This window comes from Planctopirus limnophila DSM 3776 (genome assembly GCF_000092105.1).
Classification (GTDB): Bacteria; Planctomycetota; Planctomycetia; order Planctomycetales; family Planctomycetaceae; genus Planctopirus; species Planctopirus limnophila.
The window spans coordinates 2248357-2363699 of the sequence record NC_014148.1 but is presented as its reverse complement, the minus strand read 5'-3'; the positions used below and the strand labels follow the sequence as shown (position 1 = coordinate 2363699).

At 53.2% G+C, this 115343-nt stretch carries 86 protein-coding genes (2 of these 86 only partly in view); 42 read left to right on the top strand and 44 right to left on the bottom strand.

Annotated elements, in window-relative coordinates:
* From PLIM_RS09415 to PLIM_RS09405, 3 genes are all read left to right on the top strand, one after another.
* Positions 1–1211: the 3' portion of a CpaF family protein gene (locus PLIM_RS09415; protein ID WP_230849434.1), read on the top strand. 103 nt of this gene lie to the left of the window's left edge; the window shows 1211 of its 1314 coding nt (coding positions 104–1314); its start codon lies off the left edge, out of view; the stop codon is at positions 1209–1211.
* A 65-nt stretch (positions 1212–1276) separates the two neighbouring features.
* Positions 1277–2134: a type II secretion system F family protein gene (locus tag PLIM_RS09410; protein ID WP_013110075.1), complete on the top strand. Its 858-nt coding sequence runs from the start codon at positions 1277–1279 to the stop codon at positions 2132–2134.
* 121 nt (positions 2135–2255) lie between these two features.
* Complete coding sequence (locus PLIM_RS09405; RefSeq protein WP_013110074.1) at positions 2256–3536, top strand: type II secretion system F family protein; 1281 nt, start codon at positions 2256–2258, stop codon at positions 3534–3536.
* Between the two features lie 69 nt (positions 3537–3605).
* Here PLIM_RS09405 and PLIM_RS09400 read toward each other — a convergent pair whose 3' ends face one another.
* From PLIM_RS09400 to htpG, 13 genes are all read right to left on the bottom strand, one after another.
* Positions 3606–5111 carry a Gfo/Idh/MocA family protein gene (locus PLIM_RS09400; RefSeq protein ID WP_013110073.1) on the bottom strand — a complete coding sequence of 502 codons (1506 nt, stop codon included), beginning with the start codon at positions 5109–5111 and terminating at the stop codon, positions 3606–3608.
* A gap of 219 nt (positions 5112–5330) precedes the next feature.
* Positions 5331–7394 carry a PDZ domain-containing protein gene (locus PLIM_RS09395; RefSeq protein ID WP_013110072.1) on the bottom strand — a complete coding sequence of 688 codons (2064 nt, stop codon included), beginning with the start codon at positions 7392–7394 and terminating at the stop codon, positions 5331–5333.
* Between the two features lie 86 nt (positions 7395–7480).
* Positions 7481–8521, bottom strand: coding sequence for a S1C family serine protease (locus PLIM_RS09390; RefSeq protein ID WP_196349558.1), 1041 nt, complete (start codon positions 8519–8521; stop codon positions 7481–7483).
* A gap of 89 nt (positions 8522–8610) precedes the next feature.
* Positions 8611–10503, bottom strand: a complete 1893-nt coding sequence (locus PLIM_RS09385) for a S1C family serine protease (protein ID WP_013110070.1) — start codon at positions 10501–10503, stop codon at positions 8611–8613.
* Positions 10503–11744 carry an NPCBM/NEW2 domain-containing protein gene (locus tag PLIM_RS09380; protein WP_013110069.1) on the bottom strand — a complete coding sequence of 414 codons (1242 nt, stop codon included), beginning with the start codon at positions 11742–11744 and terminating at the stop codon, positions 10503–10505. The genes PLIM_RS09385 and PLIM_RS09380 overlap by 1 nt, the downstream gene beginning before the upstream one ends.
* Before the next feature lie 115 nt (positions 11745–11859).
* A complete protein-coding gene (locus tag PLIM_RS09375; protein WP_013110068.1) occupies positions 11860–13011 on the bottom strand; it encodes a hypothetical protein in 1152 nt (383 codons plus the stop codon).
* Entirely contained in the window at positions 13011–15068 is a 2058-nt protein-coding gene (locus PLIM_RS09370; protein WP_013110067.1) for a hypothetical protein, read from the bottom strand. The genes PLIM_RS09375 and PLIM_RS09370 overlap by 1 nt, the downstream gene beginning before the upstream one ends.
* A gap of 24 nt (positions 15069–15092) precedes the next feature.
* On the bottom strand, positions 15093–17573 hold the full coding sequence (locus tag PLIM_RS09365) for a hypothetical protein (protein WP_041401483.1): 2481 nt from the start codon (positions 17571–17573) through the stop codon (positions 15093–15095).
* A 50-nt stretch (positions 17574–17623) separates the two neighbouring features.
* Entirely contained in the window at positions 17624–20260 is a 2637-nt protein-coding gene (locus PLIM_RS09360; protein ID WP_013110065.1) for a hypothetical protein, read from the bottom strand.
* The gene (locus PLIM_RS09355) at positions 20257–22578 is read right to left on the bottom strand and encodes a BatA domain-containing protein (RefSeq protein WP_013110064.1); all 2322 of its coding nucleotides are present in this window, start codon (positions 22576–22578) and stop codon (positions 20257–20259) included. Before PLIM_RS09355 ends, PLIM_RS09360 begins: the two co-directional genes overlap by 4 nt.
* Before the next feature lie 225 nt (positions 22579–22803).
* Entirely contained in the window at positions 22804–23715 is a 912-nt protein-coding gene (locus tag PLIM_RS09350; protein WP_013110063.1) for a DUF58 domain-containing protein, read from the bottom strand.
* Positions 23681–24730, bottom strand: coding sequence for an AAA family ATPase (locus tag PLIM_RS09345; RefSeq protein ID WP_013110062.1), 1050 nt, complete (start codon positions 24728–24730; stop codon positions 23681–23683). Before PLIM_RS09345 ends, PLIM_RS09350 begins: the two co-directional genes overlap by 35 nt.
* A 317-nt stretch (positions 24731–25047) precedes the next feature.
* The gene (gene htpG / locus PLIM_RS09340; RefSeq protein ID WP_013110061.1) at positions 25048–26988 is read right to left on the bottom strand and encodes a molecular chaperone HtpG; all 1941 of its coding nucleotides are present in this window, start codon (positions 26986–26988) and stop codon (positions 25048–25050) included.
* A 426-nt stretch (positions 26989–27414) separates the two neighbouring features.
* Here htpG and PLIM_RS09330 point away from each other — a divergent pair, with 426 nt between their 5' ends.
* The gene (locus PLIM_RS09330) at positions 27415–28905 is read left to right on the top strand and encodes a DUF1570 domain-containing protein (protein WP_013110060.1); all 1491 of its coding nucleotides are present in this window, start codon (positions 27415–27417) and stop codon (positions 28903–28905) included.
* A gap of 18 nt (positions 28906–28923) precedes the next feature.
* Here PLIM_RS09330 and PLIM_RS09325 read toward each other — a convergent pair whose 3' ends face one another.
* A complete protein-coding gene (locus PLIM_RS09325; protein WP_261340086.1) occupies positions 28924–29688 on the bottom strand; it encodes a sugar phosphate isomerase/epimerase family protein in 765 nt (254 codons plus the stop codon).
* A 362-nt stretch (positions 29689–30050) separates the two neighbouring features.
* On the opposite strand from PLIM_RS09325, the gene PLIM_RS09320 reads away from it, so the two are divergent.
* From PLIM_RS09320 to PLIM_RS09310, 3 genes are all read left to right on the top strand, one after another.
* Complete coding sequence (locus tag PLIM_RS09320) at positions 30051–31271, top strand: inositol-3-phosphate synthase (RefSeq protein WP_013110058.1); 1221 nt, start codon at positions 30051–30053, stop codon at positions 31269–31271.
* A gap of 242 nt (positions 31272–31513) precedes the next feature.
* Positions 31514–34555, top strand: a complete 3042-nt coding sequence (locus tag PLIM_RS09315) for a PSD1 and planctomycete cytochrome C domain-containing protein (protein ID WP_013110057.1) — start codon at positions 31514–31516, stop codon at positions 34553–34555.
* A gap of 66 nt (positions 34556–34621) precedes the next feature.
* On the top strand, positions 34622–36058 hold the full coding sequence (locus tag PLIM_RS09310; protein ID WP_013110056.1) for a DUF1501 domain-containing protein: 1437 nt from the start codon (positions 34622–34624) through the stop codon (positions 36056–36058).
* Between the two features lie 340 nt (positions 36059–36398).
* Here PLIM_RS09310 and PLIM_RS09305 read toward each other — a convergent pair whose 3' ends face one another.
* Together PLIM_RS09305 and PLIM_RS22730 are read right to left on the bottom strand one after the other, a co-directional pair.
* The gene (locus tag PLIM_RS09305) at positions 36399–36848 is read right to left on the bottom strand and encodes a division/cell wall cluster transcriptional repressor MraZ (protein WP_013110055.1); all 450 of its coding nucleotides are present in this window, start codon (positions 36846–36848) and stop codon (positions 36399–36401) included.
* Positions 36849–37058: 210 nt separating this feature from the next.
* A complete protein-coding gene (locus PLIM_RS22730) occupies positions 37059–38225 on the bottom strand; it encodes a glycosyltransferase (RefSeq protein ID WP_013110054.1) in 1167 nt (388 codons plus the stop codon).
* Between the two features lie 182 nt (positions 38226–38407).
* Between PLIM_RS22730 and queA the strand changes: the two genes are divergently transcribed.
* On the top strand, positions 38408–39502 hold the full coding sequence (queA, locus tag PLIM_RS09290; protein WP_013110053.1) for a tRNA preQ1(34) S-adenosylmethionine ribosyltransferase-isomerase QueA: 1095 nt from the start codon (positions 38408–38410) through the stop codon (positions 39500–39502).
* 40 nt (positions 39503–39542) lie between these two features.
* Here queA and PLIM_RS09285 read toward each other — a convergent pair whose 3' ends face one another.
* Positions 39543–40694 carry an NHL domain-containing protein gene (locus PLIM_RS09285; RefSeq protein ID WP_230849432.1) on the bottom strand — a complete coding sequence of 384 codons (1152 nt, stop codon included), beginning with the start codon at positions 40692–40694 and terminating at the stop codon, positions 39543–39545.
* A gap of 329 nt (positions 40695–41023) precedes the next feature.
* On the opposite strand from PLIM_RS09285, the gene PLIM_RS22725 reads away from it, so the two are divergent.
* The gene (locus tag PLIM_RS22725; RefSeq protein WP_013110051.1) at positions 41024–42355 is read left to right on the top strand and encodes an FN3 domain-containing metallophosphoesterase family protein; all 1332 of its coding nucleotides are present in this window, start codon (positions 41024–41026) and stop codon (positions 42353–42355) included.
* A 6-nt stretch (positions 42356–42361) separates the two neighbouring features.
* On the opposite strand, the gene PLIM_RS09275 is transcribed toward PLIM_RS22725, so the two are convergent.
* From PLIM_RS09275 to PLIM_RS09265, 3 genes are all read right to left on the bottom strand, one after another.
* Positions 42362–44539: a peptidoglycan D,D-transpeptidase FtsI family protein gene (locus PLIM_RS09275; protein ID WP_230849431.1), complete on the bottom strand. Its 2178-nt coding sequence runs from the start codon at positions 44537–44539 to the stop codon at positions 42362–42364.
* A 68-nt stretch (positions 44540–44607) separates the two neighbouring features.
* Positions 44608–44931, bottom strand: coding sequence for a hypothetical protein (locus PLIM_RS09270; RefSeq protein ID WP_013110049.1), 324 nt, complete (start codon positions 44929–44931; stop codon positions 44608–44610).
* Between the two features lie 91 nt (positions 44932–45022).
* Positions 45023–47005, bottom strand: a complete 1983-nt coding sequence (locus PLIM_RS09265; RefSeq protein ID WP_013110048.1) for a LysM peptidoglycan-binding domain-containing protein — start codon at positions 47003–47005, stop codon at positions 45023–45025.
* A gap of 314 nt (positions 47006–47319) precedes the next feature.
* Here PLIM_RS09265 and PLIM_RS09260 point away from each other — a divergent pair, with 314 nt between their 5' ends.
* Entirely contained in the window at positions 47320–48978 is a 1659-nt protein-coding gene (locus PLIM_RS09260) for an NAD-dependent malic enzyme (RefSeq protein WP_013110047.1), read from the top strand.
* Between the two features lie 152 nt (positions 48979–49130).
* Positions 49131–50372, top strand: coding sequence for an FG-GAP repeat domain-containing protein (locus tag PLIM_RS09255; RefSeq protein WP_013110046.1), 1242 nt, complete (start codon positions 49131–49133; stop codon positions 50370–50372).
* 58 nt (positions 50373–50430) lie between these two features.
* Here the strand turns inward: PLIM_RS09255 and eutC are convergent, their stop codons facing one another.
* The 7 genes from eutC to purD form a co-directional block, all read right to left on the bottom strand.
* On the bottom strand, positions 50431–51270 hold the full coding sequence (gene eutC / locus PLIM_RS09250) for an ethanolamine ammonia-lyase subunit EutC (protein ID WP_013110045.1): 840 nt from the start codon (positions 51268–51270) through the stop codon (positions 50431–50433).
* Positions 51271–51282: 12 nt separating this feature from the next.
* Positions 51283–52680 carry an ethanolamine ammonia-lyase subunit EutB gene (locus tag PLIM_RS09245; protein ID WP_013110044.1) on the bottom strand — a complete coding sequence of 466 codons (1398 nt, stop codon included), beginning with the start codon at positions 52678–52680 and terminating at the stop codon, positions 51283–51285.
* Positions 52681–52724: 44 nt separating this feature from the next.
* Positions 52725–54212 carry an ethanolamine permease gene (gene eat / locus PLIM_RS09240; RefSeq protein ID WP_013110043.1) on the bottom strand — a complete coding sequence of 496 codons (1488 nt, stop codon included), beginning with the start codon at positions 54210–54212 and terminating at the stop codon, positions 52725–52727.
* A gap of 366 nt (positions 54213–54578) precedes the next feature.
* On the bottom strand, positions 54579–57095 hold the full coding sequence (locus tag PLIM_RS09235) for a M1 family metallopeptidase (RefSeq protein ID WP_013110042.1): 2517 nt from the start codon (positions 57093–57095) through the stop codon (positions 54579–54581).
* Positions 57096–57505: 410 nt separating this feature from the next.
* Entirely contained in the window at positions 57506–58597 is a 1092-nt protein-coding gene (locus PLIM_RS09225) for a tetratricopeptide repeat protein (RefSeq protein ID WP_013110041.1), read from the bottom strand.
* Complete coding sequence (locus PLIM_RS09220; RefSeq protein ID WP_013110040.1) at positions 58584–60425, bottom strand: HSP90 family protein; 1842 nt, start codon at positions 60423–60425, stop codon at positions 58584–58586. The genes PLIM_RS09225 and PLIM_RS09220 overlap by 14 nt, the downstream gene beginning before the upstream one ends.
* Positions 60426–61331: 906 nt before the next feature.
* Positions 61332–62618, bottom strand: coding sequence for a phosphoribosylamine--glycine ligase (gene purD / locus PLIM_RS09210; protein WP_013110038.1), 1287 nt, complete (start codon positions 62616–62618; stop codon positions 61332–61334).
* Between the two features lie 411 nt (positions 62619–63029).
* Between purD and PLIM_RS09205 the strand changes: the two genes are divergently transcribed.
* Together PLIM_RS09205 and lysA are read left to right on the top strand one after the other, a co-directional pair.
* The gene (locus PLIM_RS09205) at positions 63030–64034 is read left to right on the top strand and encodes an aspartate-semialdehyde dehydrogenase (protein ID WP_013110037.1); all 1005 of its coding nucleotides are present in this window, start codon (positions 63030–63032) and stop codon (positions 64032–64034) included.
* Between the two features lie 82 nt (positions 64035–64116).
* The gene (gene lysA / locus PLIM_RS09200) at positions 64117–65460 is read left to right on the top strand and encodes a diaminopimelate decarboxylase (RefSeq protein WP_013110036.1); all 1344 of its coding nucleotides are present in this window, start codon (positions 64117–64119) and stop codon (positions 65458–65460) included.
* A gap of 256 nt (positions 65461–65716) precedes the next feature.
* On the opposite strand, the gene PLIM_RS09195 is transcribed toward lysA, so the two are convergent.
* The gene (locus PLIM_RS09195) at positions 65717–67009 is read right to left on the bottom strand and encodes a TCR/Tet family MFS transporter (protein ID WP_013110035.1); all 1293 of its coding nucleotides are present in this window, start codon (positions 67007–67009) and stop codon (positions 65717–65719) included.
* Between the two features lie 470 nt (positions 67010–67479).
* Here PLIM_RS09195 and PLIM_RS09190 point away from each other — a divergent pair, with 470 nt between their 5' ends.
* Positions 67480–69711, top strand: coding sequence for a HEAT repeat domain-containing protein (locus PLIM_RS09190; protein ID WP_041401463.1), 2232 nt, complete (start codon positions 67480–67482; stop codon positions 69709–69711).
* A 246-nt stretch (positions 69712–69957) separates the two neighbouring features.
* Here PLIM_RS09190 and PLIM_RS09185 read toward each other — a convergent pair whose 3' ends face one another.
* Entirely contained in the window at positions 69958–71217 is a 1260-nt protein-coding gene (locus PLIM_RS09185) for a sulfate adenylyltransferase (RefSeq protein WP_013110033.1), read from the bottom strand.
* Between the two features lie 334 nt (positions 71218–71551).
* Here PLIM_RS09185 and PLIM_RS09180 point away from each other — a divergent pair, with 334 nt between their 5' ends.
* Entirely contained in the window at positions 71552–72571 is a 1020-nt protein-coding gene (locus PLIM_RS09180; RefSeq protein WP_013110032.1) for a tetratricopeptide repeat protein, read from the top strand.
* A gap of 43 nt (positions 72572–72614) precedes the next feature.
* Here the strand turns inward: PLIM_RS09180 and PLIM_RS09175 are convergent, their stop codons facing one another.
* Complete coding sequence (locus PLIM_RS09175) at positions 72615–73487, bottom strand: fumarylacetoacetate hydrolase family protein (RefSeq protein WP_013110031.1); 873 nt, start codon at positions 73485–73487, stop codon at positions 72615–72617.
* 351 nt (positions 73488–73838) lie between these two features.
* On the opposite strand from PLIM_RS09175, the gene PLIM_RS09170 reads away from it, so the two are divergent.
* Positions 73839–74897, top strand: a complete 1059-nt coding sequence (locus PLIM_RS09170) for a PA0069 family radical SAM protein (protein WP_013110030.1) — start codon at positions 73839–73841, stop codon at positions 74895–74897.
* Positions 74898–74977: 80 nt separating this feature from the next.
* Here PLIM_RS09170 and PLIM_RS09165 read toward each other — a convergent pair whose 3' ends face one another.
* The 3 genes from PLIM_RS09165 to map form a co-directional block, all read right to left on the bottom strand.
* Positions 74978–75316, bottom strand: a complete 339-nt coding sequence (locus PLIM_RS09165) for an ArsR/SmtB family transcription factor (protein ID WP_013110029.1) — start codon at positions 75314–75316, stop codon at positions 74978–74980.
* A 251-nt stretch (positions 75317–75567) separates the two neighbouring features.
* On the bottom strand, positions 75568–76647 hold the full coding sequence (locus PLIM_RS09160; protein WP_013110028.1) for a DUF1559 domain-containing protein: 1080 nt from the start codon (positions 76645–76647) through the stop codon (positions 75568–75570).
* 121 nt (positions 76648–76768) lie between these two features.
* Positions 76769–77587, bottom strand: coding sequence for a type I methionyl aminopeptidase (gene map, locus PLIM_RS09155; RefSeq protein WP_013110027.1), 819 nt, complete (start codon positions 77585–77587; stop codon positions 76769–76771).
* Positions 77588–77971: 384 nt separating this feature from the next.
* Between map and rlmB the strand changes: the two genes are divergently transcribed.
* Together rlmB and PLIM_RS09145 are read left to right on the top strand one after the other, a co-directional pair.
* The gene (gene rlmB / locus PLIM_RS09150) at positions 77972–78691 is read left to right on the top strand and encodes a 23S rRNA (guanosine(2251)-2'-O)-methyltransferase RlmB (protein ID WP_196349556.1); all 720 of its coding nucleotides are present in this window, start codon (positions 77972–77974) and stop codon (positions 78689–78691) included.
* A gap of 50 nt (positions 78692–78741) precedes the next feature.
* Positions 78742–79530, top strand: coding sequence for a TrmH family RNA methyltransferase (locus PLIM_RS09145; protein WP_013110025.1), 789 nt, complete (start codon positions 78742–78744; stop codon positions 79528–79530).
* A gap of 134 nt (positions 79531–79664) precedes the next feature.
* On the opposite strand, the gene PLIM_RS09140 is transcribed toward PLIM_RS09145, so the two are convergent.
* Positions 79665–80351 carry a hypothetical protein gene (locus PLIM_RS09140; RefSeq protein ID WP_013110024.1) on the bottom strand — a complete coding sequence of 229 codons (687 nt, stop codon included), beginning with the start codon at positions 80349–80351 and terminating at the stop codon, positions 79665–79667.
* A 295-nt stretch (positions 80352–80646) separates the two neighbouring features.
* Between PLIM_RS09140 and PLIM_RS09135 the strand changes: the two genes are divergently transcribed.
* From PLIM_RS09135 to PLIM_RS09055, 17 genes are all read left to right on the top strand, one after another.
* The gene (locus PLIM_RS09135) at positions 80647–80874 is read left to right on the top strand and encodes a CPXCG motif-containing cysteine-rich protein (RefSeq protein ID WP_013110023.1); all 228 of its coding nucleotides are present in this window, start codon (positions 80647–80649) and stop codon (positions 80872–80874) included.
* 88 nt (positions 80875–80962) lie between these two features.
* Positions 80963–81922 (top strand): PDZ domain-containing protein, encoded by a 960-nt coding sequence (locus tag PLIM_RS09130; protein ID WP_013110022.1) that lies wholly within the window; start codon positions 80963–80965, stop codon positions 81920–81922.
* 261 nt (positions 81923–82183) lie between these two features.
* The gene (locus PLIM_RS09125; RefSeq protein WP_013110021.1) at positions 82184–83551 is read left to right on the top strand and encodes a hypothetical protein; all 1368 of its coding nucleotides are present in this window, start codon (positions 82184–82186) and stop codon (positions 83549–83551) included.
* A 114-nt stretch (positions 83552–83665) separates the two neighbouring features.
* On the top strand, positions 83666–84310 hold the full coding sequence (gene purN / locus PLIM_RS09120; RefSeq protein ID WP_013110020.1) for a phosphoribosylglycinamide formyltransferase: 645 nt from the start codon (positions 83666–83668) through the stop codon (positions 84308–84310).
* Positions 84311–84828: 518 nt separating this feature from the next.
* On the top strand, positions 84829–85578 hold the full coding sequence (locus tag PLIM_RS09115; RefSeq protein WP_013110019.1) for a DeoR/GlpR family DNA-binding transcription regulator: 750 nt from the start codon (positions 84829–84831) through the stop codon (positions 85576–85578).
* A 46-nt stretch (positions 85579–85624) separates the two neighbouring features.
* Complete coding sequence (gene pduL, locus PLIM_RS09110) at positions 85625–86359, top strand: phosphate propanoyltransferase (RefSeq protein WP_013110018.1); 735 nt, start codon at positions 85625–85627, stop codon at positions 86357–86359.
* An 87-nt stretch (positions 86360–86446) separates the two neighbouring features.
* Positions 86447–86737: a BMC domain-containing protein gene (locus tag PLIM_RS09105; protein WP_013110017.1), complete on the top strand. Its 291-nt coding sequence runs from the start codon at positions 86447–86449 to the stop codon at positions 86735–86737.
* Between the two features lie 189 nt (positions 86738–86926).
* Positions 86927–87196, top strand: coding sequence for a BMC domain-containing protein (locus PLIM_RS09100; RefSeq protein ID WP_013110016.1), 270 nt, complete (start codon positions 86927–86929; stop codon positions 87194–87196).
* Positions 87197–87335: 139 nt separating this feature from the next.
* Complete coding sequence (locus tag PLIM_RS09095; protein WP_013110015.1) at positions 87336–88523, top strand: acetate/propionate family kinase; 1188 nt, start codon at positions 87336–87338, stop codon at positions 88521–88523.
* 52 nt (positions 88524–88575) lie between these two features.
* The gene (locus tag PLIM_RS09090) at positions 88576–88938 is read left to right on the top strand and encodes a EutN/CcmL family microcompartment protein (protein WP_013110014.1); all 363 of its coding nucleotides are present in this window, start codon (positions 88576–88578) and stop codon (positions 88936–88938) included.
* The gene (locus tag PLIM_RS09085; protein WP_013110013.1) at positions 88935–89450 is read left to right on the top strand and encodes a hypothetical protein; all 516 of its coding nucleotides are present in this window, start codon (positions 88935–88937) and stop codon (positions 89448–89450) included. Before PLIM_RS09090 ends, PLIM_RS09085 begins: the two co-directional genes overlap by 4 nt.
* A gap of 135 nt (positions 89451–89585) precedes the next feature.
* Positions 89586–91007, top strand: coding sequence for an aldehyde dehydrogenase family protein (locus PLIM_RS09080; RefSeq protein ID WP_013110012.1), 1422 nt, complete (start codon positions 89586–89588; stop codon positions 91005–91007).
* An 81-nt stretch (positions 91008–91088) separates the two neighbouring features.
* Positions 91089–91346, top strand: a complete 258-nt coding sequence (locus PLIM_RS09075; protein ID WP_013110011.1) for a EutN/CcmL family microcompartment protein — start codon at positions 91089–91091, stop codon at positions 91344–91346.
* Positions 91347–91430: 84 nt separating this feature from the next.
* Positions 91431–92291, top strand: coding sequence for a hypothetical protein (locus PLIM_RS09070; RefSeq protein WP_013110010.1), 861 nt, complete (start codon positions 91431–91433; stop codon positions 92289–92291).
* Positions 92288–92599 (top strand): EutN/CcmL family microcompartment protein, encoded by a 312-nt coding sequence (locus PLIM_RS09065; protein ID WP_013110009.1) that lies wholly within the window; start codon positions 92288–92290, stop codon positions 92597–92599. The genes PLIM_RS09070 and PLIM_RS09065 overlap by 4 nt, the downstream gene beginning before the upstream one ends.
* Positions 92600–92657: 58 nt before the next feature.
* On the top strand, positions 92658–93569 hold the full coding sequence (locus PLIM_RS09060; RefSeq protein ID WP_013110008.1) for a class II aldolase/adducin family protein: 912 nt from the start codon (positions 92658–92660) through the stop codon (positions 93567–93569).
* A gap of 93 nt (positions 93570–93662) precedes the next feature.
* Entirely contained in the window at positions 93663–94586 is a 924-nt protein-coding gene (locus PLIM_RS09055) for a malate dehydrogenase (RefSeq protein WP_041403408.1), read from the top strand.
* 274 nt (positions 94587–94860) lie between these two features.
* Here the strand turns inward: PLIM_RS09055 and PLIM_RS09050 are convergent, their stop codons facing one another.
* Entirely contained in the window at positions 94861–95673 is an 813-nt protein-coding gene (locus PLIM_RS09050) for a sensor histidine kinase (protein WP_013110006.1), read from the bottom strand.
* A gap of 518 nt (positions 95674–96191) precedes the next feature.
* On the opposite strand from PLIM_RS09050, the gene serC reads away from it, so the two are divergent.
* The 7 genes from serC (at position 96192) to PLIM_RS09015 (ending at position 105916) form a co-directional block, all read left to right on the top strand.
* A complete protein-coding gene (gene serC, locus PLIM_RS09045) occupies positions 96192–97274 on the top strand; it encodes a 3-phosphoserine/phosphohydroxythreonine transaminase (RefSeq protein WP_013110005.1) in 1083 nt (360 codons plus the stop codon).
* Between the two features lie 96 nt (positions 97275–97370).
* Positions 97371–98231 (top strand): phosphorylase family protein, encoded by an 861-nt coding sequence (locus tag PLIM_RS09040; protein ID WP_013110004.1) that lies wholly within the window; start codon positions 97371–97373, stop codon positions 98229–98231.
* Positions 98232–98524: 293 nt separating this feature from the next.
* Entirely contained in the window at positions 98525–100378 is a 1854-nt protein-coding gene (gene thiC, locus PLIM_RS09035) for a phosphomethylpyrimidine synthase ThiC (protein WP_013110003.1), read from the top strand.
* A 221-nt stretch (positions 100379–100599) separates the two neighbouring features.
* Positions 100600–100905, top strand: a complete 306-nt coding sequence (locus PLIM_RS09030) for a hypothetical protein (protein WP_013110002.1) — start codon at positions 100600–100602, stop codon at positions 100903–100905.
* A gap of 339 nt (positions 100906–101244) precedes the next feature.
* Positions 101245–101757 carry a hypothetical protein gene (locus PLIM_RS09025; protein WP_013110001.1) on the top strand — a complete coding sequence of 171 codons (513 nt, stop codon included), beginning with the start codon at positions 101245–101247 and terminating at the stop codon, positions 101755–101757.
* A 228-nt stretch (positions 101758–101985) separates the two neighbouring features.
* Positions 101986–104403 (top strand): PSD1 and planctomycete cytochrome C domain-containing protein, encoded by a 2418-nt coding sequence (locus tag PLIM_RS09020; RefSeq protein ID WP_013110000.1) that lies wholly within the window; start codon positions 101986–101988, stop codon positions 104401–104403.
* A gap of 67 nt (positions 104404–104470) precedes the next feature.
* Positions 104471–105916: a DUF1501 domain-containing protein gene (locus PLIM_RS09015; protein ID WP_013109999.1), complete on the top strand. Its 1446-nt coding sequence runs from the start codon at positions 104471–104473 to the stop codon at positions 105914–105916.
* A 39-nt stretch (positions 105917–105955) separates the two neighbouring features.
* Here PLIM_RS09015 and PLIM_RS09010 read toward each other — a convergent pair whose 3' ends face one another.
* The 9 genes from PLIM_RS09010 to PLIM_RS08960 all read right to left on the bottom strand — a co-directional run.
* On the bottom strand, positions 105956–106429 hold the full coding sequence (locus tag PLIM_RS09010; RefSeq protein WP_041401457.1) for a hypothetical protein: 474 nt from the start codon (positions 106427–106429) through the stop codon (positions 105956–105958).
* A gap of 58 nt (positions 106430–106487) precedes the next feature.
* On the bottom strand, positions 106488–106883 hold the full coding sequence (locus PLIM_RS09005; protein ID WP_013109997.1) for a DUF4440 domain-containing protein: 396 nt from the start codon (positions 106881–106883) through the stop codon (positions 106488–106490).
* A gap of 196 nt (positions 106884–107079) precedes the next feature.
* A complete protein-coding gene (locus tag PLIM_RS22720) occupies positions 107080–107889 on the bottom strand; it encodes an FHA domain-containing protein (RefSeq protein WP_013109996.1) in 810 nt (269 codons plus the stop codon).
* A 302-nt stretch (positions 107890–108191) separates the two neighbouring features.
* Positions 108192–109475, bottom strand: coding sequence for an ATP-dependent Clp protease ATP-binding subunit ClpX (gene clpX, locus PLIM_RS08995; RefSeq protein WP_013109995.1), 1284 nt, complete (start codon positions 109473–109475; stop codon positions 108192–108194).
* Between the two features lie 340 nt (positions 109476–109815).
* Positions 109816–110190, bottom strand: a complete 375-nt coding sequence (locus tag PLIM_RS08985) for a hypothetical protein (protein WP_013109993.1) — start codon at positions 110188–110190, stop codon at positions 109816–109818.
* Positions 110191–110574: 384 nt separating this feature from the next.
* The gene (gene polX / locus PLIM_RS08975; RefSeq protein ID WP_013109991.1) at positions 110575–112287 is read right to left on the bottom strand and encodes a DNA polymerase/3'-5' exonuclease PolX; all 1713 of its coding nucleotides are present in this window, start codon (positions 112285–112287) and stop codon (positions 110575–110577) included.
* A gap of 433 nt (positions 112288–112720) precedes the next feature.
* A complete protein-coding gene (locus PLIM_RS08970) occupies positions 112721–113764 on the bottom strand; it encodes a WD40 repeat domain-containing protein (RefSeq protein ID WP_013109990.1) in 1044 nt (347 codons plus the stop codon).
* Between the two features lie 26 nt (positions 113765–113790).
* On the bottom strand, positions 113791–115140 hold the full coding sequence (locus tag PLIM_RS08965) for a DUF1501 domain-containing protein (RefSeq protein ID WP_013109989.1): 1350 nt from the start codon (positions 115138–115140) through the stop codon (positions 113791–113793).
* Between the two features lie 120 nt (positions 115141–115260).
* Positions 115261–115343, bottom strand: partial view of a DUF1549 domain-containing protein gene (locus PLIM_RS08960; RefSeq protein ID WP_013109988.1) — the 3' portion only. Its footprint extends 1615 nt past the window's final position; the window shows 83 of its 1698 coding nt (coding positions 1616–1698); its start codon lies off the right edge, out of view — the gene reads right to left on this strand; its stop codon occupies positions 115261–115263.

Below are 115343 nucleotides of genomic sequence, written 5' to 3'. Positions count from 1 at the left end.
ATCTGCGCGCTCAGTTACGAGCTTTGGCAAACCATCTTTGTCAGCAGCAGCAGGCGAATATTCCAGCGGATGACCGTGAGATCATGGTCACTGCCATCATGGATGAGATCTATGGCTTTGGGCCGATTGAACCGCTGATGTCCGATACCGATGTGACCGACGTGCTGATCAACGGTGCTGATACGGTGTTCGTAGAGCGTAACGGGCTCATCGAACGGACTGATATTCAGTTCGCCGACAACGAACATCTCATGCAGTTTATCCATCGCATGGTGGGGCGCACAGGTCGTCGAATTGACGAAGTCTCTCCGATGGTCGATGCAAAACTTCCGGATGGTTCTCGACTGAATGCCGTGATCCCTCCCCTGGCCTTGCGTGGCCCTACGGTTTCAATTCGACGGTTTCGTTCGCGTGCTGTGGTCTTTGAAGACATGGTGCGTATGCACACATTAACACAGGAAATGGCTGACTTTCTGATCGCTGCCGTCCGCGGGCGTCTGAACATTGTGGTGAGTGGTGGTACGGGTGCAGGTAAAACCACCATGCTCAATAACATTTCACGTTTTATCCCGGAAACCGAACGTGTGGTGACGATCGAGCAGACAGCGGAACTGCAATTGCAGCAGAAAGATGTCGTTTCGCTCGAAACTCGCCCGCCAAACATTGAAGGTCGTGGGGAAATCACTCAGCGTGATCTCCTGAAAAACAGCCTGCGTATGCGTCCTGATCGGATCATCGTGGGCGAAGCTCGTGGCGGTGAAGTGCTCGATATGCTCCAGGCTATGAACACTGGCCACGATGGTTCGATGAGTACCATTCACGCCAACGATACGCGCGATGCTCTGGATCGTATGGAGCTGATGGTCGCTTTAGCGGGTGTCGATCTGCCGCACAGCGTAGCCCGGCAATACATCGCGAACGCGATTCAGATTCTCGTGCATATTACGCGATTAGGGACTGGTGAGCGCAAAGTCATGCGTATCAGCGAACTCACCGGGTATCATGACGGTATCTATGAACTCAATGATATCTATGTCTATCGGATGACGGGTATCGGCAGTGACGGTCGCGCTCGAGGAGCTTTCTACGCGACAGGCCATGAACCAGAGATGCTCAAGAAATTGGCCGCTCGCGGCTACGAAGTTCCCCATATGAACTTCAGTGCCCGCGAACTGGGAAGTCAGACGAACGATGCACCCTACTCTGCATAAGCTGAGTAACAGTGATTTTTATATGCCTCGAAATGTGCTGTCATTGATTTCAAGGTTGTGGTTCTATGGCGTCTTCAACCATTACAAACGCTGATCGACCGGTCGATTTCTCATCGATTTTGAAGCCGCGTGAAGAGTTCGCCCAGCCACAGGCCAGTGGCTCTGGTGAGCGACTCAATCGCTGGTTTGATCAGTTGATGCTTCAATCCGGGCTTGGGATTTCGCCCGGGATCGTGCTGATGCTCTGCCTCCTGGGTGGTATTACAGTGGGAGGATTTATCTTTGTCCTTCAGGAAAACTTTCTGACGACAGCACTGGCGGCCGTTGTAGGTTTTTTGCTCCCTGTGTTCTTCCTGATGTATGTTCGATCGAGTCGGCAAAACCAGATTCTGGGCCAGTTACCAGCGATGTTGGAAGAATTGGCGCGTGCCGCGACGACGGGCCGAAGTGTGGAGCAGTGTCTGCAACTCGTGGCAGCTGATACGCCCTCCCCTCTAGGTGATGAATTGCAATTGTGTGTGCGGCGTATGCAGATGGGGATGCCGATGAGGGATGCTGTCGCCGACCTCCCGGATCGTACGGGGCTTATGACTTTACGACTGTTTTGTATGACGCTCGGCGTTCACCAGCAGACCGGTGGTGATCTGGTCTGGGTGCTCGAGCAACTTTCGAAAACAATCCGTGATCGACTTCAGTATCTGGGACGGTTGCGTGCGATGACGGCAGCCAGCCGCGCGACAGCTCTACTGATGGTTGTATTGCCGCCAGGCGTGCTCATCTTCTTTACGCTACGAGACCCGGATTACTTCTCCAAGTTGATGGGAAGCTCATGGGGTCGTAACGGAACAATTATTGCCTTTACATTGACCATGATCGGGACGATCTGGGTGTTAAGGATTTTGCGGGACAGCCAGCGGACATAAGAACTCTGATGGATTGTCGATTGCGGTTGAGCGGTATCAGTTATTGATTACATCGAAGTTTTTCAGAGTTGACCGAATCTGCCGGAGAGCATTTTTCTGAGCAGGCTAAGGAATAGAAGACATGTTTCCTTTAACTTTTACAAATTTGATGTTATTGGCCATGGGGATCATCAGTCTGATCCTCCTCTACCGTCTGGCCAGGCGCTGGTTAAGTGCCCGCAGCAAAGTTGTCAGAGAGAACTCGGAAGCAGATCAGTCCCAGTGGTCGCTGGCGAAAGCCAATTCCGCAGCGCCAGAAGCGGCCATCACAACACCGTCAACAGTTCAACTCGACGCGAAGCCAGTGACTGAAGACATTTCGCCAGCAACCGAAGGTCTCAGTATTCTCAAGACCGCTTATGTTCCTGCGGGCAAAGCGAATACCGGTGGCCCTGCCCGCTGGGAAAATGAGAAACTCTTTGTCGATTCATCGAGCACTTATCGAGATCGCAGCCGGGGTTTGCCTCGAGTGCTCGCAGAAGACTTGCCTGATGAACTCAATCAAGGCGAAATGACATTTGGCGCATTAACGCCCGCTCTAGCCTCGCTCTTGCCGGAAGCGGGGAGCCGCCAGGATTCCATCCGCTCGGATCTTTATGCTGCGGGTTATTATTCGCCGCGGGCAGTGATGAACTTTTCTGCTGTTCGTTATCTGGCAATGATTCTTCCCATGCTCTTCTGCGGCGTACTACTGCTATTCGTACCTCCGCGATTCGAGCCGATTGTCATTGGTGCCATCGTTCTCATGCCGATCGTGGGCTGGTCGCTCCCGCGACTGATGGTTCGCAACAAGGCTCGCGACCGCCGCAACGAGATCGAAAAGGCCATGCCCGATCTTCTCGATATGTTGAATATGTGTGTCAGTCAGGGGATGACGGTGCCTGCATCGCTGGAACGCATTCGCGTCGAAATGAAAGGTGCCTACCCGGCCCTGGAGCAGGAACTGAAGATCATCAACGAACAGTCGAGAATTGGCTCGATGGACGTCGCGCTGAAAAACTTCAGCCAGCGTGTTGATGTGCCGGAAGTTCACTCGTTTACGTCGCTGTTGATGCAGACTTCCCGTATGGGGACAAGTGTCAGTGGTGCCCTGACTGAATATGCTGAAACGATGCGGGAAAGTCTCAAACAGCGTGCGGAAGAAAAAGGAAATCGGGCCACATTCCGCCTGCTCTTCCCCACTGTGCTCTGCCTGATGCCGGCGGTCTATCTCTTCCTGATGGGGCCCGCCATTATCGAACTTTCACGATTCTTCTATGAAGGCGGTCGCGATGGACTGGATACGGGGTCATCGGTCATTCAACGTCTGAATACCAACGCCCGTAACCGAGTCGATGGCCAGCAGGGACAGCAAGCTTTCTAAGGTTGCCTTTAGTCTTAGAGACTGTGATAGTCGCCCTGATGTTGACGCATGATGCTGTGTCCGAAGGATTCATCGATCGATCAGCGGCTGCTGTGTCAGCAACTGGCGGTCAACCCTGGGCAATTCGCTAAGCGTTTGTTCGCTTGACAGATGAATCGTCTCGCCGGTGCGATAGGCGACATTCCCTAATAAAGCCAGCGCTGTGCTGCTGGCTGCCACAGTCAGATTCGCGGCTGGCTCTTTTCGCTGCTGGATAGAAGTCACAAAGTCCGCCAGATGAGGATTCCAGAGCGGTTGAGGTTCACCACTCTGGCTGGCTCCTGTGCCATAGATCTTCCACCCACCGCGGTCGATGATCAGCGTCCCCTTTTCGCCATAAAAGGCTGTGGCGGCACTGCGGCCTTCCAATCCATGCGGAGACCAACTGCGGTGCTCCCAGAGAAGTTTCGTTTGGGGATAATTGTATTCCACCATCAACGTGTCGGGAGTTTCGCCATCATCCCGGGCAATCAACCGACCACCACTGGCACGGATCTCCTGAGGAAGTCCAAGTTGCATGCCCCACAAAGCCACATCCAAAAGAGGGACACCCCAGGCACCGAGTTCGCCATTCCCGTAATCCCAGAACCATTGCCAGTTCTGGTGAAAGCGATTGGGATGAAACTGTGACAGAGGTGCCGGCCCCAGCCATGACAGGTAATCGACACCTGCAGGAGTAGAGACAGGAGCACGCTGGCCGATCACAGGCCTTTGATGTGTGACCCACGAACGGACCAGAGGAATTTTACCCAGGACACCACTTTGAATTGCTCTGATCGCCGATTGGTACATTGTACTGGATCGATGAATCAGTCCGGTCTGAACAATACAACCGTTGGCCGTGGCCAGATCAGCGAGAAACCTGGCATCTGCTGGTCTGAGAGTCACTGGTGTTTCGAGATAAAGGTCTTTTCTGGCAGTGAGAACTGCACTCGCCATCGCGAAATGCCAATGATCAGGCGTCGCTATGATCATGGCATCGATCGATGGATCGTTCACCAGTTCCTGCCACTGGCCGACTTCTCTGGCTGGCGGTCTCTCCAGTCGAGTCAGCAGACCCTGTGCAGGGCGAAACTGCCTGCTGTCGACATCGCAAAGAGCGACAATTTCGACCTGTGGAAGATTGGCAAACTCTTTGAGAAGTAACTGTCCCTGATTTCTGAGCCCGATAATCCCGATTCGCAGCGGTTGATCTATCGACCGAACGGCACTAATTGGTTCGAGTACTGTTGAACCCGTGCGAGGATCGGTTGCCGGACTGCCAGGCAAATGGGATGTTGTTGCAGAAGCGACGGTATTTGTGGCAACTGCCAGCCCTGTCGCAGTCGCCGCCACAGTGGCAGCCTGTTGAGCACTTCTTCCGAGAAATTGGCGGCGATTCAACGCCACCGAGCCTAAAGGGCTACGAAGAATTTTTTCTTCAATATTCGATTTTGTGAGTTCGATCGGATCCGTTGCCTCGCGATTGGTAGCAGATAACTTCAGCTCCGCTTCTCGTGCCCCAAGAGGATCGTTAAATGGATCTGCAGCAGACATCGAACTGACCTGGCGAGAGAGAATTCGCATCGGTTCAAGGTGGTGCCAGATCTTTCGGCAGCAACCCTGAATCAATGGCGGGATGACATCACGTACTCTCTATTGTGGCGCCTCATACGACAGATTCCTACTCGAATGAGGCAGACTGATCAGGATTTTTGCATCTCATCGCTGACTGATTGCCTGGAAGTCTTGGCCAGTGATCTCTATTAAAGTCCGTTAAAAACGGTCGATCTGATCAATCCAGATGCCGATTTGCTCGGCCCAGGTTCCATCCGGGAATTCACTTCCGTCGCCAGAGGCAAAAATGGTTGAAACAGCTGATTTTTGCTTCTTGAGAGATTCGACCAGCTTTTTGAGACCATCGGCAGAACGGCTTCCTTCGGGAATAGTAAGGTTCAGGTGCAGCCGAGCAGCAGGATCCCGCTCGGGTGGCTGCCCTGCGGTGGGCCCACCCACAAGAATGGCTCCACGATAGATCGAGGGATCCTTAAAGACCAGAAAAGAAGCCAGTTTCGTGGAATCTGTCTGTCCCATCACCACAATGCGGCTGGGATCGACGGGATATTCACTTCGCAGATGTTCCACAAGTGCTTTGACGAAATCGACATCTTCGGGAGTCCAGCCCTTCCCCTCAGCTTTGGGGCCCACCAGCATGATCTGGCGGCGGTCACATTCCACCTTCAAGCTTTTGAGCACAGCCGCCTCCATTGAGTTTCCTGAGGGATGCAGCCAGACAATCAACCCATGCGGCTGTTTGCCAGCAGCACTCGCGGGAGCATAACCCCAATACTCGCGGCCATTGACGGCCAGCTTCTCAAGAAAACGGCCTTTGGCTTTGGGAGCATTCTCGCCTTCAGCGAGAGGCTTATCGTTCGTAATCGCAGGCAGTTCTCCAGGGACAGGAAATGGTTGACCTGCCAACGTGATGGAAACCTGGACTTCTTCGGCCTGACCATTTTGATTCTGGCGGCGGAGGGTGAACCGAGGCTGGTCTCCAGGTTTGCGTCGATCCAGAAGTTTCCGCAGTGAATCGGCAGTTGCGACAGACTCCCCATCGATGGCGAGAATCTCGTCACCAGCCAGGAGACCACCTGACATGGCCGGGCTATTCGGAAAGACCGCTCTGACGATGAGTTTCTCTTTTTCGGATTCAGCATCAGTCGATAAAGAGTTTCGTTTGAGCAGAAAGCCAGCCGTCGCCTCATCCCATGGAGGAATCTCGGCCACCAGCGGAATCGTCACTTCCAGTGGATCCTTCTTACGCAGGATTTTGAGCTGGAGTTGGTCGCCGGCGTATTTGCGTCCCAGGACATGCTTGAGATTTCCCAGCCTGGCAATAGGGATGTTGTCAGCCGCAACAATCACATCATTGACCAGAATTCCTGCGGCCGCCGCCGGTGATTGAAAGCGGACTCTCTCCACCACAGGGGCATCACCAGAAAGATCGTTTCCGGTGAACGAGATACCCATCAATCCTGGCCGCAGATTTTCGCCAGCCTGCATCCGGGGTAAGGCCTGCATCACATCCGCTGCGGGGATGGCAAAGCCGATTCCTGAATCGTACCACTCAAAGCCTGCGGAAACAGTCTGTGATTGAGGTGAGAGAGGTACCAGCAGGCCCGTCATGCGACCTTCGAGATCGATCAGAGGGCCGCCATAGTTCACTGGAGAGACTTTGGCATCGGTCTGAATCGCCTTTCCCCAGACACGCTCTTTGGCACTGATTACTCCAATTGAAACACTAGGTTGATCCGGCGATAACGAGCGCCCCAAAGCCAGAGCCCAGGCACCGACTTCTACGGATTCTGGTGGGGCAATGATGGGTGTGGGGAGTTCGCTGGCATCAATTTTCAATAAGGCGAGCATCCTCAGCGTATCGGTGGCAGTCAGCTTGGCGGGAAACTTCCGGCCATCGGGAAGAGTGATCAGAATTGATGTGGGTTTCGAAATGAAATTAAAAGCACTGGTGACAATCCAGCCGTCACTTCCCACGATCACGCCCGTGGTCGAGCCATTGACCGCCAGAATGCCATCCACTTCATCCAATCCACCGACGGTTTCAATCCGTACAATCGAGGGTGCAATCAGTGTAGTCGCGAGCCGAAAGACTCTCTCCTCGGCCAGTTCCAGCTCTTTTTGCGTGGCTGCACCAGCATTTTCTGCAACGACAACCGTCTCAGTCTGGGCCAGTACCATAGAAAAACTGGTTACGATGGCTAAACCCAAGGCTGCAATACTTGCTCGAAAAACCTGGAGAGGCCATGGAAGCAGCAGATTCATAACGGTCTCACGACATTCAATTGACAGGTCACAGCATCAGTCTTCGCGGGTACTTCCGAGGTATACCCCGCTAAGGAACGATGGATCTACCTGAGTGGTTTTGCAGGAGGTCTTGATTTCCGAGGGATGGGGAGTTCCGTAGTGATGAGCGCATTCTCCCGGCGAACAATCAGTTTCACTTTGCCGCCACTTTCGAGCCGACCGATCTGATCCAGAAATTCGCCGCAGGATTGAATGAGTTCATCCCCGACAAACAGAATCAGATCATTGGGTTTGAGACCAGCGACCTCGGCGGCGGATCCAGGAAGAATTCGATCCACGTAGGCTGGTGTTCTGGGGACGACATTTGGGAGCATGACGATCCCGAAGTCAGTCGAGTGAAACAGTGGGACTTGCCCGGCAGGTTTTTTATCGTCATCCGTGTTTTTCGAACTGCGGAAGTTGCCAGTCATGATCTCAGTCATGGCCTGCTGCAAATGCGAAATGGGAATCGCATAGTTGACCCAGGTATTCAGGTCGGCATTTTTGACCTCTTTTCCGATCATGCCTAACAATCGACCATCGACGGTCGTCACAATTCCTCCACCGGCACCGGGGTTATTGGTGATCGCATCAATCACATAGACTTCACCCGGAAAAGAAGATTCGTAAGCTCCGCGACGCGTGGGCAACTTTGTCCGGGCAGCAATCACTCCTTGAATGACCGAGACAGGTTCATCACCAGTGGCGACTTTGAACATATTGCTGAAGGCGACAATGCGAGTTCCGGGAGCAGCCAGAGGAAATGGCGATCCTGACGAGGGGTCACCAATCTCGAAATGTTCAAGCTGCGTTTCATCAATTTTGACGATCGCCAGATCCAGACCTGGTTCCGCCCCCAGAACCTTGCCTTCGTAACGGCGACCATCATGCAGGATAACGGTGACGGTGTTCTGGTCGAGAACATGATTCCAGATTGTGGCTATGTGACCTTCCGATGAGATTAAAAACCCCGTGTTGTACGAATACAGATTTCTCAACCCTCCGGCCCCGAAGATCTTGACCAGTTTCGGCTGAACTTCGGTAATCATTTCGTCATCTGCAGCTGGCAGAAACTGTGAGCCGCAAAGTAAGAAACAGATACTCATCAGCCAGGCCAGGCCTGGTCCGTGGAGGTCACTTTTGGAGATCCACCGGTTTGTGTGGAGCATTTTTCGGAGGTGCAAGGCGTGATGTTTCATCGAGTGGCCTCGCTGGAAGTGGAGGATTTCTGCTCGAAGGTTTTCAGCGTGAATTCACCAAAAGAACGACCAGAAGATGAGACTTTGAGCACTTGTGGAAAGGGGTGGCCGCCGAGTGTCCCCCATGAAGAGAACCTGATATTGCAGGTTGGCTGGTCGCGGGAGGCCTTAAAATCAAAGCCGGCAATCACTCCATCCTCACGGAAGAAGACTGTCATGGTAGCCCCGGTCTTCGAGAGAACCAGTGCATCGTAAAGTTGGGTGTTAAGAGCATCACCCAATTGGCCATCCAGGGGTTGTGTACCCAGATAGTAGACGTCAGAAAATGCCTCCGGGCCTTCGGTCAGCAGCCATTTCCAGTGCAGCATAGCAGCAAGAAATCCTCCGCTGGATGGTGGTTCATCAATCCAGTTGGCTCCTGCAGCGGGCTGAAGAAACGGAGTTTCACCCCACTGCATGCCAGCACCATCTGGCGAAAGAATCAGCGAAAGATTCGTACCTTTGGCGTCGTCCCCTGCGAACTTCCACAAACCAGTGGCACCCCGCCAACCAGAGAGACTCGCCAAATGCCCGATGAGGCGTTTCTGTTCCCGTTGATTGAAGTGATAGTTGGTAAATCCGGCTTTCGATTGGAAGAGCTTTTTAAGCTCTGGAGAAAGCTTTTCAGCAGGCTTCTCTGAGTGTCCTTCCGGGGGAGACTCTTGAGGAGTCGGCTTTTCTCCCGGTTTGGGTTGACCGGGTTTGGGCTGCCCGGGTTTTTCTGCAGGACGGGCTGCGCCACCTGAGGCAAATTCCATCAGTTCCGTATCGGTATGCAAAGCGGCCAGTTCAACAAGAATCTCCTGCTTCTGCCCATCCCGGCGGTAAACCATGGGGAGTGACCAACCTTTAGGAAAGATCCCCAGCACATTCTTGAACTGGTTGACACTTCCCATCGGGCGTCCGGCAAAGGTGACAATTTCATCACCTTCTCGAAGACCGGCGTTCCAGGCACTCGAACCTTCTAGCACCTGATCGACAAGGACTTCTCGTGATGATCCCGAGCGAACTGTGGCACCCAAAGTGGCGTGATCGACAATTCGTCCCGACTTCAAGTGGCCCAGAAAGTACCGGATCTGATTGATCGAAATCGCGTATCCGGCCCCTGAATTCACACGGCCACGCTTCTCGAATGATCCCCGGCCGTTAATCCCGATCAGTTCACCCTGCAGATTGAACAGTGGCCCCCCTGAGTTACCAGGGTTGATGGAAGCATCGGTCTGTATACAGTCGGCGTACTCTAAAAATGTTCCCGCAGGATATTGGTATCGATGCAGGCCGCTCACAATCCCTGCGGTGATGGTGGGAGTGAAATCCGTGGCCAGAAGAAACGGGTTTCCCATCGCGAAAACGGCATCCCCAGGTTTCAGCAGATCACTGTTTCCCATCCGGGCAAAGGGAAAATCCTGGCGTCCTTGCAGTTGAATGAGTGCGACATCGCCTGTCGGGTCGATTCCTACGATGACGGCATCGTAGAGTTTTCCGTCGTTGAGTCCGCACTTCATGAAGTTGCCAGCACCACTGGTCACGTGGAAATTCGACAAAGCGAATCCGTCGGGGGAAATCAAAACGCCCGATCCACCTCCATCGCCTGAGCTCGAAAAGATGGCGACAACTGCAGGTGAGACGTCGCGGATCATTTGAATCCGCTTCTGCTCAGCTTCTTTCACGATCGCAGGAATCTTCTCGGGCTGGGACTGCCCGGCATCCTGAGTATCGTTCGAGAGGGATGTATTCCCGGGGACGATCTGATCTGCAAAGGCTCGGGTGAGCAGTTGTGGAAAAGCCGGGATCATCAGACCAATGACCATCATCAAACGAAAACAATCGAATCGAATTGCGTACTGCATTATTTTACGACCTTCGCATTACCAAAATGAATGCGGTCACCGATATCCACTTCATCCGTTCCAAAGTCGACGACGATAGTCAATTGAGAGATGTCTGTGATATCCAGATCAACTGAATGTGGCGGGTTTCCACGAACCAGATCAACCTTCAGCAACTCTTTGCCATCACCCAGAATACGTACCAGTGCGGTGCTGGCAGTTGAAATTTCCGGGTCGTAACCCATGACGGTTTGAAAGCGGCGAAATTCTCCACCCAATTGCCATGTCATTTCTGACTTCGAGTGAATCGCCAGACCTCTGCGATAAGTTCGCTGACCGACAGCCAATGGCCTGCCTTCGAAACTTCGATCTTTCCGGTACTCCCAGGTGTAGCCGAAAAAAGGCGTGTACTTGGCCGATCGAGGCTCCTGCTCTGAGAGATAAAGCAATTTCCCGGAGCTGTAATCGATGGAAATCGGGCCGTATTCCAGATCCGCTTCGTAGTTCTGACCCTGACGAGAGAGGATCCACTTTCCGTCGGCCAGACTCACCTGATCAACGAGGATCGTTTCATTGTTGTCCAGATCACATCGAATGAGGGATGGGCTCTGCACTTCACCCTTTGCCAGGACGATTCCAAAAACACGTTCCCTTTTAACAGGGACTTCATCCCCATCGAGCAAGAACTGAATGGTTTTCTCACCAATGCCAATAACAGTCCCTTCCAGATGATCAAGAACATCACCTTTCCGCAGAACGACAAGATCACGCGTTAAGTCTCGGCTCGAAAGTTCTTTCCAGGCGGCATCGACTTTCGTATCGGTGGCAGCCAGCCTGAGGGAAGTGACTTCATTTCGCCCAAACTCCATCTCGCCCCAGACCGGATGCTTCCCCAGTAGACGACTCTCCTGCAGGCTCAGGCTGCTGAGTTTGAGGCGACTGCCATCGCGAAGCGCGGCATCTGTCAGGGCTTTTTCAGCTTCAACAGTACGCGGTGGTTTTGAAGCGGTGGCCTGCTTCAAAGTCAGGACTTGAGAGAGGGGAACCTCAATAACGCCTTCTGGCTGCTTGAGTTTTGCAATGGTCTCGTTGAGCTGCACAAGTTCGGCATTTGTGACTGTTCCTGACAGGAGTTCAACGGCCACAGGGAGTTCAGCCGCGATCAGAAGTGAGGGTGTCACCGACCAGATTGCCAGAAACAATCCATTAGTGACCACGGAAAATCTGGTGGCTGATTGAACGATAAGCGAAATCCCTCGCATAAGTTTCTACTCCGGCAGCATCACAGAATTTTCAGTGGTTTTTCAGGCTCTCGATCCACCAGGTTTCGTAAAAACTCGGAGCGATCAGTTGATTTGTGTGAGAGGTGCTTGGATTTCATGGGGATGGTTTCGCCGGGCGATTGGCCAGTTTTTTCGAGTAGGCATCGATCGCTCGGCCGTAATTCGGAGGAAAGCTCCGACTGATGATATTACGGGCTTCAGCCTGCTGCTTTTCGGGAAGATTCCCCCAGGCTCCGTCTTTGGAGAACTTTTTCTTTTCGCTTTCACCGGGGGCTGTTGCCCCTTTGACAGAGCTGTCTTCAGCAGCACCCCCACTTTCGTTGGAGTTTCCACCTTCACCGCCACCACCACCGCCGCCTCCACCCATCTGCTGCTCGATCTTTTTGATGAGTTCATCGAGGTTCGTGATGATCTTTTCCTGAACTCCCTGCACTTTTTCACCCGCGCGGCCCAGATCCAGCCGACGGCGGGAATCGGCCATTAATCGAGCGACTTCTCCTAGCGACTTCGCTTCGAAAGCATCGAGATCGGCTTTGATCAACTCAGCTGTCGAGCGATAACGTAATGGAGAATCCTGAGTCTTTTCGAGCAGCTGATTCAGAGCTAACCGGCAGTTCTCGATATCAAGTAAAGCCTGGGCCACAACGGCTCGGAAAAAAAACAGAGTGGCGGGCGAGACAACTTCGCGAGCATCGGTTGCCGCCAGCTCCAGCTGGGCTTCATCATACAACTGCCGCTCAACAAGATATCTTCCGTAATACAAGGCGAGATTGGACTTGAGAAAAGGCGTAAGATCACTGCGGCTCATCATGGCTGACCACTGGGCTGGATCTGGGATCCGTGCTGGATCTGGGGTCAGTGTGGGCTGATTGCACTGGGCGACCAGTCGGCCAATCTCAGGATCTGCACTGGCGGCAATCTGAACCACTTTCAGCAGTCGGGAATCGACGTCTGTCGCTTCCTGAAATGGCGCAATTAGGGATTCCAGATCGGCAGGAGGATTCTTCAGATTCAGGAGACTTTGCCTGAGCTTGGTCTCAACTATGGTTGCTGAGGGAGGAGCAAAAACATCGACAGACGATTCTTGCGCAAAGGTTGATGGGGCCACCAATGAACCCGTCAGCATCCAGAAGCAGATGCTCAACAGACTCACCTGCCAACACGGAGATCGATGGTTCTGGAGTCGTGTCGCGTCTCCGGCTGGCGAAGTTCGCGTGAAAAAATCCGTGAAAGTGAATGACGACATTACTCATTCCTTCCTGTGGCAAGATCGTAAGTGGCTTTTCGAACCTGCTCTTGCCGCAGCCCGAGTTCTCGCAATTGACCAATCATGTCGTTATCGATGGCTTGTTCACCATCCACAAGACGCCCAATGAGTTTCGTGCGTCGATTCACGCGGTACTGAAGTGAACGCAGCAGCTTCAACTCAGCCAGCTGATTGACCAGTGCCTTCTGTTGTTGCTGTTGCTGCTGCTGCTGTTGTTGCTGCTGTTTCTCGTCTTTCATTTTTTCCATTTCCTGCCTTAAGGCATCGACGAGTTCTTCGAGAGCTTCAATCACGTCCTTTTCAATCTGCTGCGTCAGCGTGGCGACATCAGCTCTTTCGAGTCGCTGAGAAATGGTCTTCATATCCGCTTGAATTTGCTCGACGGTTTCCGGGAAGGCAATTGAAGAGCCTTCTTCGCGGAGGAGCGTCAAGGCCTTGGACGCTTCGAGCACCAGTTCATTCTGCTGTCGAGAGAGTTCAAGAGCCCGTGAACGATGACGATCGGTTCTCTGTTTTTCAGGAACAGAAGCTAACCCCATGGTGCTGTTGTAAATGGCGATTTCCCGGGCCAGCATTTCCCGGAAGCGGGATTCGAGGGCCGCCAGCATGAGCTCGCGCTCTTCTTCACGCAGTTGTCGCAAGATCTCTTCGAGTTTTTCGCGGGCTTTGATCAGATCGGTCAGTGCCTTGTCCTGTTGATCCGAAGCGCCGCCAGCATTTTTTTTGCGGAGCTCTTCGATCGCTTTATCCATGGCCCGAATTGATTGCTCGACTTCGTCACGGCCGGGTGTTTTCTCAGGCTGTTTGCCATTCTCATCTTTTGACGGAGAAGACTGACCTGAATCCCCTGATTCCGAAGGCTGACTTTCAGAGGGCTGGCCTTCCGATGGTTTTCCTTGGGAGGGCTTGCCTTGAGATGGCTTACCCTGAGAGGGCTTACCTTGGGAAGGCTTTCCCTCAGACGGTTTTCCTTCGGATGGTTTCCCCTCGGACGGCTTTCCATTTGATGGATCGCCTGGAGAATCCCCCGGCTTCTTTTCAGAAGCAGGGTCTTTGGGATCTTGACCTTCGCTTTCCGAAGGTTTGCCATTTTTGCCTTCCGGTGGCGTTTTCGAATCTGGTGATTTTTCTTTGCCATTCTTCCCGGAAGATTGGCCTTCCTTACCCTCTGAGCCCTTCTTTTCGTCAGAGCTGTTCATCGGATCCTTGGATTCCGAATCACCAGAATCAGGCTTGGAGGGATCGCCATCTTTGGATTCACTCCCATCCGACGGTTTTTCACTGCTTTCGGAAGAGTCGCCTTTTCTCTGCGATGGGCTCGATGATCGCTTGGCTGCATCCTGCTGATCGATTTTTTGAGTCAGTTTGCGGGCATCTTCGGCGATTTTGGATTGTCGCTTTTCGATGTCGCCCAGAGGGCCGCCTCGTTCGGTTGCAGAACGAGTATCCTGTTGCTGGCCGATGAGCTTATTGACGTCTTTGATCAGGTCCTGCACGCGTGCCCGTTCGCGTTCGATTTCGTCGCGGCGGTCTTCGCTTTGAAGCAGTTCTAAAAGTGCAGCCATTTGCACAGAGAGATCCTGCTGTCGAGAAATGGCATCACCCAGCCGCTCCTGTTTCAACAGTTCGACGAGGGCTTCCATTTGGTCAGGAACGCGGGTTTCTTTACTCTTCCCAATGGCCCGCACAATCAAATCAGCCCGGGCCGGATCGGTCTTTCGCAAATATTCTGCCAACTGCTGCAGCGTATTTTCAAAACGCTGATACCGGGCAGCCAACGCATCCTGGGATGTTGCCAGTTCCGCGGAAGTTTGTGGCTGACCTGCTGGTGGTTCCTGCCCCTCGAGAATCAGTGACGGCCAAAAGTTGACCAGTATGGCCAGAACCCAGACAGCCAGAGCCACGATTCGCGAATAACGTGCGGGCATAAAGATCCGATTTCTACCCCATGCAGAGGCTTTTTTCGCGAGAGACGCTTTTTGGGCGGCGAACAATGAAGAGACGTTTTCTGTTTGATCGTCCGTTATGGAATTCATTGTCCCTCCCCTTCGGATTCCGTTCTAGTCTTCCAGGGCTTTCAGTGCCTGGGCTTTTCGGCGCTGTTTGGTTTTTTCTGCCAGATCGTCCTGTTCGCCAATGATGGCCTTAAGTAATTCGAGTGCCTCATGAAAAGTTTCGAGCTTTCTCATCTCCAGCAAAACCTGATCCAATGTTTCGAGCAAGCCCTGAATCTGTAAAATTGCATCTTCCACGGGGGCTGTCGGGTCGGAACCCTGTTCATTCGCCAGCCGGAAAAGTCCGATCGTGGCGTCGATGGAGGGAAAATCCTGATCCATGAGCCGGCTGAGCGGATCGACAATCTTGCGGTCGATGCGGTCCAGCATCTGGGGTGTGTCGACACTGTTATTAACCAGTTCCTCCCGGATTTCCCGGAAAGTCTGTCGTACGGAGTCGGTTGACTGAGCCGCCTGACGGATGGCGTACAAAGATCTTTCTCCACAACCGGCGATCGATTGCAGCAATTCGCTTTTGTCGGCGGGAGGTGGTTCAGCCCGGCTGGCGGCAATCATGTCGCGATGTCGTACCAGATCATCGCGGAGTCTTTGAACTTCCGAAATCAGTTGCTCGAATCGCTTTCGCTCGTTGATTTCCCGGGCATAAAGGATCGAAAGTAATTCTTCGGGAGAGACAATCGTAAAGACAAAACGCTGACCTCGTCCGACGTTGGGCCCGACATCAGCAACGTCATTGGCATCGGCGGCTACGGTGCTGATCGTCAGTTTCTGCTTGATGGCCAGGTCGAGCGGTAGAACATCAAAACGGACATAAGGCTCTGCTGCGGATCGTTCTAACTGAACTCGTTTCTGGCGATTCGAGCGATAATCGCCGAGAGGTTGTTCTTTCAGTGTGGTATCGGCATCGACTGAATACTCAAACCAGATGCGATCCACGCCGTAATCGTCGTTGACTTCGCCAGTGACAGGAATTCTGGCCAACCGCGTAATCGATGTGCCAATGCCCCTTAAGGCTGTTTCCACTTGAGGGGCTTCGTCAGGGATCCCTTTGAGCAGCAGCTTGGCCGGCTCGGTGGCGGCGATTCCTTCGGCATCGACCAGCCACAACCGGAAAAGAGTATCCGGTGGGAGCGGGATCGCGTTCTCAATCAGTTCGAGTGTTTCGCCTGCAGCCTGTTTCTCCAGCAGTTCACTGGCCTTGTGATGTAGTCGGAAGGGGATGGCAAGTGTCTTCCCGCCTTCTCGAACAGCAGCCTTTGCAAGGTTTTCAGGCAAGCGAGTCGGTTTTCGGCTTTGGCCAGCAATGGCGGCCGGGAGAATTTCGATTTGAGGCTGAGAATTCAGTTGGTTGGCCAGAACTTCATAGCGAAGAGGCCCCGCCTGCAGTTCGCAGCGAACTTCGCTCAGTGGCTGCGGAGCTGTAATCTGCAACTCGAATGTCGATTCCAGTGGCAAACTGGCTTCTGTTCCGATCACCGGTATCGAGGTGAAGCCATCTCCTGTATTCAATCCTGTATAAGCAGGATATTTAAGGTTAATCGACAAACCGGAGACAATCGGCGGATCGACAACCTGAATTTGCAGGGGTGACAATGTGGTGTAATCTCCGCCCGTCAACCAGATGCTGGTGTCATCCAGCAATGATGTGAAGGTATGTGATGACTGGCCAGTGCTGTCGACCTGCAGATAAGTCCGCCCACTGCCGCGACCTTGATTGAGCCGATAATCGAGGCGAACTCTGGGTGGGGCAAGTTTTCCTTCCGCGGTCTCAATCTGCAATGTCAGATCGGAACCTTTCGGGTGACGATAAACACCCTTTTTGAACGGAACTTTTCGCTCTCCCGGCTGCGCCAGAACATAAGGAATCAGTTCCGTTTGCCGATCACGATAAGTTTCGGAAAGCTTCAAATACCCATTTGCCCAGGCAGCCACGGCACCGAAATTCATGACAGCCAAAAGTGCGATCGGTACCCAGAGAATCGAAGCGAGCAGGCTCGACCGGCGAAATGGCGAGGGGTTAAAAACCTGGCCCAGATCGAGTGTGGTCACATCCTGATTCGCCCGCTCAAGAGTTCGGGCCACCATCGCATCGTGCATGGGTGAAACCGCAGGTACCTGCCCGGCATTGGCTTCAACCGCCAGAATCAGCCGGCTATCCAACTGAGGGAAGCGTCGCTCGAGAACCAGGGACAGAGCCCGCTCATTGAGCTGACGGGCCATGGCTGTCCCGAGTTTCCACAGAGCGAACAAGGCTGTGCCACCGAGGGCGGTCACCAGCAGTAGAGCACGAAGCCAGCGGGGAATTTCAAAGCGGGTGAGTGAAAAGACAAATTCATCGAGCAGAAAACTTCCCCAGAACCAGAGCGCCACCAGTGCTAAAGTTCCCAAAAACCCTTGCCAGAAGAGGTATCTGCGAATTGAACTGCGCAATTGTGAGAGGATCTGCCGGATCGTGATCCCTCCAGCCGCTGGTTTCATGGCTGGTGAGCTGGCGACAGATGTTTCGGAACTGGGAGCTTGCGACATAACCATCGATTCAGCAGGCTTTTAATGAGAGAACGAAGTCACAAGAATTTTCAGGCGAGTTTGATCAGCTTTCTGGTCAGCCACTCGGCAGAAATCAGTCCAACCAGCACAAAAAGTACCCACTCTCGATCCCACAATGTTTTCAGACGCTGGTCAATCAGAATTTGTTCCGACCGATTGGGCAATAATGCGGCAATTCGATCAATGCCAGATTCATTCACAGCAACCGTCTTGGCGGCAGAAAGATTGAGATCGTTCAAATTGAAGTAAGCACCGCCAGTACCTTCGGCAAGATTCTTGAGGCCCACGACGTTCTGACGGATATTTTCATCCTCCAGTTTGGGAAGTGCGACCGAGACCTCCTCCTGCAGCAACTCGGAAGACTGCGGTATCTCGACAGAGAGCTTGTAGACACCTGCCAGCGAGGCACGGAAGTCGCCAACAAACTCCCCGGGCCGATTGGGATCTGCAACTAATGAGCGGGGTGGAACAACCGGTCGCCCTGACGGATCAATCAACTGGAGAGGGACCGAAGGAGCCGAGAGAGGTTGAAATTGAGCGTCAAGAAGCCTGGCACGGATACGAGCCGTCTGCCCCAAGGCAATTTTGCGGGTTTCGGGCATTAAGAGTCCGCGGCGATTCCCTCGTTTCAGTCGACCCTGAGAAAACTCCCGAATCGTTTTGATCCAGAAACGATCATAGTCCTCATCGTCGACAGAACGCAGTCGCCACATCTCTCCACTGCCCAGGTAGAACGTCCGGCCTTGGCCAAAAAATTGAGATGCCATCAAAATCGCTGATTCTGACCGTGGATCCGAAAAGCGACTGTAGACCGTCGCACCGGCTTTCGGCCCGCTGGTAGGGTAGCACTTGTAGAATCCGGCAAACTCCTTCCAGCGTGCCTGCGAAGAGGTGGCTTCATCGGTCAATTGCAGGAAGCTGGCAGCTTCGCCTTCCGGAGTAAATGCCAAAGGCCAAGGCTGTGAATGTTCCTGATCAAATCGCAGGTCGGAAAGGTACGAATTCAGAATGACGGGATACAGCTCCTGCAGTTTCATCAACTGCTTACCCAGCGCACTCTGTTCGGCTGTGGAAGCTGACACTGCGGCGACTTGCAGGGTATTGACATCACCGGCAATGACAATCAGCCCCCCCGCTTCCTGGAAGACCCAGTCGTAAAGCAGGTCAATCGATTCCGGGGGAATCAATCGCCAATCCGGGTCGAAAGCAATCATGACGTCGTAGCTGTAAAGCTCTTCACGAGTTGTCGGAAACGCCGTCAGCAGATTGTCAGATTCCTGGCTGGTTCCTGTAGCCGAAGTTTGCAGCAGGACATCGACGTCGATCCCTTTGTGTCGAAACAGCAGGTTTCTTACGAACTGGTAATCGCGCATCGGGCCGCCGGCCACGAGCAACACTCTTGTGGGCTTGTCGAGAGCATTGATGGTCAACGATTGTCGATTATCTTCAATATTGATTTCCTGTTGTGCGACCACCGGTTGTGCGCGAATCGTATATCGGGTGGAGCCGGTCTTTCCGGCCTTGAGTGGAAACTTGGCTTCCATGGGTAGGTTGTCGCCACTGACGACCATTTCCTGGCTGGCCACAATGGTCTCTGCGGGGTCTTCGGTGGTGCTCGAAACCAGTTCGACCAGCACCTTCTGTCCGGTTAACCCTTGTGCAGTCACAAAGGCAACTACGTCAAAGGGATCGCCAACCTGAACATCGGTTGGCGCCTGCAGATCGGCAACCTGGACATTTCTGGGAGGTTCTGTTCCTCCCACTCCGAGGGTGATGAGCTTCACTTTTTGAGAAAGGGCTCGATCACGGGCCGCATCGAGATCGATGCCGGCATTGTTCGAGCCATCACTGATCACCAGCATCCCCGAGAGCGTTCGCCCCGCCAGTTGACGGACAGCATCACTCAGCGATTCTCCCAGACGTGTTTCCAGTCCTTTGGGAGCCAGAATCTCATCCCAGGCAACAGGAGTGGCCGATTTGTCGTCTGTGGCTTCGGCTGTGTTGGCATTGGCGGAGGCGTTGCTCTCAGTCACCGAAGGTTTGACGGGGAGTGTGACGACTGGCCCTTGTAATGTGGAATCGAACATGAAAACAGAAACTTCGTGCTGTTGCCGCAAAGCTTCGAGCATGGGCGAATCAGCCAGAAGCTTTTTCACAAGTTCTGATCGAGTGGCCGTCGAATCGACAGCAGGTTGAGTGGGTGTTGCTTTGGGTTCTGACTCAGCTGACGCTGAGATGTTCGCTGAAGCATCGATGGCCGGATGCCTCATCGACAGGGATCGATCCACAATAATCGCCACTCTCGAAGGGCGGGTCATCGACTCTTGTGTGCGTTCTTGGGGGTTGAGCCAGATGAGCAGTAGACCAGCGAACATCGCCAGGCGAAGCGCTGTCAACCAGATGCGGGTTGCCAGGCCTGTCTCAGTCGTATCCCGACGATACAGCCAGACCACATACGCGGTAATGGCAACTCCAGCCGCCAGCAAAATGGCCCATGTGAGTGGATCTTCAGGCCAACCCCACTCGACCATAGTGATGGTTGAGTCAGTCGGTGTTGAACCGATGGTTCCTGCCGGAATAATCGTATCGGCCCCGGTCTTTGAAGACTGGCTGTCGACGGATTGCGCCACGGGAAGCATTTGAAATAATTGAGGCCACAGGTTCATCGCGCCACCTGACCTTTCGCCGGGTGGTAACTGAGTCGATAACTGAGCCACTGCTCAGCCAGCAGAAGAATCACGAGCGCCGCCAGCAAACTGGTACGAAGTTCCGAACCTGCCTCTTCCCCTTCGATCCAGGAGACATCCTGTGCCTCATGAATCGATAGTTTTTCGTTATTGCCCATTGTTTTCCGCAAGGAATCGACAGAAATGACTGCCAGCTGGCTCTCTTCCAGCGGCACATTATAGGCGTAAAGTTTCTCTTCGGTGGTCTGATTCTGGGTTGTCAGGCGAACGCTGTAGATGCCGGGCAAATCGGTCTCTTTCTCTTCGACGACCAGCCGAATACCACCTGCGGCGTTTTGATTAGAGGCTGGAGTCGTATCTGGTCGGGTGGATGTCGAAGCGTCATTTCCCTTGGGTTTGCTGGAGGCGGAGGTCTGGCTGTCTTGAGGAGAAGCCTGCAGCCTCACAGTTCTCTGACCGTCAATATCAGGGATCGACAACTCGACCTGATCGGTGTAGAGAGCCGGGTCAAGAGAGAGCAGGATTGGTTCACCCGTGACTCTTAAAGCTTCGTTCTTGTCGGAGGAAATCAGCGATTTGAGCAGATCGAGCTGAAAGACGACATAGGACGGGTTCAGTGCCCAGTCATTCCACGCTGGCTGGGCTGTGGTCAACAGCAAAGTTACCTTCCCTGCACCGTAGGGCTTCTCCAGCATGACGGGGCGGCCACTCTTATGTTTGGCAATGGTTTTGACATTGTCACCACGGACAACGTCATCGACTTCCCAGCCAACCGCTGGCTCAAAGAGTTTTTGAATATGAACAGCATCGAGAAAAGGGTTGTCATCCCCCTGGAGAATCGCGAATGCCGGATGCTTTCCCGCTTTGAGATCGGGTTCTGTGGATGTGACATCAGTAGCAAATTCGAGGGGAGCATTTCCCAGAGGCAAAGGTGATAACCCTTCACCCTCGCGATGAAAGACCCGATTGAATGCTTCACTGCGGACAGAATCCCCCAGAGCCATCATCAAGGCACCACCCCGGCGGACATACTTCTCCAGATAGTCGAGAGAATCCGGCGGCAGTTCGCCCACATTGAGCAGATAGATACAGCGGTAATCGTCCAAGGGCCTGCGACGCAGAATGTCCGGGTTATCGATCGTGGTCTGAAAGCCCGTTGCCGCTGGGTCAGCAGCGAGGGCATCCGCAACATACGAGGCGGCGTCACCAGCGGGATCACCATCGACAATCAACACGGGAATCGCTGCCGAAACATTGACACTTAAGTGCCGCACATTATCGACCGGATACCCATCGGCATCGAGGCGAATTTCAACTCGGCGATAACCAGGTGAAGGGAATTGCAGGTCCACTTCGTGGAGAACTTCTGTACCGGGTTCGATGCGGTCAAAAATGACAGTGGTGGGTGTCTTGACTCCGTTGTCGTAGATTGAAGCCCGAACATCGGTGACGACTTCAGTACCAAAGTTGGTGATCCCGGCAGTTAATCGGAGTGGAACACCAGCGGCGGCTGTGGAGACAGCACCATCGAGCCTCGTAATTGCCAGATTGGGACCGGCCTGAGGGGTGGTGCGAATTAAATGGATTCCCACGTCGGCTTCGGCCAGCGTTTCCATGGCCTGAGCCAGTGGTTTCTGATCGTTCCAGTCGCGCGAGCGATAATCAGAAATAACGTGTAGTTCCCTCACGCCGGCTTTGTCAGCCAACAATAGATCACTCGCCGACTGGATCCCTTTAAGGAAATCGACCCGTTGATGAGTCGGCTTAAAGGAGACAGGGTCGAGTCGCGACGCGAGTTCTTCAACCAGTGGCTGATTGACATCCCGGTCAGTCAGTAAGGGCTTATCAGGTCGTGAGGCGAGTAAGACCGTCAATCTCTGGGTCTGCGGACGGCGGGCACCTTCTGCCGCCAGTTTTCGAATGACTCCAAGACCTTCAGCCCAGGCCGTGGTTTCTCCACGTCGCTCACGGGTTGAGGCACTGTCATCCACCAGCACGACGTGATGTGTCCGCGATTCGCGAAAGAGCGCGAACTGTGAAGGATCGAGCACCAGCCTCGCAATAAGCAGCAGGAGTGCCAGGACGATTAATGTCCTCAGCAGAAGCAGGAGCAATTGTTCAATCAACAGACGTTGACGATTTCGCTGTTCTGCCTGGAGCAGAAACTCCATGGCTGCAAACTGAACCCGTCGATATCGCACTCGATTGATGAGATGGATAATGAGTGGCACAGCGATGAGCCCGGCGCCCATCAGTGCAATCGAAGGATTGAAAAATAGCGAAGAAAGCCACGTCATCTTGCATCCGCACTCAGTTGGTTATGGACTGTTTCCAGACCGGGTTACCGGTCAGGCATGCAGTCATAGACCACTGTCAGCATCCCTACTTGAACTTCACAATCAACACAAACAAAATTCAAAACACTGAAACCCCATGAGCCCCATGGCTTGGTTCAACAATCAACATGTGAGTCATCACATGGGAGATGGTTGGAGTTCCCCCTCAAACATCAATAGAAAACTTCATTTTCGCTGACTCTGGTGCATTCCCATGCGGTGATTCATGTAATGCAATAAAACAGCATCCAGATTCTCACTGGGTCTGACAATCTGGTAATCAATCACAAATTTGGCGCAATGCTTACGGATGTCATCCAGGTAAGTTTTCATAGCAGCCAGGTAACCTTCCCTGAGTGACCTGGGATCACAGACCAGTTCTCCCGAATCTTCCAAACCTTCAAATTTCGTAGGGCCGCTGAACTCAAAGTCGAGTTCCGCATCATCAAGGACGTGAAACAACATCACATCGTGGCCGCGAAACCTTAATAGTCGTAATCCCTTTTTCAGCCCTTCGCGATCTGCCAGCAAATCTGATACGAGAATGATGAGCCCTTTGCGGGATTCCTGATCTGCCACCTGGGCCAGAATGTCGGAAAGATTTGTTTTCTTGGCAGGTTGTTCGTTGGATAACCCCATGAGAATGTCGTGCAGCTGAGTCTTCTTGCTGCTCATGGGAATCTGAGTGCGAATCGAGTCGTCAAACGTCACCAGACTCACGGCATCATGCTGTTTGAGGAGCAATAATGAGAGGACCGCCGCAATCTGCACCGCAAATTCGTGCTTGGTCTTGCCTTTCGACCCAAATTGCATGGATTCGGAAAGATCAACGACCAGCGTCGTGCGAAGATTGGTTTCCTCTTCGTACTGCTTGACGTAATACTTGTCGGTCTTTGACCAGGCCTTCCAGTCAATACGTCTCAGATCATCCCCTGAAACATATTCCCGGTGCTGTGCGAACTCAACAGATTGACCAAAGTACGGACTGCGGTGCATCCCGTTCAGAAATCCTTCGACGACATTCCTCGCGAGAATCTCCAGACGAGAGACCCTTGCCACGGCCTCAGGCGGCAAAAATCTTCTGAAGTCTTGGGTCACGAGTCAGCTCGCCTTCCTTGCTGGGTGTCACTTTGAGCAGTTCTTCCACGACTTTGTCAGTGTTGATTCCTTCGCTCTCCGCCGCAAAGTTGGTCACGATGCGGTGCCTGAGGACCGGAGCGGCCAGTGCCGCCACATCTTCGGGTGAGACGTATGTCCGGCCATTGAGTAGTGCTCGCGCCTTGGCACCCAGCAGCAAAAACTGCACAGCACGCGGGCCAGCACCCCAGGAAAGCCACTCGTTCACAAAGTCTGGGACGCCCGGTTCGCGAACACGGGTTTGCCTGACCAGAGCAAGTGCATAATCAATGACATGCTCGCTGGCAGGAACCTGCCGCACGAGTTTTTGAATCTCAAGGATATCGGCGCCACTCAAAACATGCTGAATCTTGTCACTCTGGACAGAGGTTGTACGCCGCGCAATTTCCCGCTCTTCGAGAAAGGTGGGATAGCGGACATAGACTTTGAACATGAAGCGATCCTGCTGCGCTTCGGGAAGGGTGTAAGTTCCTTCCTGTTCGATCGGGTTTTGCGTCGCCAGCACAAAGAAGGGATCTGCGAGGACATGCCGGGATTGACCAACAGTGACCTGCCGCTCCTGCATGGCCTCAAGAAGTGCAGCCTGAGTTTTGGGTGGTGTCCGGTTAATTTCGTCTGCCAGCACCACATTATGGAAAAGTGGCCCGGTGATGAAACGAAACTCGCGTTTTCCCGTTTCCTTGTTTTCCTGGAGAACATCAGTCCCAGTGATATCGGCAGGCATCAGATCGGGGGTGAACTGAATGCGGGCAAATGTCATCGACAGACAGCGTGCGAGCGTGCTGATCATCAATGTTTTGGCAAGGCCGGGTACACCTTCTAACAGCACATGTCCTTTGGAGAACATGGCAATCAGAATTTGATCGACCACTTCATCCTGACCCACAATCACCTGAGACATCTGCTCTCGAATCGATCGATGAGCGTTTGTCAGTTTTTCGATTGCCATATCCAGGGCGGCACCGCTATCAGCCATGCACGGTCGCTTTCGAATAATGTGATCTTCAGTTGCGGCACTCCCATGTGCCTTCGTCGAATCTTAACCCCGCAGGCTACGCGAATCGACCGCCTGTTTCGAAAATTCTTTCGGAATTCTTGTGAAGCCTTGATTTGCGGCGATTCTCAAATGCACAAGGCTTTCCCGACGGAGTTGTCCATCGAGAAAGCCTTTGTGCCCGTTCGAACCGGATTTTGAGCGTTGTTTTGCAGCAATTGACTCAGATCAGAGCAGTTCAATTGCACCAGGCACCAATCCAACTGCTCATGACAAACAACTGCCGGAAGGCTGTTTGATCAGGTGATAATCACAGTTCGTTTGTCGGCCGCTTCTTCCATGAGTTTCCGCATACGGTCTGCGGTCAGATCTGGTTCGACGACCAAACCATCCAGCAGCATGGCTGAGGCGTAGAGCTGGAGGCCGCAGTCAGCAATAAAGTCATCGTTGGTGCCGGAACTGCTCAATGAGGCCAACCGACTAATCAGCGGTGCCTGAGGATTGACCTCGAGAATGCGGCGGCTCAGGTTGAAATCCTTTACGGTCTGGCTCAGCACTTTTTGCAACTGGCTGCTCATGGAGCCTTGCGGATTGACAAGGCAAACCGGGCTGGTGGCCAGCCGGGTGGCCTTACGGACATCCTGCACACGTTCACCCAACGCCTGGCGGAAGACTTCAAGAACCCGATCAAAACCCGCTGGTGCAATTTGTGACGAACTGCCCTGCTCTTCACCGGTTGTTGAACTCGATGGGGATTCGGCCGAAGCGGGAAGTTGAATATCCGCAGAATCAATCGAAACCAATGATTTTCCATCGAACTCCTGCAGATGCGAAAGCGCGAACTCATCGACGGGATCAGTGAGGAAGAGCACTTCCAGACCACGGTCGCGGAATGTTTCGTAATGCGGGTTCCTGAGCAGACTCGCCAGATCTGGTCCGCCGAGATAATAGATCTGTGTCTGGTCTTCACGCATCCGCTTGACATATTCGCCTAGCGATGTGGTGGCCCCGGGAGTGACATCATGCGATGATGCTAGCCGAAGCAGGCGGGCGATTTTCTCGCGATTCTCGAAATCAACCCCCACTCCACCACGTAGCACCATCCCGAACTGCTCGTAGAATTTGGCATAGGTCGCCGGCTGTTCTTCGGCGAGCTCCGCAAGATAATCGAGAACCTTCTTGGTTAAGACCTTCCGCAGCTTGGGAATCAGCCGATTGTCCTGCAAGGTTTCGCGGGATACGTTGAGCGGAAGGTCGGCGGAATCGACCAATCCATAGACAAAGTGCAGATAATCAGGCAGCAGATCTTTGTTATCGTCCTGAACGAGAATTCTTTTCGCGCACAGCGTCAGACCGTGTTCAAGGCGACCGAACCCCTGCAGTTCAAGGTTGACTGGCGGACAATACAGAATCGATTGAAACTGCAGCGGCGAATCTGCCGAGAGATGCAGATGCCACAAAGGCTCTTCATTCGCGTGGTGTGTGAGCCATTGATAAAAGCTCTTGTACTGCTCGGGCGTCACCTGCGACTTAGGCTCGACCCAGATGGGTGGCTGATTGTTGACGTGCTTTTCGCCCACATAGACGGCATGCGGCACAAATGTCGAGTACCGGCGAACAATCGACTCGAGCCGATATTCTTTAGTGAACTCTTCTATGGCATCCTCTTTGAGATGCAGCACGATTTGTGCACCCCGTGGTGCTTCATCGACCGGCTCAATCGAGTACTGTCCGGTGCCATCGGATGTCCATTTCCAACCGGTTTCTTCGCGATAACTGCGAGTGATCACTTCAACGGTATCTGCCAGCATGAAGGCGGCATAGAAGCCGACACCGAACTGCCCAATCAAGGAAAGGTCTGATTTGCTGCCGGAGGAATCCGCATCATGATTAGCGGACTTAGCCTCAGCCGCTTTCTTCATGAAATCCAGCGAACCGCTGTGGGCAATCGTCCCCAGATTCTCAATCAGTTCTTCGCGAGTCAGCCCCACTCCATTATCCACGATTGTTAACGTTTTCGCGGTCGCGTCAGGGAGCAATGTGATTTTGAGTGCGGCATCGTCCCGGTACTGTGCTTCAGAGAGTTGGATATGACGCAATTTGTTGAGTGAATCGGACGCATTGGAAATGAGTTCACGAACTGCGATTTCGCGATTCTGATACAACGAATGCGAAAGGATGTTGAGAAGCTGCTTGATCTCTGTTTGGAATGTGAATTCTTCGCGGGTGGCGGTCGTCATCGAAGCCCTCACTGAACTTTGGGAAGTTGGAATTAGTTTGAGAATAGCAAGACGGACTGCCAGAATGGCAGTTCTTCATTCTTATGGCCATCTAGGATGCAACGTCTGTTCCGATTGCCATCGGATCTTCTTGCAACGGCAAGGTCGGACTTGTTGTTTTTTCGTAAGTCTTTGTTGTCTGGTTTCTTATGGCGATTCTTTGGTGTTGATTGCGAAGTTGGTAAACCTCCATGTTGCAAGCAGGTTCTGAAGGCAATGAGATTTCTTCGGGAGATCGTGAGGATAAGCCTTTGAAATTGTCACGAACCGCTACCGATGCGTCGTTTTCTATGGGTACACTCAATCGAAAGAGTTCTACAATCCTGTCTTTCGTTCGGAAGTCGTTCCGAACGATCACCTTCACTGATTTTCGTCCAAGGAAAGCGCATGCCAACTGGTGCATGGCGAATTTGTGGCCGCTTGACACTCGCATTTTCCTGGCTGTGGGGAAGTGCCCTGCCAGCCGATGAGTTTGAGTTGCTGAACGAACGCCGAGAAGTCAGGAAGCTTTCAGGAAGGCTGGCGGGTGAGGGTCAGGGTGCCCTTGCCATAGAAAAACCAGATGGCAGTTACGAACTTGTCGGGAGCGGTGCGATCAAGTCGCGGAAGCCTGAAGAGGCACCGGCTCCCATTGCACCGGCACAATTGGCCCGGCAGTTGGAAGACGAGTTCGGCAAAGACGTTTGCGTGACGTCGATTGATGCGCCTTATGTGGTGGCCTTGCTTCTGGCGGCACCATTGCCAAAAAGCCAGGAGTCGCGAGCCAATGCGTTCTGCAAAAAAGCAACGCGGTTTTTTAAGACAGTCGAAAGTGTGTTCGAAAAGTATGCCAGCGACATGGGACTGCCCCTGGAACCGCCCCCGCATCCACTGGTAGTGGTGATTTTTGAGACCAATGATCAGTTCATCAAATACTTCAATGAACAGACGGGTGGGACCGGGCTGTCAGGGGCCAATGTTCTCGGGTTTTACTCAGCAGCTTCCAATCGACTTGTGCTTCGTATGGCGGAATGTGACACGTTTGAAGTCCCACTTCACGAAGCGATTCATCAGCAAGTCCATAATCGAGGATTGCTGCAACGATTGGCGCCTGTTCCTGTCTGGTTCAATGAAGGCATTGCGACGGGATTCGAAGCCAACGGTGAAAAGGTGACTGGCGGCCCGGGCAAGCTGAATCTGCGTTATGCCCGGTCGGCACTGGCTGCGAAGAATGTGAACTGGCAGGAAATCATCACGGATGACAAGGCCTTTCGAGGAGATCTACTGGCGGGCGAGGCTTATGCCCATGCCTGGGCCATGCACTGGCTGCTGATGACAAAGTACAAGCAGAGCTATGCGACATATGTCAAAAAACTGGGCGAAAAGTCGGTTCTCGCCACCGAAACTCCCGAGTCTCGTCGCAGGGAGTTCGAGTCGATTTTCCAAAAGAGTATTGACGATCTTCAGAAGGAACTGCCGCAAGCACTGGAGGCTGCACTCAAAAAGCAGAAGGTGATTGATCGCGACCAGATGCGGCCCGGGTATGTCGTCGCCAATTCCAACCTGGCCTCGGTAGAAATCAAAGCGACATCCTCGCCCGGTGGACGTCTGCAGGTCGAGGGGCAACTCAAGAATCTTTCTACGATCCGGCCTATGACATTTCTTGTGACGCTCGTGACAGATAGCGGGCAATACACCCATTGGGTGCTCCCCAATGTCCCGATCTACAAGACGACACCACTTGTTCGGCAACAGCCTTCGATGCCCATTCCTGGTAGTGGGGTGATCGGGTCTGGCAGCTCTTTCCGATTCTTTATCGAATCGGCTCTTCCGGAAAGTCCGCAGGCCCAGCAGTGGGAAGATGGGCAACTCCCGATCCCTGCCCTCATCCGCGAGTAATCAGCGATCTTTTCTGACTCATCCAGGGGGAAGCATACGCCGAAAATAAGCCAGACCGTTCATCGTATCGCCCAGCGGATCCTGCCCTTGTGTGCGGATCGGCATGAGCCAGCCGCGAAATTGAACTTCTTCCAATGTGGCAATAACTTCAGGCCAGGGGATTGTTCCTTCGCCAATAGGCGTCTCAAGGCCTCCCTGCTGGAAATCACGGATGCCATCGCGAATTGTGACATGGCCGATCTGATCGTGGAGCGAAGTAATGGCTTCCGCAACCGAGAGGCCCTGCATCGCAAACGAGGCCGTATCGAAATCAATTGCCAGTCGGCCGGTGGAGATGGACGTAATGAATTGACGCAGATTCTGAGGCGAATCGGCTGTCGGGATGATACAGAGGATTACTCCATGATGATCTGCCTCTCGAGTGAGATCGGAAAACACATCATCGAGAATCTTGCGAGCCTTGGAGGTCGCTGTCGTGGGATCGTTTTCGGTGGCTTGAGGCAAGTGGCCTGGGCGAAGACAGATGGTGCTCAGGCGGAGTTTTCCTGCAAGTTGAATGGCATGCCGGATGAGCGTCAGTCGGTCATCCAGCCCATCGTCTTCAAAAAGTGCCTTTCGCAGTGGTAACCAGCCACTGGCCAGAGTGAGCCCCAGTTCACTGGCATAATGCTGCAGTTCTTTGAGGGCTGTGGCATTCCAGTCCGGGCCGTTGACTTCTCTGGCGAGGTCAAGTTGCACTCCTCGGGCCCCAGCCTCTTGTGCGGCTTGTAGTGATTGGCGCATCGGGAGTCGAAACAATCTTGTCGGCAGAGAAAGATGCTTTTGATTCATAAACAGACATACTCGATGCTATTGAATAATTGCAGCGGCGTGACGCAAAGCCCCGGAATGACTTTTAGAAGACTTTATTCTGAAAATCTGGCCACAATCCGGCAACTGTGAGGCTTACAAGTTGCCTGCTCACTCGTCCCACCTTTGCATTCATGTTAATTTATATGTTCAAGAAGAGCGGTGGAGAAACTGTTCGCCACAAAATACCGGCTGAGTCCACTTGGGTGAACCCCGCGTACTCGCCTCAGTAACATATGCGGTGACGAACGAAAATGGCTATTGAAGAAACGAATTCTGGGAAGTGAGAGCAATTGATGGCGGCGCGAGTTGGGCTGTGGATGGTCGGTGCCTGGGGTGGCGTGGCAACAACAGTGGCGACTGGCCTGTCGGCACTCCGGCAGGGGTTGTCGGAACCTGTTGGGCTTGTGACAGCGAAGGAACCTCTCGCCAGTCTTCCGTGGGCTGATTGGGGTGATCTGACGATTGGTGGTCATGACATTCGCGAAACCACGTATGCAGCCGAAGCCCAGGTTCTCTGGGAAAAATCGCGGGTCTTTTCTCCCGATTTGCTGAACCGGGTAGCCGATGACTTTGCTGCCTGGGATCAGAATATTCAGCCGGGTGTTCTCGTGAATGTGGGCGATCGAATTCGTTCACTGGCGGGTGAAAAGTCGCGATCATATCTGGCAGAGAGTCCATTGCAGGCGATTGCCAGAATCCGCAAGGATCTCGAAAACTTTCGCGAACAGCATCGACTGGATCGATTGATTGTCGTCAACGTCGCTTCGACAGAACCACCCGTTGACCCGGCCCTGGCAGAACTTGACTGGCCACAATTGCAAAAGCTGCTGGGAGCCAGCGAGCCGATCAAGCTCCCTTCGAGTTCGCTCTATGCAATTGCTGCTTTTGAATGCGGTGCCTCGCATGTCAATTTTACTCCTTCGGTGGGGACTGATCTGCCCGCATTGTCCGAACTGGCATTAACTCAAGGAGTGGTGCATTGCGGGCGCGATGGGAAGACAGGAGAGACGTTATTGAAGTCAGTCCTGGGGCCCATGTTTGCTGCGAGAAATCTGCATGTGAACAGTTGGGTGGGCCATAACATTTTTGGCAATTTGGATGGGAAAGTTCTGGATGATCCCGCCAACAAAGCCACGAAAGTCAAATCCAAGGATCATCTGCTGACGGAGATTCTGGGCTACAAACCGCAGACGCTGGTCTCGATCGAGTACATTGAGTCGTTGGGCGACTGGAAGACCGCGTGGGATCATATCCATTTCGAGGGGTTCCTCGGGACGAAAATGGCCATGCAGTTTACCTGGCAAGGGTGCGATTCCTTGCTGGCTGCGCCCCTCGTGCTTGACCTCGTTCGTATCACTGAGTTGGAAGCACGGCTGGGAAGCAAAGGATTGCTCCCCTTTGTGGGATCTTTCTTCAAGAGCCCGATGGGTTGCTCAACTCCCGAATTTGCCACGCAATACCAGCAACTCGTCGAGTGGGCTCAACTGCGTCAAAGCCAGTTTGAGAAGAAGTGATCCAGGGATCGAGCCGGTAACATTCGATGTGTCTGAATTCTGTCTCTCTCAAGTCGAGAAACTCGGGAAAGTCTAGTATTCCACGGAGTTTGGCAGTTCAATAAATTGAGTTCTTGTTGTAATGCAATGAAAAGTTGAATTGCTCCTTAAACTTATCGCAATTTTAGCGTAGGTAATTGACGCGATGGTTACTGCATGATTGATCAATCGCGTGAAGTGATGTGGCAGGGAGTCTTCCCGAAATGTATTCGCAGTTTTTTCGTGACCTAACGATCTGGAGCAAGCGAGAGTCGCATCACCGCCCGGCCATTCAATCTGTTGGGTTGTTGACGGGTCTGGCCCTCTGCTTGCTGATGGCACCAGCGGTTGCCGCAGAAAAGCTCGATTACAATCGAGATGTGCGGCCCATCCTGTCGAACAAGTGCTTTCGCTGCCACGGATTTGACGACAAAAATCGAGCCGCTGGTTTGCGGCTCGATATGGCGGAGGGGGCACTGGCTGAGCGCGATGGTGCAGCGGCAATTGTGCCCCATGCCCCTGAAGAAAGCCTGCTGGTGGAACGGATCGAGACCAGCGATGTTGATCTCAAAATGCCACCACCCGAGTCACCGCAACAGTTGACCGAACAGGAAATCGCCCTGTTGAAACAGTGGATTCGTGAAGGAGCCGAGTATCAGCCCCACTGGGCTTTTGCTCCGCTTTCAAAGCCTGAGATCCCTTCAGCAATGGCAACGCCTGTCGATACTGTGCCTGGCTCACCGCTCGATGGATTCATCGAGAAGGAGTTGCTGGCTAAAGGGATTCCGGTCGCACCCATGGCTTCGCGGGCTGTTCGAATTCGCCGGCTTTATCTCGATGTGTTAGGGATTCTCCCTTCTCCCGAGGAAGTCGATCGCTTTGAGCAGGATGCAGCTCCTGATGCCTGGGAGAAACTGGTCGATGAGGTTTTGGCCAGCCCGCATTATGGTGAGCGCTGGGGGCGGCACTGGCTCGATCAGGCACGCTATGCCGATTCGAATGGCTACACCATCGATGGAGCCCGTGTGATGTGGCCCTATCGGGATTGGGTGATTCAGGCACTGAATGCGGATATGCCATTTGATCAATTTACGATCGAACAATTGGCCGGTGATTTGTTGCCCAATGCCAGCAAAAAACAACTTGTGGCCACGGCGTTTCATCGCAACACGATGATCAACGAAGAGGGTGGAGTAAAAGCCGATCAATTTCGCCATGAAGCGATGGTTGATCGCGTGGCGACGACAGGGTCGGTCTGGCTGGGCCTCTCGATTGGATGTGCCCAATGTCATACTCATAAGTATGACCCGATCACACACGAGGATTTTCACAGGCTCTATGCGTTTTTTAATGCGGCCAAAGATGCCAACAATCAGGCGGAAACTGTTCCAGTTTATGTGAATGAAGTCTTTGGACTCACGCCTGCTCAAGACGCGCTCCTGGCACAACTGAAAGCTCTGCGAATTGAGCAAGGAAAATTGAAAGAGGCCGTGGGGAAAGAGACGAAGGTCGCCAGTGGCGGAGACCCGGCTGCTGTTCGCTGGAACCGAGTTGAATTCACGCAGTTTGCTGCTGGAAGTAATGGGGAGCTTGTTCAACTTCCTGATCAATCGCTGCTGGCCAGTCGGAAACTCGCCGAGAACGATAACTATGAAGTCACGTTTGATTGGCCTGAGAAAACCCGAGCCGTCAAGATTGTGGTTTTGACCCACGAATCATTGCCCAGGCAAGGCCCGGGTCTGGCCTCGAATGGTAACTTCGTTCTAAGTGACGTTTCCCTGAAGCAGAAAGATCGATCATTCCGCTTCGAGCAGGCTTTTGCTGATCATGAACAACCTGGCTACACCGCCATCCATGCCATCGACAATGATCCTCAAAGTGGCTGGGCAATCAATGTTTCTGCCGACCAGACCAAACGCAATCCGCAATTGAAGATGAACGCTCGGCATGAACTCGTGTTGAAAGCATCTCAAGAGGTCGAGCCAGGGCCCGTGACGATCGTGCTTCGACATGATCGGAATGCTCATTATCTGATTGGCCGTTTTGCTGTCGAACTGGCAGATCAATGGCCTGAGGCGACAACCTCCTCTTCGCAAATCCAGCAGCTGGCGGAAATTAACGAGCAGATTCGTCGGCTGGAAGCACAAGTCCCAGGGGCTGGCCGTGAATATCTGCAGATGGTGATGCAGGATTTTCCCAAGCCGCCACCGACCTATCTGCTGTTGCGAGGAGATTTTCTCAATCCCGATCTTCCAAGAGGTGAACTTTCCCCTGGCGTTCCTGCGGCCTTGACTGTCTCTACCGGCCCGGCCGACAAGCTGAAGAATCGACTTGATCTGGCCCGCTGGCTGGTCAGCAAAGACAATGCTTTGACAGCACGAGTCTTTGTGAATCGTGTCTGGATGCGATATTTCGGCCGAGGGATTGTCGAAACCGAGAATGATTTTGGGATGCAGGGTTCGCTGCCATTCTCACCAGAGCTTCTCGATTGGCTGGCAGGTCGATTTATCGAAAAGAAGTGGTCCATGAAGGCGCTTCATAAAGAGATTCTACTTTCAAAAACTTACTGCCGGGAGAGCCGAATCATTTCTCAGGCACTGTCAAAAGATCCACAGAATCGCGCCTTGGGGCGACAGCAGCGTCTCCGAGTGGATGCGGAGATTCTGCGCGATCTGATGCTTTCAGCCAGCGGGTTATTGACTCCCACGATCGGTGGCCCGAGTGTGTTTCCTCCGCAACCGGCTGGTGTTTTCCAGTTCACGCAGAACAGTAAACCTTGGAATGAAGAACAGGGTGAAAATCGTTACCGCCGGACGATGTACACGATGTTCTATCGGAGTGCTCCGTACCCGCTGCTGGCGACTTTTGACGCACCCGATTTCACTTCAGCCTGTACACGGAGGCAGCCCAGCAGTACGCCACTTCAGGCACTTTCGGTGGCCAACGATCCGATGTTTCTGGAAATGGCAGGTGGTCTGGCTCAGCGAGTGCTTCAGGATCAGCCTCGCGATACGGAGGCAGTTGCCAATGTCATGTGGAAGATCTGTCTGTCGCGTGCCATGAGCGCCGATGAGCGCGAGATTGTGGCTAGATTCTTCGAAGCGGAAAAACAAAGGTTTGATCGATCACCAGAGCAGATCAACAAACTCTTGAAGCCAATGAAACGGTTTTCGTGGCCAGCGGATCTTTCTCAAGCCGAGATTGCAGCCACCATCAGTCTGGCGCGACTCGTTTTTAATACCGATGAGTTTATTACTCGCAACTAGACGATTTTCTGGTCGTTTCTTCTGAGCCTTGCGACTTCTTCCCGAACCAGAACAGTGCAGGTCAGCATGTCAGATTTATCACAAGACAATTCGAAGATTTCGAAACAGGCTGCTGATGTTTTGAATCGCCGCTATTTTCTCCAGCAGGCCCCACTGGCATTGGGAGGGACGGCACTGGGGGCTTTGCTGGCTCAGGATGGCTTCTCTTCGGAACCGGCACCGGCACCCAGGTTGGCGAAAGCGAAAAATGTCATCTTTTTGTTTATGGCTGGCGGCCCGAGTCAGCTCGAACTCTTTGAGGATAAACCCGAGCTGAAACGGTTTCATGGCGAGGCACCACCGGCCAGTTTTACTGAGGGTCGTCGCTTTGCATTTTTGAAGCCGGATGCCAAGCTGCTGGGCAGCACTCGCCAATTTGGTCGCTATGGCGAATGTGGGATGGAACTGAGTGAACTCCTCCCATATCACCGTTCGATCGTCGATGATGTCTGCTGGTTGAAGGCTGTGGCGACAGATGTCTTTAACCATGGCCCTGCCAAACTGTTTATGAATACCGGCTTTCAGGCACCGGGTCGGCCAAGTTTTGGTTCCTGGCTGACATACGGCTTGGGGAGTGAATCACAGAATCTGCCGGCTTTTGTTGTGCTTCAGAGCGGCCCGCGTGGCCCCCGGGCTGGAAATGCCCTGTGGTCAAGTGGTTTTCTGCCGTCTCAATATCAGGGTGTCCCCCTGCGAGGACAGGGGCCGCCAATTCTTCATCTACAAACCCCTGCGGGATTTGATGATGAAGGGCAGAGCCGACTGTTCTCGACGTTGCGGCAACTGAATGAAGTGCAGTTGCAGCGGTCGGGTGATCCAGAGATCGCCACTCGAATTGCCGCCTACGAAACCGCCTATCGGATGCAGACGAGTGCTCCCGAGTTAGTGGAACTCTCGCAGGAGACCGAAGCGACGCTCAATCTTTATGGAGCAGAGCCTGGTAAGGCCTCGTTTGCGAATAATTGTCTTCTGGCTCGTCGGCTGGTCGAGCGCGGTGTGCGATTCATTCAGCTTTATCATACCGACTGGGATCATCACGGTGGGAAAGGGGCCGACCTGACAGACGCCTTAGAGAAGGAATGTCGGGCAGTTGATCAGGCGTCGGCGGCACTGATTCTCGATCTGAAGCAACGCGGTTTGCTGGACGATACGCTGGTTATCTGGGGTGGGGAATTTGGTCGAACTCCACTGGGTGAAGTGCGAGGGACAATTGGTCGCGATCACCACATTGATGCTTTTACCATGTGGGTGGCAGGTGGCGGGTTTCGGCCTGGATACATTCATGGTTCGACCGATGAATTGGGATTTGCAGCGACGAGTGGGCGAGTTCATGTTCATGACCTGCATGCCACACTGCTCCATCAACTGGGGATTGATCATGAACGGCTGACTTACCGCTTTCAGGGGCGGGATTTCCGATTGACCGATGTGCATGGCCACGTGGTTCAAGAGGTGCTCATCTGACGCTTCTGAGATTTTCCTTTTGAGGAATTTCTACAGGCAAACATCAGGGTACCATCAAAAAAAACTGCCGGTCGCGGGCTGCCACCTGCGACCGGCAATCTGTTCTATTGGCGTCTGCAAGCTGCCTGTGACATCTTGCCACATTCTGCAGCCAGCAGCTTTTCACTTCTTAGAGTCGAAAACTCAACTCCTCTGCAGCGAACGCCCCTGCTGAGATTCCGTTCTCAGTCAGGCATTTCCGCGAAGCCCGGTAAGCCAGCGGGAAGAACTCAACAAAATTTACTCAAAGCTCCCCTGTTCTCCAAACCAGCAGGCTTGTTGAACAAAGAATTCACATCATTCAGCCCACAATCTGCCAGGAGTTCCCCGGAGAGGAGAGCTGATCGAACTGTGGGGAATACGTTCTCGTGTACAAATCCCAATGTTCCCGATCCCAGATTTCGACATGATCATTCACGCCCAGCAGATAGATTTCTTTATCAAGCAACGCGTGGGTTGACAGGCGATCTGGTATCCGGAATCGTCCTTGATTATCTAAATCGACCCTCTCCGCAGAAGAGTAAAACAACCGCAAATACGTTTGATCACCGCCGGGAAAGCCTCTGGAACTTAATGTTTCCGACAGGCAATTGAAACCTTCCGGAGAGTAGAGTACCAGTGATTTTTGAGTCCCAGGGGCGATGTACAGATGGTTACATTCGAGGCAACCCAAGTCTTCGCGTAGTCGCTTGGGGAGGCCCACACGCTGCTTCTCGTCGAGAATTCGCAGGTAGGTACCCGTCAGCGGCATCTTGACCCAGTCGCTAGTTACAAGCCAACGTCGAGAGATTTCAAGAAGGGATGCGTTTCCCCATTCCTCCCCACAATCTCCCACAAAGTCCCCGCAGAATATCAATCCGTCACCATCGTGCAAGTTCAGCTCGTGGCCAGAAGGGGCTGATGACGTTCCCCATCGCCGTAGATCGTTATCCACAAAGCGATTCGGTCGTGGAAAAATTTTTCAGTTGATCGACGTTGAGAGTACTGGTGGGCTCACTTGCAGCAATTGCCGGTACAAAAAATCGTAGGCAGAAATCGTCGCCTGTGTCGTAAGCTTTTTTTCAATAAATACTTGCGCCGAGTTTGCGAGGTCGGTGGATCGAGTTTCGCTGCTGAGCGCCTCATCGATGGCTGCAGCCAGAGTCTCGGGATCATTGATGGGGACCAGCCAGCCCCGCTGGCTATTTTCCCCTCGCTGGCCATACCCGAGGAGTTCTGAGCTCCCTTCGACGTTGGTGGCCACACAGGGCTTGCCGGTGGCCATGGCTTCGAGCAGCGCATTGGGCATTCCCTCCCAGCGCGATGCCAGCACGAAAAGATCGCAACTGGCCATCAGGCGAGGAATGTCATTTCTCTGCCCCAGAAAATGGACGCGACCATTGGCTGGGCTTTGAGTGCCTTTGTGAAGTTCGAGCTCTTTTCTTAGCGGACCTTCACCGGCAATCACCAGATGAAGCCTGGGCCATTCAGGGGCCACTTTTCCAAACGCCTCGAGCAATATGTCCATCCCCTTCTGCAGATCCAGCCTCCCCGCCGAAAAGAGCATGATGGCATCGACCGGGAGGTTGAGATCTGCTCTGGTGAAAGGAATGGCGTTTTTCCAGCGGTCGATATCAATGCCATTGGGAATGACGACGAGCCTTGTCTGGTTGAGCTTCCAATTTTTTGCTGCGTGCTGACGAACGCCTTCACTGACACAAACCCAGCGAGTCACCAGCGAAGCTGTGAGCCATTCGACCCAGCCATGCCAATGGGCTTGCCGTTCTGCCACGCGCAGACCGCAAACGACGATTGATCGCCCTGCTCTGAAAGCCGCCAGACGCCCCAGAATATTGGCATGAAACAGAAATGTCTGAATGATTTCGGGCTGAAAACTGCGGATATTCTCAACCAGTTGTTTGAGAACCGACAGCGTTGACCTGGCGCTCCTGGCACCCAGACAGTGAGGAATAATTCCCTGCTCTTCGAGTTGATCGCAAAGCTCGGCCCGTGGCCCCAGGCAAACCACCCGCACCTCCCAGCCTTTGTGCAATAATCCAATGGCCAGTTGCACAAACTGTTGCTCGGCACCACCCCGGTCAAGTTCCGTGATGATCATCAGAATTCGAGGGCGAGGGCTGTGGGTCATGCAGTCCGCATTCGTCAAAACGTCTTTCGATTTCTGTCGATTCTAGCCGTTTTCAGGAATTTCTCTTCCTGCCAAATCAACTCTGGGCTCTGTTCGCCAGACATCTTGTGAACTTCAATGTAGCATCAATGATTCAAGGAGTGCGAATCAAGGCCTGGCACTCGCAGTCTATCGGAGAAAGCATGTCGTCCTCCCCAGATTTTGAGTCACTTTCGACTTACGATTATGAACTTCCTCCAGAACTGATTGCACAGCATCCTTTGCCCGAGCGAGACGCCTCTCGCATGCTGGTCATACATCGTTCGACAGGCATGATCGAGCATCGGTTCATTAAAGAGCTGCCGCTGTTTCTTAAACCCCACGATCTGATTGTGGTCAACAACAGCAAAGTCGTTCCTGCCCGATTACAGGGTGTGAGAGCTTCCACTGGCGGCAAATGGGAAGGACTTTTTCTGGGAGTCACAACCTCCGGAGAGTGGCAGATCATTGGGCAGACGCGCGGACGGCTTGTGGCTGGCGAGTGGATCACGATTCCTGTTCCAGCGACTCATATCGAAAATGCTGCAAGTCGCCAGAACTCCGACCTTCAATTGCAGTTGATTGAACGTGGAGAAGGTGGCATCTGGAAAGCGTCTCCTCAGAGTGAAATTTCTACCTGGGATCTGCTTGAGCAATATGGAAGCATGCCTCTGCCACCTTACATTCATCGAGATGACGAAGAGGCGGAAGATCGAGTCCGCTATCAGACGATTTTTTCCGGGCCGCAAGGCTCGGTCGCAGCACCCACTGCTGGACTGCATTTTACTCCCGCATTGAGAGATCGATGTGCAGCTTCCGGGGCGAAATTTGCAGAAGTCACGCTGCATGTGGGCATGGGGACATTCCGCCCCGTCAGCAGTGAGCGGATCGCTGAGCATCAGATGCATACGGAAACCTGCGAGTTGTCTGAAGACGTAGCACAAAAAATTCGATCGACAAAGTCCGAGGGCGGGAGAGTCCTGGCAATTGGTACAACTTCGGCGCGAACCTTGGAATCGGCTGCGAGAAAAGTGGGCGTGGGTTTACCTTGGCAGGGCGAAACGAATCTTTTCCTCAGGCCGCCATGCGAGTTTCTGCAAGTCGAGGCTCTACTGACGAACTTTCATGTTCCCAAATCGACACTCTTGATGCTGGTTTGTGCCATGGCAGGCTACGACCTGACAATGCAGGCCTACAAAGAGGCCGTCGAGCAGCGCTATCGCTTCCTCAGTTATGGCGACTGCATGCTCATTCTGTAAAACTAAGTTGTATCCGGTCTGAAGAGTCATCCCTGCCTGCTTATCGTAACGGAAGAACGCGGACTTTATTGTTGGAACTGTCTCCGACCAGGAGTAAGCCCTCCTTGGTAATGAATACGCCATGGGGCCGGTTGAGGCGGCAGGTCTTTGCCTCCCCGTCCGGGCCATCACCGGCTTTGCCATCACCGATCACAGTTTCAATCAGGCCGGTCTTCGCTCGAATCACACGAATCGTGTGTGTTTCGGTATCGGCGAGATAAATGTCGCCATTAGCATCGACAGCCGCTCCCTTGGGGGCACCGAGAATGGCTTTGCGGGCATCAATCCCGTCACCGACTAAAGATGGCTTACCACCCACACCAGCAATGTGGATGAGTTTGGCTTCTCCTTTGGGAAAGCGATAGACCGCGTTCCCTTCGCGAAGCGCGAGAATCATGTCTCCTTCGGGAGTGAAGTCGATACTGCGCGGGCCATTGAGGGGTGTGCCCACCTGCGGATCACCATCTTTGGCAGGTTTCCTTTCGCCAGTTCCGTAAGCGGTCGAGATCAGGCCCGTTTTCATATCGACTTTGCGAACCCGGTGGTTCCCGGTATCGCAGATCAACAGATCGCCAGCCGGATCGATCTGAATGGAATGTGGCATATTCAATTGAGCTTTTTCGGCTGGCCCGCCATCACCACTGAATCCGGCGGTTCCTGTGCCTGCCAGTGTGGAAATCATGCCCGTTTTGCCATCAATCTTGCGGATGGTATGCGTGCGCATATCGGCAATGACGATATCCCCGGCAGGAGTAAAACGGAGTTCATGGGGTTCGTTCATCAAGGCTTTTGTCGCCGGGCCGCCGTCACCGGCAAATCCTTTTTTGCCAGGAGTCCCGGCAATGGTTGTCGCAGTCTGCTTTTCCAGATCGAGGCGGCGAATGATGTGACCTGTGTACTCACAGAAATACAAAGCACCATCCGGCCCAATCACGAGTCCAAACGGCTGGCCGCTGTGAGTTTCGAGGAATGGCTGCTGATCGCCATTGAATCCATCTTTGCCTGATCCAAAGATTGTTTTGACTTCGCCAGCATGGGCGACATTGAGTTCGGCGAAGGCAAAGAGACTCAGGAGCACACAGAGTGCAGCCAGCCGCATTAGGTTTGATGGCCCAAAGCTCGTTTGGCCGGGGCGCATTATGACGGAACGCATGGTGACAGTGCGGTGTCTTTGAACGGAAAGCAGAGACCGCCGGTGAGCGCGATGAGATCTCTGGGCCCGATTTGAATTCTGCACGTTTTCGATCGTCATTGACTGCCTATCGGAGATCATGGCCATTGTCTCTCTGAAAGTTGTTTCCCTGTGATTGATTGTCACAAATACGCCCTTCGTCATGTTCTTGCCACAGGAAAGATCCCATTTTTTCAGTGACTTTTCCTGAGGCTGGTCACAGGAATTGACCGCGTCTTCATTGTTCCGTCATGATAGATTGTGCATTTCAGCAAGCGAATTGATGAACTATACGGATGAGGTACTTCGAAATGGATTCTATTGAATCACAGACATCAAGCGGCTTAAGTGTAAATCGACGTGAATTTTTGGAAGGGCTTTCGATCGGTGCGATAGCGACGACGGGATTAGCCAATGCCGGTGCATTAACGTCTGGTAATGAAGTTCATGCCGCTGAGAATCAACCGCCATCGAACGCCGATGCCATTGCAACATCAACAGCCAGGATTCTTGTGGGTGCTCCCGTTCTGCAGTGTCCGGCAGCTGACGGAATGAGCGTCGTATGGCAAGTCTCCGGGAATGCGACCGGGTGGGTCGAGTATGGGACGACGAAAGAGCTTGGCCAGGTCGTGAGACCGGGAGGGTATGGCCTCAACTCAATGGATTCACCCGTGCTTTCTGCGCGGTTGGAAGGTTTGCCTACAGCCGCCACGATCTACTATCGGGTCGCTGCTGCTCCCATTGATTTTCAGAACGCTTACAAGGTCGTTCGAGGAGAGACAGAATACAGTGAGATCTACGAGTTTCGGTTACCCGACCCAGATGCGAAAAGCTTCCGCTGGTGTGTGATCAACGATACGCACGAGGTCGATCAGACCTTGAGCGCCACGCTCGGTAAAGTCGAAGAACGGCAGGCCGAACTGATGGTTTGGAATGGGGACATTTTCAACGATGTTCGCTCCGAGAAACAGTTGGTCAATCAGACGTTGCAGCCAGCGGGCCGAGCCTATGCGACGACCCGGCCTGTGATGTTCGTGAGTGGCAATCATGATGTGCGAGGTGTGCTAGCCCGCCGGTTGGAAGAATGCATGCTTTCGCGACCCGATAACAGTCCCCTCGGGCGATGTTTTTCACTCCGATGCGGGCCAGTGGCTTTAATTGGTCTCGATACTGGTGAAGATAAACCTGACAGTCACCCTGTGTATGCAGGCTTAGCGCAATTCGAACCTTATCGTGAAGCTCAGGGGGCATGGCTGGCCAAAGTGCTCACTCAGCCAGAGATCGCGAGTGCGCCTTATCTGGTGGTTCATTGTCATATCCCGCTCTTCGGGAATCGGCGTAAGGATGCCGTGGAAGGCCAACTTGAGTTCGCCCGATTCTGCGAGCAGGGGCAGAAGTTCTGGTTGCCGCATTTGGAGAAAGCCAAAGCCCAACTGGTGATCAGTGGGCATACTCACAAGCATCGATTCATGCCGGCTGAGAGTGGTCAGGTGATGGCGCAGCTCATTGGTGGTTCACCCAATCTACCGTTAGCCACCGTGATTCTCGGGGAAGCCACATCCGAACGACTGCAGGTGACCGCCCTGCAGATGGATGGGCAGACTTTGGGAACATGGACTTTCCCACCCAGAAATCCTGCGTGAAAGCTCTTATCTGGTCGAATGGACCTTCGCTGGTGATGCCGCCCAGCGAAGATCTTTCGACAGATGCCTTAAAGTATGCTTCAGAATTTCTGCAGCAGCAGGAGCAGCCACTTTGCCACCAAAGGCTTCACCACCCACACTGGCTTCGTTGACGACCACGAGGACAATCGCCCGAGGCTTGTCGATGGGTGCACCGCAAATAAAGGAACTCACATACTTGCCATGAGAATAGCCACCAGAGGCCAATAAGACCTGGGCTGTACCGGTTTTGCCGAACACTTCGTAATCTGCCAGTTGAGCTTTTTTGCCAGTCCCACGAGTCACCACTTCGCGCAGTGGTTCACTGATCATCCAGTGAGAGACATCGCTGGAAATCACCTGCTGAGAAACCTGAGTTCGACTTTCGCGAGGGGCCTTGATGATTGTCGGGCTCCGCCAGACACCACCATTCGCGATCGCAGCATGGGCTGCGATCATCTGCAGAGGAGTCGCTGCCAGTTCATGACCCATCGGAATGGAGCCTGTCGAGTAGCTGTTCCACTGAGACAACGGTCGCAACAGCCCTGGTAATTCGCCGGTTAACTCAATGCCTGTGCGGCGGCCAATTCCAAAACGTTGTGCAGCCTCAAAAAGCTCTGCATTTCCCAGCAGTTCACCAACTTTGGCCATGCCGATATTACTGGATTTCACGAGCACATCTGTCAGGCTCAACGAGCCATAGGCATGGGTATCATGCAAGACTCGTCGTCCCATCCGATACTGACCACGCTCGCAGTCGAAGACCTGGTCTTTTTGAATCAGACCCGCTTCGAGGCCATAAGCCACAATGAGAGGTTTGAACGTCGATCCAGGTTCGTAGATATCGGCAATAGCCCGGTTCTTCCACGAATCACTGCCGGCCAGCTCCGGTTGATTGGGGTCAAAAGTGGGTCGGGAAGCCATCGACAGGATTTCGCCTGTGTGGGGATCCATGGCAATCGCGCAGACACTGCTGGGTTGCCACTGAGTCATGACCTCATCCAGAACACGTTCGGTCTGGAGCTGGATGACAGTATCAATCGTGAGGGTGACAGATTCGCCCGGACTCATCGGTAAGGTCGAGGTCGGGTCGATTTCAAGCACTCTTCCCCGGGCATCTCTCAATAAGGTTTCGTAACCAGGTTGACCGGCCAGAATCGATTCCTGAGATTCTTCGATGCCGCCCTGTCCTAGCCCGTCGATGTTCCGTAAACCCAGCACATGAGCTGCGATCTGCCCCTGGGGATAGACCCGGCGATATTCTTCGCGGAATCCCCATTGATCGCGAGGTAACTTCAATTCGCGGATCGATATGACTTCGCTGGGGTCTAGCCGTCGTTTAATCCAGAGAAACTGAGACTTCGACGAGTTCTGGATTTTTTGAGAGAGCTTTTGTGGATCGAGCTGGAGAACACTCGCGACTTTTGTTGCGAACGACTCGGGTTCATCAATCAGGCTGGGAACCAGAAAAAAACTTTGTGTGGTGACAGTTGTCGCAAGAATCCGCCCCGAAGAATCAAGAATATCCCCTGGCCTGGCAGGTACTGTTTGTCGAAAGATTCGCTGTCCCGAGGCTGTTCGTGAAAAATCATCCTGCTCAAGAACCTGGAGCTGGATCAACCGGCCGCCCAAAACCACACTCACGACCAGAGCACCCACGCTGGCAATCAACATCCGCTGCTCCATCGAACGAGAAGTGAGCCACGGATAGGATGCGGCTGGGTTGACTGAATCCCTCGGGGAAGTCAGCGGCTCAGTGGTGAGTTCCATCGCTTGCCGCATGCGGCTCGATGTGCAGCCTTTCCAGATCCATCTCGCCATGGAGCCAGCGGTGAGAATGAATCGGGTTCCCGCAAGTTTTGGGCCGCTTACCTTCCAGCATCTCTGGGGAAAACTAAGCCATTCCCAGTGAAAGGGCGTTGGTTGAGATTGAAGAGTTCCTGTCAAACTGAGGGTTTGAGAGGATGGTTCCGAGTCGCTGTTTTCGTACTTGGGAAACCACCGCTGAATGATGGCCCGGCGCAGGGTTTGAACGAGTGGTAATTGTGACCAGCGGTCAGATAACTGGCGAATGAAGGGCCTGAGTTCGCTGCATCGATTGGTCGCGTGGAACAGCCAATTCTGGCAGGTGTTCCTAATGCGAGCGATCAACGAGGAGAAACTCATGGGACGGTTGCTTTCGTGAGACCCTTCATCCGATCAGTACTGGAGAGGTGGAGTGAAACCCGGAGTTCTCATCGCCTGATCGGCGCTTTCTCCTGACGGGAAAGATCCGCCACAGTACGTTTTGGCCGTTCATTTTTTTTCCCCGAATCGTCGTCATAGCTGGGCCGGATCGCCATCAATTCGCCACGTTCGAGTTTTGGCAACAGATGGACTGGAGAGCTCGCGGCATGCACTTCCAGACGTAGCTGAACCAGTTGCTCTTGAGCGACATCAATCCGGTAGCTTTGGCGAATAATCTGTCTTTTGAGAGACAGTACTTCTGATTCCAGCGAGGTTCCATAAAGCGAAATCGCTACGACAATCAGTACTGCGACCCCAAATCGAAAAAACATGGCCACCTGATCCCATGCAGCTTGGGTGTGCCTGCGAACTTCGCGGTATCAATTGCAGGCAGTCGATCGACTCACGAGCAACCCGCGTCGCTCAGTTTCGGGTACCCGGCGACGTGTTCATTACTTGAACCTGGCTGGCATCGGGTGGAAGTCGCAAAATTGTGCCGACGGCAATGGTATTTCCGTCTTGAAGCTTGTCTCGGTTGAGTTCGAGAATCTGGATCCAGCGGGATGAGCGGCCCAGATGGGCTCTGGCAATGCCACTCATCGTGTCCTGATCGCTCACTTTGTACATAGGAACACCTGCCGGGTCGATGAAGAAACCACTGGCAGGTGCTTCATTCGTTCCTTCTGGTGGAGCACTGTTACGAGCGGCTTCGCTGACTTCGCGAGAGTTCGAGAATCCATATTTCTGCTCAAGAAATTCCACCGGAGGAATCTCGATCGTCGTTCCGGGTTTCATAGCTTCGGGACGAGGAACCGCCTTGGCATTATGAGAGGCAAGAGCGTTGAAGTAGCGTCCGCTGCCATAGACCTTTCGCGAAATACTCCAGAAGTTATCACTGGGTTCGACGGTGTAGCGTTGGCTGGGAGGGGTTGCAGAACCTGGCTCAAGGCTCAAATTTACTGAGTTCTGAGTATTGGTTGCGGGTATCGAAAGCTGATCCGGAAACGGTGGCTCCTGCTGAACTGGCTTGTTGTCCGCCATCGGCAATGCAGCAGGGGCAGGTTGTTTCAGACCACTGGTCGAAGCGGCAGGCGTTTCAAAACCGAAAGCATCCAGTTCATTCGCAGGAGAGTTGTTCACTGGCAGTGAGGGAGTGTTGGATGCAGGTCGCTCAACCGTCTTTGGTGCGGGAATTGTGGTACTTCCGCCAAAGGGATCGCTATCGAGATCGAGCGGCAATGCGGGCTGGGCTGGCTCTTTTTGAGCAGGCGTTTTTTGAGGAGAGGGATTATCGAATCCAAATTCGTCGATGACTGCCGGAGATGGAGTCTTCGCTTTAGCCGGAGTTTGTTCGAGTTCTGCAAATCCAAGTTCTGGTACAGCCCGGGACGTTTCTTGAGTTTTTGGCTGTGCAGGCTCATTCACAGGAAAGCTGGTGGCAGATCGCTTGGGTTCCACCTGGACAGGCAGCTCAAGGGATTCGACGACGTTTGCCTGGCTATCCGCAGCAAGACTGGCATCGTTCGCAGGGATCTCGACAGGCATGGAGAACGGATCATCCTGAGGCACCGATGGCTGATTTTTTGAGGGAGCTAAAGACCGTTCGTTACCACGAGAGGTCGTCTTTGCAGCGGGTGCGGATGGCTTTTCGATTTCATCAGCCGGAGATTCGAGGGCAAATGGATCTTCATTTGCAGGCGAACTCGTGGCCATCTTCTCAGAAGAAACTGGCTTGTTCTGGAGAGGCTCAAGATTGCCAGCAGGTAAAGTCAATTCTGCATCACGAGAAGAAGCGATCGCTGCAGGTGATGTTTTTGTGGGCTTTGAGTCTTCAAGACCGCCTGCGAAGGGGTCGATCTCGACGGTCTTTGAGGTGTTTCCACTTGCTGTGATTGCGGGAGGTGCTGTCGTGTTGGCCGGTAGATTTGATCCGGAAGACTGATCCGATGGCAAATCCAGGGCTGAGAAAGGATCAGCATCGACAGCTGTCGATTTCGGCGTGGAAGCAGCCACTGCAGCAGGAGGTGTTTCCGCTGGAAACGCCATATCGTCGAGGTCTGTCGGCAAGCTCGGGAGACTTCTCGCAGGCGACTTCGAGTTAGCCACTGGAGAAGCGACAGGATCGTTTTTGAGGTCGAGCAGTTCATTCTCGAGGCTCGATGGAAGTGTCGTGGCTGGCTTGCTCTCAGTACTGGATGACGAAGATGCTGCGTTGCTGGAAGCGAGCTGAATCTCAGCTTTGATATCGTCAGCACTGATTTCTGTCGCAGTGAGACCTGTTGAGGCACCTTCTGTGGCTTGCGCGACAGTGATTTGTGGGTGTTGCAGCCGTTTGTAAAGCAGCAAGCCAAAGCCGCAGGCCAGCACAACCACCAGCACCAGTCCGACTTTGGTTTCTCGGGCCATGTCATCATCCCTGACAAAAAGTGAACGCGAACGACCGCTCGTCCTCCTGACGAGTTCACCATTTGTCTACGCTTCCGAATAACGGGTCAAGATCAATGCACAATTCCACGCATCTTCGAAGCCTGCGGCTCAGATTTTGCTGGCGATTTTCAAGAAGGGATTGCTCCTGAAAACCTGGCTCCCTATTGTGCCTGTAGAGCTTTGATTTCGTATGAATTACAAATCCCGGGTGCCTTTCGAGTCAATCAGCTCTCAGGCATTAGAAGCAAGTGATCCCCATGTCGAGTGCCGTGCCACCTGTGCCATCTCCAGGAATGGGTCATTCCTTCCCATTTCGGGTAATCAGTGATCCCGCCTTCAATAAAGGAACTGCGTTCAGTATCGAGGAGCGAGATCGCTACGGGCTGCATGGCCTGCTCCCTCCGCATATCGAAAGTCTCGACGAACAGGTTCAGCGGGTGTACGAGGCCTACCAGCGGAAAGACGATGATCTCGAACGGCATATTTACCTTCGGGCACTGCAGGATACGAACGAGGTGCTATTTTACAGGCTGCTGCTGGAGCATATTGAAGAGATGCTCCCAATGGTCTACACGCCTGTAGTCGGGCAGGCCTGTCAGCTTTTCAGCCATATCTATCGCCGGCCGAGAGGATTGTTCATTTCTTATCCGATGCGAGACTCGATTGGCTCGCTCCTCCGCAGCAGGCCGTACCCTGATGTGGATGTCATTGTGGTGACGGATGGAGAACGAATTCTCGGGATTGGCGATCAAGGGGCTGGCGGGTTGGGGATTCCGATTGGAAAACTTTCGCTTTACACGCTGATTGGCGGGATTCGCCCTGAGCGGACATTACCCATCGTGCTCGATGTCGGCACTAATAATGCCGAGCGTCTCAAAGATCCCGAGTACGTTGGCTGGCGACATGAACGCATTTCGGGGCAGGCGTATTTCGATTTCATTGATCAGTTTGTCAAAGCTGTTCAACAGGAGTTGCCTCAGGTTTGCCTGCAATGGGAAGACTTTGCGACCCCGCATGCCAGACCCATTCTTGAGCGTTATGCCAACAAGTTGCTGACGTTCAATGACGATATCCAGGGAACAGCCGCTGTCGCTCTGGGGGCTGTGATGGGGGCTGTGGGCGTCACGGGAAAACCATTGCGGGAACAGCAGATCGTGTTTCTCGGTGCAGGTTCGGCAGCAGTGGGTGTGGACGATTATCTGAGGGCGGCTTTAGTGCAGGACAGATTATCGGAAGTCGAGGCCCGGCAGCGGTTCTGGATGGTCGATAAAGACGGGCTGTTGCACTCCGATCGGCATGACCTTTCACCCGAACAACAGGTTTATGTCCAGGACTCCGCAAAGTTGGCCAATTGGCCAAAAACAGCCCATGGAGCCATCGGTCTGGCGGATGTGATTCAGCAGGTCAACGCCACGATTCTCATTGGTCTCTCCACCGTGGGGGGGGCGTTTACTGAACCGATCATTCGCGAAATGGCGGGCAAAGTCGATCGTCCTGTGATTCTACCACTCTCGAACCCCACATCGCGTTCTGAGGCTTGCCCGGAAGATTTGCTCCGCTGGACGAATGGCCGGGCTTTGGTGGCAACGGGTTCACCCTATGCTCCAGTTGTGTGGGAAGGGCGGACAATACCCATTGCCCAGTGCAATAATGTCTTCATTTTCCCCGCGGTGGGGCTGGGAGTTGTGGCTTCCAAAGCCACGCGAGTGACCGACGGCATGATGCTCGCTGCAGCGCGGGCACTGGGCGAGCATTCCCCTGCTCTGAAAGATCCTGCAGGCTCGCTCCTCCCGCCGCTTTCTGAAGTACGATCTGTCGCCCGTGCCATTGCCGAAGCCGTCGGAATGGAAGCACAACGGGCTGGTGTGACCCCCTTAACAACTCGAACTGAGCTCGCGGCCAGAGTCCAGGCCAGTCAATGGCTGCCAGAATATGGGCCTGTCGCTGACTGAGTTCAGTCGAAAGACAACGACTCGATGCGGGGCATTATCGAGGTCGTCGTTCACACATTTGATCAATCGATAGAATGGACATTCCCACCAGTAAGAGGTTACAACAGATGTGGATCAAAGACTGTTGATGTATTCGGTGGGGAGATTCTGAGATGTGCCGACGGCCTCATGCGATCGTACGCCAAGTTGTGTTCGGTGTGTGTTTTTTACTGGCGTGCGGGACATTCGTCCTGAGAGATGCCCACGCAGCAGAGATTGTGGTTGACGACAACTGGACGCGCATCAAGCTCGATGAGACATTTCGTGCCGAGGGGGTGGCGACTGGCGACTTCAACCACGATGGATTGATGGACGTTGCGGCTGGCGACTATTGGTATGCCGCCCCTGATTGGAAAAAGCGTGAAGTTCGCCCGGTTGGTGAATACAAATGGAACGGCAGCTACAGCCAGTGCTTCGTGGAATTCGCTCACGATATTAATGGTGATGGCTGGGACGATCTGATCATCGTCGGGTTTCCCGGTGATCCTTTCTCGTGGTATGAGAATCCTCACAATGCGGAAGGCCACTGGAAAAAGCACGAAATCTGGACGAGTGCCTGCAACGAAACGGTGCTATTCACAGATATCACAGGCGATGGCAAACCCGAACTCATTCTGGGCTCACAACCTGAACGGCAGATGGGGTATCTCGAAATTCCTGCAGCCGAAAAAATTCGCGATCGCTGGAAGTTTGTCCCCATCAGTGAACCTGGCGATCCTGCTCAGAATGGCACCTTCAAGTATTATCACGGCTTAGGTGCCGGTGACTTTAATGGTGACGGGCGAGCCGATGTGCTCATCCCTCATGGCTGGTGGGAACAACCGGAGAAGCTCGATGGTTCACTTTGGGCATTTCATCCGTGGAAACTCGCCGAAAAGCCGGATGGTGCCCCCCTGCCCGCCGCCAATATCCATGTGATTGATCTGGATCTGGATGGTGATCATGACGTCATTATGAGCTCGGCCCACAAGTATGGTGTCTGGTGGTTTGAGAACACCGGTGCCGGCAAAGAAATGGTCTTTCATAAGATCGACGACACGGTCTCACAGACACATGCACTGCTGATGGTCGATCTCAAAGGCAATGGCAATCCTCATCTGGTGACGGGCAAACGCTTCTGGGCTCATAATGGTTCTGATCCTGGCGAAAGAGAACCCGTGGCCATGCTGACTTATGAGATCATCCGCGAAAAAGGCCAGCCTCCAAAATTCGTCCGGCGGGAGATTGGTGCAGGTCTGGATACTGGCATTGGCACACAATTCGAGATTCGCGATTTCAACGCCGACGGCCAGTTGGATGTCATTCTCTCGAACAAAAAAGGGGTCAACGTCCTCTTGCAGAAACCCAAACTCTAATTTGCCAATCGATCGCTGAATGCGAGTTCAATCGAAACCGTCCTCAAACGGCAGCCACTCATGAGTGGCTGCCGTCTTTTTCTGAAGGACTATCCATCGACTTCATTGGATTAGTGTTTTCTTCCAGCAGAACCCGGTCATCTTTAAGGTCAACGCCACTCAGGTGGCGGGTATGCGAAGCTGTTAACAGGTAAATCAACGTGTCGGCAGCGGCGGGGAGCGGTAGTCCGTCTGGTCGGATATTAGAAACGCAATTCCGCTGGGCATCGTTTCTTCCCGGGCGGGGCTCATAAACGAAGTAGGCCCCCAGGCTATCCGGCGATCCTAACCCCGGGCGTTCTCCGATCAGAGAGAGAATGAGCCGGGCATTCAGGCAAGAACCTACCTCATCCTGCAGGGCCACTCGTCCCTGATGAGCAATCACAATCGGTGAAATTCTCCAGCCGCGATCATGGAATGGTGGCAACAGATTTTTTAAGAGTCCGACTGCATGAGCTTGTGCTGCCACTGCGGAAAGTCCATCCGCCACGAGAATCGCCAGGTCAAAGGTATATCCATCTGAGGGACCTGGGGTTGCTGTGCTGGCCAATTGTTGGAGTCGAATCGCATCATCAGGACGGAGTTTTCGACCTCGATCTGGCCTTTGCAGCATTTCGGTGCGATCATGGGCCTGCGAGGCCACAACGATTGTTTCCCAGCCCAGAGACTGCATTTCGTCACTGAGCCGTTGGCTATCGAGTTCGATATGAACAGCATCACGAGCGCGGGCGTGTGCGAGGCTGAACTTAAGCCACTCACGCGTCGGCAGACTCCCTCCAGCACGACCAAGAGCAATTCGTGCAGAAGTCAGTTCCTGCCAGGAGGACCAGGCGTCGGGCTGAGTTTCTGGTGAAACCATTGTGGCACTCGTTTAAGCAGGAGAAATTCCAAGTCTCAGATGCTGAGCCAGTCGATGCTGTAATGTCATCGGTGCCAGACGCCCCGATTCATCCATGATCCCGATATCGATTAACCAGCGTTCAAACTCAGGGGCGGGCCTGAGCTTTAATGTCTGTCTCAGGTAATGGCTGTCGTGGAATGAGGTCGATTGGTAATTGAGCATGATGTCGTCAGCTCCGGGAACACCCATGATGTAGTTCACCCCCGCAATTCCCAGCATGGAAAGGAGTCCATCCATGTCATCCTGGTCGGCATCAGCATGGTTCGTATAACAGATATCGCACCCCATCGGGAGCCCCAGCAGCTTGCCGCAAAAGTGATCTTCCAGGCTGGCCCGCAGGATTTGTTTGCCGTTGAAAAGGTACTCCGGACCAATAAACCCCACGACGGTATTGACTAATAACGGCTGGTATCGACGCGCGACCGCATAGGCGCGCGCTTCGAGAGTTTGCTGGTCAATTCCATGGTGGGCACCTGCCGATAGACAAGAACCTTGTCCCGTTTCAAAGTACATGACATTGTTACCAATCGTCCCGCGGCGAAGTTCTTTCGCCATTTGCCACGCTTCATCGAGGATCTTCAACGAAACGCCGAAGCTGCGATTGGCCTGTTCAGTTCCTGCAATCGATTGGAAGACGAGATCGACAGGAGCCCGCTGTTCCATCACTTGCATCGTGGTGGTGACGTGGGCGAGAACGCACGATTGCGTCGGAATGTCATGTGTCTCAATCAGGTCAGACAGGAGTTTGAGCAACTCTGTCGTTCGCGGTACGTTATCAGATGCAGGATTGATTCCGATCACCGCGTCGCCACAGGCGTAGCATAAGCCATCGAGAATTGAGGCAGCGATACCTCGAAGATTATCTGTGGGATGGTTCGGTTGTAAGCGGACGGAAAGCCTGCCGGGAAGTCCGATCGTATTGCGGAATTTTGTAACGACCTGGCATTTGCTGCCAACCAGTACCAGATCCTGATTACGCATCAGTTTGCTGACGGCTGCCGCCATTTCCGGAGTGATACCAGCAGCAATACTGGCGAGCACCTCGGGAGTGGTTTCGTACTTGAGCAACCATTCTCGAAACTCACCCACTGTGAGACTGCGAATCGGATCGAACGCCGCAGGATCATGAGCATCGATGATCAATCGAGAAACCTCATCAATCTCGGGATCGATGATTGACTCTTCCAGGAAGTCGGAGAGTCGAACATCAGCCAGTGCCATACGGGCAGCAACGCGCTCTTCTTCCGAGCGGGCAGCCACACCTGCCAGTTCATCACCTGAGCGGCGAGGGGTGGCTTTGGCGAGTAGTTCACCGAGACCTTCAAAGACCCAGGTCGTCGAACCCAGATGACTCCGCCAGATTCTCATAAGGACTCATTTCATCGGCATGGTATTGGCTGACACAGAATTGGTTAATCATTGACTCGCAGTTCGCAGACGCCTGGTTCTCCAGGACCTGGATTATGGAATTCCGGGGTGATTTGTGATGGATTTTGCACGATGACAAGTCTGGGGCGAATGATCAACAGGTAGTAACTTGTCGCCAGCAGCAGACAAATCAGAAAATGCAGGCTCAACGAGGCTTTCCAGTTACCCAGATTCAGGTTTTGCCACAACATGGCGATTAGCAGCACGATCGATAGCCATTGAGCTAGCCGGGGCATGAAAGGATAACATGGCACCCGATAAGGACGTGGCAGATGCGGCTCCTTCCGGCGGAGTTGCACCAGAGCCTCCATCGAGAGAATGTAGAGCAGTGCTGCTCCCATCGCAGAGATCGTGATCATACCTGCTGTATCAAAGAACAATACAGCCAGCGTTCCCAGCCCCCAATTGGCAAGCAGTGAGCTCCAGGGAGCGTGAGTTCGCGGCTGAATGGCTGCCAGTCGTGAGGGGAGATATCCCGCACGGCCCATCTCAAAAATGGATCGTCCTGCAGCGAAGATAATCCCGTTCAAACTGCAAATCAGCCCCAGGCCACCAATCCCAATGAGAAGTTGATACAACGGATGAGTACTTGGCATGATCTGGCCCAAAGCCAGGGGGAGCGGGCTATCTGACATCTTGCCGGGTTCGGCGATCATCAGGGAGCTTTCAACTACAGAAACCTGCTCTGGCTGATAGACCACACGTTCCCAACCACCGACACCGACGGCACAAATCAGCACTCCACCAGCGAGAAACACCAGTGTGGCCAAGGCGGTACCAAAGCCAATCAGTACGTTTCGCTGAGGGTTTTTGGTTTCCTCAGCGGCGTTCGCAACTCCTTCAATTGCCAGATAAAACCAGACAGCAAAAGGTAAGGCAGCGATGACTCCTGTCCAGCCGCTGGGCCAGGCATTCGCCAGCAGATGCTCCGCACGGACATGTGGTGCAGTCACTCCCATAAAGAGTAGCAACTCTGCGACAGCCAGAATCGTCACCACCAGTTCGAAGAGAGCAGCTTGCTTCACACCTGCCAGATTGAGCAGCGTGAACGCGGTGAGTGCTCCGACAGCGACCAGCTTCGGGTCAATGCCCGGCCAGTTTGTAACCGCATACGCTCCGAGTGCCATCGCGATCGCTGGTGGGGCAAAAACAAACTCAATCAGTTGGGCAATTCCTGTGAGGAAGCCGCCATAAGGCCCCAGCCCGCGGAGTGCATAGACAAAACCACCGCCCGCCTTCGGTAAGGCGCAAGCCAATTCGGCGTAGCTGAAGACGAATGCGATGTAGAGGATGGTGACCAACACGAAGGCGATCAGTAAGCCGCCGGTGCCACCAGCTGGCAAACCAATGTTCCAGCCGAAATACTCACCAGCAATCACATAGCCGACACCCAATCCCCAGAGTGTCCACGGCCCTAGACTCTTCTGGAGTTCTGGTGCCTGGCCGGCTGTAGCTAATCCATGAGGTGACATCTCGCTGTAACCCTCGCAAATCCGTCAAGTTCCAGGCCAAATGCCAGAAACCACGACAATCCGAGCACGTCATCCCGGTGAGGGCGCATCACCGAACGATCAGGCACGTTACCTTTCGTTCGATCCATTGAGAAGCAAGTTTTGTGAAATTGATCTTGTTGATGAGCTCTATGCACATGTGCCCATTGGGCATCGTCTGTGATTGATCTCGTTTCATGAATGATTGGCGAAGATCATGGAGACCAAATGCCAGCACGAATCGCACCATGGCAATCATGATGCAGATTCGTGCTGAGTGATGATCAAGTGGGACGCCTGATCGTTGACGCCTCAGTTGAGAAAAACACACCAAGACGAAGCCGATGGTTACTTCGGCTCGGGCTTGGGTTCGGCAGAATCGGGTTTCTTTTCTGCCTTTTTAGCCGCCTGTTCTTTACGGCGAAGTTCTTCCTGATGCTCACGCATTGGGTTGCTGGCATCGCTTGAGGGCGCTGCACTGGCTGGTGTGCTGGGGGTTCCCGGACGCGGGGTTCGAGGTTCTCCTGAAGTGGGCTTGGTGATGGTCAGATCCGTTTCAGCAATGGTTCGCGGAAAGCGGTTGTTGCTGTAGTTGATGTCAGCCGTTTCGTTGTAGGGATCGGCCATCACAGATCTGAGTGGCTTGGCTGTGATCAGCAGTTTAGAAAACTCCGAGCCATCCAGACGCCAGATTTCCGCTGGATACCGGTGGATTTCTTTGGAGCCATCGTCAAACTCCAACTGCAGAATGAGAGGCATCGGCAGTTCACCATTGTTGCGGATTCGAACTTCGTAGAGCAGTTGATGATTGGCGAGTGTGGCCTTCTCCTCGGGAGTGAGTCGTTCCATGAACTTCTGATAACGATCCACTTTTTTCTCGGTGACCGCATGCGGATCGTAGGTATCGTAGAAATCTTTGAGCATGTCGTACTTATCGACGCGCTTCGCCAGGTTCGCATCCCGCTCTTCTGTGAGGCTGGGTGGGAGTTTGGCTTCTTTGCGGTCGTCGCGCTCTTTGTCTTTCGCCGGATCACCGGTCTGAAGCAGGCGACGTGTGACGGCCAGGACTTCGACATCATTGTTTGATGTCGAAAAGAACCAGCCGCGCCAGAACCAGTCGAGGTCGAAACCAGACGCATCTTCCATTGTGCGGAAGAAATCGGCAGGTTCAGGACGCTTAAATGCCCACCGACGGCAATATTCCTTAAATGCGGCATCAAACACCTCCCGACCCAGAATGGTTTCCCGCAGCATGGTCAGACCTGTTGAAGTCTTGGCGTACGCGTTGCGTCCCACATCTTTGAGGTTATCCGGCTGGGTCATGATGGGCTGGTGAGCCGGGTTAACCAGATACTCTGTGATTTTCGATGGCTCGCCCGATTTTCCCAGACGACGCTTCCAGGCACGCTCGGCAAACCCTTGTACGAACTGGTTGAATCCTTCATCAAGCCACATCCAGTGCCGCTCATCGTTGTTGATGATCATCGGGAACCAGTTATGTCCTGTCTCGTGGATGATGACTGAAATCAATCGATTTTTGACGGTTTCGGTATATGTGCCATCCTTCTCGGGCTTGGGGGAATTGAAGTTGATCATCGGGTATTCCATCCCACCGCTGACAATCCCCATCACAGCAGTGCAATGTGGCCATGGGTAAGGAATGCCGGTCACTTCGGAATAGACTTCAATCGCCTGGGCCACGGAATGTGTGGCGTATTTATCCCACAGCGGCATCCCTTCTTTGGGGTACAGCGACATACAGCGGACAGTTCGCCCGTTGAGGGGAACTCCCCAGGCATCGACCACAAAAGTGCGCGATGTGGCAAAGGCGAAATCGCGAACGTTCTCTGCTTTGAACCGCCAAGCCTTCTGTTGCGGGAAAGTTTTTACCTTCCGCCTGGCCTCGGCTTCGTCTTTGGTCACGATAAAGACAGGTGTATCGGATGTGTCTGACTTTTTCAGACGCTCGCGCTGTTCCGGAGTCAATGCTTCCTCAGGATTCATGAGCTCGCCAGTCGCGGCCAGTGCATGATCGGCGGGGACATGAATGGTGACGTCGTAATCACCAAACTCGACGGTAAACTCGCCTCGCCCGATGAACTGTTTAGTGCGCCACCCGCCGTAATCGGTGTAGGCACACATCCGAGGATACCAGTAAGCCAGGCCATAGATGGCGTTTCCATCATCGAGCATCTCGTAGCCTGTGCGGCCTGGAAGAAGCTTGATGTCGTTGATGGCGTATTCCCACGCCAGTTCAAAGTCAAAACTGCTGCGTGGGGCGAGTGGTGCCGGCAACTCGATCTTCAACAGACCTTGATGAATCATCGTCTTGAGGGGCTTGCCGGTCGCGTCTTTCACTCCAGAAATGTTCATGCCACCTTCGAATGTCTCGGGTATGAGGGCTCGCTGCAGATCACCAATGCTGACACTCCCATTGTCTGACCAGGTTCGAGTCAACGTGGCGGGAGAATCGGGGGTGTAGGTATCCGGCTGCAACTGCAACCATAGATAATTGAGCGAATGCGGCGAATTGTTCTCGTAATGAACGCGTTCGAAGCCCTTCAGACGACGGTTGTCTTCATCGAGGGTCACATCGATCTTGTAGCTGGCTTTCTGCTGCCAATAAGCCGGCCCCGGTGCTCCTGATGCCAGACGCGATTCCGTGGGTGTGGGGAGCAAACTGTCAATCTGCTGGAACGGGTCGACGCCGATGGGTGAAGTGTTCGACGGTGCCGGTGCGTCTTCTGCAGCACTTGATATGCCTGCAGGAAGCACAGCCAGCAGGATGGCACAGGTCAGGTGGAGTACATGTCGTGTGGGAAAAATGAACATAGCGCTGGGAATCGAAGTTTCGGCAGGTCTCATGCGGCGGGACATCCTTGAGTCATTAGAGAATCGGCAGGGGTATTCCACGGTTTCTCCTGTAAAAGTCAGGAGATCTCACCAGGAGATACCCAGTTCGGACAATTCACTCACGGGCTCGTTGAGCAGCATCCTCACCCGAAGATCGTCTATTGACCGTAAAACGAGCCAGTGCCCTGAGTCAACCGGTTTATCGAAAAACGACTGGGGCAAAATGAAAAACAACAACTCAGCAACTGTTGATGTATTTTTTGTGGCCTCCCAGATTGTGTCTGAAGAGTGGGAGGGATGATCAATCAGGTCAAATCGTCCCGAATCGTTGGGATCTGGTCTCAAGGCGCTTTGAGACAGCGTAATTAGATTCTGGATCAGCAACGAGACGCTGTGGAGAAATTCGTTCTAAATACTTGTTATCAGTAGATAAAGTCTTTGGGCATCAATTGGGAGATATAACTCGTTTCGTTACGACGATCAAAAGACGTAAATCTTGATTCGATACGTGAATTGAGCCAACCCAGAAGCGGGGCGATCTCCTGATATCCATCGGATTGCAGGCCAGGCAAATCAACTCCAAGCGAAAGTTTGACGCGTGATTTTTGAAAAGCGACCTCTTGTAGTACCTTTCGCATGGCGACGAAGAAGTAAAGCTGACTGAGCGGGATGAGTGTCTCATCTGCACTTCGGAAATGGCGTTCGATCATATTGAGTGCAGCAACGAATCTCCCTCGATGTCGAAGATAGGCAATATGCAGTGCTTGATGTCTTAAGAATCTTGGATTGTTGCGGATTAAGCGGTAGCCTCGCTTCTGCAAAGCGTCGGCTTCTTCATAACGGCCCAGAAGCGCGTGAGGTTGCAGGACATACGCAATTGTTCTGTGAGGGACTTCTGCACACGTGGCCAGACCTTTGAGTGCGGGTTGAGCTTGTGCGATTGCTTCTTCCCAGTTTTGTTTGAAAAGCAAATACTGAATGACTCCATCTGTCTCGCAGGCCTGGCAGCGAGAATACAAATCTCGTGGTGAATCAATGAATTCCCGATAGGCTTCTTCTGCTCGTTTGATATGACCCGTGTGACTGGCAAGTGTAAAGCGTATAAACGCAATTTCCCGTTGTCCAGAATGACCCGACGTCATATGCTGCTGCAGGCGTTTGATCAGTTGTTCGATCTGGTGGAGCGATAAAGTATCGTAATCCGCAACACCTCCAGCCACATTGCGAAAAAACGTGAGGAGATGGCTGCGGTATCGCTGCATCATTTTTGCGTCGGTTTCACACTGAGACAGGCACCAGGCAAGTAGAGGCAATGACTCCGCGCCATGCCCGCTAAAGCTACATGTCATTCCCCAGCGGATTTTAGCGTATAACAACCCGTCATGATCGCCGATCTCCTCGCGTAATTGAGCGACTTCTTTCCAGGCCAGATATGCTTCAGGGCTGACACCATGATTCAGGGCGAACGCTTGCAGCGTATCCGCTCGACTTTGGAGTGTTTCAGAATGACTCACACTCGTCTCCCTTCCGCTCATCAAGTGACCATTCGATCATTCCCAGCAGGCTTCGATTGAGCAGGCGTGTTTCTTTCTGGCGCAGAGGAACACGAGCCATCAGAAGTGCTTGAACGAACAGCATTTCAATACAATAGGTTTGACCTTGTCGGTTCGAGAGTTTGGCAATTCTTTGAATTAATGGATTTCGATAATTTAGCTGCAGACGGGCGTACCCAGATTCTACGGATCGAGCGAAATTTCCAAGAATCGAGCTGAATAGAGGATCTTGAGATTCACTTCCCTGGTCTACCAGTCTCAGAAGTTCAGAATTAGTACCCTGGATATAAAGTGATGGTAGCTCCATCGGATGGAATTTTACGATTTCAGATTCACATTGGTACTCCCTCAGTACGAGGTCTGCAATCTTTGCTAACTCGAAAGAATCTTCCCGTTCCTTGAAAGTCAACGATTCCAGGCGGTCAGCTAACTGGCCGGAGTCGAAGGCTTCGATCTGAATATCCGATCGTAACTGGGCACAGCGTAGCAGAATCTGTTCATCATAAATATGGCCGGCATTCAACAGATGAATGCCTTCGGCTGTCGTAACAGGAGCTAACTGGCGAAACTGATCAATGGACGGAACGTAACGTACCAGTTGATTCTCTTTAATAAAATCTCCCAATGTCATGACTCCAAGAGTCGTTTCAAAGGGTAGTAAATCGGCAAACAGATTAAGGCACTCATCGTCGTGGGTGCAAAGTGATCGAATCGCGAGACTGTGAATATGGACGAGTTCTTGAAGACGCAAGGGATCTAATCGTTTCATGCGGATCAGGTACTGGCGAATCGATTCCCCAAGTTCATTGCGAGTTTGATCGTAGATATCGTTGGTATAAAACATTTCCCGCGAGGCGGTAGGTCTTAATTCTTCGGCATTGATCACGCAGCGTGCGAAGAACGCCCATTCCGGCAGGATATTATCGATCTTGTCCGAGACAAGCATTCCTTTGAGATAGACACGGTGTTGTTGCCGCACACCTGCAGAGACTTCGTTGGGCAATAGGTAAGCGACACCGCTGGCTTTGCCAGATTCGGAGCGGATGGGAATTGCATCAATGAATTCCACATCAAAAAGTGTCTTTCCAAAGGCCAGCAGGTCTGTACGGGAGTGAAATTCTCCCGAAGAGTTCCAGGGAAAATCTCGGTTGATCAGCTGAAAAGTCGTACCACAAAGGAAATGGATCGGTGGATAAAGGAAATCTCCAAAGTTGCGTAACAGCCCTTCCAGTTTGTCACGTCTGTAAAATGAGATGGCCGACGCTTTGGGTTTCAAAAAAACTTGTGTACCCGGCATGATCTCGGTGCTGAGTTGACGGACAGTGTAGGTTCCATCCGCTTTGCCGCGCCACTCCAGACCCGTTGTAGATTGGTTTTGATCCGAGGCAGGTTTTGCAGAGCGTGTAATGACCACAATTTCATCGGTGACCAGGAAGCAGGCGAGCAAGCCAATACCAAATTGGCCTAGAAAGTCTGCCGGGCGATCAACCGTTGCACGTTTGGAGGAACCTCCAATGGTCGCCAGGAATTGCTCGATTTCTTCGAGATTCAGACCTATGCCTGTATCTGTAATCACAATCGTCGGAGAGTTTGTGCCTTCGCCAGTCAGTTCGATCTCGATAGACCCCGTATGTGTCGAATCAATCAACCGTCGGGCGGAAATCGCATCGACCGAGTTTTGTAATAACTCTCTGACAAAAACAGATGGGCTGCTATAAAGGTGTTCTGATAAAAGTTCGATCATACCTCGCAGATCGACCTGAAATCGTGAATTTGCTGGAGATGACATAAACTTCTGGACTTCTTAAAATGTTCTTACGATCATAGCACGTTTCATGCATGCCACGAGCGACAATTCCTGTCATCAGGTATGCCCTATGGCGTCGAGCATAACCATCGAAATGATGGAAAGCAAAATGCGGCAGGCAATGGGCTAAAAACTTGAAGCGGCACAGCGAAGAGGCAGTTGTCCGTTAGGGGTAACCGAAGCTGTTAGTGAGTGAGTTGTGAATGATGGGTTTGGCGGTGGCCCGTTGCTGCTGAGTCAGTTATCAGGCAATGAATGATGAGGAAAGTTTCATCCGGCGATCGAACCACGCAAGCTTTAATGATGTCGGTATGCTTTGCTGTGGTTACCGTTTCGAGTTGTGCCAAACAGAATCAATTTTCGAACGTTGACGCCAATACTCCTCACGCTTTGGTGACTGCTGACGCTCGACTGTACTGGGGAGATCGCGGGCCGATTGTGTTCGCGATTAACTCTCAGCCAACTTCGTTCTGGCGCTCTAAAGAGCAATATAGAATTTCGACTGGAGCCACGACCTTACAAGTCGTTGCTGATCGGGAGCCGTATGACTTCTATCCCCTGACTTTCGATGCAATGGCAGGGCGACACTACCATTTGCGATATGGCCTTTCTCGTGCATCCGTCAACCTCTACGATATCACCGATGTCAATTCACCGGTACTGATTCAGACCAGTGCTCGACCGGATTTCAAGTAGGTATGGCGGCTCTCGCATATCAATTGGCTTGTAAAGCTAAGGTCTTACGCTGCCAAGACGAGGCGCTTTCATGAACTCTTTTTTCTCGAAGTACAGTGGGGAGCTTCTTTTTTTAACCGAATTCTCCAGTAACGAAAATAGATCGACCAAACTTGAAGATGGTCAAAATTCGCTCTATCAGTTGGAAGAAGGCTACTTAACCGACTTGCGAATCGCCTTGTCCGAAATGTCTTTGCGGCACCAGGCGCCGTCCCAGCGGATGCATTTCACCGCCTGGTAGGCGTGCAGTTTGGCTTGTGGTAAGTCGTCACCAACGGCTGTGACACCGAGTACTCTCCCACCATCGGTGACCACATGCTCGCCAGTGATTTTGGTCCCTGCATGGAAAACCTTGACATCGGGAAGTCCGCCCGCTTCATCGAGACCACGAATTGGCTTCCCTTTACTGTAATCACCGGGATAGCCTTCAGCCGCCATCACCACGCAAACCGATGGACGCGGGTCCCATTCCAGAGGTTCGAGTTGATCGAGCGTTCCTGAGGCACACGCGAGCAGCACCTGTCCGAGATCGCTTTTGAGCCGCATGAGCACAGCCTGAGTTTCCGGGTCGCCAAAACGAACATTGAACTCCAGGACCCGCGGGCCCTGGGCCGTGACCATAATGCCGGCATAGAGGCAGCCGCGGAATGGCCGCCCTTCCCGCTTCATCTCATGCACAATCGGCACGAGAACCTTCTCGACAACGATATCTGTCAGTTCGGAAGTCACGATGGGAGCTGGGCTGTAGGCCCCCATGCCGCCCGTGTTGGGGCCGGTGTCGCCATCGTGAGCCGCTTTATGATCCTGAGCCGATTCGAGGGGAACAATTGTTGAACCATCGACCAGAGCCAGAATGCTGGCCTCTTCGCCAATGAGGCAATCTTCGACCACAATCTGCTGGCTGGCAGTGCCAAACTGCTTCTGCACCAGCATTTTCTTAATCACTTCGCGGGCTTCGGCTTTGGATTGGCAGACCACCACACCTTTGCCGGCAGCCAGTCCATCGGCTTTGACAACGCAGCGTTCGTCGGTTCGCTCATCAATATAAGAAATCGCTTCGGCGGCATTGGAAAAGACACGAAAGTCGGCCGTAGGGACGCCCGCCTTTTTCATGATTTCCTTGGCGAACTTTTTGCTGCCTTCCAGCTCGGCCGCTTTTTTCGTGGGGCCGAAGATTTTCAGGTCGTTTTTGAGAAACTCATCAACGATTCCGTTGACCAGTGGAATCTCGGGGCCGACGACCGTGAGATCAATTTTGTTCTTGATCGCGAACTCGACGAGCTTGGCGGTATCTGTGGCCTGTATGAAGACGTTGGTGGCATCAACGCCAGTTCCAGGGTTTCCAGGGGCACAGTAAACTTCGGTGACAGAGGGGGAACGCTTGAGTTGGTAAACCAGCGCATGTTCACGACCACCTTGTCCGACGACCAGCACTCGCATTGCGATCTTTCGTTCTCAAGCAAAAAGTTTGTTCGATTTCCGACGTTGAAATCTGATCCGAGGTCTTGAACCATATGATAGTCAACTGGTGCAGCAGACTGCGACTCTGCTTGGTAAAGATGTAACGTGTTGTTGTGTAATGTGTTCTGAAGTTTGTGGCAGCTCGGGTCAGGAGAATTCTGAGGGATGTGATCTTGAATGCGGATTTTGAGGAGAAGTCTGACGGTGAATAGATTCCCGCAGATCGCTGAGAGTGGCCCACGGGCAGCACTCGGCAAGCGTGTCACGCCGGGTTATGATCTTTGGGGATGCTGGAGAGATGAATATCTGTGCTTCGCCTGACAAATTGAGGCGTAGCACAGCCTTGTCGGTTCTTGTGATTGCTTATTTGTAACGCAGAGGGAAATTGTCGTGTTTGGCACACTCGCATTGGTTGGAGCAACGGGGGCTGTGGGTCGGATCATGGTAGGTCTTCTGGAACAGAGGCCCGATCTGGCACGCAAGTATAAGTTTCTGGCTTCTGCCCGCAGTGTGGGTACCAAAATCACGTTCAAAGGTGTCGAGCATACGATTGAACTTCTTGAATCCGCTGCTTTTCAGGGTGTTGATCTGGTGATTGCCAGCACGCCCGATGAAGTCGCTGCCGAGTTTCTTCCTGCTGCAGTGGCGGCTGGTTGCAAAGTGATCGATGAATCGGGCTACTTCCGGATGAATCCTGACGTGGCACTGGTCATTCCTGAGGTCAATCCCCAGGCAGCACTCGACGCCAAGGGGATCATTGCCAGCCCGAACTGCTCGACTACGCAAATGGTATTGGCACTCAAGCCGTTGCACGATTTCGGTAAGGTCAAACGCGTGGTCGTCAGCACTTATCAGGCAGTGAGTGGCGCAGGAGTTCAGGGGATCGATGACCTGATTGGTGCCACTCGCGCTACGTTAGAGCACGAAAAGTACGAACAAAAAGCTTTCAAGTCGCCGATTGCCTTTAATGCCATCCCTCAGATTGGCGGTTTTAAGGAGAATGGTTATACGAGCGAAGAGCTCAAAATGGTCTACGAAACTCGTAAAATCATGGGTGATGAATCGATCCAGGTGTGTCCGACTTGTGTACGTATTCCCGTTGCAAACTGTCACAGTGAGACCATTCTGGTTGAAACCGAGAAGCATATCTCTGTCGAGAAGGCCAAAGAACTCTTTAGCAGCTTTCCAGGGATTACGGTCATCGATACGCCAGAGCATGGTGGATATCCCATGCCGCACTCCTGCACAGGCAGCGATCAGGTCTTTGTAGGCCGGATTCGACAGGATCTTTCTCACCCCAATGGTCTCTCCTTCTGGTGTGTGAGTGATAACCTGCGAAAAGGTGCTGCGACCAACGCGATCCAGATTGCCGAACTCCTCGCCTCACGCGTCTGACGAGTCGCTGATCCGGGGTTCAATTCCTTGAACTCCCTGGCAATCACCACTGCTCGATATGCATCCGTTTTCCCGATAAACCATGAACGATGTTCGGCTCACAGGCGAATATGTTCATCGACTGACACCTCCATCTATAAGTGACGTTGTAATGAATCCTTTCCAGTACCGTGATGGTGAATTGTTTTGCGAAGAGATCCCAGTTTCTCGAATTGCCCGTGACTTTGGCACCCCCTGCTGGATTTATTCCAAAGCCATGCTGCTGCATCAGCTGGGGCAGATTCAACAGGCTTTTGCTGCTGTTAATCCTGTCATCTGCTTCTCAGTCAAGGCGAACTCGAACCTGGGCATTCTCAAGGTGATGCGGGATGCTGGGAGCAGTTTCGACGTGGTTTCGGGTGGCGAACTTTACCGTGTGAAAAAAGCCGGAGCCGATACAGCCAAGGTTGTCTTTGCAGGTGTCGGCAAGACAGATGCCGAGATTCAACTCGCTCTCGAAAATCAGATTCTGATGTTCGATGTCGAAAGTGAACCAGAACTGGATGCCATTGCTGCAGTGGCTGAAAAAATGGGGGTCATTGCCCCCGTGGCGTTGCGTCTGAATCCTGATATTGATGCAAAAACCCATGCAAAAACCACCACGGGCAAAAAGGGCAACAAGTTCGGGATGGATATCGAACGGGTCTTTGAACTGGCCGACAAAGTTTTGAAGACTCCCCGGTTGAAACTCGTCGGGATTCACATGCATCTGGGTTCTCCAATTTTGACAACAGAACCCTACGAACTGGCTGGGCAGAAGGCCATTGAAGTGACGCGCGATCTGCGTGCTCGTGGACATGAGATTGGCTGGGTGAATCTGGGTGGCGGGTTTGGCATCAGTTATCGGGGAAGCGAAGGCTTGCCTGCTTCTGAGTATGCCAAAGTGATTGTGCCAGCCGTTCAGGAAATGGGTGTTCAGCTCGCTCTGGAGCCGGGCCGCTTCATCACTGGCAATGCGGGGATTCTCGTCAGTGAAGTGGTCTACACCAAGCGGGAAGGTGGCAAACTCTTCGTGATTCAGGATGCGGCTATGAACGATCTCATGCGTCCTGCGATGTACGATGCCTTCCATAAAATCTGGCCAGTGAAGGCTGCCGCCGAACCGGCTAACTATGAAGGCAAAATTGAAGGATGCGAAGCTTGCGACGTCGTTGGCCCGGTGTGTGAATCGGGCGATTACTTCGCCAAGGGACGTTATTTGCCGCCAGTTCAGCGCGGTGATCTGATCAGCATTTTCAGTGCGGGTGCTTATGGGACATCCATGAGCAGCAACTACAACTCCCGCCCTCGTGCGGTCGAATTGCTTGTTGATCAAGGGCACGTGCAGGTGGTCCGTCGTCGTGAGACCTACGACGACTTGATTGCCGCCGAGATGGATGTTGAATAATGATCAGCTCTATTGTTTGAGCGGTTGAGGTACTGAATTGAAGATGCCAATGAGCGGTAAAGACAGCGGAACTGTCTTTACCGCTTTTTTCGTGCTCTTCGCGACCATGGTGGTGAACTCGAATCTCCTGCTGTGAGATGCAAGAAATCGCGACAGATTGCACTTGTTCCGTGATGCCTCTGGCCTCATGAATACGACCGAGCCTGTCCTCCTTCTCTATCGTTCAACTCCTCGTGATCGTCTTCCAATTTGCCGTTTACGTCTGATGGATCGGGTCTATCGCTTTCTGAGATGTCGAGATTGACTGTGTGACCCAGGCAGTAATCAGCAGAGCCAGGAATGCGAAGATCGCAGCGATCACGAAAGGGATTCCCGGGAAGTAGAGCTTTTGCGGCTCATGGGTGAAGTACCAGAAGGCTCCTGTCCCCAGTGATGGTGCGAGGATGGCGGTCAGGCTGGCAATGCTCGAGAGCGCCCCCTGCACTTGTCCTTGAGTTTTCGGATCAACGCGTTTGGCAATAATCGATTGAGCCGTTGGCCCGGATATGCCACCCAGCGAACTGAGCATGATGATCGCGAACATCATCTCGCCGCGGGTTGCCAGTGCATAGCCGATATACGCCAGCATGGAAATGAAAAGTCCAGTGAGCAGAGCTGCCCGTTCTCCAAACCGGTTGTTAAATCTCCGAACCAGCACTGCCTGAACAAAAGCCGTCATCAGGCCCACCATCGAAAGGGCCAGTCCATTCTGAAAGGCATCCCATTGAAATCGTTCTTCGGTAAAGAGAATCCACGTCGAACGTAGGGTCATTTCTCCAAAACTGACACAGAAATAGGCGATCGCCAGTCCAAAAACCACAGGCTCGACGCGCAGTGATCGCAGTGATGTTCCCGGAAAGAAAGACGATTTGCGTGGCCAGTGACGCTGCTCGGCGGGTAATGATTCTGGCAAAACCAACCAGCCATAAAGAAAGTTAACGGCCGATAACAGTGCAGCCAGCAGAAACGGTAGCCTCGAACTGTAGCTGCCGGCGATCCCTCCCAAGAGTGGGCCCAGTACAAATCCAAGACCAAACATGGCGCCGGCGAGACCAAAATTGCGAACGCGGGTTGTTTCGTCACTGATATCAGCAATATAGGCATTGGCCGCTGTAATGTTGGCGGCGGTCATGCCCGAAAGAATGCGAGCCACAAGCAACCACCAGAGATTGGGCGCAAAAGCTGTCAGCAGAAAATCAAATGTCAGTACTGCAATACTCGTCAGCAGCACCGGTCGGCGACCGAACCGATCTGAAAGTGCACCGATCAGTGGCGCGAACAGAAACTGCATCGTGGCATAGGCCGTGATCAGTGAGCCGTACCACAGGGAAGCGTCCGAATTGTCCTTCCCAGCCAGCATTTTCACCAGATCTGGTAGAACCGGAATAATCAGTCCAATCCCTAAAACATCCAGTAGAAGCGTGCAGAGGATGAACTGAATTCCTGCTTGTTTGTGGGCTTTGCTCTCAGGCGATTGAGGTGGAAGTTCTCTGAATGTGGGAGAGCTCATGGGCGGGTAAGTCTTGAGAGGGTTCCGGCAATTGGACGTATTTTGCTACTTGAGTCTGTCGAAAAGATGTTGTGAACTCGACCAAGAGGCCAAATTTCCCGCATTTTCCTGTGGAGATGGTGCTGCTGCCTGGCGGAATGCCGTTGCCGTCATGATATGTCGAACATGAAAAATCCGCACAAACCCTACGTCACACAGCTTTCCGCCGAGACTGACCGAACAGAAGGTCGGACGCGGAAGAGTTTGGCCACGATGAACCGATCTCCGGGAAGTGTGAGGGTATGGGACTAGAAACTTCTCCGTCAGGATTGCCGGTTCGGCAAGAATCGGAGGAAACAGTGGATTGCCATGCCCATCTCTGGAACCGTACCATCGACAACATGTGCACCGGGTCGATGTTTCCCGGGTTATTGAGGCGATCCATGGAGGGACGAGTCTCGCGGTTGTCTGGTTGTCCGGAGCTGCTGCCGATGTCTTTTGCCATGCGGTATTTACTGCTGTTCATCTTTGCCGGGCTGGCTATTGTCAGCTCGCCTGTGGCATGGGCTCAAGATGAGGGGGCCAATCCTCCAGCAGCGACCGATCGCCTCGCCGATACCAATCCGTTGCTGGCTCCTCCCGAAACCCCTGAGCAGGAGTTTTCGGTCGTTCTGTTGATGGTTGACCTGGGACGACTCGATCTTGCCAGACAATATCTCGACAAGTTTATGGCGGGGCAGCCCTCCAATGATCTTCTGCTCGCACTTCGCGACAAGCATGGTTCTGCTGCGTTCCTGAAGCTCTCTCAAACGAAAGAGTTGCAGCCCGCATCGCAGGAACTAATCGTGCAGCTTGGTAAAGCCGCCAAAGAGCAGGCCGCCAATCCCGAATTCGTGGGTAAATTGCTTGATCAGCTCAATGGTTCGCCCCAGCAGCGAGATCTGGCAATTGTCGAGTTGCGGAATCTGGGCCCGATTGTTGTGGCCTCGATGCTGCAACGGATGCAGTCCACCAAAGACAGTGGAGAACAGGATCTGCTGACGTACGCGCTCGTGAAAATGGGTGGTATGACCATCGATCCTCTGCGAGCAGGACTCAGTCTTCCTCAAGAAACTGTGCGGACTCGAGTGATCGATGTCCTGGGATATCTTCGAGCCGATCAAGCCGTGCTCGATCTGTATGGCATCGCCTTTGGCCAGAAAAGTTCTCCGCCCGAAAAAACGGCTGCTCTGAGAGCTTTGGGCAGAATCCTCTACAACCAGCCAGACCGGGCAGATCGACTCTCTGATGTCGTGGCTTTGAATGCGCTGGAACAACGCACTCGCGATTATCTTTCGGGCCATGGCCCACTCCCCCTGATGAATGATGGCCTGGTCTCTGTCTGGGTGTATGACTCAGCCGATAATCTGGTTGGCGAACGGCAATTGGCACCCGCTTTAGCCAGTGCGTACTTTGCTGCCAGAACTGCCAGGTTAGCTCTAGGGATCAGCCCGGACCGTCCACAGACTCAGCAGCTTTATCTGACGAGTTATCTGGCATATGAGACCGCTCTGGGGAATCCGGCAGCTCAGACAGTCTCAATGCTGCGTTCAATGAGCCCGGAGCTCCTTTCCGCTGTCCTGACCGAAGCACTCAAAGTTGGTCAGCCTGGGCCGGCCGTGAGAGTCATTGATGCTCTGGCCGATCAGCGCAGTGAGTTGGCTCTCCAGGTTGCCGGTGGAGTGCAGTCACCGCTCAAGAACGCATTGAGCTACCCTGATGAACGAGTGCGGTTTGCAGCAGCGACTGCCATACTGCAATTGGCTCCCAAGAATTTTGAAGCCTATTCTTACCAGATCGCTCAAATCCTCACGCGCAGCCTCAGCACTGGGACAGAACCCAAAGCTATTGTAATTGATGCTGACGAAACCAGGTCGGCTGCAACCGTCGGGTATCTGGCTGACCTTGGATTCGAATCGATCCGTGTCGAGACTGGTCAACAGGGATTTAAAGAAGCTGCCGCTTCCTCTCAGTGTGCTCTGGTTGTCATTCATGTCAATGTGGCCCGCTGGGAGCTTTCACAAACATTGGCGAACTTCCGTGCCGATGCCCGGACAGCGGCACTTCCGATCCTCCTGTATGGGCCGGAGTCTGTCCGCTCCGCAGTCACTCGCCAATTAATGCAGTATCCACCAATTCAATTTGTTGCCGAATCTTCCACTCTTGATGGATTCGATTCTCAAACGCGAGAGTTTCTGGCTCGTTACGCGCCGGCTTCCCTCACTCCGCAGGAACGTGCTCAGATGCGGGCAGATGCATTGGCCTGGTTGGCTGATCTCTCTCGTCCTGAAAGTGCCGTCAAAGTTGATCTTACTTCCGCACAGGCACCACTGTTGTCACTTGTGGATGATGCTCAGTTGGGGCCACTGGCTCAGCGAGCCGTCCTCTCGATTGGAACTCGCGATGTGCAGTCACGGCTAGCTGAAGTGGCTGCCAACAGCAATCTTCCTGAGAATGTGCGGCTCTCAGCCGTTCGAAACCTGTTAGCTCATGTGCAGCGTTTTGGCTGGGCCATGACCGCGACCGACGAAAAGAAACTCTTCGCCTCGCTGGACGACACGCCCGATGGCTCTCTGGCAGATGCTGTTGCCGCTCTTCAAGGAAGCCGGACAACCACGACTAATGGTAACTCGGTCAAACTGCAGAAATTCCCGTTGCCCGACCTGCCTGCCATGAAGCCCTGAGTTCGCTGATACGGATTTCAGGATTTAGCAGGCTCCGCGTTTTGTACTTGTGAGTCCGAGCAAGAGTCGTTTACGGAACTTCATCGCGCCATTGAATTCTGGATCGAGCATCATTCTCGACTCAGTGTGCTCTAAAATATTCAAAACACTGGCTGTGCAAAAAAACTCAGGGCCTGCCGACAAGATTGCCGGCAGGCCCTGGTGATTTTCTGAAAACTCTCTGACAGAGATCGAGTCAGAGATCCGCTACGCGATTTTCATCGCCTTGGCCAGGATCTCAGAGGTACTGGGCCGCATAATGCGGGGATCGACCATTTCGCCCTTTTGCAATGTGGAGCGAATGTCTTTTCCACTGATGGAAAGTGGCTTCTCGCCCGCGTGACGTTCGGTCAGATCGACGCGGCCAATCGATTCGTAATAGGCTGCGAAACCAACCTTAAGTGGCTGGATCAGCAGCTCGCCACCCAGCTTACTGAAGATTTCCTGGGCATCAAAATCGCCCCAGATTGCCTCGCCGTTGGCGTAAGGGACGTCGGCATGCTTACGGCCAATCACAATGTGCGTAAAGCCCATATTCTGGCGGTAAATCCCGTGCATCACCGCTTCGCTCGGCCCACCGTAAAACATCTTGATGTCCAAACCGAGTAGAATCACGCGATCAGGCACCGATTCGTTACGGCTTTTCCAGAGACTTTCATCGCTGTCACCATCACCCAGTTGACGCTGCTCAATGAGTGCTTCGTAGGTGGACATGCGAATCTCGGCATTCACATCATCCCCCTTGGTTTCTCCAATCAGCGGGTTCAGCACAGCGCCAGCGTTCTTGCCGCCAGCAATAAGCGTTTCCAACCCGTAAACCAGGGCGTATTCGTGAGCACGGTGCAGAGGATTGCGAGTCTGGAAGCCGACAACTGCATTCCAGCCCTTGGAGGCCAGCAGTTTACGCACTTCGACTGGAGTCAGCACATACTTCCCGAAAGCAGGGTTCTTGGGTTGTGGCAGGGCTCGCAGTTTCCCACCGATCAGGTGAGATTTGTCCGCATCACCCTTCAGAACCATATCGGCACCAGCGTGATCAATACGGTCAGTGCGGTAGACCTTCTGCAGATACTTCAGCTTAGGCCATGGGTAGACATCTGTCAGCTCAACAATGGCGACAGCACTCCCATCGGGAGCAGTCAATGCCACCTTGTCGCCTGCCTTGATGGTTTTCGCCAGTTCAGCAGTGACCGGGAAAGCGAGAGGAATGGTCCAGGCGTACTTCTTGCCCAGATTTTCGATGACAGCTTCATCGAGCACGCGATGATAAGTCGCACTATCCATCGGCCCGGTCAATGGCGAGAGTGTGCCATCGGCCATGCGGTAGACGGTCGAAAGATCTGCCGCGGAAACAGGAACCTTTGTCAGGCCTGCTGCTTCAGCCTTAAAGGCCTCGATATCGTTTGCTGCAACTGTAAGATTGACCGGTTCGGACAATCCTCCATGGGGAGGAATCAAATCAGCCATAATGACCTGGAGTCCTGTCAGAGAGTGATAAATCGTTGTACTTAATGACTGGGTCAACCAGTCGTTACCTTGGGCGAACAATAGGGGGAGCTTTCGGAAAGATCAAGTTGTGCTGAATTTTCCATGTCTGAGGCCCCTTGATCTCGAGTGACTCCACCACTCAATATTCTCGAAATGAGGCCATCAAAAGCCTTAACAATCGCTGGGAATCGCTTCGGTCTTCCCTCAAATCTGGTCGATATGATATGACGAGATTAAGGTAAAATTTGATCCATAATCGATTTTTGCCTGCTGCTCCTCACTCGTTCAAATGGATTTGGTGCGAGCCCGTGCCATGAAATGGACATCTCCAGGCATTTCGAGATGGCTGGCTGGCAGTTTCTGCCGGGTGTCTGCACGTCTGGTCTCCCACACCGTATTCCGCTGCACTCTAGCGATCTTGACCATTTCGCTTTCCGGTTGCCAATGGGTCAGTCGGCAAGTGGCCAGCCAGGACCGACGATGTGAACAATTGTGTAAGGATGCCGAGGCTCTCCATGAACAGGGAGATTTCCGGCATGCTTCGTCTCTGATCAGTGAGATTGAGAAAAGCTCTCCCAAAAACGCCTCAACTCGTGATATGAAAGCCCGGCTGTTGTGGGAAAATGGTCGCCACCAGGCCGCCATCGCCGAATATCGGAGTCTGGCAGATCAGTTCGCTGGTGATCCTCAACCGGTTGTCAACTTGGGTCAATGTTATCTCGAACTGGGGCAGATCGACGAGGCGCAACTCGCGTCTGAGGCCGCGCTGTTAAGAGATTCACAATCAGTCTCTGCAAAAATGCTCTTGGGAAAAATTCACGAAAAACAGCGCGATTACGATGCCGCTTATGAAATGTATCGTTCCGTCAGTGATCTTTGGCCCGATGACGTAGCGGCTAAGCTGGCGATGGCTCGCGTACAGATCGAACGAGGTCAGGCTGACCGAGCCTGCCCGATTCTTCGTGAGTTGATGCACCATCCCTATGCGACGCTGCCTCAGCAGCGCGAGGCCGAGTGGCAATTGGGCCTCGCTTATGCTTCGAATCAGCGATGGGAAGACGCCGTTCAACGTCTGGAGCAATCGATTGCCGAGCGTGAACTGTCGGCTGACGACTGGTATCACCTTGCCGAAGCCCAGTTTCACACGGGAAGTGGAGAACACGCAAGAATCAGCGTCCAGAAATCGCTGGCCATGCAGCCAGATCACCGCGGTGCCACGACTTTAGCGCAAATGCTCTCTGCCAACACCGGAGCTGATGCAATTGCCAAAGGGCAATCTAACCCTGGCAATGTCGCTCAGATTCAGCCAGCAGGCTTCTCGGCAACTCGATAGAACTTCTATCGCTCACCACGCAAAGTCGCCAGTCGAAGTGTGGCTATCGATTGTGCGATTCGGAGATCACCGGATTTCGCAGGACGCCGATCCCTTCGATCTCGACTTCCATGACATCGCCATGCTTTAAGAAGACCGGAGGCTTGCGGGCCACCCCCACGCCCGATGGTGTCCCTGTGAAAATCAGGTCTCCTGGCTCAAGAGTGACCAATTGTGAAATGTGAGCGACTAATTCGTCGATACCAAAGATCAACTCATTCGTCCTCGATTGCTGCATGACGACTTGATTGAGCTTGAGGGAGATCGCCAGATCGTGAGGATCCCCAATTTCATCGGCAGTCACGAACCAGGGTCCAATGGGTGCAAAAGTGTCAGGGGTTTTTCCCATGAGCCATTGGCCCCCTGGCCTCCCTTTCTGCCAGTCGCGGGCAGAGACATCGTTGCCGCAGGTGTACCCGGCGATGTACTCGAAGGCTTTGGATTTCGCGACGTTCTTCGCCTTTTTTCCAATCACCGCCACGAGTTCCGCTTCAAAATCGACCTGATGGGCGACTGAGGGCAAGACGACCGGGGCTTCGGGAGATGTGATCGTATTGGAGAATTTACTGAACACCACAGGTTCTGTGGGAATCTCCGCACCAGTTTCTTTGGCGTGGTCGCGGTAATTCAGTCCAATGCAGATGATCTTGCCTGGTCGAGAAAAAGGTGCGACCAGTCGGCCTTCGATAAACGGCCCTTTGCTCCACCCTGTTACCAGAGCACTGGCAACACGAGCCAGTCCTTCCGGATCTGCCAGAATGCCGATCAGTGTTGGAGCAATCTGTGCATCCAAAGCCAGCAGGTCGACGTATTGACCATCCGGATTCAGCGCGACCACTCGCAGCCCAGCTTCTGCGTCGATCATCCCCAGTTTCATCAAAGCGTCTCCCGGATCGGTGTGGAGTCTGCAACAATCACTACACTCGGTCTATGCAGCTCTCTCGACATCATGAAAAAGCTAATCTGGTTCTTTCGGCTTCACAAGACTGGCTGAAGATCATCGGCCTCATTTGACGTCGCTGATTGCATTGAGCAGTCAGCTTGTGGGAGTGCAGCAGGCAACAATGCACGATTGGCCACCCGGGTCGACTCATCAGATCGAATAGCATTCTGCCAGTCGAATGCCCAGATCCTTTTTCTTTCCGACTCACATATAGAAAATCACTTGCCATGGATGTGTACTTGCGTATAGATTCGTGCTCGGGTCAGTACTTCTGAGGGTCAATGCATGCGGCACGGATCTCACCTCGATCCTCCCAATCGCTTCGAAAACACCCACGCGGTGCCCGACCTGGAGCATCTCGAATGGGACGAAGAATACTTGCATCAACGGGAACATCGCCCGATTGAATTGATCGAAGATTCATCCCAGACCATCGTCTCTGAGAACAATTCACCGGACATCCCGTTTCGATATAGCGTCAATCCTTATCGCGGCTGCATCCACGGCTGTAGCTATTGTTATGCCCGAAATTCGCATGAGTATCTGGGGTTGAATGCGGGTCTCGATTTTGAAACCAAAATTGTTGTCAAACGAGATGCATCAACTCTTCTGAGAAAGTTTCTCTCGCGTCGATCTTGGCAGTCGGAACCTATCGCTTTCAGTGGAGTGACCGATTGCTATCAACCCATCGAACGAGAGTTGGGACTAACTCGCCAATGCCTCGAAGTGGCCGATGAGTTCAGTCAACCGGTCACGCTGATCACCAAGAATGCACTGGTCGTGAGAGATAAGCAGTTACTGGCGTCGCTGGCTGCGCGGAATCTGGTGCATGTGGCCATCTCGATCACCACTCTTAAGCCTCAACTGGCTCGAGAGATGGAGCCTCGCACCAGTATTCCCTCAGCTCGACTGCGGGCCATTGAACTTCTGGCGAAAGAGGGGATCCCTGTCAGAGTCATGGTTGCGCCCATGATTCCCGGCCTCAATGATCACGAGATGCCGCAAATCATGAAATCTGCTCGTGAAGCGGGTGCTCAGGCTGCTGGCTATGTCTTACTGAGATTGCCACTGACTGTTGAACCCGTTTTTCTGGAATGGCTGAGACGGACTCAACCCCTTAAAGCGGAAAAGGTGGAAAGCCTCATCAGAGACACACGGCAGGGAGGCCTGAATAACTCTTCCTGGGGCCAGCGGATGACAGGGGCAGGTCAGATCGCTGAACAAATCAAAACAATGTTCCAGGTCTTTCAGCAAAAGTATGGCTTCAAGAACTTTGCGCCTCTTGATTGTTCGCAGTTCAGCAGACCCGCACCTCAAAGTTCGCAATTGAGATTATTCCAATGATCGCTCCTGACGAAGATCGCAGATCGAAGTCGGAAAGCCGAGTATGAGGGTATCGACTTCAAGTCATTAGAAGCTGATTGCTACTTACCACCCGACTTGGTTCGCTGATCTTGCGAAGCAGGAAAGCTGAGTTCGCAGCAGCCGAGATTGAGCTTGTTCATGCGCAGGACGTCGTCTCCCAGAGAGTAATAGACGAAACGACCTTCTTTCTGCCTCTGGACAAATCCGTACTCGAGCAGAACTTTCAGATGATGAGAAACGAGCATCAGTGGCAATTCCAGCAATTCCGCCAGATCACCCACTGCCATAGAACCAGCCTGCAAAGCCTCGATCAGGCGAAACCGGATCGGTTCGCCGAGAACTTTGAGCTTTTCGGCACATTCGATGGGACGGGCAGTTGCGTCAGGATTCTCTTCCATCGCTTGAGATTAACGCCCGTCGGGCAGAATGTCATCTGCGATTTCGGGTCGATCGATCGGGGCGGGCATGATCTCAGCACGCCTATGATTGATTCTGACATAATACTGCAAGATCAACGACTAAGAATCAGTTCTGCTGCTGTCAATCATCGGGGAGTAGATCGTACCTCGACGATCTCTGATCAAGGTTCATGGCGGCTATCTGTGGTGGCTGGTTTTGTATGTAGATTGAAGTGCGAGGGGCCAGGAAACTAGAATTCACTCGTGACTTCACGCCCATCTCTGGTGGAAAGGGATCGCCATACCGCGAGGTCGATATTCTCGCTGGCAAAACGAACAGCGCCATCTGCCAATAGGGTATGGACTCCGCCACTATGCATGCTTCTCGCTGCACGCCAGCCAACGGCAGTACCGCCCAGCTCAAGGGCATTGCCACCACAGTCATAGCTTCTTGAATTCGGCCCGTAGTAATGATTGTATGAGGCCGCTCCGATTTCACCGTGGATCCAACTGTAGCCCTTGGGATTTCTGGCGGTTCCATCAGCCCAGGTGGTTGCAGAAGTGCAACCAGCATCGTTGAAGGTACTGTAGGAATAGGAGGGAGTTGCGACGGCGAAGGCACGTTCTCTTAAGGTCGTTCCATTGGCTGTGCGATCACCCAGGAGTGATTCGGAGAAACAGATCGTGTTACTCGTACCATCGGTGATATCGCCAATACGTGTTCTCGAATTGGCATAGAGCACACCATCGGTTTGGTAAGGCGAGCCAGGGTAGTTCGTGCTGGTTCCACCCGTTGTCAGCCCATCGCGCCCAATTGTTCCCGTTCCATTACAGGCCACATAATTTGTTGGTCCTAAACCGGTCGTGACACCCAGCACATTGCTGATAATGGCGGTTCCACGATCACTCGGGCACAGGAACGAGGGGACGATGGTTCCCGCAGCTACGCGATTCGGCGCACTGATGTTGAACGTCGCATCGTAGGTCGGGAAGTTGACATTCATCGCGTTATAGACATTGCTCTGATCCAGATAAGGTGTCAGAAACGCCAGCACACTCCAGTTGGAGCCACCCGTGTAACTGGCCGCTCCACCATGAGACATGCTTGGCGGGAATGTGTTGAGAGAACTGTGGTAGTTGTGTAGTGCCAACCCAAGTTGCTTGAGGTTGTTTTTGCATTGTGTCCGACGGGCGGCTTCCCGGGCTTGCTGGACGGCTGGTAACAGCAAGGCGATCAGAATGGCAATGATGGCAATGACCACCAGCAGTTCGATCAATGTGAATCCAGGGCGGATTGAGTTGGCTTTGGAACGGGGAGTATAGGCAGGCATACGGCAGACTCCTGGAGGAACAACATTCTAATGTTCGTTAGAGTGTTGCCTTGGACCTGCTCGAAATCAATCCTTGTTCCAACAATTCTTCTCAATGAGAGTTCCTCTCATTGAGAAGCTCTTAGAAACGGTGCCCTCTTTGGGGCCCCTTTTGCGTCAGCGTCAGAATTTCTGGCCCGTTCTCGGTCATCAGAATCTGATGCTCAAACTGGGCGGAGAGTGCCAGATCGACGGTGCGGACAGTCCAGCCATCAACACTGTCGACAAACGTCCGGTAGGTCCCGGCATTGAGCATCGGCTCAATCGTAAAGGACATTCCGGGCTCGATGACATCCTGAGGGGGATTCAAGCGGGGAACATAATGCGGGATGCCAGGATCTTGGTGGAAATCCTGCCCGATCCCATGCCCCTGATATTCGCGCACGATTTCATAAGGTTTATCACGCACAAACCGTTCGATGGCGCGGCCGATATCGACGACTTTGCCAAAGGGGGCAATTCCGTCGATGCCGGCAAACATGGCGTCAAAAGTCACCTGCACCAACTCGCGCGCTGCTGCGGAAACCTCGCCAATCAGAAAAGTCTCCGATTGATCGCCGTACCAGCCGTCGACAATGCTGGTCAGGTCGACGTTGACAATATCGCCCTCTTTGAGAGGACGGTCGTTCGGGATTCCATGGCAAACGACTTCATTGACGCTCGTGCAGATTGAAGCCGGATAGCCTTTGTAACCTTTGGTGGCACAGGTATGTCCGTGATCATGGGTGTACTCTTCCACCTGGCGATCCAATTGCCGCGTGGTGACACCCGCCTTCACATGATCCCGAATGAAATCCATCACCTGCGCATTAAATCGCGCAGCGCGTCGCAGACAATCCCGTTCTTCGGGGCCATAGATCGGACACTTGCGGCGAACTTTTCGGCGGAGCGGTGCCTGCATCTTATGCTGAACTCGTCGTGAGGGTCATGACCTGCTATTGCCAGTTGGCAAAGGAATTCAACGAGTGTCGCCTCACTGCTCGCAATTGGCAAGTCCTGTTCTTATCCTCATACAAGAGAATCTCGACAACTGTCTGATAGGGCGACAGCAAAGACGTTGGCTGGGGTCGAGTTCGAGTGATCGTTCCATGCCTGACAATGCCAGATTGACCCCGTCGACATTTGAAATCAGCAGGCTCTCTTTTGCGACCTTGCTACAGAACCTGCCAACAGAGATTTGAGATTTTCGGTGCCGAAACTACTTGGAAACCATAATCGTTCTTGGATCTGGGGACGCCACCTCGTATCGGCGACGATTCACGCCAAATACTGGATTCCTCTTGAGTTGCATTACGATTCTCATCGATTTTCGCCGCATGATCCTCTAGGCGATCCCATAGTGGGCGATTTCCCACTGGGCGATTCCATAGAAGAAGCCCATTCGACTTCACTCAAAAATCTTTGTGAAGCAGTCGGGATCCAACTCGTGGCTTCGACTGCTGATCAGCTCTCCCGTTTGATTCGAGCGGAAGATCATCAGGGGCTGGCTGCCCGGATGCCCGAGTTTCCTTATGCGGATTTTGAAGGTCTGTTCCAGGCACAACTCCCGGCGCTGCTGGTCATCCTCGATGGAATTCAAGACAGCTTCAATCTGGGTGCCATTATTCGCTGTGCAGAAGCCTTGGGAGCCGGTGGGATCGTGCTTCCGGAAAAAGGTCAGTCGGGTGTGAACAGTCAGGCAGCAAGAAGTTCTGCCGGTGCTGTCAACTTTCTGCCAATCTATCGCGTTCCAGCCCTCGACCGAGCGATCGATCAGTTAAAGTCGAGGGGCATGAAAATCCTGGCTGCTACAGAGAAGAGTGAGCAATCCCTCTGGAATGTCGTGATCCCCGCACCGCTGTGTCTGATTATCGGCAACGAAGGGAAAGGTGTTTCCTCTGCTCTGCTATCAGCTTGTGATATTCAGGTCCGGATCCCCATGGCGGGGCAAACATCGTCTTTGAATGCTGCTGTGGCTGCCGGGATCTTACTGGCCGAAATTCAGCGGCAATCTTTGAAGATTTAATAGCAAATTCAGTATGGCGAATTGCCTCTCTTTACCATGGAAAGTCTTCTGTGACAGTCACCCTGCGAAATCCTCATAGTGTCCTTGCTGCCCTGCAATATCGACCACACGATGTACTCGAAATTATCACCACAGCTAATCCTTCCAGTGCCTGGAGCGAAGTACTTGAACAGGCGAGAGTACATCGCATTCCCATTCGAACGGCCCTGCCCTCCAGTGGTTCTGAACGTCCCGCGAGCGGAAAAGATCGCGGTGGAAAGTTCGAAAGGCAAAGCAGTTCGGAAGCCACCGTTCGCGACCGGGCACCTTTAACAGTTGAGCAGCTCTTTGAAATTGCTCCACCAGGCCCATTAGCACAAAAGAGTGATGCATCCGGCGGAGTGGAAAGTAATCGGCATGGCATCTGGCTGGCACTGGATTGCCTGCAAGATCCTCACAATGTGGGAGCCGTGTTCCGGGCTGCTGCATTTTTCGGAGTTCGCGGCATCATTGCCACGAGAGACCGTTCCGCACCGCTTTCAGGGACGGCCTACGATGTTTCTGCAGGTGGACTGGAATCGATTCCTTTTGCACAACCCCCCAACCTCGCCCGTGCCCTCGAGCTTGCCAAGAAAAGTGGTGTCTGGGTCTTAGGGACATCGGAGCATGCCCAGCAGCCACTTTCGTCGATCAAGGCCGATCGTCCCTGGTTGATCGTGATTGGTAACGAAGAAGGTGGATTGAGGCGTCTCACACTTGAACTGTGCGATGAAGTCTGCACGATTCCGAGCCAGGGAGCTGTGGGTTCGCTCAATGTCTCCGTCGCGACCGGGATTCTGCTGTATGCACTTTCTCGCTGAGATGAACAGGGAACTTTCGCTGCGTCAGGCATTCAACATTATGGAGATGGATGCGAATCGATGAGCAGATTGCTCTCGCTGCAGCATTGGTTTGAAGAGATTGATTCTGCCATCTATCGAGAGATGGGTAATTCTCAGATGCGAATATGACGATCCAAAATCTTGCGGAGTCTGGATATCTCGTGGGGCGAGAGCAGTCCAGCCAGACGGTCATTCATGGCTGGCTGAATGGTCCAGCGTCCGAGGAGGTCGAATAGCTCCTCTGTTTCGATGGATCGCAGGCCAAACTTCTTCTTGAGCTTGCGGCACTCTTCGGGAGGTACGTCCAGGAATTGCCCGATCAGTAAGTAATCGCCTTCGCTGGGCAGATCCAGATAGAGCTTGCGAATCTCGGCTGAGAGTGATTCGTCCACGGGAAAAGTCACATCCAGTGGCCCACCCTTCAGATGGAGTGGCACTGCATGAGGATCATGCTCCAGCAGACTCGCTGCAGATTCACAGGCGGCATACAGAATTGCTTCATCCAGAAGTGAGGCTCGATAGCTCGCCAGACTGATGTGTCGCGACCAGAAATTGGAAAGTAAATCCAGCTGCACCTGCGGAGCGACTTCCGACAGAAAAGGGACTTCGCACAGAAAACCTGAAGTTGTTGGTTTCTTTTTCTCGAATGCCAGGAAATCTTCGCCTGAAAGCGTCTGGTATCGATCTTCGAGAGGTTGCTGCTGATAAATGAGTGCCTCGACCGTTTGCCGCCAGGCCAGACGAAAGGCCAGGTACGACAAGCAGGAGGACGGGAGCAGTTTTTCGCCGAACTTGAGCATTTTTGAACTATTTCACTGTTACAGAGAGTTCTCAAGTTCGAGGTGAGGAATTTTCTTGATTTGCGTGGAAAATTCGCGACAGGCGCTGCCAAATGTAACGATTCGTCAGAATTTGTCGTTTTTTTGCAACCAGGGATCGCTGCAAAAAGTCATCATGAACGGCTGCAACTGTCTGCGGGTACCATCTCCCGGTGAATTTGAAGCTGCTGGCTATCATCCTTGAGAGGTCAAATGCCCTCACAGAACAGGGCGTGGAGGTGTTGCTGTCATGAAATCGAAATTCAGGATTTGAAGGATGACAAAACCTCAGCGACGTCGGCGCCGGCAGCGCAGCACATTTCTCGAAGCCGCTTACATCTGTCCTTCGTGCGGCGAAGAGATTATTGTGCCAGTTGACCTTTCACAGGGAAGCTTTCAGGAGTATGTCGAAGATTGCCCCGTCTGTTGTTGTCCCAATGTGATCACAGTGGAAATGGATGAGCATTTTGATGATCAATTACAGGTGATGGTTCGCCCTGAATAATGACTCGTTCTGCCACGGGATCTTTTGTTGTTAATGGTGCAATCCTTTCAAACAAGCTGTAATCAAAACACCGTAGAGCGAGGAACAAATGCTGCCCATTCCTGGTCGATATGTGGTTATCGCTCTCATTCTCGGATTGATTCTCTGGTTTGCCATAACGTCCAATCCCAGGGGTGAATTGAGTCGCCCCGAACTGACATCAAAAAGCATTCGCGATCTCAACAGTGGATCTTCCTCGAATCGACGCCGTGCTGCAGAAGAGTTAATCAAGGCGGGCCAGAATGTTGTCCCGGAGATTGTGACTCAGATCAAACAGGCTCCCGATCGATGCCGTCCGTTGATTCATGTTCTCTCTGATATGACCGTTCTCGATGAGAATGAAGCTGGTGAAGCGGCTCTCTCGGCCATCGAAGCGTTAACGACATATCATCATAAAGAAGTGGCCGATGCTGCATTTGATGCATTGTCTGAAAACTTTTCAGTCCGCCGAATGCGGGCGATCGATCATTTGTCTCGCCTCGGCGCACAGGTCGAATCGGTGAATGATCATTTCATCGGAAATTCGACGACTTTTGAATTTGTGCTGTTGGATGACCGCTATACCGGAGGTCGCGAAGGGCTGAAACATCTGAAGCGGCTCAATACTCTTCATGTCCTTTATGTTTCAGATAAACTCGATATTCCCGGTGAAGAATTGGCGGCACTGCGGCAGTGGTATCCTCGTCTTCAGATCAGTACAGAAGTCAATGGGTGTCTGGGGGTCATCGGTGCGATGCCTTTTGGCTCGAACGTGGTGATTGATCGTATTGTTCCCAATTCTCCGGCAGCGCGAGTCGGCTTACGTCCCGGAGATCGCATCCTTTCGATCGATGACGTGGAAAATCCCACATTGCGACAAATGGTCGCGGCTATTTCCAAGCACCCGCCGGGTGAGCCTTTGCATGTCACTATTCTAAGGCGCGATGAACAATTCATGAGCTTTCGCATTCGCAGTGGATCGGACTTCGGAACCGGACGCTGCCGGTGTGAGGCGAGTCCATCACTTTGAGATTCTCTTTCGAGGTGGTGTTGAAACAACCCGCAGTCTTTTATTCGTACAGCTCGATTCTCTGCTATCGATGGCTTCGGTTTCGGAGATTCAGCCAGAGACGACTCGACACTCCACTTCCACCACGGCACAATCTGCGAACAAGCAGGAGGTTTGCGTGCTTTTGTAAAACTGTAGAGACTGGTGCAACACGGTATAAGTCATTGCTGGAGGGTGTGCAGATCAAGCTGGAGTGCCTGCCCGCAAAGAGGATGGTCAATCATGTCATGGCTAATTCGACGGACAATTTTTTCCATCGGAGTCTGGGTCTGCTCTGCCAGTCTGGCATGGGCTCAGTTCTCAGATGAATTTGACGATCTCCCACCAGTGAAGCCACCGGTTCGCACTCTTCCCTCTTTACCACCTTCAGGTGGAGCTTCAACGAACTCAACCTCTCCTTCGAGTCCAGCGGCGTCACAAACCGATCAGAGAAAAAACGTCACTCCACCTCGTAGCGGATCTCAGGAGTTGCCCACTCCGCTTCCGCCCATGGAGGGGCGAGATTTCCCTACCCTTGAACGTCGAGGGCCCGAAAACAAGCTTCCCTCCGGTATCCAATTTGAAGATCCGGTTCCCAGTCTCGGTCGCCCGGTCGAAAGTATTCGTGATCTTCCCGCTAAAAAAGCTGGTCAGTTCGATATCACACTGGATGGCGGCGCTTCGATTAATCCTGCAGTGTTGAAAGATGTCCGTGACAGCACTCTCGGGTTAAAAGTCGAAGATCGCGAGGCTTATTTTCGAATTCTCAAGCTTGCCAGCCTCATGTCTTTTCCCCAACTGCAGGAACTGGCAATTGAGTATCGCAAGGCCCGCATTGCTGCTCATGATTCCAAAGCGGCCACAGAAAAGAAGTTTTCGCCATTCGTTGATCTGTTCCTTCACCCGGAAGTCTATCGGGGAAAGCCGGTTGTCTTGCGGGGAACTCTGCGAAAACTTGTCAAATACGATCCAGGTCCGAATGACGAGGGGTTAACAACTGTTTATGAAGGCTGGCTTTACTCTGCGGACTCGCAAAACAATCCCACCGTCGTCGTCTTCACACAAAAGCCAGAAGGCATGCCTCTGGGAGGGGATCTTGTCGAAGAGGTTGTCGTTGCTGGATACTTTTTCAAAATGTATGGCTATGAAGCCCAAGACCAACCGCGGAAAGCTCCGATGCTGCTGGCTGGAGAGATAGAATGGATTCCACCAATTCAGAAAACAGCCCTGATCATTCCTGTCTGGGCCTATGGGATTGCTGGCCTGGTTGCCGTCTGGATCATGTTAGGTCTGTGGACTTTTCGAAGCGAAAAACGCCGCTTGCCAGAGAAGTTGCGAGTCCCCGGGAATATCGATCAGACACTCACTCCGCACGAACAGCTATTAAACATTGCCATTCCCCCCAGTACTTCCTCACTGGAGCTTAAGAACGGTCATGCCCCAATGACGCAGTCGATTACCACGAGTCCATCGAGCTTGCCAACATCCGGTCTGGCTGGCAAAGGGGAAGTTACTGAGTCATCGAAGGAGGCCATGCCGCATCGTCGACAAGATACGGCTTTAGGTTTTCCCGAAAATCCTCGGCTTCCAGAGGACGACGATCCATCCTGAGGACGTTATCTTGCATCTGAAAGGCAATTTCTATTGCCTCGCCTTTTCATGACGGATGCTTTGTTGGGAAGATCCGTCCCATTGCTCCCGATTTCTGAACTTATTGAGTGATCCATGCCACAGGGAGATTCCGCCGGTCATCAGGCTGTTCGTCTGGTTGTCTTGATCTCCGGGGGAGGCACAACGCTTGTAAACCTCTGCCATCGAATCGCAGTGGGTTCCCTCAATGCCCAGATTCCACTGGTCATCAGCAGTCGTCCTGACGCGGGTGGTATCGAAAGAGCCCGACAGCATGGACTGGAAGTCGCGGTCTGCCATCGCAAAGAGTTCCCTTCCACGAGCAGCCACAGCGAAGCAATTTTTCAGCTATGCCGGTCGCGTCAAGCCGATCTTGTCATATGTGGCGGATTTCTCTCGCTTCTTGAAGTTCCAGAAGATTTCCGCAATCGAGTGCTGAACATTCACCCCTCTTTGATCCCTGCGTTTTGCGGCAAAGGGTTTTATGGGCATCATGTTCACGAAGCTGCGATTCAGCGGGGCGTGCAGTTCTCGGGATGTACAGTCCACTTTGTCGATAATGAGTATGATCATGGCCCGATCATTCTCCAGCGGGTTGTAGCCGTCCTGCCAGATGATACGCCCGATGCCTTAGCTCAGCGTGTCTTTGAGGCCGAGTGCGAAGCCTATCCCGAAGCTATTGAGTTGGTGGCAAACCATCGCGTGCAGATTGTTGGCCGCCGGACGATAATTTTGCCTTAGCGGTTAGCCAATCAGAATCGCTTTCTCCACCGTTTAGTACGTTTTGTCAAAGTGGGTCGCACCTTCCTGAAGGCCCTGACATCAAGACGCTGCAACGCTGCAAAAAAAAGGCGTATTATCTGAGACTTACCTCCCAGTCGCCGCTCTTCTAATGAAATCTTTGAGTCTCAGGTCAGTCTCTTCGCGTTGGTGAGTCATATCTGCTGTCAGCCAAACTCTCTGAACAATGATCTGGCTGGCAGCGCCTAGTCGCTCCGGGAATATCGGCACTCCTTGCCTGAACAGACCTTCCGCAAGTTCTTTTCATTCTGCTGGAGCAACTTGTCGATGCCAGTGAATGTGTGAGTTGGTGTTTTCAACAGGATGGCATGTTTTGCAATAATTTGGAAAATAATTGCACTTTGTGATATGTTCCTGCTTGAGTGCGATAGAAGTTCGACCTATTCTTATGACATCCTAGACCGAGCAGTTTAACGGTCAGGATGTCTGGGTAGGTGTGGCGAGGGATGATTTGAACCATGCTTTTGGATCAACGCCGTCGACATGTGCTCGAACTCATTGAAGAAAAAGGCTTTATATCGCTTCATGAGCTTGCGACCAAAACCGGGGTCAGCGAGTCAACACTGAGGCGGGATTTGGAATATCTTGACGGAATTCGGCAGGTTCGCCGCACACGAGGCGGGGCTGCCTATGTCGGTGAATCGGTTGTTTCTCTGGAAGAGCGAAGTGTGACCTCTCTGGTCGAGAAGCAGAGAATTGCTCGTTCGATCTCGGAAACGATAGGAAGTGGTGAAACAGTCCTGCTCGATGGGGGAACGACAACGCTTGAGGTGGCTCGTGCCTTGATTGGCAAAGAACTGCAAGTTGTGACCAATTCCCTGGCGATTGCCAATTTGCTGGTGAACAGCCCGGGTGTGGAATTGATTTTTTTAGGAGGGTATCTGCATCCCAAAACAGGTGTGACTTTAGGCCCGCTCCTGAATTTGGCGTTATCGCAATTGCAGGTCCCTCGCATGGTTTTCAGTGTCGGTGGCGTGACGGAGAAAGGCTTGTTCAACAGCAACACCCTCCTCGTTGAGGCCGAGCGGCGGATGATTGATGCCGCTGAACGAGTGGTGCTGGCGGTTGATAGTCGGAAGTTTGGAAAAGCAGCCCTCTCCCCACTTTGTCCACTCGACCGTGTTCATGAAATTGTGACAGACGAAGGGATTCCCGAAGATTGGCGAAAGCGGATTGAAGACTTGGGAATTGAACTGCGAATTGCGTGATTCAAACCCGTGATAATCAAACGCTGGAGTGAGAAAGAGTTCGCGTATGTCGTCTGATTCTGTGGTTGCAGGCAATATCTCTCGTGCTGACGTCGAGCGAGTGGTTCGAGCCGTACTCACTAGGCAATTGGCGGGAGCGACCACCTCCTCGGGTTCCGTCTCTTCGGCTGGCGGGCCTCCTAACCCCCTCGTCGTCAATATCTCTGCCCGGCATGTGCATCTCACAGAAGAACATGTTGAAGTTCTGTTTGGCAAAGGTGTCAAACTCGAGCCTATGAAGTGGCTTTATCAGGATGGCTACTACGCCGCCAAGCAGACCGTCACCATCTTTGGCCCTCGTCGCCGGATGATTCCTGATGTTCGTGTGCTAGGCCCGTGTCGCAATGCTTCGCAGGTCGAACTGGCTTTCACCGATGGTATTTCGCTCGGGATTGATCTCCCGGTGCGGATCAGTGGGGATCACCATGACACGGTCGGTTGCGTTCTGGTTGGCCCCGCAGGCGTGGTGGAACTCAAGTCGGGTGTCATTCGCGCTATGCGCCATGTCCACATGAGCCCGGCTGACTGTGCTTACTACGGCGTGAAAAATGGCGATGAAATGGATCTCAAAATCCATTCCGGCCCCTGCACCACCACTCTCGAACATGTCACGGTTCGTGAAGATAAAGACGTCAAACTGGAAGTTCATATTGATACGGATGAAGGCAACGCAGTTGATCTCTCGCATGCCACGAAGGTGGAGCTAGTTAAGCCAGTCGGTTGTGGTTGCCATTCAAAATAATGTGAAGGAATACATCCAGCCGGGAGTGTTTTCCGGCTGGCAGGTTTCATAGGTTCTCGCAGTTCCATTTCTTGAGAGGAAGTTTTCATGGCTGGATCGATCGAAGCGCTCGGCATGCTCGAAACCAAGGGTCTCGTTACGATGATCGAAGGGATCGACGCCATGCTCAAGTCGGCCAACGTCCGGCTTGTCGGATGGGAAAAGGTCGGCAGTGGTATTGTTACGGCTTTCGTGGTCGGCGATGTCGCTGCTGTGAAAGCTGCTGTCGATGCCGGCGCTGCCGCATCGAGCAAAATTGGCGAAGTTCTCAGTGTTCAAGTGATTCCACGCCCACACGAAGAACTGGCTGCCATTCTGCCAAAGCCCATCAGCAAGTAATACCCGGCACATGCCTGCGTGTCAGTGAATGAGGTGGTCATGCCCAAGACGTCCAGCAAACGACCGGTTGAAAAATCACGCTCGTCTGCGGAGAAGCGTCCTCGGGAGAAAGCTGCTGCTAGTTCAGTGATCACTCCTGTTGCGAATTCTGTTGAACAACTTCCGTCTCCTGTCTCTGGAACTTCTCTCATGAATGGTGAAGCAATCGGTCTCGTTGAGACCAAAGGGCTTGTCGCCCAGATCGAAGCAGCCGATGCCATGCTGAAGGCCGCCAACGTCACACTCGTCAAGCAGATTCAGATCGGCAACGCTTATATCACCACGATTGTTCGTGGCGATGTGGGCTCCGTTCGAGCTGCGGTCGATGCCGGTCAACAAGCCGCTGCCGCAATCGGTGAAGTGGTGAGCGCGCATGTCATTGCCCGCCCGGAAAAGTCGCTCCTCGAACAGTTCATCTAGGGTTGTCTTGGGTGGGATCGTCTCCCTCTGGGTGCCACTGCTGGCTTGTCCAGCAGTGATTCCGAACGAATGACCTCCACACACCCGAAAATTGCCACAGATTGAAGGCAGCCGCGGATTTCAACACGAGGATTTCCCGATGAAGATTTTGGTCGCCAATCTCGGCTCCACGAGCTTCAAATACCGTTTATTCGATCTCACCACCGAACGGCAGTTGGCGCGTGGTGGCATTGATCGTATTGGCGGGCCGGAAAGTCGGTGTACTGTTGAAATTGGCTCATTCAAAGACGAAGTGACAGCACACGTTCCGGATCATGCGGTGGCAGTCAAATTCTGTCTCGAGCAACTCACAGCTCCTGAAACAGGTTGCCTCAAGGATGCATCTGAACTGGATGGTATCGGCTTCAAAGCAGTGATGGCGGGCGCACTTTCTGGTGTTCGACACGTCGATGATGCTTTGCTCGCCGGGTTAGAGCGGTATGCAGCGATTGCACCGGCTCATAACCCTCCCTATGCCAAAGCCATGCGACAGCTGCAGGGGGCGTTCCCCAATTTGCCTCAGGTTGCTGCTCTCGAAACGGCTTTCCATGAGACCGCTCCACCCGAATTACGGGCCTATGCGGTGCCTCATGAATGGCAGACGCAATATGGTATTCAGCGTTGGGGGTTTCACGGTGCCAGCCATCGGTTTATCAGTCAGCGAATTGCTGAACTCAAAGGCCGATCGGATTTGAAGGTCATCTCCTGCCATTTGGGCGGAAGCAATTCGCTGTGTGCCATTCGTGATGGGAAGTCGCAAGGCAATACATTGGGAATGAGCCCGCAGACCGGATTGCCTCACAACAACCGGGTGGGCGATTTTGATCCCTTTGCCCTCCCTGTGCTGATTCAAGAAACCGGCAAGACGTTGCCTGAAATCCTCGACATTCTTGCGAATAAAAGTGGACTGTTAGGACTCAGTGGTCTCTCGGGCGATGTGCGCGACCTTGAACAGGCCGCCGCTAATGGCCACGAAAGAGCTGAACTGGCACTCAAAGTTTTCACCCAGTCGATCCGTCAGTACATCGGGGCTTATCTGACTGTCCTGAATGGTGCTGATGCCATCGTTTTCACCGGTGGAATTGGCGAGAACAGTAGCCGAATTCGCAAAGACGTCTGTTCTCAGATGGATTTCGCAGGGATCGAAATCGATTTGGCGATCAACGAGAAGCTTCGCACTGAAGGCAAGTTCTCGACTCCGACAAGCAAGATTGAACTCTGGGTCATCCCGACCAATGAAGAATTGGTCGTCGCCCGACAGACAGCCGAACTTCTTTCAAAGTCCTAGTCCATGTACTCCATGGGCAGTCGCTCCTCGTTCTCTTTAAGTTGAATCCACCATGTTCCTCGCACGCGTCACCGGAAGTCTGGTCTCCACGCAGAAGGTCGACTCCATGGTCGGCCAGAAGCTGCTGGTGGTCGAGCCGCTGCGCATCCAGGAACAGATGGTCGATGGCAGGGCTGAATCCCAACTTGTCTCCACAGGTCGCACGTTCATCTCGGTCGATACCGTCGGTGCTGGCGAAGGTCAGGTCGTGTTGATCGTACAGGGTTCATCAGCACGCTTCACTCCTTCAACCAAACCTCTTCCCATTGACTGCGCGATCATCGGTTTGATCGATGTCGTCCAGATTCAAGGGAAGATCGTTTTTAGCACCAGACTTGCCGATCAATCCTCAGCCACTGAGGAGTCCAGGTCATGAACAAATCTTTGTCCGCAAAATCTGAGGCGACACAGGTAACGACACTCGACGCAGCCTTGAGAAATCTGCAGATCATTACGCTGGCACTCATCATGGGGCCGGTGGTCTTTGCCGTAGTAATTACCATCATTCGTGAGTTGAAGTTTGATGGAGACCTGTTCGGCAATCCATTGACTCTGATTGCAGCCATCATGGGTTGTAGTGCGATTGTGCTTTCGTTTGTGCTCCCGGCGCAGATTCTTAAAGGGGCTTTGAACAAGGCGGAAACGATCGATGAGCCCTGGATGGCTCAGAATTTCCTCACCTCAGGCATTGTTCGTCTTGCCGTCGTTGAAGGTGCAGGCATGTTGAATCTTGTGGCCTGGCTGATGGCAGGCTCGATCATCAGTCCCATCGTAGCCGCACTCACTGTCTTCACGATGATGATTCATTTTCCCACACAATCCAAAGTCCAGCAGTTTCGAAAAATCTGTCAGGAGTCGATGGCCTATCGAGGGATTTCCACTGAGTAAGCCATAACAACTCCAGAATGGAACCTCCTCATGGTTCACCAGGTTTCAAACACAAATCCATGAATCATCCGCAGCGATAAGACTTTTGCTCTCATTCGCTGAGAAGATCCAAGCCAGATAGGAAAGACCGAATCGATGCAAGCGACAGAACAAGCCATCCGTCAGGTGGTGCAGGAAGTTCTCGCTCAGCTCAACAAGGGTGGCGCCGAGAAATCAGCAGCCACTCGTGATGGAGACTGGGGTGTCTTCAAAGATGTCGATCAGGCCGTTGCTGCCGCTAACGAAGCGTTTGAAAAGCTTTCGGATGCCGGGATGGACGCCCGCCGCAAAGCGATTGAATGTGTTCGCCAGATCTGCGATTCCCAGGCCGAAGAACTTGGCACACTGGAATTCAACGAGACGAAAATTGGCCGCCTCGATCACAAGATCGAAAAGCTGAAGATCATCAAGCTGGTGCCTGGCACCGAGTTCATGCGAACCGATGCCTTCAGCGGCGATCATGGCCTGACCATTGTGGAATACGCTCCCTTTGGTGTCATTGGTGCCATCACCCCGGTCACGCACTCTCTACCGACATTGGCTGGCAATGTCATCAACATGGTGGCCAGCGGCAATACGCTGATTGTCAACCCACACCCCAGTGGTGCTCGGATTGCTTGCGAAGGTGTTCGTCGCTTTAACAAGGCGATTCATAAAGCCACAGGTCTTGAGAATCTGATCACCATCATCGAACAACCCACGCTGGAAACCGCCGCCGCCATCTTTGCACATCGTGGTGTCAAGCTGTTGTGCGTTACGGGTGGCCCTGCAGTGGCTCGTGCTGCTCTCGAAAGCCGCAAGAAGGCAGTCGTCGCGGGTCCCGGCAATCCGCCTGTTGTCGTTGATGAGACGGCCTGCCTCGAAAATGCCGCGAAGTCGATCGTCAAGGGAGCTGCTTACGACAACAACCTCCTCTGCATTGGCGAGAAGGAAGTCTTCGCAGTCGAGTCGATCTTTGACACGCTCATGGTGCGGATGGGGCAGCAAGGTGGTTATCAACTCTCGGCCCGTGAAGTCGATGCTCTCACCAAACTTGCCTTCACACCTCCTACAAAGCCGGGCGACCACTGGCACCTCAATCGCGACCTCGTTGGTTCTGATGCTACGAAGCTCGCGGAACTCATCGGTGTGAGAGTTCCCGCAGGAACACAGCTTCTCTTTGGCGAAACCGACGTCAACAACCCGTTCGTCCCCGAAGAACAGATGATGCCCTTCGTCCCCTTTGTCCGGGCCAAGAATGTCAATCAGGCGATTGAACTGGCTCTCGAATACGAACATGGTTTCCGGCACACCAGTCTGATTCACTCGCGCAATGTGCAGACGATGACCAAAATGGGAAAAGCTGTCGATACGACGCTCTTCATCAAGAATGGCCCCTCGATGGCTGGTCTTGGGCTAGGTGGCGAAGGCTATCTCAGCTTCAGCATTGCGACGCCGACAGGTGAAGGGGTGACCAACCCACTCACTTTCACACGCAGCCGCCGCTGTGTGCTGGTCGACAGTCTCCGCGTCATCTGATTCGTAAGGTTTTACCGTAGGGCAGGCTCCCGCCTGCCAATCAAGCTCGATCACTTAGAAACACATAGAAAGGAGACGGGGATGCAAGTGGCAAAAATCATTGGACGAGCAACTTCCACGGTCAAGCATCCCAGTCTTCAGGGATGGAAACTGCTGATTGCCCAGCCTTTGGGTGTCAACGACAAACCCGATGGTGCCCCCCAACTGATCATTGATGGTCTGGGAGCTGCCCAGGGCGATCTGGTGGTCATCACTTCCGATGGAAAGACTGTTCGAGAGACTGTGAAGGCGGAGGACAGCCCGATTCGCTTTATGTCACTCGGCCTCGTCGATCCTTGAGTTCAAAACGGATTTGTAGGGCAGGCTCCTGCCTGCCAATTCAGCTGACAATCAACTTTTTTATAAACGACCAGCAAAGTCCCCATGTCCACCGAACTTGTCGATCAGATCGTCCGGAACGTGCTGGCTCAGCTTCACAGCCGAGCTGTTAGCGCCGTACGTCCTGAATCAACAGCTTCGATCGATCAGCCTGTGGCTTCCGTCAGCAGGATTCATTTGCCGCCAGAAACGGTGGCCAGCCTCAATCACGCCTTCCCAGCAACTTCCGTCTCGAAACCATTAGTGACGGCTCCAGCCGTTGCCAGCTCACTTGGCTCCAGTGTGACACTCACGGAAGCGGTGATTACAGCCGAGCTACTCTCCAGGCTCGCTTGTGGTGCTGCTAGAGTTTTTGCCTCCGCAAAGTCGATCGTGACGCCAGCCGCAAAGGATTGGCTCCGCGATCATCATGTGGTTCTTGAACGTGGTCTTTCCCCTGCCAATTCCACATTGCTGCCGAAAGCCGCAGGCAATGCCTCCTCTAACAAAGCTTCAAATCCATCCTCAATGGCTGCGAAGTGGGTCCTCGGTGTGGTCTCTGCCACAGCGAATGTGAAGACCTTTTTGAATAGTACCCAGACAGCCGCGACAGTATCGCAAGTCAAGATTCTTGGCACAGGAACTGAAACCCAGGAGTTCGTCTCCGGAGCGATCCATAAAGCCGAAGCTCATGGGGCCATTCTGATTGAACGCTCAGCAGCCAAGCGGGCCTGCGATCTGAACCGGTCGCCAGCGATACGTGCTGCTGTCGTATCATCCCTCGCCGAGGTGTTGCTCACGAGCAGCGACTTCAGCCCCAATGTTTATGTCATTGACCCGACACTCAAAACATTCATTGAGCTGCGAAATCTGGTGCAAGCCATTGTCCGTACTGGGATCCCCTCAGGAACAGGAGTGGCACCATGAGATTAGCCGAAGTGATTGGCCGGGTCACTTTGTCAAAATGCGATCCCACAGTGCTGGGTGGCACCTGGATTGTGGCAGTTCCACTATTGGCTGAGGGCCTTGCTGCTGTGATTCATCGCGACACGACGATGACTGTTCGCGGACGAGAAGAGGCCATCATTGTTTACGACGAACTGGGAGCAAGCCCGGGGGACATCATTGCCATCAGTGAAGGAGCAGAAGCTTCAGCTCCCTTTCATCCCGATTCCAAACCACTCGATGCTTACAACGCCTGCCTCCTCGACAAGATTGAGCTGACACAAACATAGTTTTCTTCACAACTTACAACTCACAACCCACAACGATCATTTTCAACGGATGTTTCTCATGACCACTGCCAACAAATGGAATTCGGGCATCAACGACCGCAAGCTCAAAGAGCTCATCTGCGAAATTGGTCGCCGGGTGTACAACAAAGGCTTTGCCGCCGCCAACGATGGGAACATTTCGATCCGAGTCGGCGAAAACGAAGTGCTATGTTCCCCCACGATGATCTGTAAGGGGTTCATGACTCCCGATGATATCTGCGCGGTTGACCTTGAAGGCGGCCAGATTGCCGGTAAGCGAAAACGCACCAGCGAGATTCTGCTCCACCTGGCCATCATGAAGCATCGTCCCGATGTGAAGGCTGTTGTGCACTGCCATCCACCACATGCCACAGCCTTTGCAGTAGCTCGCGAACCCATCCCGCAGTGCATTCTGCCAGAAATCGAAGTCTTCATGGGTGAAGTCCCCATCGCCCCTTATGAAACTCCCGGTGGGCATGCCTTTGCCAACACAGTGGTGCCCTTCCTCAAGGGTACCAACACAATCATTCTGACCAATCACGGCACAGTCAGCTTCGGTGCGAACCTCGAAGAAGCTTACTGGAAGACCGAGATCCTCGATGCTTACTGCCGGATTCTGCTGCTTTCCAAGCAATTGGGCCGTGTCGAGTATCTCAACGAGCGAGAGTCGGTTGAGCTTCTCGATCTCAAGAAGAAGCTCGGCTTTGATGATCCCCGCTTCCATGTCGAGAATTGCGATCTTTGCGGCAACAGTGCGTTCCGCGAAGGCTACAAAGACGCTCAGCCACAACCCGCCGCTTTCGAGCCAGCCCCGTATTATCCAGGCTATCTCGAACGACAGAAGTCAACTCCTGCACCAGCCGCAGCTCCATCAGCTGCAGCAGCACCCGTCGATACCGAAATGCTGGTGAAGATGATCACCGAGCAGGTCATGGCCGCCCTCAAAAAGTAGTCTTTTTGTTACCGTTTGATCGCGTGGCACGTCCCTGAGGTCTTCCGAAGGGCGTGGTCTTCAATGCATCGTTTCTCAGCGAAAGTCAGTTCCATGAAAGTCAGCATCATCGGTGGCGGCGGGCTGGTCGGGTCATGTGCCGGGTTTGCACTGCAACTCGGAAAGATCGTTCGCGAGATCGTCATGATCGACGTGAACCCTGAAGCCGCCGATGGTCATGCACTGGATATTCTGCATGGTGCCAGCCTGGTGGCTGATCAGTCGATTCATGCGGGTACAATGGCTGATTGTGCCAATAGCGATGTCATCGTCGTCACCGCCGGCCTGCGGCGTAAGCCCGATGAGAGCCGCCTGGATCTGATCAACCGGAACGTGGCACTTTTCCGCGGAATTCTGGGAGATATCAAGAAAGCGGGCCCGAAGTCAGACGCCATTCTGTTTGTGGTCTCCAACCCCGTCGACGTACTGACTTACCTGGCCATTCGAGAACTGGGTTTGCCACCGAAGCAAGTCATCGGATTAGGAACCGTACTCGATACGACACGCCTGCGCAGCTTGCTGGCACAGCAGCTTTCCGTCCCGCCAACTCAAGTCGATGTCACCATTTATGGTGAGCATGGCGATAGCATGGTGCCGATCTGGTCACTGGGCCAGATTGGCGGCCTGCCCGTCGACAAGTACCCAGGCGTTACGCCGCAACTCATCACCGAGATTGAGAAGCGGGCACGCAACAGCGGTGCGGAAATGCTGAAGAAAAAAGGCGGCGCCGGCTTTGCAGTCGGTGTATCGATTGCCGATGTGATTCACAGTATTGCACTTGATCAGCGTCGTGTGATGCCCGTGTCGTCGTTACAAAACGGGGCTTACGGTCTGCGTGATGTGGCGATTTCCGTTCCAACGATTGTGGGACGCAAAGGTGTTCTGGGGGTCGTTGAAGTGGATCTCTGGCCTAAGGAAAAGATTGCTCTGCAATCGAGCGGCCGCGTTCTGCGAGAGACCATCGAAAAGGTGCTCTAGTTCCCTTAGATCCTCGGTTTTGGTTCTCACGCTCTCGGAGTACTGGGCGAGGATTCTAAGCTCCTTCTCCCGTTTCGATGGGAGAAGGTTGGGATGAGGGCGAGCGCGAACGCATTGGACGAGCAATCCACCAGCAGCTTCATCGCGCGATGCTCTTGCCCTGTAAGCTAATCGCAGACAAATGGCGCTCCCGCGAGAAGCCTTGATGATTGCTGCACATCGCAAGGGAAGACCGTCACCCTGCACTCTCTCGACCGACACGGGCGAGGGTTGATTAGGCCACGGGTATGGTAATCGGCGGCCCAGGAGCGACAGGGATCACTGCCGGAGAAATTCCCGCTAAAGGCAGTTTCAGAGTGAAGGCGGTCCCTTTCCCAGGAGCGCTTTCGACCCGTATTCGCCCACCGTGAGACTCCATGACTTCCCGGGCCAGAGCTAATCCGAGGCCGGTTCCGCCCTGCCCCTGACTGTCTCTCGTTTTGGTGCTGTAGTATGGCTTGAAGATTTCTTTCAGCTGTTCTGCGGGGATACCACAACCGGTATCCCGAATGGAAATTTCGCCAAATCCTTCAGCCAGATTGCTGCGAACGGTCACTATCAGTGACCCGCCATTGGCCATGGCCTGACGGGCATTGACAATCAGATTCAACACCACCTGCTGAATCTGGCTGGCATTGATATTGGCCTGTGGTTTCTGCTCATAGCGGGTCTCGACCCGCACGCGATGCATCTGCAGATCTTTTTCAACCAGCACGAGGACATCTTCGAGCAGATTCACCAGATCCGTCGGCTCGCGACGATCTGCCTGTCGCCTGGCGTAGGAAAGCATTCCGGTCGTGATCTTCGAAGCTCTCTGACCCGCAGCCAGGATCTTGTCGAAGGCTTTTTCGCGGGTGGCAGGGTCTTTATGACGGATCCCCATCTTCGCGTAATTGATCACTGTCATGAGGATATTGTTGAACTCATGGGTGATTGAAGTCGCCAGCATCCCGACAGAAGCCACCTTCTGGGCATGCAGCAACTCGCTCTTGAGTGCCAGAATTTCGGCCTCAAGCTCCGCCAGTCGCGTATTCTGCGAATCTGACATGCCATTCCTTCTTTCGGGCATTGATCACCTTGTTTTGCCGGAAATTCAGCTCACCTGTTTTTTCCGGCACATCTCTCCGCCCCCGAGGTATCGGCGAACCCTCTGACGGCTCATGAGGTCTGCAGAGGGTCGTCGGTTAAGTCTCCCAAATGGGCTAAGCCGATCATGGATCAACGCATTTCGACTGACAAGAATTTCCACTTGCGGGGTTCCGGTAATTTGTGACGCTGGCCACATCGATCTACCGACCGGAAAAGTACCCCTCACTTCCGTAAACCGACACTCGAATTCTTCATGGATCTGACGTGTCACTCACCAGCTTACGAGGAAAAATTCCAATCGAATTCGCCTGATGCTTTGCAAGAATGGAACCATCTGTTGATACTTGCTGGACAATCTAATCAGTGAAAAACGTCATTTACCTTGTAGCGAAAGATCAATCAGAGCCCCGGATCGCCTGCTCGCAGGCTCCCTGTGGAGATTGAGCTTCGTGCACTCCAAATTTTCGGAAACCTCCCATGACTGCCCGAATTTTTAACTTTTCTGCCGGCCCTGCCATTATTCCAGAATCCGTCCTCGAAGAAGCCAAAGAAAACCTCCTGTCTCTGGGTTCGACGGGCATTGGGATTATGGAGCATTCGCACCGTGGTAAGGCGTTTCTGGCGGTTTACGAACAGGCTGTCGCTCGTTGCCGGGAGCTTGCCGGGATTTCCAATGATTACGAAGTTCTTTTTTTGCAAGGGGGGGCCTCTCTTCAGTTCAGCATGGTGCCGATGAATTTTCTCACATCCGGCCAGACTGCCGATTACCTGATCACCGGTGTCTGGTCCGAAAAAGCTCGGGAAGAAGCACAGCGGGTCGGCTCCGTTCACGAAGCCTGCTCCAGCAAAGACAAAAACTTCACTTACATTCCCCAGGAACTGAAGCCAGGTTCATCCCCTGTCTACACTCACTTCACATCGAACAATACGATTTTTGGTACTCAGTTTAGGACTGAGCCAACGCCCGCAGCCGGCTCGTTCCTCGTCTGCGATGCCTCCAGCGATATTTTCTCCCGGCCCATCGATGTTTCCAAATACGGCATCATCTATGGTGGGGCACAGAAAAACCTCGGGCCATCCGGTGTCACGCTGGTCATCATCAGGAAAGATCTCATTGAGCGGGGACAAAAAGAGCTTCCCACCATGCTTCAGTACCGAACTCATGCCAAAAATGAGTCGATGTACAATACACCGCCCACCTTCGGCATTTTCATGATGAATCTCGTCTTTGGATGGATCATTAAGCAGGGTGGCCTCGCGTCCATGGCGGCCAAAAACGAAGCCAAAGCCAAGGTGCTCTATGATTACCTGGACCAGAGCCGTTTATTCAAAGGAACAGCTCAGGCTGACAGCCGGTCGCTGATGAACGTGACGTTTGTCACGGGGAACGAGGCCATCGACCAGCAGTTTGTTTCTGAGGCCACAAAAGCCGGTTTCGACGGGCTCAAAGGGCACCGGAGTGTCGGCGGAATGCGTGCCAGCATTTACAACGCTTTCCCACATGAAGGTGTGGTCGAACTTGTCAAATTCATGAGAGATTTCGAGGCCCGCCAGGCGTAATTGATCGTACCGGAATGTTTTTCATACGACTGGTCAACTCCAACAACGAATGAGGCCATTGTGAACTGGCTGATGTGGCTTCTTCGAGGTTGGGTAATGCAGTCGGCATCTCAGGCAGCAATGGATGCTGTCCGGGGAGCAGCACAAGATTCCGGCAAAGCGTCAGATTCAGCAGCATCAGGGAAAGCCCAGACAACTGCCGATGAAGAGGAAACTCCCCGCCCGGCAATCGTGATCATCGCAGCTCTTCGAATTGAAATCGCTCCTCTTCTGGCCTCGCTCAAACATCCTCATCACGTTCAAGGTGGGGATTTTGTCTTCCATGGTGGTTTCTGGAAGGGGCATCCTGTGGCCATTGTGGAATCGGGGATCGGGCTGGATCGTGCTCGCCGTGCCGCACATGCAGCGATCGATGCCTTCAATCCGCAGTGGATCATCTCCGCAGGATTTGCCGGTGGGCTTGACCCGTCGTTGTCGAAAGGGAGTCTGATTCTGGCGGAAAACGTCCAGCTCTATGGGACAGCTCAACCAGCCATTCAACTGGGGCTCTCGATGGCTTCTGAGCCAGCGAATAAAATCTTCACGGGTTCCATCGTCACAGTTCCCCAAATCATACGTACTGTCAAAGAAAAGCAAGTTGTTTTTGAGAACACTGGAGCCTTGGCGGCCGAAATGGAAACCTGGGGTGTTGCTGATGCCTGCCGAACTCGCCATTGCCGGATGATTTCAATTCGCGTCATCAGTGATGATGCGAAAACAAACCTCCCTCCAGAAATCATGACAGTTTCCGGGCCCACAGGCAGTGTTCGAGCCGGCGCTCTCGTGGGCGCGATTTTGAATCGGCCGGGGAGTATCAACGATCTCTGGAATCTCCGTGAGTCCGCCCTCCAATCATCGGAAAGGCTTTCGGCATTTGTTCAAAGCGTCATGCCGATGCTCCTTCCCTCAGTCGCCTGAAACTGGTCTTGGTATCGACGGATGCAAGTATGACCGGCCATTGACTCCGTAATGCTTCAAGTATTTCAATCAGCGATGCAGGCTGTGTCGCTTATCTCGTCCCGTTAGGCAGTTTGCAAATGCAGCGCGGGCCACTAGGATAGTGGAGGATTTGCAACGGGCAGCGACACCGGCGTTATGGTTTGGTGCAGTCGTCTTTCGTTCCACCATCTGATGGTTCTGAGTCAACAACGCTGGACTTCGCCTTCCTCAGGCCGATTTCCCAGTCTCGATAATGGAAGGTATTTCACGGAATGATCAACATCGCGCATTCGAACTCGATGGAACTTCCTCCACTGGGCAATAACCCTTCCACTCATCATGCCGGTACAACGCCAGGCAGCTTCGCCAACCCCCCACGAGTCGCACCAGGTGTCGAAGGTCGTTGGACTTTTTCCTCGCCCGACACACCGAACATGCCGCAGCCTTCTGAAAAGACGGCTTGGGATTTCCTCCCGGAGGGTTGGTCAACGGTGGAACTCGAAGAGGCAGCCGAACTCTTCGATTACACATCGGGTGCCACGCGGGTTGTCTTTCTGCAAAGTGACGACAGCCAGCGTAAAGTCTGTTTGCCCGCCGGCTTCGAACCCTCGACACAGCTTGAATGGGCTCGTGTGGGTGTGATCACCCCGCAGATGGTGCGAGTTGCTGAACGTGAAGATCATCTCATGCCTGCCCAGGTTCGTGACGAGATCGCCGCTGGCCGGTTGGTGATTCCCGCCAACAAGCACCACCTCAAATACCAGCTCGATCCCATGGCCATTGGCCGGGCGACGAAGACCAAGATCAATGCCAACATGGGGGCCTCCCCCGTCTCCTCCAGCACCGACGAGGAAGTCGAAAAGCTGAAGTGGGCCGAACGCTGGGGTGCGGATACGGTGATGGATCTTTCCACCGGTGGCGACCTCAACGCCTGCCGCGTGGCGATCGTGCAGAACAGCACGGTCCCCATCGGGACGGTTCCCATCTATTCAATGATTATTGGGCGAAAGATTGAAGAGCTCTCGCACGAGATCATCCTTGAAAGTCTCGAACAACAGGCCCAACAAGGGGTCGATTACTTCACGATCCATGCCGGTGTCTTGCGGGAACATCTTCCATTTGTGGTCAAGCGGCTCATCGGGATTGTCAGCCGGGGTGGTTCGCTCCTCGCCCAGTGGATGATCCGCAACAGCGGCCAGAATCCGATGTACGATCGCTGGGAAGACATCTGCGACATCATGCGCAAGCACGATGTCACCTTCTCGATCGGCGACGGCCTGCGTCCCGGCGGATTGGCCGATGCCACCGACCGCGCTCAACTCGCCGAACTGGCGACATTGGGTGAATTGACCGAGCGCGCCTGGCGGAAGGGCGTGCAAGTCATGATCGAAGGGCCAGGCCACGTCCCTTTCGACCAGATCGAATACAACATGAAGCTCCAGCGGACGCTCTGCCACGGTGCCCCGTTCTATGTCCTTGGGCCGCTGGTGACAGATATCTTCCCCGGCTATGACCATATCACCAGTTGTATTGGTGCGACTGCCGCTGCCTATCACGGCGCGAGCATGCTCTGCTATGTGACCCCCAAGGAGCACCTGGGCCTGCCCAAGAAAGACGACGTCAAGCAGGGCTGCATTGCCTATAAGATTGCGGCTCATGCGGCCGATGTGGCCCTCGGCATTCCCGGCACTCGCGACCGCGACGACGAACTGACCAAGGCTCGCGCTGCCCTCAACTGGGAGAAGCACTTCGAGCTGAGCTTCGACCCCGATACGGCCCGTGCCTATCACGACGAGGACCTCGACGTCGACACCGACTTCTGCGCCATGTGTGGCCACGACTGGTGCAGCGTCCGCATCTCGAAGGAGATCGTCGAATTTGCTTCAGGTAAGGACGAGAACTACCAGTGGAACCGCGCCAAGGTTTCTGCTGCTCTCACGCCCGAGCAGCAGGAAATCCTCGAAAAGCGCGGTCACCTCTCCCCGCAGGAGATCCATCAACTCGCCAGCAAGACCAAAAAGGTCGTTGGTGCCAATAAAGACGCCAAAGCGGCCTGCCACAGCGACGTGGTCGATGCAGAAAGTGCTAAGCAAATCCAGGTCGAACGACTGAGTTCGGCAACGTGATTGGCATTAAATAGTTGGCTTTGATTGCCTGGCATCCAGCTGCTGTACCGCCAGTAAAGAAGGTTGGACTTTTGTAGACGGCAACTACTTCGGCGCGCACGAAAATGCGTTGTCGCCTTTTGGACACTACTTAATTTCAATCTCCCATGAGGTTTCCAACTCGATCGAAATCATGATCCGAGGCTGAGCAGACTGCTTATACGAAGCAATGGCAAGCAACGATGAAAAAGAAACAATCAACAGACGTGAATACTCTGTTGTTGATCTATATCAATGGCGGTGATTCAGTAGGTTATGCTGTCGGAGGAGAAGACGAGCGACTAGCTCAGGCCTATGGAGAAAAATGGCGGAGACTGAAAGGACGAATCAAAAGATATCTTAACTTTTACCCTAAAAAAGATCATGACATTTCAGAGTTCATCGAGGTTGATGAAAAGTTTTATCATCAAATTCGTGAGCGATTTCCTGAGCTCTCAGAAACCGCGGCAAGGGCACTGTGGAATCGCATGGCCTTTTTTTTCAGATGAAGTCGAGTAGTACAGGTTGCCCGTCTTCGGGCTACCTGTGTGCCAAAGGGCACAAGAGGTTCTGGATTCCTTGAACCGCTTCGCTCTGGCAACCTCTTGCAGCGTTGCCACCCCGGTAGAAGTCCGAATTTACTACGGGGTATGCTGCCTACCAACGTGCGCTGCAAGCTCTATGTTTCAGTGGCAGAACAACGTTGTCGATCTCCGCAGAGGCCGATCCTGTCTTTCTTGAATGTTTTTTGAGCGATCGATTCTGTCGGCACAATCACTTCGGAAGCTTCGATGGCTGTGCCGATAACAGAAGTGTGAGGGAACGCCTGCAGAATTGGAGAATTTACAATGTCAGCGTCAAAAAGATGGGGAATTGGGGCTGTTGCCGTTTTGTTGGTCGCGGGGGCGTGGCTGACAGCGGGTGCCCAACAGCGGGCAGTTCCAGATTCGCGCCGCGATGATAAACTGTCGGCGCTGATGCTCGCAAAGCTGGCCAGTTCGCAAAGAGTGGTTAGCGGGCTGGTCTCGGAAGATTTTGCCGAGATCCGTCGTGGAGCGGAAGAGTTGAATCGCATCTGCGAAGCGACGGAATGGGCCGGTCACAGCGACCAGATTTATTCACATCATCGAACAGAGCTGAAAAGACAATCCCAGAAACTCATCAAGCTGGCCGATGATCGCAACTTGGACGGTGCTGCATTTACCTATATGCAATCGCTGACGATGTGCATCAGTTGTCATCAGTACTGTCGTGATGTTTTGAAAATCGCCGACGATACAGATTCCATAGATAGAGTCGTGCCTATCCCAATTTCCGAAGAAGAGCCGCAGCGACTCGATAAGCGATCAATTCCGCGCTGATAACTTGCGGCCATGATCAGGCAGCCGTTGCATCCATACGCATCAAGCATTGCCAGAATGTTGTTGCGTGCAGGCGTGGGGAGGGGTAGAACCGGTGAGGACTGAGTGAGTCAGGGTGGGCCTGGCTCATTGCTCTCTGTTGATCCTGCCGGATTTCTGCATTGGCTTTGCTGGTGACTCAACACCGGTGGAGTTCCCTGCCTTGATGGGCCTATCTGGAGTTGTCGCATGCGATTTGCTCTCTCATGGCGACTGCTTAACTCGACGTTTCTGGTTACTATGGTCTGTGTATTCCTCTCGCAGCACAGCCTGGGAGAAGATGCGAAAGAGCAGGCAGTCAAACTCTTTCGCGAGACAGTCGCACCGGCGCTCGCAGCCAAGTGTGTGAGCTGTCATCGGGCGGATAATCTCAAGGGGCAGTTCGACATCACGACAGCCCAGAATCTCCTCAAAGGGGGAGAGAGTGGTGTGGCACTCGTTCCCGGCCAGCCTCTTGCAAGCTCGCTCTATCTCAGAACCATCCCGCACGAGGGTGAAAAGCCCGAGATGCCCGAAAAGGGAGAGGCTCTTACCGAACGGGAAGCTGAGTCACTCAAGCAATGGATCAGTCTGGGCGCTCCGTGGCCAGAGGGATTTGTGCTCAAGGAAAAATCCAAGGCCGATGCCAGCTTCTGGTCGTTTCAACCTTTGGCCGAGGTTGTCCCCCCTGATGTCACATCAGGGCCTGAATCGTGGCGAACGCATCCGATTGACCGTTTTCTACTGCAGGAAATGCAGGCGAAAGGGTTATCACCCAATCCTCCCGCCACTCCCAACGAATTCATTCGCCGGATCACGTTCGATTTAACCGGCTTGCCACCGACACCTGAGGAAATTGAGCAGTTTGTCCAGGCCTGTCCCCATGGCCAGCATGATGCTGCTATCGAACAGTTGATTGACCGTCTTCTCGCCAGCCCACGGTACGGTGAACAATGGGGGCGACACTGGCTCGATGTGATCCGCTTCGGTGAGAGTCGTGGCTACGAACGCAATGAGATCATCACCAACCTCTGGCCGTTCCGCGATTACATCATCCGCAGTTTCAATGAGGACAAGCCGTTCGACCGCCTGATTCACGAGCATCTGGCGGGTGATGTCATTGGCAAAGATCAGCCGGAAATCGAAGTTGGCTCGGCCTTTCTGGTGGCGGGGCCTTACGATGATGTGGGAAATCAGGATGCTGTCGCAGCGGCCCAGATTCGAGCTGACCAGATGGATGAGATGATCCGCGCGACGGGTGAAGCATTTTTAGGGTTATCAATAGGCTGTGCCCGTTGCCATGACCACAAGTTTGACCCGATTCTCGCCCGCGACTACTACGCCTTCTACGCCACCTTTGCGGGGACAGTCCATGGGCCGCGGGAAGTTGCTACATCCGAGGCTCGCCAGGCTCGCGCTACGGCGCTTGAGCCTCTGCAGAAGCTCAGGCAGCCCAAACACAATGAGAAGGCCGAGATCGAGAAGCGACTGGCGGAACTCAAGAAAACACAGACCGAATCCTCTTCCGAAAACTCCGAGGACGATTCCATCGCGAAACTGCAGGATCGGCTAAGCGTATTGAAAGCTGAGATTGCGGAACTCGATGGTCAGATCTCGAAAATTCCCGCACTCCCTGTCTGGTGGGTGGGAAACCATCGATCGGCACCCGGCCCGTTTCATGTTTTTGTGGGAGGTAACCCCCAGCAGCGCAGTGAGATCGTGTTGCCCTCCGGGCTCGATGTCTTCAACGCACTTCCGTCGAAATACGAAGTGGCAGATCTGGCCCATGAAGCCACACGTCGAGTCGCTTTGGCCAAGTGGCTGACGGCACCCGACCAGCCACTTGTGCCACGCGTACTGGCAAATCGCATCTGGCAGTATCACTTTGGTTCCGGGATGGTCGACACGCCCAGCGACTTCGGATATCTCGGAGGCCGGCCGACGCACCCTGCTCTGCTGGATTGGCTTGCGAAAGAACTGGTCAAAAGTGGCTGGAAGCTTAAGCCGATTCACAAGCTGATTCTGACTTCCCAGGCTTACAGGCAATCGTCGGACTGGCGGGAGGATCAAGGAAAGCGTGACGCCGCCAGTCGTCTCTTGTGGCGATTTCCTCCCAGGCGTTTGAGTGCTGAGGAAATCCGCGATTCCATGCTCAATGCCGCTGGAGTGCTTAACCTGTCGATGGGTGGGCCTGGTTTTCGCCTGTATGAGTATCAGCAGGATAACGTGGCGACTTATGTTCCTAAAGATATCCATGGCCCGGAGACTTACCGTAGAACTGTTTATCACCACACAGCGCGTGCCTCTCGTGTCGATGTGTTGACTGATTTTGATTGCCCCGATCCGGCCCTCGCCGAGCCTCGGAGGGCTTCGACCACCACTCCGCTCCAGGCTTTGACGATGATGAACCATCAGTTCTCCATCGATATAGCCACAAAGTTCGCCGACAGAGTGGAGCAGATCAACTCAGATTCCCAAGCCCGCATACAATTGGCATTTCTCCTCGCGTATGGTCGTCCACCCACCGATCGGGAGATCTCTCAAGCGGCGAAGGTGATTCAGCAGGTAGGTCTGAAGGCGTTTTGCCATGCCCTGCTCAATTCCAATGAGTTCATCTTCATCCGCTGAATCTGAATTGTTGGTTTTCCCGTTTGATCAAGTCCCCGCACAGCAACTTATGCGAGAGAAATCCAGCATGACGACTCGAAGAGGTTTTCTCGAAACGATCTGTGGTTCACTCAGTGGCTTGGGATTATCACATCTGTTGATGCGGGATGGTCTTCTGGCGAATGCCTCAGAAGCCTCCGAGACCTCAGGTTCACCTTGGGTTCCCGGCATTGGGCAGACTCATTTCCCTGCCAAAGCCAAACGTGTGCTGCAAATCTATTGCCCTGGAGCAGCCTCTCACGTCGATCTCTGGGATTACAAGCCCGAACTTTTTGCGAGGTCCGGTCAGGCACTTCCCGGTGAAGAGAATCTGGTTTCCTTTCAGGGAAAGAATGGAAATCTCATGGCTCCACCGTGGGAGTTTGTGCCTTGTGGTCAAACGGGAAAACGGATCTCGTCGCTGTTGCCCCACATGGCCAGCCACGTGGACGACATCGCTTTCATTCACTCCATGAAAGCCAAGACGAATACGCATGGCCCCGGCTGCGTACTCATGAATACCGGCCATGTTCAGGAAGGTTTTCCGAGTGCCGGTGCCTGGCTCAGTTATGCACTGGGAAGTGAGAATGACAACCTGCCGACATTTGTCGCGCTTCCTGATCTGCGCGGAGAACCACCCAATGGAAAGGCCAACTGGAGCAATGGATTTCTACCGGCAAAGCACCAGGCCGTGGTGATAGCGGCTCATCTCGATATTCGCAATTTGAAGAGACCTGCTTCAATGAGCGCCGATGAAGAGGCCGCCACGCGAGAGTATCTCAAACAACTGAATGAACAACATCTGGAAAGAAACTCCTCTGAAACAGTGCTCGCTGCACGAATTGCAGCGTATGAACTGGCCGCGCGGATGCAGATTTCGGCTCCCGAAGTCTCCGATTTGGCCTCTGAGTCGCTGCAGACACATGAGGCATATGGCACGACGAGTGAAAACAAGCTCCTGGCTGCCTACGCCAAGAACTGCCTGCTCTCCCGCCGCCTCCTCGAACGTGGCGTCAGGTTTGTCAATCTTTACTGCGCATCGCGTGCGAGTGGTGTGGATGGACTGCTCAACTGGGATGCTCACAAGACACTCAAAGCTGATTATGAACGCCACGCTCCGATTTTTGATCAACCCACAGCAGCTTTACTGACAGATTTGAAGCAGCGAGGGCTCCTCGAAGACACACTCGTTCTCTGGACCACCGAATTTGGCCGCATGCCGACGCATCAGGCCAATACGACGGGTCGCGATCACAACCCGGATGCTTTTACGGTCTGGATGATGGGGGCCGGTGTCAAAGGAGGAACTGTCTACGGTGCGACAGATGATTTCGGTCGCCGCTCTGTGACAAACCCGACCAATGTCTGGGAGTTCTATGCAACCGTTCTGCACTTAATGGGTTTCGATTACCAGCGGCTGAGCTGGTACCACAATGGTTTCGACCGCAAGATCACTGATGTTCACGGTCGTATCATTCGGGAAGTGATGTTGTGATCGTCCGAGAACTGGCGAAGAGCTTGCGTGTTATCCGTCTCAATCTGACTTGCTCTGTTGTGCCATCAACAGCCATTCGGGAATCTTCCGGCTCAACTGGCTGTTGGGAACGACCTGTGCGAACCCTGCCTCACGTGCGGCATTGAGCAGGTCCACTGCGACATGTGAGCCAAAAGCGACTGCCGAAATGGATCGCATCTGGCACCAGGCGGCAATCTCGCTAAGCGGTAACGGCATCATCGCGAGATCAACTATGCAGATGCCGAAACGCATCGTCTCGCCGGGGCTTGTCGTTGTACTATTTGACCCGGAGTTACCAGTGGTCGCCCCGGAACTTCCAGTAGCTGGAGCATTTCCGGCAAGTAGATCGGTATGGAATCGCGAAACCTGTTTGACCACCAATCCCGCCTGCCGGGCTGCCGCATGAATGCCCGATGCCAGCATCAGATCCTTGCAGATCAACAGAATGCCTGGCGATTTTTCTGCAGGAGATTGCGGGGAATCGGCAGGCATGGTCTGACCAATGAGTTCCAGATAGAAACCGGCGATCGTTCAATTAAGAACTCGTTGTTTAAAGCGGTGTGCGGTGAAAATGGACATGCTTCCACGCACCATTCAGCTTTTGCCAGACGCGTGTTTCCATTGCTCCGACGGTGATTGGGCTACCAGCACCGTCGAGCTTCTGCACGAGTCGCGTGTAACAGACGACAGCACTCTCTCCCATCACGCGGACATGAGGCGAAGCAATCGTCGATTGCTTTGCCGGTTTGGTTGGTGAGCCAGGAAGCTGGAAGTAGAAGTGATGGAATGGCAAACCCTCGACGAGATGCCCCAATGCTTCAGGCTCAAAACAGGTGATCGAAGGGTCGCAAAGTTTGGCGTAAGCTTCCCAGTCACCGCGATCAATGGTGGCCAGAAGTTGCTGACTTAAGGCAAGGATTTCGGCAGATGCTGAATCAGTGGTCATGCAATGTCATTTCAAGAAAAGATTTTGTTGGCAAACAGCATTCAGTCGGACTAGTTCAGACCATAAACCTTCGAAGTGCGGCACCAGTTGTTTCAACTCCAGGCAATGGTCACCAGAAGACAGAGTTGATTCGTGATTTCTGAGTGATCCACACTCCTCAGGAGTTTTGATATTGTCGAAAGTCCAATCGATTTCGCTACCCTAAGCCCTGCAAAAATCGGGAGAGGTCATTGTCCTCCTCCTGTGTCGCAGGATCCGACTGGGGAGGAGCCTGTTCGCTATCGATCCCGGAGACTGGTAAGGGGGGATCTTCCACTGCTTCCAGCTTGAGACGTGAGAGATTTCCTTCGGAATCGGTCGTTGGCGAGACCGTCTCAATGGCAGGTGGCTCATCAATCGAAGGAACCAAAGGGAATGCAGCAGGAATCACAGGGAGAGCAGGTTGTGATTCGTCAACACCTGATACTTGAGCAGAAAGATCATCAGTGGTGGTGAGTGAAGACGGTTCGAGTGTGACGCTCGATTCCTGATCAGCAACCACCGGGATGTGTATGGAATTGGGCTGAGCGGATACCGCTTGGACAGGAATGGCCTGCGTCTCTGATTCGCCAGAGGCCTCTTTGCGTCCGCCCAGAATCGTCGAACTCAATGAATTCAATGCACCTGCCAGCAGGCTTCCCAGAGGAGGAATTCTTGGAGTTGTGTTGGCACTATTCATCTTCAGTTGAAACTGAGCAGGGCCAATCGTGATTTCGTCACCAGCAGAGAGTTCCACCCGCTCGTGAGGAGCAATCAGTACACCATTCACAATGGTGCCGTTGGAGCTTCCTAGATCTTCGATATAAACGCGGTCGTTCTCAATCAGAACCCGGCAATGGCGACGACTGATTTGTGAGGAAGCAATGCGCAACTCGCACTCAGGTGCCCGGCCAATGCTTGTTTCCGGGCGCAGGCGGATCTGCTGAATATTAGCAGTTCGGTGAAGTAACTGTAGCGATGCCTGCATGACAACCCGAATACACCCGCGGTGAAACTGGCATCCATGCCGACTCAACAATCACTCAAGTATACTGATGAATCACTACAGAGCGAAAGTGTCTACCCATTGGATCAATTCAATTGCGAATTCCCGGGATCCGCAGCCAGTAACTTTTGTGGGTCATAAGCCACGGGATGTGTCAATTGCATCTCGCCCCAAATGGAACAGCCTCGCGAGGTCAAAAGACCAGAGCGAGGCTGTTCTAAAATTTTTGGTTTGATTTTTCAGAAGCAGACGCAACTGAAAATCCGCTAGTCAAACAATTTCAATCAGGCGGCGGCCGGCTCATCGAGCGGTCGCAAACGATGTTCGCCACGCACAACTTCTGGAGTCAGCACATACTTCTTGCCTGCTTCCATGTCAGGCAACTCGTACATGACTTCGAACATGGATTCTTCGACAACCGAACGAAGGCCGCGGGCTCCTGTATCTTTGGCTTTGGCGATACGAGCAATCTCCAGTAAAGCCTCTGAGGTCACTTCCAGCTCGGCGTTTTCCATCTGGAAGAACTTCTGATATTGCTTGACGAGAGAGTTTTTCGGCTCCGAAAGAATTCTGACCAGATCCTGCTCGTCCAGTGGCGACAAAGCACTCACGACGGGAAGTCGCCCCACGAGTTCAGGGATCATGCCGAACTCGATGACATCATCAGTACAGGCGTGGGCAAGCAACTTTCCAGAGCGGGTCTTTTGATCATCCACGCTGCTGCCACCAAAGCCAATGGTTTTCTTACCCAGACGCTTGGCAATGATATCTTCCAGACCCACGAATGTTCCGCCGCAGATGAACAGAATGTTCGAAGTATCAATCTGGATGTACTGCTGCTCGGGATGCTTGCGGCCGCCTTGAGGTGGAACGTTGGCCACTGTTCCTTCCAGCATCTTCAACAGGGCCTGCTGCACACCTTCGCCAGAGACATCACGAGTGATGGAAACATTCTGACTTGTCTTGCCGATCTTGTCGATTTCGTCGATGAAAACAATGCCTCGCTGAGCCGCTTCGATATCAAAATCGGCGGCATGCAGGAGTTTCAACAGCAGGTTTTCGACGTCTTCACCGACATATCCAGCTTCTGTTAACGTGGTAGCGTCGCCAATCGCGAATGGGACTTGCAACAGGCGGGCCAGGGTTTTGGCAAGCAGCGTTTTTCCCGAACCTGTCGGACCAATGAGAAGGATGTTCGACTTCTCAATTTCAATATCGTTGTCAGCATCAGCGGCAGCAGTCAGCCGCTTGTAATGATTGTAGACAGCCACTGAAAGCAGTCGTTTCGTACGATCCTGCCCGATGACATATTCATCGAGATGAGTCGTGATTTCCCGAGGTGTCGGGATACGGTTGAAGAGCTTGGTAGGCCCTCCACGCCGCTTCTTCTCCTGGTCGAGAATCGATTGGCAAAGTTCAATACATTGCCCACAGATATAGACCTCGTCCGGTCCTTCAACCAGGGGGCCAACTTCGCGGTAACTATTGCGGCAGAAGGAACAATTGGCGTTCTTTTTGCCAGTGGCACCACGTTTACCTGCGGACATGAAATCGCGACCTGAGGGCATCCGTTTTCCTTCAACTCTGCCGGTGTTTATCCGTTGTTCGATAAGCCATGCCGCAACGGGGCGATCCTTGCGCCGTCGAACAGATTGATATTGCAGAGTTCCACCATGAACTCCAATGCCAAATGAGCCGTAAGACTCAAATGGCTGTTTCCTCCTTGAGAATTATTCTGGCGGTCACTGCCCCGAAAGAGCAGTCGCTCGCCAAAGTCTCTCACCAACCCGTCATCTTGTCTGTCATTGCAGATGTCCTTCATCGAGCCGTCAATTGAGTACCGAACAAGAGGAACGCACTTGCCTGTACTCGATCAACGATCTCTGAGCTGAGGTGACATCTTTTCGGCTAGGTATTCTGTTGCTCTGCCGCAGGTGGCTGATCAACAGAATCATCGGTTGCCTGGCCTTGCGAATCATCTGCAGGAATGGCCGGTCGCTTTTGAAAAGGGCCACCGATCGATTCTGCAACTGATACGCCAAGCTTCCGCTTCAACAATCGGTATTCATCCTCGGATAACTCACCCTCGCGGGTCATTTCGTGAAGTTGTAAAAGCAATTGCCGTTCAGCGTCCGCAGGATCGTCATCGTCGCGAAACCATGCCTTGAGCCGAAAAATCCCCCAAATCAGCACGAACACTATGAATGTTATCCCCAGCAATTCCCAGAAGTCGGGAAGCCTGTTTGTAAAATCAGCCCACGTTTTGGGAATTGCTGCCAGCATCAATCACATCATCCCGTGCATTTCTTGACTCTCCCAGGTTGCAAATCTCATTATCCGCTTTGGCTTTGTGAGCGGCAAGCGGACTATGTCAGTTTTCTCAGCAGGTTCCATGCCACACCCTTGGAAAGAGGTGTCACATGGCATCTCGCAATGCAAGCGGCAGGAACTGCCGATTTGCCGTCGAAAAGTGGGCTCAAGCTTCGAATGGAGCTCTGATTGGTGCAAACTTTGATTTGTCAGTTTTACAACAACATTTTGCATCGAGAGGTGCGGCGGAAGTCTCGAATTCAAATTCCGCAACCCGTCGATCTTCAGCGCCGTCCTGCGATTTGTTCACCAATGGTTTGATGCCACCTGAAATCTGTTTTGACGAGTGCTTGATGATCAGCGATTGCGGCGAATGAGATTACGAAAGCTGGCAAAGTCGAGTGTGTTGGCGACATCGGCCTTCGTCAGCCCTGCCCTGCGGGCCTGATGCACACCGTACTCGAGTACCTGAAATCCATGGATGTGGTGCGAATCCGAATTGATGACGATCGGGATTCTCAATTCCTTGGCGCGGGCTGACTGGATGTCATTCAGATCGAGCCGGGCCGGATTGGCGTTGATCTCCAGCATGACACCGTAATCTTGTGCAGCCTTCAAAAAGGTATGGTAATTGATCTCTGCCGGTGCCCGTGATCCGATCAGCCGTCCTGAAGGATGCCCAATACAATCGACATGAGGATTCTGAATCGCTGCGAGCAGTCGCTTTTCGATCATTTCTGCCGGTTGTCGTAAGCCGTAGTGCAAGACCGCAATCACCCAGTCGGCTTCCGCCAGAACGTCATCAGGTAAATCGAGTGTGGCATCTTCAAGGATGTCACATTCGATACCACAAAGAACTTCGATTCCTCTGGTTTTCTGGCGGATCGAATCAATCTTTCGCCAATGTTCCCGCAAGCGGACAGAATCCAGTCCATTGGCCATCGCCACCCGCTTGGAGTGATCGGTGATCGCGATGTACTTAAGGCCTGCTGCCCGGGCTCCTTCGATCATTTCCTCGATCGAGCCTGCACCATCGGTGGCTGTAGTGTGCATGTGCAGGTCTCCCTGCAGATCGCCAGGCTGAATCAGATCAATCGGGGCCTGCAAGTGAAATTCACCCCGGTTTTCCCGCAGCTCCGGGGGAATCCACGGAAGTTCAAGAGTCTTGTAGATGCTCTCTTCGTCGGTACCAGCGACCATCTCTTCACCACGGAAAAGGCCGTATTCGTTCAGCTTCAGGCCCTTCTCCTGGGCCAGCCGCCGCATGACAACGTTATGTTCTTTTGATCCGGTGAAGTATTGCCATGCGGCTCCAAAAGACTCCGGTGGAACAACTCGCAAGTCGAGGTCGATGCCACTTTTCAAACGAACATGCTGTTTCGTTTCGCCTCTGGCGACCACCTGGGAAACGAGTGGATGTTGGGACAATTCATCCATAGCTGTCGTTGAATCGGCGGCAATCGCCAGCAAGTCGAGGTCACCGCACGTTTCTTTCCAGCGTCGTGCACTCCCTGCAATTTCGACTCGCTCAACGCCAGCGACTTTTCGTAACGATTGTGCGATCTGTTCAGCAGCTTCTCGCGCGATGGAAATCAATACACGCCGACCCGCTTCTGCAGCCAGCGAAATGCCCTCCAATATCGATTGCTCTGTCTTTTTGCCAAAGCCCTTTAACTCGGCAACTCGACCGGCAGTGGCTGCCGCCTGCAGATCGTCCAAGGTGTTCACCTGGAGTTCTTTCCAGAGAGTGGCCACTTTCTTCGGGCCCAGCCCAGGAATTTTGAGCATCTGCACAACACCTGGAGGAACCTGCGACCTGACCTCATCGAGTTGGTCAAGTTGCCCAGTTGTTGCGAGGCTGGAAATCTTCTGTGCGAGATCTTTTCCAATCCCTTCCAGTTCCAGTAGTGCATGGGGAGACTGGTCCAGCAGCAACGTGACTTCATCCGGCAAGCTCTCAATCGTACGGGCTGCATTTCGATAAGCCCGCACTCGGAAAGCATTCTCTCCCAGAAGCTCAAGCAGGTCGGCAAGTTCCGTCAGTGCAGCAGCAATTTGCGAATTACTCAAGTTTTTCGTCCTGAAGAAGTCGAGCACCTGGAGTTATCAGTTGAAACCACTCGTGTTTGAGGGATCGATAACCCGGTGGTCGAGCTGGAAATTCTCGTGAATCGGCAAGAGTTACTTAACCGACAAAATTCACTGAGAATTGAGTGAATTCCCACTGGCTGGTCAAGTTCGAGAGCGAAAAGCTGCTCTCGGTGCCACTAACGTCTCTTAGTACCCACGGAGAATGGTAGACGTTGAAGTACGTTTCAGCCTTACGGCATGGATCATCAGCCAGAACGAGATGATTTCTGACAGGCGTTCGACGGCATCTCTTGCAATTCTTGCGGAGCCGCGAGGTCATTGGCGTTGGATATCTGGTTCAGATGATTCGCCAGATTGGCGGGGCCATCTTATTAGGATTGCTAGATACTGCCAGAGCTTCCGCCGGATTGGTTCACGCAACAGGTTGGTCCTGCAATTCCCACATCGACACTTTGCCATGGTGGGCTGCATAGAGCCTTTGCGAGGCTTCATCGACAATCATTCCATGCAGGTGCTGATGGGCTTTCACCTGGACATCAATCTTGTTTGTGGCCAGATCGTAGACAGTGATAAAGCCATTGTTATCGCCACCGGCTGTGATCAACTGGCTGTCATCATTCGAAAAATGCAGCTGCTCGACCAGACCTTTCATGGCCGTATCAGATAACTGCACGAGGGATTTGGCCTGCTGCCAGTCGAAAATTTCAACTCGTGCCGGGCCGTCCAGATGATCAACATTGCCGATTGCCCCAATCCCACCCACAGCTAATGTGCTGCCGTTCTGAGAAAACGCGAGGCTGCGAATTCCACCAATCGAATGTCGCCTCGCTTTGGGATCCCACGTGTACATCCCGGGGGATTCCAATTCACCAAGCTTTCGACCCGTCTGCGTCTCCCAGATGGCGATGTGGCCAACCTTGTCTCCCGTGGCGAGTTGTTCACCACTGGCAGAAAACGCGACGGCATAGAGCATCGAAGGGTAATGATGTGGCGTGACAGGTTGGTGATCATCCAGCACGAACTTCAACTCGCCGGTGATAGCATTCCAGAGCTTGCAATGCATGTCATCGGCGACGGTGGCAATCGTTGTACTATCCGGGCTGACAGCAATTCGTCGTATCCATTTTTCGTGAGCGACGATCTCACGCAAAACGGTTCGCTCAAGGGGATCCCACCAGATCATCTTGCGGTCGTAACCAACAGAAACAATCCCACCCTTTGTCCATACGACACCGGTGACATAACTCGAATGGCCCGATTCAAATGGGCGTGATCTTGTTTTCTCAGATGTTGAACTCTTGGAGGAAAAATCGAACTCGACCAGTTGCCCAGCCGAATTTCCGACCACGATGATCCTCTGGTCATCCGCCATAGAGACCGCACTCCGTGTGATCGACAGGTTGATCTCTGGAGTACTGATTTCAGACAGTGGTTTGAGTTGAGTGATGCGGCCCATGATGATCTCGATGGTCTGAGTGCAGGCTAAAGGAGAATATCCCGAATGGGTTTGCCACCAAAATCGGTGATCGGTACTGGCCTTGCGCCGACATGGAATTCTTTGCGATAATCGATGCCGATCGCCTGGAAAATCGTGGCAAACAGATCGGCAGCGTTGACCTCTCCATCGATCACTTTCAGACCGTCAGCGTCGGTTTTTCCAAAGACCGAACCACCACGAATACCCGCCCCATGGAGCGAAGCGCTCCAGGCACTCGCAAAGTGATCTCGGCCCAGACTCGAATTGATTTGTGGAGTACGCCCGAATTCGCCAAAGGTGGCAATCAGGGTATGTTCCAGAAGTCCACGTTCTTCCAGATCGTCGATTAAGGTCGCGAGGACATGATCAAGTTCCGTGACCAGTTCGAGGTGGGTCTCAAAATTCTGACCATGACTGTCCCACCAGGCTCGTGCCACTTTCACGAAGGGAACACCAGCCTCGACCAGCCGACGGGCAATCAGGCATTGTTCGCCGAACTGTGTCGGGCCATATCGAGCCCGGACATCCATGGGCTCCAGTTCAATATTAAACAGATTGGCACTGGACATGATCCCGCGCACCCGCTGATAAGCACTGTTATGGCTATCAACTGAAAGGTCGGGACGTCCTTCCCGGAATCGATTGGCGAGAAAAGATCTCAAGTCACTTCGGGCCGAGTGATCCAGTTCGGAAAGACTTTCGAGTCGCGAGGTGTTCTCAGGAATCATCTGCTCTGTCAGGAACATGGGAGCATATCTGCCACCCAGAAAGCCCGAGCCGCCCTGCCTTCGTCCTTCGGTTGAAGAATACATCGAGACATAATCCGGTACCTGGCTGTCGGCACGCCCCAGTTCATGGGCGATCATGGCTCCCAGATCAGGACAGGGAATTCCCTGATCGACAGCCCGGCCTGTTTCCATAATTTTGGCCGCACCGCCGTGATCGGCATTCTTGGTATTCAGCGAGCGAATGATCGCTGAATGGTGCATCCGCTGCGACATTTTCGGCAGCAATTCGGAAATGCTCACACCGGCGACATTCGTCTGAATGGCGGCAAAAGGCCCACCCGTTGCCCGACCAGGTTTGGGATCCCAGGTTTCTAACTGACTGGCACCGCCAGCGAGCCAGATCAGAATGACATGCTTCTGCTGCCTTTTCAGCTCGGAGGCCAAAGCCGGGCTCTGCAAGATATCGAGTTGATGCATGCTCGCTGCGAACGCAGTCCCAGCCAGCGAAGCCTTCAAGAATCCTCTGCGGCTGGTGCCGTCTCGTAATTGGCTGGCATTCTCAATTCCCCGAAGCCCGTTATGGGGAGGAATACGTGTGGGCCATTGATCCTGCGAGAAGAGTGACATGATCTTCCGTCCTCTCCGGAAAACAAAGGAATTTCAGCCTAGGATGGCCCGATCAATCAGTACCACCTTCGCTGGAATTGAAAATCCGGTTGTTTGCCGTCTGTTCGTCGTGGTGTCGATTCAATAGTTAAAGCGGAATTCAGGGCTGGTGATCATGGCCCAGAGCATTTGCTGAAATGCCTCCGGGAGACGTTCATTTCGCT

Excerpts from the sequence above, each read along its gene's own strand:
- PLIM_RS09175 (WP_013110031.1), bottom strand. The coding sequence starts at position 73,487 with ATGAAACTGGGGATGATCGACGCAGAAGCTGGGCTGCGAGTGGTCGCG.
- map (WP_013110027.1), bottom strand. The coding sequence starts at position 77,587 with ATGCAGGCACCGCTCCGCCGAAAAGTTCGCCGCAAGTGTCCGATCTAT.
- PLIM_RS09410 (WP_013110075.1), top strand. The coding sequence starts at position 1,277 with ATGGCGTCTTCAACCATTACAAACGCTGATCGACCGGTCGATTTCTCA.
- PLIM_RS09040 (WP_013110004.1), top strand. The coding sequence starts at position 97,371 with ATGCAGTCGGCATCTCAGGCAGCAATGGATGCTGTCCGGGGAGCAGCA.
- PLIM_RS09190 (WP_041401463.1), top strand. The coding sequence starts at position 67,480 with ATGTCTTTTGCCATGCGGTATTTACTGCTGTTCATCTTTGCCGGGCTG.
- serC (WP_013110005.1), top strand. The coding sequence starts at position 96,192 with ATGACTGCCCGAATTTTTAACTTTTCTGCCGGCCCTGCCATTATTCCA.
- PLIM_RS09305 (WP_013110055.1), bottom strand. The coding sequence starts at position 36,848 with ATGCCGCTGACGGGTACCTACCTGCGAATTCTCGACGAGAAGCAGCGT.
- PLIM_RS09405 (WP_013110074.1), top strand. The coding sequence starts at position 2,256 with ATGTTTCCTTTAACTTTTACAAATTTGATGTTATTGGCCATGGGGATC.
- PLIM_RS09315 (WP_013110057.1), top strand. The coding sequence starts at position 31,514 with ATGTATTCGCAGTTTTTTCGTGACCTAACGATCTGGAGCAAGCGAGAG.
- PLIM_RS09310 (WP_013110056.1), top strand. The coding sequence starts at position 34,622 with ATGTCAGATTTATCACAAGACAATTCGAAGATTTCGAAACAGGCTGCT.
- PLIM_RS09325 (WP_261340086.1), bottom strand. The coding sequence starts at position 29,688 with ATGCGCCAATCACTACAAGCCGCACAAGAGGCTGGGGCCCGAGGAGTG.
- PLIM_RS09380 (WP_013110069.1), bottom strand. The coding sequence starts at position 11,744 with ATGCGAGGGATTTCGCTTATCGTTCAATCAGCCACCAGATTTTCCGTG.
- PLIM_RS09130 (WP_013110022.1), top strand. The coding sequence starts at position 80,963 with ATGCTGCCCATTCCTGGTCGATATGTGGTTATCGCTCTCATTCTCGGA.
- PLIM_RS09265 (WP_013110048.1), bottom strand. The coding sequence starts at position 47,005 with ATGGCCCGAGAAACCAAAGTCGGACTGGTGCTGGTGGTTGTGCTGGCC.
- PLIM_RS09195 (WP_013110035.1), bottom strand. The coding sequence starts at position 67,009 with ATGAGCTCTCCCACATTCAGAGAACTTCCACCTCAATCGCCTGAGAGC.
- PLIM_RS09375 (WP_013110068.1), bottom strand. The coding sequence starts at position 13,011 with ATGTCGTCATTCACTTTCACGGATTTTTTCACGCGAACTTCGCCAGCC.
- PLIM_RS09285 (WP_230849432.1), bottom strand. The coding sequence starts at position 40,694 with ATGCGTTCCGTCATAATGCGCCCCGGCCAAACGAGCTTTGGGCCATCA.
- eat (WP_013110043.1), bottom strand. The coding sequence starts at position 54,212 with ATGTCACCTCATGGATTAGCTACAGCCGGCCAGGCACCAGAACTCCAG.
- PLIM_RS09100 (WP_013110016.1), top strand. The coding sequence starts at position 86,927 with ATGAATGGTGAAGCAATCGGTCTCGTTGAGACCAAAGGGCTTGTCGCC.
- PLIM_RS09085 (WP_013110013.1), top strand. The coding sequence starts at position 88,935 with ATGAACAAATCTTTGTCCGCAAAATCTGAGGCGACACAGGTAACGACA.
- PLIM_RS09360 (WP_013110065.1), bottom strand. The coding sequence starts at position 20,260 with ATGAACCTGTGGCCTCAATTATTTCAAATGCTTCCCGTGGCGCAATCC.
- PLIM_RS09165 (WP_013110029.1), bottom strand. The coding sequence starts at position 75,316 with ATGGAAGAGAATCCTGACGCAACTGCCCGTCCCATCGAATGTGCCGAA.
- PLIM_RS09390 (WP_196349558.1), bottom strand. The coding sequence starts at position 8,521 with ATGAGTATCTGTTTCTTACTTTGCGGCTCACAGTTTCTGCCAGCTGCA.
- PLIM_RS09070 (WP_013110010.1), top strand. The coding sequence starts at position 91,431 with ATGTCCACCGAACTTGTCGATCAGATCGTCCGGAACGTGCTGGCTCAG.
- PLIM_RS09125 (WP_013110021.1), top strand. The coding sequence starts at position 82,184 with ATGTCATGGCTAATTCGACGGACAATTTTTTCCATCGGAGTCTGGGTC.
- PLIM_RS09385 (WP_013110070.1), bottom strand. The coding sequence starts at position 10,503 with ATGCAGTACGCAATTCGATTCGATTGTTTTCGTTTGATGATGGTCATT.
- PLIM_RS09030 (WP_013110002.1), top strand. The coding sequence starts at position 100,600 with ATGAAAAAGAAACAATCAACAGACGTGAATACTCTGTTGTTGATCTAT.
- PLIM_RS09395 (WP_013110072.1), bottom strand. The coding sequence starts at position 7,394 with ATGAATCTGCTGCTTCCATGGCCTCTCCAGGTTTTTCGAGCAAGTATT.
- lysA (WP_013110036.1), top strand. The coding sequence starts at position 64,117 with ATGAACGATGTTCGGCTCACAGGCGAATATGTTCATCGACTGACACCT.
- PLIM_RS09075 (WP_013110011.1), top strand. The coding sequence starts at position 91,089 with ATGCAAGTGGCAAAAATCATTGGACGAGCAACTTCCACGGTCAAGCAT.
- PLIM_RS09180 (WP_013110032.1), top strand. The coding sequence starts at position 71,552 with ATGAAATGGACATCTCCAGGCATTTCGAGATGGCTGGCTGGCAGTTTC.
- PLIM_RS09020 (WP_013110000.1), top strand. The coding sequence starts at position 101,986 with ATGCGATTTGCTCTCTCATGGCGACTGCTTAACTCGACGTTTCTGGTT.
- PLIM_RS09105 (WP_013110017.1), top strand. The coding sequence starts at position 86,447 with ATGGCTGGATCGATCGAAGCGCTCGGCATGCTCGAAACCAAGGGTCTC.
- PLIM_RS22730 (WP_013110054.1), bottom strand. The coding sequence starts at position 38,225 with ATGACCCACAGCCCTCGCCCTCGAATTCTGATGATCATCACGGAACTT.
- PLIM_RS09365 (WP_041401483.1), bottom strand. The coding sequence starts at position 17,573 with ATGTCGCAAGCTCCCAGTTCCGAAACATCTGTCGCCAGCTCACCAGCC.
- thiC (WP_013110003.1), top strand. The coding sequence starts at position 98,525 with ATGATCAACATCGCGCATTCGAACTCGATGGAACTTCCTCCACTGGGC.
- PLIM_RS09170 (WP_013110030.1), top strand. The coding sequence starts at position 73,839 with ATGCGGCACGGATCTCACCTCGATCCTCCCAATCGCTTCGAAAACACC.
- clpX (WP_013109995.1), bottom strand. The coding sequence starts at position 109,475 with ATGCCCTCAGGTCGCGATTTCATGTCCGCAGGTAAACGTGGTGCCACT.
- pduL (WP_013110018.1), top strand. The coding sequence starts at position 85,625 with ATGTCGTCTGATTCTGTGGTTGCAGGCAATATCTCTCGTGCTGACGTC.
- purN (WP_013110020.1), top strand. The coding sequence starts at position 83,666 with ATGCCACAGGGAGATTCCGCCGGTCATCAGGCTGTTCGTCTGGTTGTC.
- PLIM_RS09320 (WP_013110058.1), top strand. The coding sequence starts at position 30,051 with ATGGCGGCGCGAGTTGGGCTGTGGATGGTCGGTGCCTGGGGTGGCGTG.
- PLIM_RS09270 (WP_013110049.1), bottom strand. The coding sequence starts at position 44,931 with ATGTTTTTTCGATTTGGGGTCGCAGTACTGATTGTCGTAGCGATTTCG.
- PLIM_RS09185 (WP_013110033.1), bottom strand. The coding sequence starts at position 71,217 with ATGGCTGATTTGATTCCTCCCCATGGAGGATTGTCCGAACCGGTCAAT.
- PLIM_RS08970 (WP_013109990.1), bottom strand. The coding sequence starts at position 113,764 with ATGGGCCGCATCACTCAACTCAAACCACTGTCTGAAATCAGTACTCCA.
- PLIM_RS09245 (WP_013110044.1), bottom strand. The coding sequence starts at position 52,680 with ATGAGAATCTGGCGGAGTCATCTGGGTTCGACGACCTGGGTCTTTGAA.
- PLIM_RS09090 (WP_013110014.1), top strand. The coding sequence starts at position 88,576 with ATGTTCCTCGCACGCGTCACCGGAAGTCTGGTCTCCACGCAGAAGGTC.
- PLIM_RS09275 (WP_230849431.1), bottom strand. The coding sequence starts at position 44,539 with ATGAGTTTCTCCTCGTTGATCGCTCGCATTAGGAACACCTGCCAGAAT.
- PLIM_RS09235 (WP_013110042.1), bottom strand. The coding sequence starts at position 57,095 with ATGAGACCTGCCGAAACTTCGATTCCCAGCGCTATGTTCATTTTTCCC.
- PLIM_RS09050 (WP_013110006.1), bottom strand. The coding sequence starts at position 95,673 with ATGTCAGATTCGCAGAATACGCGACTGGCGGAGCTTGAGGCCGAAATT.
- PLIM_RS09345 (WP_013110062.1), bottom strand. The coding sequence starts at position 24,730 with ATGGCTGATAGCGGTGCCGCCCTGGATATGGCAATCGAAAAACTGACA.
- PLIM_RS09015 (WP_013109999.1), top strand. The coding sequence starts at position 104,471 with ATGACGACTCGAAGAGGTTTTCTCGAAACGATCTGTGGTTCACTCAGT.
- PLIM_RS09220 (WP_013110040.1), bottom strand. The coding sequence starts at position 60,425 with ATGTCATCTCCAGCAAATTCACGATTTCAGGTCGATCTGCGAGGTATG.
- PLIM_RS09060 (WP_013110008.1), top strand. The coding sequence starts at position 92,658 with ATGACCACTGCCAACAAATGGAATTCGGGCATCAACGACCGCAAGCTC.
- queA (WP_013110053.1), top strand. The coding sequence starts at position 38,408 with ATGTCGTCCTCCCCAGATTTTGAGTCACTTTCGACTTACGATTATGAA.
- purD (WP_013110038.1), bottom strand. The coding sequence starts at position 62,618 with ATGCGAGTGCTGGTCGTCGGACAAGGTGGTCGTGAACATGCGCTGGTT.
- PLIM_RS08985 (WP_013109993.1), bottom strand. The coding sequence starts at position 110,190 with ATGCTGGCAGCAATTCCCAAAACGTGGGCTGATTTTACAAACAGGCTT.
- PLIM_RS09080 (WP_013110012.1), top strand. The coding sequence starts at position 89,586 with ATGCAAGCGACAGAACAAGCCATCCGTCAGGTGGTGCAGGAAGTTCTC.
- PLIM_RS09400 (WP_013110073.1), bottom strand. The coding sequence starts at position 5,111 with ATGTCTGCTGCAGATCCATTTAACGATCCTCTTGGGGCACGAGAAGCG.
- htpG (WP_013110061.1), bottom strand. The coding sequence starts at position 26,988 with ATGACGACCGCCACCCGCGAAGAATTCACATTCCAAACAGAGATCAAG.
- PLIM_RS09115 (WP_013110019.1), top strand. The coding sequence starts at position 84,829 with ATGCTTTTGGATCAACGCCGTCGACATGTGCTCGAACTCATTGAAGAA.
- PLIM_RS09370 (WP_013110067.1), bottom strand. The coding sequence starts at position 15,068 with ATGAATTCCATAACGGACGATCAAACAGAAAACGTCTCTTCATTGTTC.
- PLIM_RS09330 (WP_013110060.1), top strand. The coding sequence starts at position 27,415 with ATGCCAACTGGTGCATGGCGAATTTGTGGCCGCTTGACACTCGCATTT.
- PLIM_RS09135 (WP_013110023.1), top strand. The coding sequence starts at position 80,647 with ATGACAAAACCTCAGCGACGTCGGCGCCGGCAGCGCAGCACATTTCTC.
- PLIM_RS09065 (WP_013110009.1), top strand. The coding sequence starts at position 92,288 with ATGAGATTAGCCGAAGTGATTGGCCGGGTCACTTTGTCAAAATGCGAT.
- PLIM_RS09355 (WP_013110064.1), bottom strand. The coding sequence starts at position 22,578 with ATGACGTGGCTTTCTTCGCTATTTTTCAATCCTTCGATTGCACTGATG.
- PLIM_RS22725 (WP_013110051.1), top strand. The coding sequence starts at position 41,024 with ATGGATTCTATTGAATCACAGACATCAAGCGGCTTAAGTGTAAATCGA.
- PLIM_RS09025 (WP_013110001.1), top strand. The coding sequence starts at position 101,245 with ATGTCAGCGTCAAAAAGATGGGGAATTGGGGCTGTTGCCGTTTTGTTG.
- PLIM_RS09055 (WP_041403408.1), top strand. The coding sequence starts at position 93,663 with ATGAAAGTCAGCATCATCGGTGGCGGCGGGCTGGTCGGGTCATGTGCC.
- PLIM_RS09260 (WP_013110047.1), top strand. The coding sequence starts at position 47,320 with ATGGGTCATTCCTTCCCATTTCGGGTAATCAGTGATCCCGCCTTCAAT.
- PLIM_RS09095 (WP_013110015.1), top strand. The coding sequence starts at position 87,336 with ATGAAGATTTTGGTCGCCAATCTCGGCTCCACGAGCTTCAAATACCGT.
- PLIM_RS22720 (WP_013109996.1), bottom strand. The coding sequence starts at position 107,889 with ATGCAGGCATCGCTACAGTTACTTCACCGAACTGCTAATATTCAGCAG.
- PLIM_RS09140 (WP_013110024.1), bottom strand. The coding sequence starts at position 80,351 with ATGCTCAAGTTCGGCGAAAAACTGCTCCCGTCCTCCTGCTTGTCGTAC.
- PLIM_RS09005 (WP_013109997.1), bottom strand. The coding sequence starts at position 106,883 with ATGACCACTGATTCAGCATCTGCCGAAATCCTTGCCTTAAGTCAGCAA.
- PLIM_RS08965 (WP_013109989.1), bottom strand. The coding sequence starts at position 115,140 with ATGTCACTCTTCTCGCAGGATCAATGGCCCACACGTATTCCTCCCCAT.
- PLIM_RS09160 (WP_013110028.1), bottom strand. The coding sequence starts at position 76,647 with ATGCCTGCCTATACTCCCCGTTCCAAAGCCAACTCAATCCGCCCTGGA.
- PLIM_RS09010 (WP_041401457.1), bottom strand. The coding sequence starts at position 106,429 with ATGCCTGCCGATTCCCCGCAATCTCCTGCAGAAAAATCGCCAGGCATT.
- eutC (WP_013110045.1), bottom strand. The coding sequence starts at position 51,270 with ATGGTTTCACCAGAAACTCAGCCCGACGCCTGGTCCTCCTGGCAGGAA.
- PLIM_RS09255 (WP_013110046.1), top strand. The coding sequence starts at position 49,131 with ATGTGCCGACGGCCTCATGCGATCGTACGCCAAGTTGTGTTCGGTGTG.